Source organism: Roseovarius arcticus (assembly GCF_006125015.1).
Classification (GTDB): domain Bacteria; phylum Pseudomonadota; class Alphaproteobacteria; order Rhodobacterales; family Rhodobacteraceae; genus Roseovarius; species Roseovarius arcticus.
Window position 1 is genome coordinate 3,981,733 of record NZ_SZZN01000001.1, and the last position, 112,971, is coordinate 4,094,703.

Annotated in this window: 108 protein-coding genes, 1 tRNA gene and 2 pseudogenes (2 of these 111 cut by a window edge); 56 read left to right on the plus strand and 55 right to left on the minus strand. The window is 60.4% G+C overall.

Going from position 1 to position 112,971, the window contains the following annotated elements; translation table 11 throughout:
• The 8 genes from MK6180000_RS19050 to MK6180000_RS19085 all read left to right on the plus strand — a co-directional run.
• Positions 1-1,236: the 3' portion of a GcvT family protein gene (locus tag MK6180000_RS19050; RefSeq protein ID WP_138936168.1), read on the plus strand. 1,206 nt of this gene lie to the left of the window's left edge; the window shows 1,236 of its 2,442 coding nt (coding positions 1,207-2,442); the start codon falls outside the window, past its left edge; it ends in the stop codon at positions 1,234-1,236.
• Entirely contained in the window at positions 1,236-1,415 is a 180-nt protein-coding gene (locus MK6180000_RS19055; protein WP_138936169.1) for a hypothetical protein, read from the plus strand. Before MK6180000_RS19050 ends, MK6180000_RS19055 begins: the two co-directional genes overlap by 1 nt.
• Entirely contained in the window at positions 1,412-2,308 is an 897-nt protein-coding gene (locus MK6180000_RS19060; protein ID WP_138936170.1) for a homocysteine S-methyltransferase family protein, read from the plus strand. The genes MK6180000_RS19055 and MK6180000_RS19060 overlap by 4 nt, the downstream gene beginning before the upstream one ends.
• 18 nt (positions 2,309-2,326) lie before the next feature.
• Positions 2,327-4,777 carry a GcvT family protein gene (locus tag MK6180000_RS19065; protein WP_138936171.1) on the plus strand — a complete coding sequence of 817 codons (2,451 nt, stop codon included), beginning with the start codon at positions 2,327-2,329 and terminating at the stop codon, positions 4,775-4,777.
• Between the two features lie 124 nt (positions 4,778-4,901).
• Positions 4,902-5,339, plus strand: a complete 438-nt coding sequence (locus MK6180000_RS19070; protein ID WP_138936172.1) for a hypothetical protein — start codon at positions 4,902-4,904, stop codon at positions 5,337-5,339.
• Positions 5,340-5,347: 8 nt separating this feature from the next.
• Positions 5,348-5,992 carry a MotA/TolQ/ExbB proton channel family protein gene (locus tag MK6180000_RS19075; protein ID WP_138936588.1) on the plus strand — a complete coding sequence of 215 codons (645 nt, stop codon included), beginning with the start codon at positions 5,348-5,350 and terminating at the stop codon, positions 5,990-5,992.
• A gap of 10 nt (positions 5,993-6,002) precedes the next feature.
• Positions 6,003-6,368, plus strand: coding sequence for a biopolymer transporter ExbD (locus MK6180000_RS19080; RefSeq protein WP_138936173.1), 366 nt, complete (start codon positions 6,003-6,005; stop codon positions 6,366-6,368).
• Entirely contained in the window at positions 6,365-6,751 is a 387-nt protein-coding gene (locus tag MK6180000_RS19085) for an ExbD/TolR family protein (protein WP_138936174.1), read from the plus strand. The genes MK6180000_RS19080 and MK6180000_RS19085 overlap by 4 nt, the downstream gene beginning before the upstream one ends.
• Here the strand turns inward: MK6180000_RS19085 and MK6180000_RS19090 are convergent.
• On the minus strand, positions 6,748-7,365 hold the full coding sequence (locus MK6180000_RS19090; RefSeq protein ID WP_138936175.1) for an enoyl-CoA hydratase/isomerase family protein: 618 nt from the start codon (positions 7,363-7,365) through the stop codon (positions 6,748-6,750). The two genes, MK6180000_RS19085 and MK6180000_RS19090, sit on opposite strands and share 4 nt — an antisense overlap.
• On the minus strand, positions 7,362-8,150 hold the full coding sequence (locus MK6180000_RS19095; RefSeq protein ID WP_246040577.1) for an SDR family oxidoreductase: 789 nt from the start codon (positions 8,148-8,150) through the stop codon (positions 7,362-7,364). The genes MK6180000_RS19090 and MK6180000_RS19095 overlap by 4 nt, the downstream gene beginning before the upstream one ends.
• 135 nt (positions 8,151-8,285) lie before the next feature.
• Between MK6180000_RS19095 and MK6180000_RS19100 the strand changes: the two genes are divergently transcribed.
• The 3 genes from MK6180000_RS19100 to MK6180000_RS19110 all read left to right on the plus strand — a co-directional run bounded on the left by MK6180000_RS19100 (position 8,286) and on the right by MK6180000_RS19110 (position 12,051).
• Positions 8,286-9,821, plus strand: coding sequence for a DUF2125 domain-containing protein (locus tag MK6180000_RS19100; protein ID WP_138936176.1), 1,536 nt, complete (start codon positions 8,286-8,288; stop codon positions 9,819-9,821).
• Between the two features lie 123 nt (positions 9,822-9,944).
• Complete coding sequence (locus tag MK6180000_RS19105; protein WP_138936177.1) at positions 9,945-11,291, plus strand: TldD/PmbA family protein; 1,347 nt, start codon at positions 9,945-9,947, stop codon at positions 11,289-11,291.
• Positions 11,278-12,051: a 3'(2'),5'-bisphosphate nucleotidase CysQ gene (locus MK6180000_RS19110; protein WP_138936178.1), complete on the plus strand. Its 774-nt coding sequence runs from the start codon at positions 11,278-11,280 to the stop codon at positions 12,049-12,051. The genes MK6180000_RS19105 and MK6180000_RS19110 overlap by 14 nt, the downstream gene beginning before the upstream one ends.
• Before the next feature lie 12 nt (positions 12,052-12,063).
• On the opposite strand, the gene MK6180000_RS19115 is transcribed toward MK6180000_RS19110, so the two are convergent.
• Genes MK6180000_RS19115 through MK6180000_RS19135 form a run of 5 tightly spaced genes read right to left on the minus strand, consistent with a single transcriptional unit; the run spans position 12,064 to position 15,720 of the window.
• The gene (locus MK6180000_RS19115; RefSeq protein ID WP_138936179.1) at positions 12,064-12,321 is read right to left on the minus strand and encodes a hypothetical protein; all 258 of its coding nucleotides are present in this window, start codon (positions 12,319-12,321) and stop codon (positions 12,064-12,066) included.
• A complete protein-coding gene (gene plsY, locus MK6180000_RS19120) occupies positions 12,318-12,923 on the minus strand; it encodes a glycerol-3-phosphate 1-O-acyltransferase PlsY (protein ID WP_138936180.1) in 606 nt (201 codons plus the stop codon). Before plsY ends, MK6180000_RS19115 begins: the two co-directional genes overlap by 4 nt.
• Positions 12,924-14,222, minus strand: a complete 1,299-nt coding sequence (gene pyrC, locus MK6180000_RS19125) for a dihydroorotase (protein ID WP_246040578.1) — start codon at positions 14,220-14,222, stop codon at positions 12,924-12,926.
• Positions 14,219-14,767: a hypothetical protein gene (locus tag MK6180000_RS19130; protein WP_138936181.1), complete on the minus strand. Its 549-nt coding sequence runs from the start codon at positions 14,765-14,767 to the stop codon at positions 14,219-14,221. Before MK6180000_RS19130 ends, pyrC begins: the two co-directional genes overlap by 4 nt.
• Entirely contained in the window at positions 14,764-15,720 is a 957-nt protein-coding gene (locus MK6180000_RS19135) for an aspartate carbamoyltransferase catalytic subunit (protein WP_138936182.1), read from the minus strand. Before MK6180000_RS19135 ends, MK6180000_RS19130 begins: the two co-directional genes overlap by 4 nt.
• A gap of 174 nt (positions 15,721-15,894) precedes the next feature.
• Here MK6180000_RS19135 and MK6180000_RS19140 point away from each other — a divergent pair, with 174 nt between their 5' ends.
• The 5 genes from MK6180000_RS19140 (at position 15,895) to MK6180000_RS19160 (ending at position 22,778) form a co-directional block, all read left to right on the plus strand.
• Entirely contained in the window at positions 15,895-16,665 is a 771-nt protein-coding gene (locus MK6180000_RS19140; protein ID WP_138936183.1) for a uracil-DNA glycosylase, read from the plus strand.
• The gene (locus MK6180000_RS19145; protein WP_138936184.1) at positions 16,665-17,282 is read left to right on the plus strand and encodes a LysE family translocator; all 618 of its coding nucleotides are present in this window, start codon (positions 16,665-16,667) and stop codon (positions 17,280-17,282) included. Before MK6180000_RS19140 ends, MK6180000_RS19145 begins: the two co-directional genes overlap by 1 nt.
• Positions 17,283-17,285: 3 nt before the next feature.
• Positions 17,286-17,828, plus strand: a complete 543-nt coding sequence (gene moaB, locus MK6180000_RS19150; RefSeq protein WP_138936185.1) for a molybdenum cofactor biosynthesis protein B — start codon at positions 17,286-17,288, stop codon at positions 17,826-17,828.
• Between the two features lie 69 nt (positions 17,829-17,897).
• Positions 17,898-19,367, plus strand: a complete 1,470-nt coding sequence (locus tag MK6180000_RS19155; RefSeq protein ID WP_138936186.1) for an efflux RND transporter periplasmic adaptor subunit — start codon at positions 17,898-17,900, stop codon at positions 19,365-19,367.
• A 3-nt stretch (positions 19,368-19,370) separates the two neighbouring features.
• On the plus strand, positions 19,371-22,778 hold the full coding sequence (locus tag MK6180000_RS19160) for an efflux RND transporter permease subunit (RefSeq protein ID WP_138936187.1): 3,408 nt from the start codon (positions 19,371-19,373) through the stop codon (positions 22,776-22,778).
• Here the strand turns inward: MK6180000_RS19160 and MK6180000_RS19165 are convergent.
• A complete protein-coding gene (locus MK6180000_RS19165; RefSeq protein WP_138936188.1) occupies positions 22,756-23,568 on the minus strand; it encodes a protein-disulfide reductase DsbD domain-containing protein in 813 nt (270 codons plus the stop codon). The two genes, MK6180000_RS19160 and MK6180000_RS19165, sit on opposite strands and share 23 nt — an antisense overlap.
• 155 nt (positions 23,569-23,723) lie before the next feature.
• Between MK6180000_RS19165 and MK6180000_RS19170 the strand changes: the two genes are divergently transcribed.
• Positions 23,724-24,278 carry a YqgE/AlgH family protein gene (locus MK6180000_RS19170; RefSeq protein ID WP_138936591.1) on the plus strand — a complete coding sequence of 185 codons (555 nt, stop codon included), beginning with the start codon at positions 23,724-23,726 and terminating at the stop codon, positions 24,276-24,278.
• A 97-nt stretch (positions 24,279-24,375) separates the two neighbouring features.
• A complete protein-coding gene (locus MK6180000_RS19175; RefSeq protein WP_138936189.1) occupies positions 24,376-25,017 on the plus strand; it encodes a pseudouridine synthase in 642 nt (213 codons plus the stop codon).
• Here the strand turns inward: MK6180000_RS19175 and MK6180000_RS19180 are convergent.
• Both MK6180000_RS19180 and MK6180000_RS19185 read right to left on the minus strand, forming a co-directional pair.
• Positions 25,014-26,072 (minus strand): serine/threonine protein kinase, encoded by a 1,059-nt coding sequence (locus tag MK6180000_RS19180; RefSeq protein ID WP_138936190.1) that lies wholly within the window; start codon positions 26,070-26,072, stop codon positions 25,014-25,016. The genes MK6180000_RS19175 and MK6180000_RS19180 overlap by 4 nt on opposite strands.
• A gap of 97 nt (positions 26,073-26,169) precedes the next feature.
• Positions 26,170-27,615 (minus strand): aldehyde dehydrogenase family protein, encoded by a 1,446-nt coding sequence (locus MK6180000_RS19185; protein WP_138936191.1) that lies wholly within the window; start codon positions 27,613-27,615, stop codon positions 26,170-26,172.
• 178 nt (positions 27,616-27,793) lie between these two features.
• Between MK6180000_RS19185 and MK6180000_RS19190 the strand changes: the two genes are divergently transcribed.
• Both MK6180000_RS19190 and MK6180000_RS19195 read left to right on the plus strand, forming a co-directional pair.
• Positions 27,794-28,447 (plus strand): peroxiredoxin, encoded by a 654-nt coding sequence (locus MK6180000_RS19190; RefSeq protein ID WP_138936192.1) that lies wholly within the window; start codon positions 27,794-27,796, stop codon positions 28,445-28,447.
• A gap of 294 nt (positions 28,448-28,741) precedes the next feature.
• A complete protein-coding gene (locus MK6180000_RS19195) occupies positions 28,742-29,239 on the plus strand; it encodes a transglycosylase SLT domain-containing protein (RefSeq protein ID WP_138936193.1) in 498 nt (165 codons plus the stop codon).
• Positions 29,240-29,535: 296 nt separating this feature from the next.
• Here the strand turns inward: MK6180000_RS19195 and MK6180000_RS19200 are convergent, their stop codons facing one another.
• From MK6180000_RS19200 to tsaD, 4 genes are all read right to left on the minus strand, one after another.
• Entirely contained in the window at positions 29,536-30,060 is a 525-nt protein-coding gene (locus MK6180000_RS19200; protein ID WP_138936194.1) for a hypothetical protein, read from the minus strand.
• 134 nt (positions 30,061-30,194) lie between these two features.
• On the minus strand, positions 30,195-30,614 hold the full coding sequence (locus tag MK6180000_RS19205) for an EVE domain-containing protein (RefSeq protein ID WP_138936195.1): 420 nt from the start codon (positions 30,612-30,614) through the stop codon (positions 30,195-30,197).
• Between the two features lie 4 nt (positions 30,615-30,618).
• Positions 30,619-30,888 carry a YciI family protein gene (locus tag MK6180000_RS19210; protein WP_138936196.1) on the minus strand — a complete coding sequence of 90 codons (270 nt, stop codon included), beginning with the start codon at positions 30,886-30,888 and terminating at the stop codon, positions 30,619-30,621.
• Positions 30,889-30,949: 61 nt separating this feature from the next.
• Entirely contained in the window at positions 30,950-32,029 is a 1,080-nt protein-coding gene (gene tsaD, locus MK6180000_RS19215) for a tRNA (adenosine(37)-N6)-threonylcarbamoyltransferase complex transferase subunit TsaD (RefSeq protein ID WP_138936197.1), read from the minus strand.
• Positions 32,030-32,127: 98 nt separating this feature from the next.
• Here tsaD and MK6180000_RS19220 point away from each other — a divergent pair, with 98 nt between their 5' ends.
• The 8 genes from MK6180000_RS19220 to MK6180000_RS19255 all read left to right on the plus strand — a co-directional run bounded on the left by MK6180000_RS19220 (position 32,128) and on the right by MK6180000_RS19255 (position 40,955).
• The gene (locus MK6180000_RS19220) at positions 32,128-32,859 is read left to right on the plus strand and encodes a uroporphyrinogen-III synthase (protein ID WP_171054697.1); all 732 of its coding nucleotides are present in this window, start codon (positions 32,128-32,130) and stop codon (positions 32,857-32,859) included.
• Positions 32,860-32,906: 47 nt separating this feature from the next.
• The gene (locus tag MK6180000_RS19225) at positions 32,907-34,328 is read left to right on the plus strand and encodes a hypothetical protein (RefSeq protein ID WP_138936199.1); all 1,422 of its coding nucleotides are present in this window, start codon (positions 32,907-32,909) and stop codon (positions 34,326-34,328) included.
• A 14-nt stretch (positions 34,329-34,342) separates the two neighbouring features.
• Entirely contained in the window at positions 34,343-35,827 is a 1,485-nt protein-coding gene (locus MK6180000_RS19230) for a heme biosynthesis protein HemY (RefSeq protein WP_138936200.1), read from the plus strand.
• Positions 35,828-35,885: 58 nt separating this feature from the next.
• Positions 35,886-35,961 (plus strand) — tRNA-Thr (locus tag MK6180000_RS19235).
• 267 nt (positions 35,962-36,228) lie between these two features.
• Entirely contained in the window at positions 36,229-37,746 is a 1,518-nt protein-coding gene (locus MK6180000_RS19240; protein ID WP_138936201.1) for an ATPase domain-containing protein, read from the plus strand.
• Positions 37,743-39,203: a sensor histidine kinase gene (locus tag MK6180000_RS19245; RefSeq protein WP_246040579.1), complete on the plus strand. Its 1,461-nt coding sequence runs from the start codon at positions 37,743-37,745 to the stop codon at positions 39,201-39,203. The genes MK6180000_RS19240 and MK6180000_RS19245 overlap by 4 nt, the downstream gene beginning before the upstream one ends.
• A gap of 42 nt (positions 39,204-39,245) precedes the next feature.
• Positions 39,246-39,629 (plus strand): response regulator, encoded by a 384-nt coding sequence (locus MK6180000_RS19250; protein ID WP_138936202.1) that lies wholly within the window; start codon positions 39,246-39,248, stop codon positions 39,627-39,629.
• 327 nt (positions 39,630-39,956) lie between these two features.
• Positions 39,957-40,955 carry a F0F1 ATP synthase subunit B family protein gene (locus MK6180000_RS19255; protein ID WP_138936203.1) on the plus strand — a complete coding sequence of 333 codons (999 nt, stop codon included), beginning with the start codon at positions 39,957-39,959 and terminating at the stop codon, positions 40,953-40,955.
• Positions 40,956-41,166: 211 nt separating this feature from the next.
• Here MK6180000_RS19255 and MK6180000_RS19260 read toward each other — a convergent pair whose 3' ends face one another.
• On the minus strand, positions 41,167-41,658 hold the full coding sequence (locus tag MK6180000_RS19260; RefSeq protein WP_138936204.1) for an arsinothricin resistance N-acetyltransferase ArsN1 family B: 492 nt from the start codon (positions 41,656-41,658) through the stop codon (positions 41,167-41,169).
• 314 nt (positions 41,659-41,972) lie between these two features.
• Between MK6180000_RS19260 and MK6180000_RS19265 the strand changes: the two genes are divergently transcribed.
• Positions 41,973-43,073, plus strand: a complete 1,101-nt coding sequence (locus MK6180000_RS19265; protein ID WP_138936205.1) for a histidine kinase dimerization/phosphoacceptor domain -containing protein — start codon at positions 41,973-41,975, stop codon at positions 43,071-43,073.
• 144 nt (positions 43,074-43,217) lie between these two features.
• Here MK6180000_RS19265 and hisD read toward each other — a convergent pair whose 3' ends face one another.
• From hisD to MK6180000_RS19285, 4 genes are all read right to left on the minus strand, one after another.
• Entirely contained in the window at positions 43,218-44,495 is a 1,278-nt protein-coding gene (gene hisD, locus MK6180000_RS19270; RefSeq protein ID WP_138936206.1) for a histidinol dehydrogenase, read from the minus strand.
• A 4-nt stretch (positions 44,496-44,499) separates the two neighbouring features.
• Positions 44,500-45,201 carry a cysteate racemase gene (cuyB, locus tag MK6180000_RS19275; protein WP_138936207.1) on the minus strand — a complete coding sequence of 234 codons (702 nt, stop codon included), beginning with the start codon at positions 45,199-45,201 and terminating at the stop codon, positions 44,500-44,502.
• 139 nt (positions 45,202-45,340) lie between these two features.
• Positions 45,341-46,354, minus strand: a complete 1,014-nt coding sequence (cuyA, locus tag MK6180000_RS19280; protein WP_138936208.1) for a D-cysteate sulfo-lyase — start codon at positions 46,352-46,354, stop codon at positions 45,341-45,343.
• A gap of 173 nt (positions 46,355-46,527) precedes the next feature.
• Positions 46,528-48,963: a GcvT family protein gene (locus MK6180000_RS19285; protein WP_138936209.1), complete on the minus strand. Its 2,436-nt coding sequence runs from the start codon at positions 48,961-48,963 to the stop codon at positions 46,528-46,530.
• 183 nt (positions 48,964-49,146) lie between these two features.
• On the opposite strand from MK6180000_RS19285, the gene MK6180000_RS19290 reads away from it, so the two are divergent.
• Positions 49,147-50,664 carry a trimethylamine methyltransferase family protein gene (locus MK6180000_RS19290; RefSeq protein WP_138936210.1) on the plus strand — a complete coding sequence of 506 codons (1,518 nt, stop codon included), beginning with the start codon at positions 49,147-49,149 and terminating at the stop codon, positions 50,662-50,664.
• Between the two features lie 135 nt (positions 50,665-50,799).
• Here the strand turns inward: MK6180000_RS19290 and MK6180000_RS19295 are convergent, their stop codons facing one another.
• The 8 genes from MK6180000_RS19295 to MK6180000_RS19330 form a co-directional block, all read right to left on the minus strand.
• On the minus strand, positions 50,800-51,936 hold the full coding sequence (locus tag MK6180000_RS19295; RefSeq protein WP_138936211.1) for a patatin-like phospholipase family protein: 1,137 nt from the start codon (positions 51,934-51,936) through the stop codon (positions 50,800-50,802).
• A gap of 102 nt (positions 51,937-52,038) precedes the next feature.
• Positions 52,039-53,556, minus strand: a complete 1,518-nt coding sequence (locus MK6180000_RS19300; protein ID WP_138936212.1) for a di-heme oxidoredictase family protein — start codon at positions 53,554-53,556, stop codon at positions 52,039-52,041.
• Complete coding sequence (locus MK6180000_RS19305) at positions 53,553-53,738, minus strand: hypothetical protein (RefSeq protein WP_138936213.1); 186 nt, start codon at positions 53,736-53,738, stop codon at positions 53,553-53,555. Before MK6180000_RS19305 ends, MK6180000_RS19300 begins: the two co-directional genes overlap by 4 nt.
• A gap of 50 nt (positions 53,739-53,788) precedes the next feature.
• On the minus strand, positions 53,789-54,196 hold the full coding sequence (locus tag MK6180000_RS19310; RefSeq protein ID WP_138936214.1) for a hypothetical protein: 408 nt from the start codon (positions 54,194-54,196) through the stop codon (positions 53,789-53,791).
• 164 nt (positions 54,197-54,360) lie between these two features.
• Complete coding sequence (locus tag MK6180000_RS19315) at positions 54,361-55,038, minus strand: response regulator (protein WP_138936215.1); 678 nt, start codon at positions 55,036-55,038, stop codon at positions 54,361-54,363.
• Entirely contained in the window at positions 55,035-56,513 is a 1,479-nt protein-coding gene (locus tag MK6180000_RS19320) for an ATP-binding protein (protein WP_171054698.1), read from the minus strand. Before MK6180000_RS19320 ends, MK6180000_RS19315 begins: the two co-directional genes overlap by 4 nt.
• A 238-nt stretch (positions 56,514-56,751) precedes the next feature.
• Complete coding sequence (locus tag MK6180000_RS19325) at positions 56,752-58,110, minus strand: ATP-binding protein (RefSeq protein WP_138936217.1); 1,359 nt, start codon at positions 58,108-58,110, stop codon at positions 56,752-56,754.
• On the minus strand, positions 58,107-58,829 hold the full coding sequence (locus tag MK6180000_RS19330; protein WP_138936218.1) for a response regulator: 723 nt from the start codon (positions 58,827-58,829) through the stop codon (positions 58,107-58,109). The genes MK6180000_RS19325 and MK6180000_RS19330 overlap by 4 nt, the downstream gene beginning before the upstream one ends.
• A gap of 240 nt (positions 58,830-59,069) precedes the next feature.
• Here MK6180000_RS19330 and MK6180000_RS19335 point away from each other — a divergent pair, with 240 nt between their 5' ends.
• From MK6180000_RS19335 to MK6180000_RS19355, 5 genes are all read left to right on the plus strand, one after another.
• The gene (locus MK6180000_RS19335) at positions 59,070-59,585 is read left to right on the plus strand and encodes an EF-hand domain-containing protein (protein WP_138936219.1); all 516 of its coding nucleotides are present in this window, start codon (positions 59,070-59,072) and stop codon (positions 59,583-59,585) included.
• Positions 59,586-59,724: 139 nt separating this feature from the next.
• Positions 59,725-60,291 (plus strand): cytochrome b, encoded by a 567-nt coding sequence (locus tag MK6180000_RS19340; protein WP_138936220.1) that lies wholly within the window; start codon positions 59,725-59,727, stop codon positions 60,289-60,291.
• Positions 60,292-60,352: 61 nt separating this feature from the next.
• On the plus strand, positions 60,353-61,588 hold the full coding sequence (locus MK6180000_RS19345) for an efflux RND transporter periplasmic adaptor subunit (RefSeq protein WP_138936221.1): 1,236 nt from the start codon (positions 60,353-60,355) through the stop codon (positions 61,586-61,588).
• Complete coding sequence (locus tag MK6180000_RS19350) at positions 61,585-64,719, plus strand: efflux RND transporter permease subunit (RefSeq protein ID WP_138936222.1); 3,135 nt, start codon at positions 61,585-61,587, stop codon at positions 64,717-64,719. The genes MK6180000_RS19345 and MK6180000_RS19350 overlap by 4 nt, the downstream gene beginning before the upstream one ends.
• A 227-nt stretch (positions 64,720-64,946) precedes the next feature.
• Positions 64,947-65,618: a hypothetical protein gene (locus MK6180000_RS19355; RefSeq protein ID WP_246040580.1), complete on the plus strand. Its 672-nt coding sequence runs from the start codon at positions 64,947-64,949 to the stop codon at positions 65,616-65,618.
• A gap of 292 nt (positions 65,619-65,910) precedes the next feature.
• Here MK6180000_RS19355 and MK6180000_RS19360 read toward each other — a convergent pair whose 3' ends face one another.
• A complete protein-coding gene (locus tag MK6180000_RS19360) occupies positions 65,911-66,933 on the minus strand; it encodes a YHYH protein (protein WP_138936223.1) in 1,023 nt (340 codons plus the stop codon).
• Positions 66,934-67,002: 69 nt separating this feature from the next.
• On the opposite strand from MK6180000_RS19360, the gene MK6180000_RS19365 reads away from it, so the two are divergent.
• The 4 genes from MK6180000_RS19365 to MK6180000_RS19380 all read left to right on the plus strand — a co-directional run bounded on the left by MK6180000_RS19365 (position 67,003) and on the right by MK6180000_RS19380 (position 69,418).
• Positions 67,003-67,467, plus strand: coding sequence for a MarR family winged helix-turn-helix transcriptional regulator (locus MK6180000_RS19365; protein WP_138936224.1), 465 nt, complete (start codon positions 67,003-67,005; stop codon positions 67,465-67,467).
• A 10-nt stretch (positions 67,468-67,477) separates the two neighbouring features.
• The gene (locus MK6180000_RS19370) at positions 67,478-68,443 is read left to right on the plus strand and encodes a YHYH protein (RefSeq protein ID WP_138936225.1); all 966 of its coding nucleotides are present in this window, start codon (positions 67,478-67,480) and stop codon (positions 68,441-68,443) included.
• A complete protein-coding gene (locus MK6180000_RS19375; RefSeq protein WP_138936226.1) occupies positions 68,412-68,633 on the plus strand; it encodes a hypothetical protein in 222 nt (73 codons plus the stop codon). The genes MK6180000_RS19370 and MK6180000_RS19375 overlap by 32 nt, the downstream gene beginning before the upstream one ends.
• Positions 68,634-68,752: 119 nt before the next feature.
• Positions 68,753-69,418: a MarC family protein gene (locus MK6180000_RS19380; RefSeq protein ID WP_138936227.1), complete on the plus strand. Its 666-nt coding sequence runs from the start codon at positions 68,753-68,755 to the stop codon at positions 69,416-69,418.
• Positions 69,419-69,445: 27 nt separating this feature from the next.
• On the opposite strand, the gene metH is transcribed toward MK6180000_RS19380, so the two are convergent.
• The 19 genes from metH to MK6180000_RS19470 form a co-directional block, all read right to left on the minus strand.
• Positions 69,446-72,160 carry a methionine synthase gene (metH, locus tag MK6180000_RS19385; RefSeq protein ID WP_138936228.1) on the minus strand — a complete coding sequence of 905 codons (2,715 nt, stop codon included), beginning with the start codon at positions 72,158-72,160 and terminating at the stop codon, positions 69,446-69,448.
• Positions 72,157-73,200 carry a homocysteine S-methyltransferase family protein gene (locus MK6180000_RS19390; protein WP_138936229.1) on the minus strand — a complete coding sequence of 348 codons (1,044 nt, stop codon included), beginning with the start codon at positions 73,198-73,200 and terminating at the stop codon, positions 72,157-72,159. Before MK6180000_RS19390 ends, metH begins: the two co-directional genes overlap by 4 nt.
• Before the next feature lie 344 nt (positions 73,201-73,544).
• Positions 73,545-74,624, minus strand: a complete 1,080-nt coding sequence (locus tag MK6180000_RS19395; protein ID WP_138936230.1) for a patatin-like phospholipase family protein — start codon at positions 74,622-74,624, stop codon at positions 73,545-73,547.
• A 198-nt stretch (positions 74,625-74,822) separates the two neighbouring features.
• Entirely contained in the window at positions 74,823-75,257 is a 435-nt protein-coding gene (locus MK6180000_RS19400; protein WP_138936231.1) for a DUF6789 family protein, read from the minus strand.
• Positions 75,258-75,289: 32 nt separating this feature from the next.
• A complete protein-coding gene (locus tag MK6180000_RS19405) occupies positions 75,290-75,550 on the minus strand; it encodes an anti-sigma factor family protein (RefSeq protein WP_138936232.1) in 261 nt (86 codons plus the stop codon).
• 607 nt (positions 75,551-76,157) lie between these two features.
• Complete coding sequence (locus tag MK6180000_RS19410; protein ID WP_138936233.1) at positions 76,158-76,889, minus strand: amino acid ABC transporter ATP-binding protein; 732 nt, start codon at positions 76,887-76,889, stop codon at positions 76,158-76,160.
• Positions 76,886-77,560 (minus strand): amino acid ABC transporter permease, encoded by a 675-nt coding sequence (locus MK6180000_RS19415; protein ID WP_138936234.1) that lies wholly within the window; start codon positions 77,558-77,560, stop codon positions 76,886-76,888. The genes MK6180000_RS19410 and MK6180000_RS19415 overlap by 4 nt, the downstream gene beginning before the upstream one ends.
• A 4-nt stretch (positions 77,561-77,564) precedes the next feature.
• On the minus strand, positions 77,565-78,323 hold the full coding sequence (locus tag MK6180000_RS19420; protein WP_138936235.1) for an amino acid ABC transporter substrate-binding protein: 759 nt from the start codon (positions 78,321-78,323) through the stop codon (positions 77,565-77,567).
• A 357-nt stretch (positions 78,324-78,680) separates the two neighbouring features.
• Positions 78,681-79,997 carry a cytochrome c gene (locus MK6180000_RS19425; protein WP_246040631.1) on the minus strand — a complete coding sequence of 439 codons (1,317 nt, stop codon included), beginning with the start codon at positions 79,995-79,997 and terminating at the stop codon, positions 78,681-78,683.
• Positions 79,998-80,012: 15 nt separating this feature from the next.
• Positions 80,013-81,782, minus strand: a complete 1,770-nt coding sequence (locus MK6180000_RS19430; RefSeq protein WP_138936237.1) for a GMC family oxidoreductase — start codon at positions 81,780-81,782, stop codon at positions 80,013-80,015.
• A 3-nt stretch (positions 81,783-81,785) separates the two neighbouring features.
• Entirely contained in the window at positions 81,786-82,487 is a 702-nt protein-coding gene (locus MK6180000_RS19435) for a gluconate 2-dehydrogenase subunit 3 family protein (RefSeq protein WP_138936238.1), read from the minus strand.
• Between the two features lie 245 nt (positions 82,488-82,732).
• Positions 82,733-82,933 (minus strand): cbb3-type cytochrome oxidase assembly protein CcoS, encoded by a 201-nt coding sequence (gene ccoS / locus MK6180000_RS19440; protein ID WP_138936239.1) that lies wholly within the window; start codon positions 82,931-82,933, stop codon positions 82,733-82,735.
• Positions 82,930-83,664 (minus strand): DUF2189 domain-containing protein, encoded by a 735-nt coding sequence (locus MK6180000_RS19445; protein WP_246040581.1) that lies wholly within the window; start codon positions 83,662-83,664, stop codon positions 82,930-82,932. The genes ccoS and MK6180000_RS19445 overlap by 4 nt, the downstream gene beginning before the upstream one ends.
• Positions 83,665-83,737: 73 nt before the next feature.
• Positions 83,738-83,896, minus strand: a complete 159-nt coding sequence (locus MK6180000_RS20455; protein ID WP_171054699.1) for a hypothetical protein — start codon at positions 83,894-83,896, stop codon at positions 83,738-83,740.
• Positions 83,893-84,813 carry a cytochrome-c oxidase, cbb3-type subunit III gene (ccoP, locus tag MK6180000_RS19450; protein ID WP_138936241.1) on the minus strand — a complete coding sequence of 307 codons (921 nt, stop codon included), beginning with the start codon at positions 84,811-84,813 and terminating at the stop codon, positions 83,893-83,895. The genes MK6180000_RS20455 and ccoP overlap by 4 nt, the downstream gene beginning before the upstream one ends.
• The gene (locus tag MK6180000_RS19455; protein ID WP_138936242.1) at positions 84,810-84,977 is read right to left on the minus strand and encodes a cbb3-type cytochrome oxidase subunit 3; all 168 of its coding nucleotides are present in this window, start codon (positions 84,975-84,977) and stop codon (positions 84,810-84,812) included. The genes ccoP and MK6180000_RS19455 overlap by 4 nt, the downstream gene beginning before the upstream one ends.
• Positions 84,974-85,702 (minus strand): cytochrome-c oxidase, cbb3-type subunit II, encoded by a 729-nt coding sequence (gene ccoO, locus MK6180000_RS19460; protein ID WP_138936243.1) that lies wholly within the window; start codon positions 85,700-85,702, stop codon positions 84,974-84,976. The genes MK6180000_RS19455 and ccoO overlap by 4 nt, the downstream gene beginning before the upstream one ends.
• A 6-nt stretch (positions 85,703-85,708) precedes the next feature.
• Positions 85,709-87,346 (minus strand): cytochrome-c oxidase, cbb3-type subunit I, encoded by a 1,638-nt coding sequence (ccoN, locus tag MK6180000_RS19465; protein WP_138936244.1) that lies wholly within the window; start codon positions 87,344-87,346, stop codon positions 85,709-85,711.
• Positions 87,346-87,774, minus strand: coding sequence for an RrF2 family transcriptional regulator (locus MK6180000_RS19470; protein WP_138936245.1), 429 nt, complete (start codon positions 87,772-87,774; stop codon positions 87,346-87,348). The genes ccoN and MK6180000_RS19470 overlap by 1 nt, the downstream gene beginning before the upstream one ends.
• A 197-nt stretch (positions 87,775-87,971) precedes the next feature.
• Here MK6180000_RS19470 and MK6180000_RS19475 point away from each other — a divergent pair, with 197 nt between their 5' ends.
• From MK6180000_RS19475 to MK6180000_RS19485, 4 genes and pseudogenes are all read left to right on the plus strand, one after another.
• A complete protein-coding gene (locus tag MK6180000_RS19475; RefSeq protein WP_138936246.1) occupies positions 87,972-88,769 on the plus strand; it encodes an MBL fold metallo-hydrolase in 798 nt (265 codons plus the stop codon).
• 387 nt (positions 88,770-89,156) lie between these two features.
• Positions 89,157-89,516 (plus strand): annotated as a pseudogene (locus MK6180000_RS20790) (VOC family protein); the annotation flags it as partial.
• 101 nt (positions 89,517-89,617) lie between these two features.
• Complete coding sequence (locus tag MK6180000_RS19480; RefSeq protein ID WP_138936247.1) at positions 89,618-90,649, plus strand: NADP-dependent oxidoreductase; 1,032 nt, start codon at positions 89,618-89,620, stop codon at positions 90,647-90,649.
• A 29-nt stretch (positions 90,650-90,678) separates the two neighbouring features.
• The gene (locus MK6180000_RS19485) at positions 90,679-91,353 is read left to right on the plus strand and encodes a type 1 glutamine amidotransferase domain-containing protein (RefSeq protein WP_138936248.1); all 675 of its coding nucleotides are present in this window, start codon (positions 90,679-90,681) and stop codon (positions 91,351-91,353) included.
• A 144-nt stretch (positions 91,354-91,497) separates the two neighbouring features.
• Here MK6180000_RS19485 and MK6180000_RS19490 read toward each other — a convergent pair whose 3' ends face one another.
• Positions 91,498-91,827 (minus strand): arsenate reductase family protein, encoded by a 330-nt coding sequence (locus MK6180000_RS19490; protein WP_138936249.1) that lies wholly within the window; start codon positions 91,825-91,827, stop codon positions 91,498-91,500.
• A gap of 415 nt (positions 91,828-92,242) precedes the next feature.
• On the opposite strand from MK6180000_RS19490, the gene MK6180000_RS19495 reads away from it, so the two are divergent.
• From MK6180000_RS19495 to MK6180000_RS19520, 6 genes are all read left to right on the plus strand, one after another.
• A complete protein-coding gene (locus MK6180000_RS19495; protein ID WP_138936250.1) occupies positions 92,243-93,670 on the plus strand; it encodes a mechanosensitive ion channel family protein in 1,428 nt (475 codons plus the stop codon).
• 76 nt (positions 93,671-93,746) lie between these two features.
• Positions 93,747-95,552 carry an ATP-binding protein gene (locus MK6180000_RS19500; RefSeq protein WP_138936594.1) on the plus strand — a complete coding sequence of 602 codons (1,806 nt, stop codon included), beginning with the start codon at positions 93,747-93,749 and terminating at the stop codon, positions 95,550-95,552.
• Complete coding sequence (locus MK6180000_RS19505) at positions 95,549-96,883, plus strand: sigma-54-dependent transcriptional regulator (protein WP_138936251.1); 1,335 nt, start codon at positions 95,549-95,551, stop codon at positions 96,881-96,883. The genes MK6180000_RS19500 and MK6180000_RS19505 overlap by 4 nt, the downstream gene beginning before the upstream one ends.
• 201 nt (positions 96,884-97,084) lie before the next feature.
• Complete coding sequence (locus tag MK6180000_RS19510) at positions 97,085-98,068, plus strand: TAXI family TRAP transporter solute-binding subunit (protein WP_138936252.1); 984 nt, start codon at positions 97,085-97,087, stop codon at positions 98,066-98,068.
• A gap of 87 nt (positions 98,069-98,155) precedes the next feature.
• Positions 98,156-100,384, plus strand: coding sequence for a TRAP transporter permease (locus tag MK6180000_RS19515; protein WP_138936253.1), 2,229 nt, complete (start codon positions 98,156-98,158; stop codon positions 100,382-100,384).
• 84 nt (positions 100,385-100,468) lie between these two features.
• On the plus strand, positions 100,469-100,942 hold the full coding sequence (locus MK6180000_RS19520; RefSeq protein WP_138936254.1) for a flavin reductase family protein: 474 nt from the start codon (positions 100,469-100,471) through the stop codon (positions 100,940-100,942).
• 7 nt (positions 100,943-100,949) lie between these two features.
• Here MK6180000_RS19520 and MK6180000_RS19525 read toward each other — a convergent pair whose 3' ends face one another.
• From MK6180000_RS19525 to MK6180000_RS19535, 3 genes are all read right to left on the minus strand, one after another.
• Positions 100,950-102,320, minus strand: coding sequence for a glutamate--cysteine ligase (locus tag MK6180000_RS19525; RefSeq protein WP_138936255.1), 1,371 nt, complete (start codon positions 102,318-102,320; stop codon positions 100,950-100,952).
• Between the two features lie 75 nt (positions 102,321-102,395).
• Entirely contained in the window at positions 102,396-102,941 is a 546-nt protein-coding gene (locus MK6180000_RS19530) for a hypothetical protein (protein WP_138936256.1), read from the minus strand.
• On the minus strand, positions 102,938-103,663 hold the full coding sequence (locus MK6180000_RS19535; protein WP_138936257.1) for a 16S rRNA (uracil(1498)-N(3))-methyltransferase: 726 nt from the start codon (positions 103,661-103,663) through the stop codon (positions 102,938-102,940). The genes MK6180000_RS19530 and MK6180000_RS19535 overlap by 4 nt, the downstream gene beginning before the upstream one ends.
• A gap of 12 nt (positions 103,664-103,675) precedes the next feature.
• On the opposite strand from MK6180000_RS19535, the gene ubiA reads away from it, so the two are divergent.
• The 4 genes and pseudogenes from ubiA to MK6180000_RS20795 all read left to right on the plus strand — a co-directional run.
• Positions 103,676-104,641: a 4-hydroxybenzoate octaprenyltransferase gene (ubiA, locus tag MK6180000_RS19540; protein WP_138936258.1), complete on the plus strand. Its 966-nt coding sequence runs from the start codon at positions 103,676-103,678 to the stop codon at positions 104,639-104,641.
• Positions 104,642-104,703: 62 nt separating this feature from the next.
• A complete protein-coding gene (locus MK6180000_RS19545) occupies positions 104,704-106,623 on the plus strand; it encodes an OmpA family protein (protein WP_138936259.1) in 1,920 nt (639 codons plus the stop codon).
• Positions 106,610-106,936 carry a hypothetical protein gene (locus MK6180000_RS19550; protein WP_138936260.1) on the plus strand — a complete coding sequence of 109 codons (327 nt, stop codon included), beginning with the start codon at positions 106,610-106,612 and terminating at the stop codon, positions 106,934-106,936. The genes MK6180000_RS19545 and MK6180000_RS19550 overlap by 14 nt, the downstream gene beginning before the upstream one ends.
• 115 nt (positions 106,937-107,051) lie before the next feature.
• Positions 107,052-107,150: pseudogene (locus MK6180000_RS20795) on the plus strand (chemotaxis protein MotB); the annotation flags it as partial.
• A gap of 207 nt (positions 107,151-107,357) precedes the next feature.
• On the opposite strand, the gene MK6180000_RS19560 reads toward MK6180000_RS20795, so the two are convergent.
• A complete protein-coding gene (locus tag MK6180000_RS19560; RefSeq protein WP_138936261.1) occupies positions 107,358-107,717 on the minus strand; it encodes a flagellar export chaperone FlgN in 360 nt (119 codons plus the stop codon).
• Positions 107,707-107,997 (minus strand): rod-binding protein, encoded by a 291-nt coding sequence (locus MK6180000_RS19565; protein ID WP_425466856.1) that lies wholly within the window; start codon positions 107,995-107,997, stop codon positions 107,707-107,709. Before MK6180000_RS19565 ends, MK6180000_RS19560 begins: the two co-directional genes overlap by 11 nt.
• A 112-nt stretch (positions 107,998-108,109) precedes the next feature.
• On the opposite strand from MK6180000_RS19565, the gene fliK reads away from it, so the two are divergent.
• The 3 genes from fliK to MK6180000_RS19580 all read left to right on the plus strand — a co-directional run bounded on the left by fliK (position 108,110) and on the right by MK6180000_RS19580 (position 110,813).
• Positions 108,110-109,648, plus strand: a complete 1,539-nt coding sequence (fliK, locus tag MK6180000_RS19570; RefSeq protein ID WP_138936262.1) for a flagellar hook-length control protein FliK — start codon at positions 108,110-108,112, stop codon at positions 109,646-109,648.
• Between the two features lie 13 nt (positions 109,649-109,661).
• Complete coding sequence (locus MK6180000_RS19575) at positions 109,662-110,342, plus strand: flagellar hook capping FlgD N-terminal domain-containing protein (RefSeq protein ID WP_138936263.1); 681 nt, start codon at positions 109,662-109,664, stop codon at positions 110,340-110,342.
• Positions 110,343-110,606: 264 nt separating this feature from the next.
• A complete protein-coding gene (locus MK6180000_RS19580) occupies positions 110,607-110,813 on the plus strand; it encodes a hypothetical protein (RefSeq protein WP_138936264.1) in 207 nt (68 codons plus the stop codon).
• Positions 110,814-110,964: 151 nt separating this feature from the next.
• On the opposite strand, the gene MK6180000_RS19585 is transcribed toward MK6180000_RS19580, so the two are convergent.
• Entirely contained in the window at positions 110,965-111,645 is a 681-nt protein-coding gene (locus tag MK6180000_RS19585) for a YjbF family lipoprotein (RefSeq protein ID WP_138936265.1), read from the minus strand.
• A protein-coding gene (locus MK6180000_RS19590) for a YjbH domain-containing protein (RefSeq protein ID WP_246040582.1) crosses the window boundary here: on the minus strand, positions 111,642-112,971 show its 3' portion. The gene runs 872 nt beyond the window's last position; only the last 1,330 of its 2,202 coding nucleotides appear in the window; its start codon lies off the right edge, out of view — the gene reads right to left on this strand; it ends in the stop codon at positions 111,642-111,644. The genes MK6180000_RS19585 and MK6180000_RS19590 overlap by 4 nt, the downstream gene beginning before the upstream one ends.

The following is a 112,971-nucleotide window of genomic DNA, read 5'->3' on the forward strand; positions in this document are numbered from 1 at the left end:
TGCATCGCCAAGGGGATGGAGGTGTACGGCCATGAATACGCCATGCATTTCCCCTGGCACGAATGGCCCGCTGGCCGCGATCGCAAGCGGGGTCCGAATGATGCCATCGTACGCGAACTTGGCGGCGTAATGGGCGCCTATAACGGGTGGGAGCGGGCAAATTGGTTTGCACAGCCCGGCGATGATGTCAGCGAGGAGGCCACCCAGACATGGAACCGCGCAGGCCCATGGGCGCAGCGCATTGCCGAGGAATGCGCAGCCGTCCGCGACCATTGCGGCGTGCTGGATCTGCCGGGATTCACCCGCTTTCATGTGCGGGGGCAGGGCGCGGACGATTGGCTGCGCGGCCTCGTTACCGGCGCGTTGCCCAAGGTGGGGCGCATGAACCTTGTCTATGTCGCCGATGATCGCGGCCGCATCCTGACAGAGCTGTCGTGCATAAGGCTGGCCGAGGACAGCTTTATCCTGATCACTGCCGCGACGGCGCAATGGCATGACGGCGATCTGATCCGGCGCAGCGTGCCGACGGGTGTCACCGTTGAGGAGGCGACGACCGAGCGCAGCGCGCTGATCGTTACTGGCCCTGCTAGCCGCGATCTTTTGGCGTCGCTGACCGACGGCGATTTGTCGCTGCCATGGCTTAGCCACCAGTATTGCACTGTGGCTGGGCATAAGGCGCATATCGCCCGCGTATCCTTCGCAGGGGAGCTGGGATGGGAGGTGCATGCCGCGAACGAGGATATGGCAGATATCTACCGCGCCATTCTAGACGCTGGCGCGAAACCCTTTGGGATGTATGCGTTGAACAGCTTGCGGATTGAAAAAGGCTATCGCGCGTGGAAGGGCGATCTCAGCACCGATTATTCGATGCTGGAGGGCGGGCTGGACCGTTTTGTCAAACTGGACAAGCCGCAGGATTTCCCAGGCAAGGCCGCCCTGCTAAGCGAGCGCCAGCAGGGCAGCGTGAAGCGATTTGTCACTTTGATCGTAGATGCGGGCGAAGCTGACGCGCCCTATATGTCGACGCTCTGGCACGGCGGTGATGTAGTGGGCGAGACGACGAGCGGCGCGTGGGGCTACCGGGTTGATGCCTCTATCGCGCTGGGGATGATCCGCGCCGACCTTGCCGTGCCGGGCACTGAACTTGAGGTCGAAATTTATGGCGAGCGGTTCAAGGCAGTAGTGCAGCCGGACGCCCCCCTTTGGGATGCGAGCAACGAACGGATACGCGCCTGATGCTGACGGATAGCGCCAAAACCCTAATTACCATTTTCACGGCAGCGGGATGCCCGGCTGTCAGTCCCAAAGGCACGTTTCCGGTGCTGGGCGATGCAACAACCAGTTTTGGCAACATCCGCGCGCCCGGTATTTTGGCGACCATTGAGCACACGCAGCCTCGGGAAATCTACCCATGACCGACATCACCCTTCTAGACGGCTCTATCGGGCAGGAACTGGTCAAGCGGGCGGGGGGTGCCCCGACGAACCTGTGGTCGACCGCTGTGATGATGGACCGGCCCGGACTGGCCGCCGAAGTGCACGGCGATTACTTTGTCGCAGGCGCGACCATCGCCAGCACCAACAGTTATGCAGTCCACAGGGACCGTCTGGCGCGCGCCGGGATCGAGGACCAGTTTGGCACATTGATCGAATGCGCACTGACCGAGGCAGCGGCAGCGCGCACCGCACATGGCACGGGCCGCATCGCTGGCACGCTGGGGCCGCTGGGCGCGTCCTATCGCCCAGATATTTGCCCGCCGCCGGACATCGCCGCGCCGTTCTACGCCGAAATTGCCGCGATGATGCGCGGCGGCGTGGACCTGCTGCTAATCGAGAGTGCGGCATCGGTTGAGCAAGCGGCTGGTGCATTATTAGGCTGTGCGGATGCGGGCGTGCCCGTCTGGTTGTCCGTCACGGTAATGGACGATGATGGCACGCGTCTGCGTTCGGGCGAGGATCTGGGCGATCTGGCGCCGCTGATCGCGGGCCATGCGCCGGATGCCGTGCTGATCAACTGCACCCGCCCGGAGGCGGTTGGTGCAGGACTGATGATCCTGCGCGGGTTTGGCCTGCCCTTCGGCGCGTATGCAAATGGGTTCGATCACATTACAGCGGAGTTCCTCAAGGATACTCCAACTGTCGACGCATTGCAGGCGCGGCGCGATCTGTCGCCCGCTCTCTACGCTGATTTCGCGATGAGCTGGGTCGCCCAAGGCGCCACCATCGTGGGGGGCTGCTGCGAGGTTGGCCCCGCCCATATCGCCGAACTGGCCACGCGATTGCGCGCAGCCGGTCACCGCATCGTTTAACGTCAACCCAAGGAGCGCATCATGGATCTGCCCACAAAGGCCCGCGTGGTCATCATCGGCGGCGGCGTCGTCGGCTGCTCGGTCGCGTATCATCTGGCCAAGCTGGGCTGGAGCGATGTTGTCCTGCTAGAGCGCAAGCAACTGACCAGCGGCACCACATGGCACGCGGCGGGCCTGATCGGCCAACTTCGCGCGTCCAGCAACATGACAAAGCTCGCCCGCTACTCGGCAGAGCTATACACCGGGCTGGAGGCGGAAACAGGCGTCGCGACCGGCTTTCGCCAAGTCGGGTCAATCTCGGCAGCGCTGACGTCTGAGCGGCTGGAGGAGTTGCACAGGCAAGCCGGCATGGCCCGCGCCTTTGGCGTGCCCGCCGAGGAGCTGTCGCCGGATGACATCAAAGGGCGCTATCCGCATTTGAGCGTAGAGGGCGTGACGGGCGGTGTCTGGCTTCCCACCGACGGGCAGGCCGACCCGGCCAATATCGCGCTCGCGCTGGCCAAGGGTGCGCGCCAGCACGGCGCAAAGGTGCAGGAACGGGTCTGCGTCACAGGCATCGCAAAGGCGGGCCGCCGCGTCACCGGCGTCGACTGGGCCAGCGACGATGGCAGCGCACAGGGCCATATCGAGGCCGATATGATCGTCAACTGCGCCGGCATGTGGGGCCACGAGGTCGGCCGCATGGCGGGCATCAATGTGCCGCTGCACGCGTGCGAACATTTCTACATCGTGACCGAGCCGATTGAAGGTCTAAGCCAACTGCCCGTCCTGCGCGTGCCGGATGAATGCACCTACTACAAGGAAGACGCGGGCAAGATGCTGGTCGGCGCGTTCGAGCCGAATGCAAAACCGTGGGGTATGAACGGCATCCCGGACAGCTTTGAATTCGACCAACTGCCTGAGGATTTCGATCATTTTGAGCCGATTCTAGAGGCCGCCTGCAACCGGCTGCCAATGCTGGCGACAGCGGGGATACACACCTTCTTTAACGGACCGGAATCGTTCACGCCCGATGATGCCTACCACCTTGGCCTCAGCCCGCAGATGGACAACGTCTGGGTCGCCTGCGGCTTTAACTCCATCGGGATTCAGTCGGCGGGCGGGGCGGGCCATGCGCTGAGCCAATGGATGGACAGCGGCGAGAAGCCCTTTGATTTGGGCGATGTCGATATCGCGCGGATGCAGCCATTTCAGGGGAACAAGACATATCTGTTCGAACGCTCCAAAGAGACGCTGGGCCTGCTTTATGCCGACCACTTCCCCTTCCGCCAAAAGGCTACCGCGCGCGGCATCCGGCGCACGCCTTTCCATCATCATCTGTTGGAGCAGGGCGCCGTCATGGGCGAGGCCGCGGGATGGGAGCGCGCGAATTGGTTCGCCGAGCCGGGGCAGGAGCGCGAGTACCGCTATAGCTGGAAGCGGCAGAACTGGTTTGACAACGCAGCCGCCGAGCATACCGCGATCCGCACTGGCGCCGGCATCTACGACATGTCGTCCTTCGGCAAGCTGCGCGTCGAGGGGCCGGATGCGGAAGGCTTCCTGAACCACGTCGGCGGCGGGGATTTCGCCGTTCCCGTTGGGCGCATCGTCTATACTCAGTTCTTGAATACGCGCGGCGGTATTGAGGCGGACGTGACCGTCACGCGCCTGTCCGAGACGGCGTATCTGGTCGTCACCCCCGCCGCCACGCGGCTGGCTGATCAGACGTGGATGCAGCGCCACATAGGCGATTTCAGCGTGGTGATTACCGACGTGACAGCAGGCGAGGGCGTGCTGGCCGTGATGGGGCCGAAGGCGCGCGGTATCATGCAGGCAGTATCGCCAGCTGATTTCTCGAACGACGTGAACCCCTTTGGCACAGCGCAAGAGATTGAGTTGGGCATGGGCCTCGCCCGGGTTCACCGCGTGAGCTATGTGGGCGAGTTGGGGTGGGAGGTTTACGTCAGCGCCGACATGGCCGGTCATGCGTTCGAGGTGCTGCATGCCGCCGGACAGAAACATGGTGCGCGTCTTTGCGGGATGCACGCCATGGATAGCTGCCGCATCGAAAAGGGCTTTCGCCATTTCGGGCATGACATCACCTGCGAGGATCACGTGCTGGAGGCTGGGCTTGGATTTGCGGTCAAGACGTCCAAACCGGACTTTATCGGGCGGGACGCCGTGCTGCGCAAAAAAGAAGAGGGGCTAGCGGCGCGCATGGTGCAGTTTCGCCTGACCGACCCCGAGCCTCTGCTCTATCATAACGAGCCGGTGCTGCGGGATGGCGAGATTGTCGGCTATCTCAGCTCCGGCAGCTATGGCCACCATCTGGGTGGTGCGATTGGCATGGGATATGTGCCCTGCAAAGGGCAAAGTACCGAGGAGGTGCTGGCCTCGCGCTACGAGATCGACGTCGCCGGCACGCGCATTTCCGCCGAGGCTAGCCTGCGCCCGATGTATGATCCCACAGGGGCGCGGACCAAGGCGTAGGCGTAGGCGGCGCCTCTCGCGGGTGTCTTCGGTCATTGCCATGATGGGCTCGATATGCTGAAACGCTCAAGTCGAATAACGACTGGGCCTACCCATTGCGGTGCCGGCCTGTAGGAGATTGCCCATGGCGCTCAAGCCCCTCATGACATCGATCGGACTGCTGGCGGCATTGCCCGCACTGACGTTGCCTACCTTGGCCGAGGAACAGATCGGCGCGGCCGTCGCGATTGAGCTGAACGCGGCGCAGACCATAGATGGTGGCTGCACGCTGAGCTTTGTTGTGCTGAATGGCCATGCTGCACCGATAGATCAGGTGGTTTATGAGGCGGTTCTCTTTGACGCGTCCGGGCAAGTTGATCGGTTAACGCTGTTCGATCTGGGCGCGCTGCCCCCGGCGCGCCAGCGGGTGCGCCAGTTTTCCGTGCCGAACATCGCATGCGAGGGGCTGGGTAGCATCCTTTTTAACGGGGCAGATACATGCACCGGTGAGGGTCTGCCTCAGGCCGCTTGCGAGGCAGGTTTGATCCTGTCGACCCGGACCGACATTGAGGTGCGGGGGTGAACGGCCTGATGGACCCGCTGCGCCAGATCGCCGAGATCGGCGGCCCCGTCGTCCTGATCTTGCTCGCCGTATCGGTCGTGACGATGGCGACAATAATATACAAAATATGGCAGTTTACCTCGGCCGGTGTGGGCCGCCACACCGCCTTGCAAAGGGCCGTTACCGCGTGGGACGAGGGCGACCGCGCCGAAGCGCGCGCTGCGCTGGGCCGCTCCAGCAGCTATCTGGCGCCAGTGATCGACATGGCGTTCTCGTCAATTCCCGCTGATGCGCAGCGATTGGCGGCAGAGGCTGAAACGCGCTTTGCCAAGCTCGAGTCAGGCTTTCGCTTGCTGGATTCGGTGGCGCAGCTGGCGCCGCTACTGGGCCTTTTCGGCACGGTTCTGGGTATGATTGAGGCGTTTCAGGCTCTTCAGGATGCGGGCGCGCAAGTTGATCCGTCGATCCTTGCGGGGGGTATCTGGGTCGCACTGCTGACGACTGCCGTGGGCTTGGCGGTGGCGATGCCGACGGCGCTGGTTCTCAGCTGGTTCGAAGGGCGCATGGACGCCGAGCGCGTGACGGCCGAGAGGGCGCTGGCCGCTGTTTTGCATCCACGCGGCGCGCGTCTGGCCGGGCATATGGCGGACGAGGCCGCGCCCCAAGGTGCCTAGACACAGGCGCATGCGGCGGCTGTCGATGACCTCGCTGATCGACGTGATCTTCTTGCTATTACTCTTTTTCATGCTCAGCTCGACCTTCTCGAAATTCTCTGAGGTCGAGCTGAGCGCGGCCGCCGACGGCGCGGTAGAGGCACGTGATATCCCCCCGCTATTTTTGCAACTGCGCGCGGACGACGTGCGCCTGAACGGCGATGCGATGCCGCTGGAGGGGCTGTCCGCCGCGCTGAAAGGCCGGCCAAAGGGCGCAGCGCCGCAATCCCTGCTGATTGCAATGCGCGATGGCATCACGTCGCAGCGCCTGACTGATTTGCTGGTGGTCCTGCGCAGCGTGCCCGGCATCGCCCCCACCGTGCTGGACGGCGGATGAGACGTGCGCGTGCAGTATCCAAGCGCGAGCCGACTATTGCGCTGATTAACATCGTCTTTCTGATGCTGGTGTTTTTCATGGTCGCGGGCACGTTGGCGCAGCCCATAGACCGTGATCTGCGCCTCGTGCGCACCGCCGATCTGGAGGGACGGCCCCCGCCTGACGCGTTGGTGATCCGCGCGGACGGGACTATGATTTATCGCGGCGAACCTGTGACGAAGGCTGAGGATTATATGCAAGGCATCGGCGGTACGGCCAGCCCGGAAATCAGACTAGTCCCTGACCGCGACCTGCCAGCCAGCCAGTTGGTCCGCATCGCACGCGAGTTGCGCGCGCTGGGCGCGGGGCGGGTCATGATCGTGACTGAACGCGGGCTGGACTAAGGGATCAAACGCTTGATCGCCGCGACATGCTGGGGCGTTGCCGCCAGCACATCAGCGGCCAGATCGCGCACCGCGTCCATAAGCGCGCCGGGCTGCGCGATGCGGTCGTAAAGACCCCAATCGAGGGCCGTCGCAGCATCCAGTCGCTGGCCCACCAGAAGGATCAGCCGCGATCGCGCAGGCCCTATCAAAGCGGCAAGGCGCGCGGGATCGGACGGTTGCGGCAGAAATCCACGCTTCATCACAGGGTAAAAAACATCCGCGCCCGCCACAGCCACGCGAAAATCGCAGGCCAGCGCCATACCCATCGCGCCGCCCGCGACCGTGCCGTTGAGCGCCGCTATGCTGAGGCATGGCAGCGCGGCAATAGCCGACGACAGCCGCTCCCACACCGGCGATGTGGCCAGCCCGCCTTGCATTGCGTCCAGATCGGCGCCGGCCGAGAAGACTTTGCCCGCGCCGGTCAGGATCAGCAGGCGCGCGCCGCCGGGTTGGCCTGCTTCTTCGGCAATCTCGGCCAACTCGGTCAGCATTTTGTCTGTCAGCGCGTTTGCCTTCTCAGGGCGGTTGATGGTGGCGGTCCATATGCCACTGTCTTGCGCCAGTTCGATCATGCCGCATTCCCCAGACCGATAGCCGCACGGATGGCCGGATCGCGTAGTGATACCTCCTGCCCCAGATAGGGGTTCGCCTGAGTGCCGCACATCCACAACAGCGCGCGGGCGACCCATTCGGGAGGAATATGTTCGGACCAGTCGAATTGGCTGACCGCATTGATGCCGCTGGCGCGGATATCGCGCTGCATTTGGGTGGCGACCGTGCCGGGCGACAGGTCCATGACGCGCAGGCCGTGCTGCGCACCCTCGAGATGCGCGGCGGCGGTCAGCATGGCGGCGCCGGCCTTGGACGCGCAATATGCGCTCCACCCCTCAAGCGGGCGGTGCGCCGCGCCGGATGACAGGGTGATAATCGTCCCGCCGCCCGCACGGCGCATTCCCGGCATCGCGGCGTGCATCCCATGAAATACGCCCTTTAGATTGACGTCGATCGCTTGGCCCCAATCGGCCGGGTCCGCCGCATCCAGCGCGGCAATCGGCGAGATTACGCCTGCATTTCCGATCAGTACGTCCAGCCTTCCAAAACGCTCCTCTGCCACAGCCACGGCGCGCGCCATGTCGTCGTAGTGCGCCACGTCGCCCGTTATGGCTACCGCGCCCAAGGGGTTCGCGACTTCGGCAAGCGCGGCGTCGCTGCGCGCCATAAGGACCAGATGCGCGCCGGCCTGTGCGAATACATGTGCTGCTGTGGCCCCGATCCCCCGGCTGGCGCCGGTGATCAACACGCATTTTCCGGTCATGTCCGGGATTGGGTCTGGGTTCAGTTCTGGGGTGGTATTCATTGGGGCCTCCATCATATGCCTTCTGACTAACGCCGGGCGGGCGCGGGGTCCAGCGGGCACCACTTGACCCCGGCGGCCAATCCCCCGAAGCTGCGCGCAAGTTTCAAGCAAGTTTCCTGAACGATGAGGTTCGACATGAAAAATTACGGCAATCCAACCGCCATAACCAGCGCGCTGGCCCTGATGCTAAGCGCGGGCGCCGCCACGGCGGACGTGACCCCCGCTGACGTCTGGAGCGATTGGCAAAATTATCTGAGTGATTTCGGCTTTGCCGTCACCGCCGACGAGGCGGCATCTGCGGAGGGCCTCAGCCTGAGCAATATCGTCCTGACCCAGACTTTGCCCGATGACGCGGGCACAACGACCGTAACGGTGCCGGGGATCATGCTTGAGGACAATGGCGATGGCACCGTTGGTGTCGTCTATCCGGACGAGATGCCGATCATCATGACCGGGGTCGGTGAGAGCGCATTTGTCATGGAGATGCTTTATCGCTCGTCTGACCTGAAAAGCACCGTATCGGGCGATCCCTCGCAGATGTTGACCGAATACACTGCCAAGTCCGTCGGCATGACCGTCGGCGCGCTGACCAGCGAAGGCGAGACGGTGGAATTTGATGAACTGTCGTTCGATATTGCTGATGTCGTGGGCAGCACCAAAACTATGTTAGAGGGTGGGCGCGCCGCCGAACAAAATATTCGTACGGGTCCGGTCACCTATGCCTTTGCTTTCGCCGATCCTGATCCTGATCCCGAGGGTGGGGCCAGCAGCGTCAAATGGGACGGGCGCATCGAAAGCCTCGTCATGACCAGCCAGACAGCGATGCCGGACGGTGCAGATATGAACAATATGTCCGCTGCGCTGGGCGCCGGGTTTTTGATCGACGGGGACTACGCATTTGGTGCCGGCAGCAGCGTTTTCGACATCACGGACGAAGAGGGTACATCAACCAGCGGCACCTCGGCCAGCAGCGGTGGCAATCTGGCGATCAAGATGGACGAAAGCGGGCTGGACTACAGCGGCGCGACCAATGACGTGAAAATCGAGGCAATCGTGCCCCAGCTGCCCTTCCCCGTATCGATGGGGATGAAGGAGATGGCCTTTGGGCTGGCCATGCCGCTTACCAAGGGTGATGCGCCGCAGGATTTCGGCCTCAACCTCAAGCTGGCTGATTTCGCGCTGAGCGATATGTTATGGGCGCTATTCGATCCCACTGGCAAACTGCCGCGCGATCCGGCCAATCTGGTGCTGGATCTGGCGGGCAAGGCCAGCGTTCTGGTCGACTTCATGGACCCCGCGCAGATGGCCAAAATCGAGGACAGCGACGACGAGCCGGTTCAGATGAACGCGTTGACGCTGAACTCCTTGCTGTTCAGCCTCGCCGGGGCCGAGTTGACGGGGCAGGGCGCGGTCGTCTTCGACAATGACGATATGACCGTCTACGAGGGCATGCCAAAGCCGGTGGGTGATGTCGCGTTTAAGCTGACGGGTGCCAATACTCTGATTGAGACGCTCGTTGATATGGGCCTGATCGGGCCGGAACAGATGATGATGGCGCGCATGGGACTTGGCGCCGTGGCTGTGCCGGGCGAAGGCGACGACGTGCTGAAATCCGAGATTGAATTTACCGAAGAAGGCGGCCTGATCGCCAACGGCAATCGCCTGAAATAGGCCCCGTTTGGGCTAGGCAAGTTTGCGGGCCGGGGTACGTCCCCGGCCCGTTTGCATTTTGCGCGCCCCTTGCGCCTTGCGCGCCTGCGGACTACCTCAGGCATTCATTCGAAAGGCATTCCCATGACGCATTCCTTGGACGATCTGGCGCAAGCCCTGCTGGCGGCTGCGCGCCGCGCGGGCGCAGATAGCTGCGATGCGATGGTCGCAACGGGCGCGTCCCAAGTGATCGACGTGCGCGGCGGCAAGCTGGAGCAGGCCGAGCGGTCTGAGGCGACGGACGTAGGTCTTCGCGTGCTGATCGGGCAGCGGCAGGCAAGCGTGTCATCCTCCGATATTCGCCCGGAAACGCTAGATATTTTGGCCGAACGCGCTGTCGCCATGGCCCGCGAGGCCCCCGAGGATCCCCATGCCGGGCTGGCTGATCCGGGCCAGCTTGCGACCGCGTGGGACATCGCTGCGCTAGAGTTGGTTGATCCCGCGCCCGAACCTGAGCCGGCCGAATTGCAGCGCCGCGCCGCCGAGGCCGAGGCTGCCGCGCTGGCCGTGCCAGGCGTGGCCCAAGTGCAGGCGTCGACCGCCGGATACGATCGGCGGCGCATCTGGATGGCCGCCAGCAACGGGTTTGCGGCCAACCACACGCGCACCGATTGGTATGTGTCCTGCTCCGCCATTGCCGGGACCGGCACGGGGATGGAGCGCGACTCGGACGGTGACGCCAGGATCTGGGATGCCGACCTGCGCAGTGCGGACGATATAGGCGCCCGTGCCGGCGCCCGCGCCGCCGAGCGACTGGGCGCGCGCCGCCCCAAGACGGGCGCCTATCCGGTATTGTTTGACGAACGCATTTCGACATCGCTGATCGGTCACCTTTTAGGTGCGGCCAATGGCGCGGCTGTTGCGCGCGGCGCCACATGGCTACGCGACAAACTGGGCCAGCAGGTGCTACCGGACGCCCTGAGCATCTTTGAGGAACCGCACCGACCCCGCGTGGCCGGATCGCGGCCCTATGACGGCGAGGGCCTTGAGACGCAGCGCCGCGCCATTGTAGACGGCGGCGTGCTGACGGGCTGGGTGCTGGACCTTGCCAGTGCGCGCCAGCTGGGCATGCAGTCGACCGCGAATGCCAAGCGCGGGATCGGCGGCGTGCCGCGCCCCGGCACATGGAACATCGCCCTGACCCAAGGAGACGCAAGCCGCGCGGATCTGATCCGCGATATGGGCACCGGCCTGCTGGTTACGTCGATGATCGGCTCGACGATCAACAGCAACACTGGTGATTATTCGCGCGGCGCATCCGGCTTTTGGATCGAAAACGGCGAGATTGCGTATCCGGTGAACGAGCTAACCATCGCGGGCAACTTGCACGAGATGCTAATGCGCATGACGCCTGCCAATGATGCTCGCACGCATCTAAGCAGCGTCGTTCCGTCGCTGTTGGTTGAGGGGATGACGCTTGCCGGCGCGTGACCTGCCACTGCTGATCGAGGCGGCCCGCGCGGCGGGCGAGGTTGCGACCGGTTATGTGGGCGGCAACCTCAAGCGCTGGGACAAGCCCGACGATGCAGGCCCAGTGACCGAGGCCGATCTGGCAGTAAACGACGTGCTGGAGGCAAAGCTACGCAGTGCACGCCCCGCCTATGGCTGGCTAAGTGAGGAGAGCGCGCATGACCCATTGCGCGCCGCCGCGCCGCGCACGTTTATCATCGATCCTATCGACGGTACGCGCAGCTTTATCGAAGGCAACCGCGCGTGGGCGCATGCGCTGGCCGTCTGCGATGATGGGGTCGTTACTGCCGCTGTAATCTACCTGCCCATGCTCAATCTGATGTATGCGGCTGCTGCCGGGATGGGCGCCACGCTAAACGGCGTGACGATCCACGCCAGCGGGCAGGACCGCGCCGATGGTGCAACGCTGCTGGCCGCGCGCACCATGCTGGAGGCGCATCATTGGCATGGAAACGTGCCGGCGTTTAAGCGCGAGCATCGTCCGTCGCTGGCATATCGTCTCAGCTTGGTGGCCGAGGGCCGCTTTGACGCGATGTTGACGCTGCGCAAAACGTGGGAGTGGGACGCCGCCGCCGGCGATCTGATCCTGCGCGAGGCGGGCGCTATTTCAACGGATCGGCGCGGCAATGCACTGCGGTTTAACAATGCCGTGCCGCAGGTGGACGGGATGCTTGCTGCCGGGCCGCTGTTGCATGGCCAGATGATCGGTGCGCTGATCTGAGGGCGTGCAGCTTCATGATGTGATCGTCAGCGCCAGAACGAACCGTACCACCTTATCCTCTGGCATCTCGCAAGGCTTCAGACGCGCACCCGATGTCAGGCGATACACATTCAAGCTGATGTAATCGCTGCCACCCATCTCTTCGGCCAGCAGCTTTTGCGCGGCGCCGCCTGCGAAATCCTGCCGGGTGATGACATATCGGCGACCGTGCGCCAACCCGTAGAACGTGCCCAGCGGAAGCGCATCGAACGCCGCCAGAAACGCTTTCACTTGGCGCCGATCTTAGGCTCCGTCCCGGCGCGCAGCCGCTCAATGTTGGCGCTGTGCCGCCACAGGATCAGCGCGGCCAGCACGATGCCCAGCACGAGCAGGCTGAAATAGCCAAGTAGGACCATCCAGATAACGGCGCTGCACGCAGCGACCAATGCCGACAGCGACGATATGCGCGTTATCACAGCAGCCCCCAGCCACGCCGCGCAGCATAGCAGGCCCACAGGCCACGCCAGTGCCAGCATCACGCCTAGGAACGTCGCGACCCCCTTGCCGCCCCGAAAGCCCAGCCAGACGGGGAAGCAATGACCTAGAAACGCCATCAGCCCGGCCAGTTGGGCCGCATCCTCGCCTGCCAGCAGGCGCGCCAGCAGAACCGCTATCGCGCCCTTGGCGGCATCCATCAGCAATGTCGCGGCTGCCGCGCCTTTGGATCCGGTGCGCAGCACGTTTGTCGCGCCGATATTGCCCGACCCGATGCTGCGTAAATCGCCCAAACCGAATGCGCGGGCAAGGATTATGCCCGACGGGATCGACCCGAGCAGATAGCCGATCACGGCCCAGAGGATCAAAAGCGTGGCAGATGTTTCAAACAGCGGCATTTATTCGGCCTCATAAACAGGGGTTCCGGCGACAAAGGTAGCGATCACACGCCCCTGCATCCGCGCGCCGTCAAACGGCGTGTTCTTGGATTTCGAGCGGAGTTTGAAGCGATCCATCACGAAGGGTTTGCTCGCATCGAACAGGACCAGATCGGCCGGTGCTCCCACAGCCAATCGCCCGCACTCAAGGCCCAGACGCTTGGCCGGGTTCAGCGATAGCGCACGAAAGAGCACGGGCAGATCCAGATCGCCGGAATGGTAAAGGCGCAGCGCGGCGGGCAATAGCGTCTCCAGCGCGACCGCGCCGCTTGCTGCCTCCTCGAACGGCAGGCGCTTGCTTTCCTCGTCCTGGGGCGTGTGCATGGAGCTGATCGTGTCGATCAGGCCGCTACGGACGGCCTCGACGATGGCTTGGCGATCCTCTTCGCTGCGCAGGGGCGGCTTGACCTTGAAAAATGTGCGATAGCCCGCGACGTCCAGCTCGTTCAGCGTGAGGTGATGAATTGACGTGCCTGCGGTAATATCCAGCCCATTGCGCTTGGCGCGTTCCAGCGCGGGCAGGGCGCGCGCGGTGGTGATCTGGTCGGCGTGGTAGCGCGCGCCGGTCATTTCCAGCAGGGCGATATCGCGGTCGAGGCCCATCCTCTCGGCCATGGACGAGACGGCGGGCAAGCCATAGAGCGAGGCGAATTTGCCCGACGTGGCCGCTGCGCCTGCGGACAGACCGGGCTCTTGGGGGTGTGCGATAACCAGCGCGCCGCACGAGCGGGCGTAGGTCAGCGCGCGGGCAAAGACTTTGGTGCTTTGTACCACATGATCGCAATCGGTAAACGCGACGGCGCCTGCATCCATGAGAAAGCCGATTTCGGTCATTTCCTTGCCGGCCCGCCCTTTGGTCAGGGCGGCCATTGGCAACACGTTCACCGGTGCCGCCTCATTGGCGCGGCGGCGGGAAAATTCCAGCACTTCGGGGCTGTCGATAGCCGGAAGGGTATCGGGACGGGTGGCCATTGTGGTCACGCCGCCTGCCGCCGCCGCTAAACCAGCAGAGCGGAACGATTCCTTGTGCCGCTCGCCCGGCTCGCAAACCTTGACGCCGATATCGACAATACCGGGCGCGAGGTGTTTGCCGCCCGCGTCGATAACGCGTGCGCCCTTGGGCGCGTCCGGTGTGTCCGGGCCGTGGGAGATGCGCGCGATGCGGCCATCCTCGATCAGCAGGCTGCCGGGCGTGTCCGTCCCTGCCTCCGGGTCGATTAGCCGGGCATTGGTGATCAGGATGCGGCCCGTGTCGATCACGATGCGATCCAGACCATGACGATGACCAGCAGCGCTAGAACCAGTAGCACCACGGTCGCCACGCGGCCTGACATAGCGGCGTCGGAGGGTGCCTTACCTTGCGGTTTTTCCTGATGTTCGGGCGTGCGGGCCGACGCATCGGGCAATGCGCCGAAGGTGATGGGATCGTGCGTCTCAGAGAAGGTCGCGATCAGGCGTAAGGGTGCGCGGATGTTGAGGGTCTGCGCCGTGCCGCCGAATGCGCGCGAGGTGATGACCATGACTGTGCCATCCTGCGCCATTAGCTTTGCGCGCATCTGCTCGATCTGGTCCTCAGGGATCGCGTGTCCCTCGCGCAGATAGCCGGGCAGGCCCATATCGGCCAAATCGTCGGCGTCAAAGACTACAGCATGCTCTGGGTCCAGCGTTTCTGCGCCTAGCGCCTCGCGGAGGGGCCAGCTGCCATTGCGGGCGGTAAATGTCGCAATCTGGTCCGCCGGGATATCGACGGCAAAGACGCGCACGACGCCGACCTCGGTTGCACTGATCTGTATTTTTTCGCTCATGTCATCACCGTTATTGGGGATCGTACGCGGCGCAGATTGCGCGCCAGCAGATCCATTGCCGCCATGCGCACAGCCACGCCCATTTCCACCTGCTGCTGGATCACGCTGCGATGGATGTCGTCGGCCAACTCGCCGTCGATCTCGACGCCGCGGTTCATCGGGCCGGGATGCATCACGATAGCATCGGGCGCGGCATGAGCCAGTTTTTCCGCATCAAGGCCGTAGCGGTGGTAATACTCACGCTCGGACGGGATAAAGCCGCCGTCCATACGCTCGCGTTGAAGGCGCAGCATCATGACGACGTCGACGCCATCAAGGCCCTTTTGCATATCATCATAAACCTCGACGCCAAATTCGCCGATACCGGCGGGCATCAGGGTGGGCGGGCCGATCAGGCGGATACGGTTCTCCATCTTGCCCAAGAGGATGATGTTGCTGCGCGCGACGCGGCTATGCGCGATATCGCCGCAGATGGCGATGTTCAGGCGGTGCAGTCGCCCCTTGGCACGGCGGATCGTCAGCGCATCCAGCAATGCCTGCGTGGGGTGTTCGTGCCGGCCGTCGCCTGCATTCAGCACGGCGCAATTCACCTTTTGCGCCAGCAGATCGACGGCCCCGGAATGGGGGTGTCGCACCACAAGCAGATCGGGATGCATGGCGTTCAGCGTCATCGCCGTGTCGATCAGCGTCTCGCCCTTTTTGATACTGCTGGCCTGCATCGCCATCGACATTACGTCCGCGCCCAAACGCTTGCCAGCCAGCTCGAAGCTGGCCTGCGTGCGGGTCGAGTTTTCGAAAAACATGTTGATCTGCGTCATGCCCGCCAGCGCATCGCCATGTTTAGCCCCGCTGCGGCCCCGATCGGCATACTGGTCTGCCAGGTCGAGGATCGTGCGGATATCATCGGGGGCCAAAGGCTCAATCCCCAAAAGGTGGGTGTGGTCGAAGGGCACCGGCATCTCCTGCTTGGGCCGTTTGTACAGCTTATCGCATGGGCGGCGTGGGCGTTCAATCGGCAAGCCTTGGACTATGGCCGTGCTGCGCGTTTTAGGCAGGTGGGACCGTATGAAGCGGCCGTCGCGCACTAGGCGCTTTCGCCTGTGCGGCGACAGGAGTAGCGTTGGCGCATGGATTCGGCATTAGATTTTCACGGGCTGCGCGCGCTGCTGCAATGGCAGGTCGAGCTGGGCATCGACGAGGCAATCGGCGACGTGCCGGTGAACCGTTACGAGACGCCAGCAGCGGCGCCAAAGGCGGCCGCGCCTGCCGTGGCGGGGACTGCGCAGGCGCATCTGGCTGAAGTTCCAGATGCCTTGGATGCAGCGCGCCGCGCGGCGGAGGGCGCGAATGATCTGGAAGCGTTGCGGGCTGCGCTGGCGTCCTACGAGCATTGCGAGCTAAAGCGCGGCGCGCGCAATCTGGTCTTTGCGGACGGTGTGCCCGGCGCGCGGTTGATGATCATCGGCGAGGCGCCGGGCCGCGAAGAGGATCGCGAGGGCCGCCCCTTTGTCGGGCGAGCCGGGCAGATGCTAGACCGGATGCTTGCCGCGATAGGGATGAACCGCAAAGAGAACGTGTATATAACCAACGTCATGCCATGGCGGCCGCCGCAGAATGCGGACCCCGCACCGAACGATATCGCGATGATGCGCCCGTTCATGCAGCGCCATGTGGAGCTTGCTGCGCCGGACGTGGTGATCCTGGTCGGCAATATCAGTTGCCAGGCTGCCTTGGATACGCGCGGTATCACCAAGCTGCGAGGCACCTGGACGGAGGCGTGGGGCAAGCCCGCGCTACCGATGTTTCATCCAGCTTATCTGCTGCGAAACTCTGCGGCCAAGCGTGCGGCTTGGGCTGATCTGCTGGAGGTGCAGGCGCGCCTTAAAGGGACTGCGTAATGATTGATCCGTGGCTCTTGCTGGCGTTCCTGCCTGCCGCGCTGGCGCTGAACCTGACGCCGGGGGCGGATATGATGTTTTGCCTTGGGCAAGGCCTGCGTGCCGGGCCGCGCCCGGCAATGGCCGCAAGCGCCGGAATTGCGCTGGGAGCGTTGGTACATGTGACGCTGGCGGCGCTAGGTGTTGGGGCGCTGGTTGCTGCGGCGCCATGGCTCTTTGACGTAATCCGCTGGGTGGGTGTCGGGTATCTGCTATGGCTCGCGGTGGGTGCGCTGCGCACTGGCCCGATGCGCGCAAGCGGCCGCCCGATGAGCCCTCGACGCGCATTCCGCGAGGGGCTGGTGGTAAACCTGACGAACCCCAAAGTGATCTTGTTCGTGCTGGCGTTCCTGCCGCAATTCACCGACCCCGCGCATAGCCTGCTGGGCCAGTTTCTAGTGCTGGGCGTAATCATGGGCATCGGTGGCTTGTTCGTTAACGGCGCTGTTGGTGTCTTTGCCGGCAGTTTGGGCCGGTATATGGCCGGATCGCCGCGTTTCGCGCGCGGGCTGGGCTATGCGACTGCCGCGATATTCACCGCGCTGGCCGTGCGGCTGGCGATATTGGAAAGGGCCTGAGGCGTGAGTAGCATTGACGAGAGCCGCGAATTTATTCCTGTGCGCATCGCCGTTCTGACGGTCAGCGACACGCGCGAGGCGGGCGATGACCGCTCGGGCGACATACTGGTAGGCCGGATCGAGGGCGCGGGGCATATCCTAAGCGCTCGCACGATTGTCCGCGACGAGCGGGCGGAGATTGCAGCGCAGTTGCGAAGCTGGTGCGAGGATGGAGGCATCGATGCCATCATCTCGACCGGGGGAACGGGGCTGACGGGCCGCGACGTGACCGTCGAGGCCCACAGGGACGTCTATGAGAAGGAAATCGATGCGTTTGGCACGGTGTTCACCCATGTCAGCATGGCCAAAATCGGCACCAGCGCCGTTCAAAGCCGCGCGACGGCGGGCGTGGCGCTGGGCACCTACCTTTTTGCATTGCCGGGCAGCCCTGGTGCCTGCAAGGACGCGTGGGACGAGATCCTGGCCCTCCAACTGGATTATCGGCACCGCCCCTGCAATTTTGTCGAGATTATGCCGCGTCTGGACGAGCATCATCGCCGCAAGTAGCGTGCTTGGTATTCGCGGCATAAGCGTTATATATATAGGGCGCGCCGCCATAGCGAGGATCGCCCGACCATGCAGTTTCTGCGCCGAAGTCTGACAGGCCTGATCCTGATGTCGTTGACATTGGGGCTGCTGGCGTATGCGGGATACATTATAAACGCCTCTGTTCAAGAGCGGCTGGCGCGCGAGCCGGATGCTGGTGTGCGGGAAGAGCGCGAGTTCGCAGTCAAGGTGGTGACCGCGCAGCCGCAGACCATTGCCCCCACACTAACCGCCTATGGCGAGGTGCGCAGCCGCCGCACGCTGGAGCTGCGCGCGAAGGCGTCAGGCACCATTATCGAGCTGGCCGAGGCCTTTGACGAGGGCGGGCAGGTGGCCGCCGGGCAGCTGTTATTGCGTATAGACCCTGCGGATATGCAATCTGCGCGTGACCGTACGCAGAGCGATCTGATGGATGCCGTTGCCGAGGCGCGTGATGCCGCACGTAGCCTAGATTTGGCGCAGGACGAGTTAACCGCCGCGCGCGATCAAGCCGATTTGCAAGAGCGCGCACTGCAGCGCCAGAGCGATCTGGAGCAGCGCGGCGTCGGCACGACCGCCACCGTCGAGACCGCAGAATTGGCCGCCGCCGCCGCGCGCGGCGCTGTCCTCACCCGCAGGCAGGCCGTGGCCAACGCCGAGGCGCGCGTGGATCAGGCCGCGACTGGCACGCAGCGCGCCCAAATCGCGCTGGAAGAGGCAGAGAGACGACTGGCCGATACCAGCGTCACTGCCGAGTTTAACGGCGCTTTGGCCGATGTGGCGGTCGATGAGGGCGCCCTTGTCACGAATGGCGAGCGGCTGGCGACGCTGATCGACCGGGGCGCGCTGGAGGTGGCGTTTCGCATTTCCACTGCTCAATTTGCGCGGCTGCTGGACGCGGATGGCCAGTTGCGCCGCGCGCCGGTAACGGCGGTGCTTGAGGCGTCGGGCGCGCGTCTGTCGGCGCCCGGCACCATCACCCGCGCAAGTGCCGCTGTCGGCGAGGGGCAGACAGGGCGTTTGGTCTTTGCCCGGCTGGAGACGGCGCAGGGGCTAAAACCCGGCGATTTCGTCACCGTCGAGGTGGCCGAACCTGCGCTGGAGAATGTCGTGCGCCTACCTGCCAGCGCGCTGGGCGCCGACGGCGCCGTTTTGGCTGTAAATGCAGAGGGCCGGCTAGAGCCGCTATCTGTCACGTTGCTTCGCCGCCAAGGCGACGAGGTGCTGATCCGTGCCGCCGAGCAGGCGCTGCCGCTGGCAGGCCGGCAGATCGTCACGCAGCGCTCGCCGCTGCTGGGCGCGGGGATCAAGGTGCGCCCGCTGACTGGCGCCGCCGCTGCCCCGCAAGAGAGCTCAGGCATGGTTGAGCTGAGCGAGGAGAGGCGCGCGCGCCTTATCGCCTATGTGACGGGAAATCGCGATATGCCCGATGCCGCGCGCACCCGCCTCTTGGACCAGTTGGCGCAGGGAATGGTGCCTGCTGATGTCGTCGCGCGGCTAGAAACCCGGATGGGCGGCTAGGCGATGGCCCGCGCGATCCGGCAAGGGCCAGGCGGAATTCTGTCATGGTTCACGCGCCACCGCACAGCGGCCAATCTGGTGATGGTCGTAATGGTCGTTCTCGGCCTCGCGGCGATACCGAACATGCGTGCGCAATTCTTTCCCGACGTCGTGATCCAGGAAGTCATCATCTCGGTCGAATGGGACGGCGCCGGGGCAAGCGATATCGACGCCGCGATCATTCAGGTGCTAGAGCCTGAAATGCTGGCAATTGAGGGCGTGGAGAGCACCCGAGGCTCCAGTGTCGAGAGTTGGGGCACTATTTTCATTGAGTTTCAGCCCGGCTGGGACATGTCGCGTGCCGCCACCGATGTGCAGGCCGCCGTCGATGCCATCACCACCCTGCCGGACGCCGCCGAGAAGCCCGAGGTGCGGCGCGGCACTTGGTACGACAGGGTGACGGACGTAGTGATTACCGGCCCTGTGGGCGTCGACCAACTGGCGCTTTATGCCGACGAGCTGGTCACGCGCCTATTCGCCGAAGGGGTCACACGTACGTCTCTGCGCGGTGTTGCGGCGCCGCAGATCATCGTCGAGGTGCCGGGCGTGCAACTGATGGCGCATGATATCACTCTGACGGAAATCGCCGCCGCCATCGCCGCAGAGGTCGACGCCGATCCGGCGGGGGATGTAGATGGCGCCGCGACCCGCGTGCGAACCGGGCAAGAAAAACGTGACCCCGACCAGATCGCCGCTATCATACTGCGCGACGGCCCGGACCTGACGCGCCTGACGGTTGGCGACATCGCGCAACTGCGCGTTTTGGGCGCGGCGCGCGAGCGGGCGTATTTTGTCGGGGAAAACCCGGCCATTTCCGTGCGCGTAGACCGCTCCGAAGGGGGCGATGCCATCGGTATCCAAAAAACGGTGGAGCAGGTTGCGCGGGATATGGCGCGGACCCTGCCCGAGGGTGTCAACGTCGATCTGATCCGCACCCGGTCCGAGCAAATCTCAGGCCGGCTAACGACGCTGCTGGACAACGCGGCCACCGGCCTGATGCTGGTCGTGGCGCTGCTGTTTTTGTTCCTGAACGCGCGCACGGCGTTTTGGGTGGCGGCTGGTATCCCGGTGGCGCTGCTGGCAGCTGTCGCGCTGATGTATGCGGCGGGAATTACGATCAACATGATCTCGCTATTCGCGCTGATCATCACGCTGGGCATCGTCGTGGACGACGCCATCGTTGTGGGGGAGCATGCAGATGCCCGCGTGCGGAGTTTGGGCGAATCGCCTGTCGTGGCCGCCGAAAATGCCGCCCGGCGTATGGCGATGCCGGTGTTTTCCGCGACGGCGACGACGATCATTGCGTTTGCCGGGCTGACGGCCATCGCGGGCCGCTTTGGCGATCTGATCGCCGATATTCCCTTTACCGTGATTGTGGTGCTGACGGCCTCCCTTATTGAGTGCTTCTTGATCCTGCCGCACCACATGAGCCACGCGCTTAGCGCCTCAAATCGCGCGCATTGGTATGATGCGCCCTCGCGGACGGTCAATCGCGGCTTTGAATGGATGCGCGAGGCGATCTTTCGCCCGCTGATGGCAGGCGTGATCTGGTTGCGGTATCCCGTGCTTGCCGGCGCTGTTTTGATCCTCGCCAGTCAGGTCGCTCTCTTTGTGCAGGGGGACGTCACATGGCGGTTCTTTAACGCGCCTGAGCGGGGAAGTGTTACCGGGAATTTCGCCATGGCCCCCAGCGCCACGCGCGCAGATTCGCTAGAGATGTTGCGCGAAATGCAGCGCGCAGCGCAGGAACTGGCCGCGGAATACGAGGCAGAACATGGGCGCAATCCGCTGGATTACGTCATCGCCGAAATCGGCGGCAACGCTGGCCGTGGTCTGACCGGGACCGACACGAAGGAGCCGGACCAACTGGGCGCCATTTCCATTGAATTGATAGAGGCCGACCTGCGCCCTTATAGCAGCTTTGCGTTTGCGGCGGCCCTGCAGGAGAGGATCGTGCAGCACCCGCTGGCTGAAACGGTCAGCTTTCGAGGTTGGCGCAGCGGGCCGGGCGGGGATGCGCTGGACGTGCAGTTCTATGGCGCTGATGCACCCACGCTCAAGGCGGCGTCCCAGGCACTAAAGGAGGCGCTGCTGGCCTTTCCCGAGATCTCAGGCGTCGAGGACGATCTGGCCTATGACAAAGAAGAATTGGTGCTGGACCTGACCCCGCAGGGCGCCGCCCTCGGCTTTGGCATTGACACGCTGGGGCGCGAATTGCGCGCGCGGCTGAACGGGATCGAGGCGGCGACCTATCCAGTAGGGCCGCGCAGCGCCGAAGTTCGCGTCGAATTGCCCGAAGGTAGCCTGACCGCCGACTTTCTGGAGCGGACGCAACTGCGCACACCCGGCGGCGCGTATGTGCCATTGGCCGATATTGTATCGGCCGAGCGGCGCGACGGATTCTCCACCGTGCGACGCGAGAATGGCGTGCGCCTGATTAGCGTAACAGGCGAGATATCCGAAGATGATCCGGCCCGCGCGTCCGAAATTCAGAACTTGCTGAGCACCGATATCTTGCCGCGCATCGGATCCGAGTTGCAGGTCGACTGGCGTATGTCCGGCCTCGCTGAGCAGGAGAACGATTTTCTGAATGATGCGCTGTTGGGCCTGATGCTGACGCTGGTGGGTATCTATCTGGTGCTGTCACTGGTGTTCGGCAGTTGGACCCGGCCAGTGGTGGTCATGGCGATCATCCCTTTTGGTCTGGTCGGCACTATATATGGCCATCACGTGTGGGACGTACCGATGAGCATGTTCACGGTCGTCGGCCTGCTGGGCATGACCGGCATCATCATTAACGATTCTATCGTGCTGGTGACGACCATCGACGAATATGCTGAGACGCGCGGCCTGATCCCGTCCATCATCGACGGTGCAGCAGATCGGCTGCGCCCGGTGATGCTAACGACACTGACGACCGTGCTGGGCCTGACCCCGCTTCTCTTTGAGCGCAGCCAGCAGGCGCAATTTCTGAAACCGACGGTGATCACGCTGGTCTATGGCCTTGGCTTTGGCATGGTGTTGGTACTGCTCGTCGTGCCCGCGCTAATGGCGGTTCAGCACGACGTGGCGCGCCAGATGGCTGCGCTGCGCCGGGGTCTGCGGTTTCGCACCGGCAGCGTGCGGCGCGCGATGCTGGGCGGCGTCGCGGCGATAGGGGTATGGTTTACGGCGACGATGGGTGCCGCGATGTGGGCGGGGGCATTGCCCGGATTTGTTACCGCTCTGATGCCGATGACGGCAGGTATGGACCCGGTCGTAGGCGGTTTGCTGGCGTTTCTGATGGGTGCGGCTGCGCTGGTGCTGGTGCTCTATGCGTCACTCGCCATCGCGCAGGCGCTGCACAGACCTAGCCGCCGGGGCAGCCCTTGATATCTACCGCGCGGCCGGCACTAAGGACGGTCAGGCGGATGCCGGAGCGATCCAGCGCAAAAGGCCGCCCCTCGACATGGGCCATTCGCGTCTCAGCGACAAACGTATCACCCTGCCGCGCGATACGAGGGCGCGCGACCCAGATGTTCGGATCACTGGCCTCGATCACTGCCATTTCAGTGCCGCCCGCGCTGGGCAGTGACAGTTCGGCGCGCACCTGCAGACCGCCCTTTGCCGCCGGCGTGATGGTACAGCGCAGCCCCTGAACGCCAGCCTCGGCTGCAGTTAAGGGCCGGTCGGCCAATGCCGCAATGATACGCGCGTCGCGCTGAGTGGCGGCGGCGGGCAGATCGGCGGCGAGGCTGAGCGTCATTGGGATGCACACGTCGCGACAGACACCGATATCGACAGTTCCGTCCAGCGTGATGTCACGCGTGCCCTGTTGCGCCAACACGTGCAGCGGCAGAACAACCGTATCGTGATAGCCGATGGCGATCATGCCGCCCTGATCCATAGGCTCTGGCGTGGGCCATTCCACCTCGACGCCGCTCAGGTTACGCGAGCCGCGCCAGTCAAAGCGCGGCGGGATGCCGATATCGCCGGGCGCGCGCCAGTATGTCTTCCACCCCGGCGCGAGACGCAACTCCAGCGCGGCCATGTGGGTGCCGTCGGACATGCGCCAGCCGGGCAGAACGCGCGCAGAGGTGACGGCGTCCATAGATTGCGAAAAGCCGGGCAGCGGCGCAAGGCAGAGGGCGGCGGCCAAAAGGCGGGATGCGATATATCTCATACTTCAACCTTTGCGCCATGGGGCTGCGAATGCCAATTCACAATCGGGTCATAGGGCCGCTGATATCCGCCGACGCGGTGCACTTGCAAAGCTATTGGCGAGTGGCCATTGTTGGGGCCATGGACCACGACTCCGATACCGATACCCTGACGAACATGGACCTGACCGGCCGCCTGCTTATCGCGATGCCGGGTATGCAGGATCCGCGCTTCGACCAATCGGTGATCTTTGTTTGTGCGCATTCGGACGAGGGCGCTATGGGCCTTGTTATAAATAAGGTGGCGGACGATCTGAAGTTAAGTGACCTGCTGGAGCAGTTGGATATTGATGCAGCGTTGAACGCGCGCCGTCTGCCCATCCATTTCGGAGGTCCCGTAGAATCGGGCCGCGGATTTGTTCTGCATGATCCCGGTTACACGTCGTCTATATCGACGCTAAAGGTCGATGCGCGGTTTTCGATGACCGCGACGCTGGACATTCTAGAGGATATGGCAGCCGGCGAAGGGCCAGCCGCTGCGCTTATCGCGCTGGGCTATGCCGGCTGGGGGCCGGACCAGTTGGAAGACGAGATCACGCAGAACGGCTGGCTCATTGCAGAGGCGACCGAAAAGTTGATTTTTGGCACCGCAAATGAGGCCAAGTGGGGTGAGGCGCTGGGCAGTCTGGGGATCAGCCCGCTGGCGCTGTCATCCGAATACGGTACAGCCTGAGGGCGCGGATCGCCTTTGGCGATGAGTACTCTTTGCCGCGATACCGCACTACCGCGTCCGCTGGACGCCGGGGGCGGCGCGCTATAGAGCGGGCGCTATGCAGACACCCTATGATCCGCCCATGACGCCGCTAAACGTGCTTCACGCCGATCACGAAATGATGGCCGTGGAAAAGCCTGCCGGCCTGCTATCGGTTCCGGGCAAAGGCGCGCATATGGCCGACTGCTTGCTCAGCCGCGTGCAGGCAGCCTTTCCAACGGCACTATTGGTGCACCGGCTGGATCGGGACACATCGGGTGTAATGGTATTCGCGCTGACGCCGCATGCGCAGCGTTTCCTGTCGATGCAGTTCGAGGAGCGGCGTGCGCGCAAAAGTTATATCGCCCGTGTGGCAGGCCGGATGGTCGGCAAGGCGGGCGAAATTGACCTGCCGCTGATCGTGGACTGGCCAAACCGGCCGCGCCAAATGGTGTGTCATGAGACGGGCAAGCCGTCGTTGACAGAGTACCGCGTCATAAAAGTGGGCGAAGATGAAAGCCGTGTACGGCTGCGGCCCCGGACCGGGCGCACCCATCAGCTGCGTGTGCATTTGCTGGCGCTGGGCCATCCCATACTGGGCGATCCGCTATATACGGCGGGCGATGGTTTTGCCCGGATGATGCTGCACGCCGAAGAGTTGCGCATCAACCATCCCGAAAGCAGACGAGGCATGTCGTTTCGCGTGAAGGCGCCGTTTTAAGGGCGCAGCACGCGGTCGGTCAGGTTGAGGCGGGAGGCGATGATGGGTTTCAGCGCATCGGCCAACTCAGGCTCGCCCTCTTGCAGTTGGGCCAACTCATCCAGTCGATTGGCGGCGACCAGCTCCAGCGCGTCGAGGCGGGGGGTGCCATCGGCGCGGCGGGGCAAGGCGCGCACCGGTTGGATCGCCTCAGGGCGTGGCTGCGGTGCGAGGGCGGTCAGCTGCGCGGTATCGAGGGTGGTTTCCACAAATGCATAAAGGCCAACACCCTTCGCAGGTAGCGCGTAGGTCGCCAGCGCCACGCCGCTCACGTCCGGGTGCGCCATCAGCGCCGCTGTCAGGGCTGGTCCATCGCGTTCAATACGGTCCTCAGTGCCTTCGCCGTCGGACCAGTTCATCAGGCGGCGCGTGATGAAATTATACACGCGCTTGCCTGTTGCCATCCAGATAAGCGACGGCAGGGCCTTTTGCGCCAGCATGTTGCGTTCGGACGGAGTCAGCAGGTCGGGCGCATAGGCGCGTTTTTGTTTCAGCAGGTGGCGCAGATCCTCGCGCGCCATGGTGCGAAAAAGGCGTCCGCGTCTGCGGTGAACCGACGCCAACTGAAAGTCGATCACGGCGGCGCGGCCATCCGGCGTCATCAGCCAGTTCTGCGGCTTGGCGATATCGTTATGCGTGACGCCTGCACGGCGCATCTCGCGCAGGAGGCGGCGGGCGTCGCGGTACCATTCGATGTGGTCCGGTTTGGCCAGTTGTAGCGGTGTGCCTTGGGTCCAGCTGCGCAGCAGACCGGTTTTGTCGACCCGCACGAGCGCCGGGCAGCCGGTGATGCCCTCGACAGCGCGCAGGCCGCGTATTTCCTTGCGGGCCAGCGCCCATGCGATGGGGCGCGCGTACCACGGCACGGTGTCCAGCTTGCGCAGCACGACAGGGAAATCGGGGACGCCCTCTAAATCGCCCGATATCGTCTCGGAGAAGATGTCGCGCTTGTGCACGGTCTTTGGCACGAACGCGGCGCGGGCAATGATGTCTGAGGAGATGTCTGGCAGGCTCATGGGGTCTGTCCTAGACGGTTTTTATGCGCAGGCCCAGACCTGTGCAGGAGGCGATTGGGCCAGATCGCTCCGGCCCAATGCTGTTCACATACGCAGATCAGGCGGCGGCTGGGTCGTAGCCAGACACAGACTTCACCTCGATGAAGTCCTCAATGCCCCATGCACCGCCTTCGCGGCCGTTCCCGGACTGCTTCATCCCGCCAAAGGGTGCGCCGGCGCCGCGGCTCTTGCCATTTACCTCGACCATGCCGGCGCGCAGCGCGCGTGCGACGCGGGCGGCACGTGCCGGATCTTGGGTCTGAAGGTAGTCAGTCAGGCCGTAGGGCGTGTTGTTGGCGATAGAAATGCCGTCTTCCTCGGTGTCGAAGGGGATAATCGAAAGGACCGGGCCAAAAATCTCTTCGCGGGCGACGATCATGTTGTTGTTCACGTCCGCAAAGATCGTCGGTTTGACATAAAAGCCGCGGTTCAGGCCATCAGGACGTCCAGTGCCGCCCGCGACGAGGCGCGCGCCCTCATCAATACCCTTCTGGATCAGGTCCTGAATCTTGTCGAACTGAACCTTGTTGACGACGGGGCCGATGTGGTCGCCTTCTTCGCTGGCAGGTCCGACCTTGATTGACTCGGCAACCTTGGTCGCAGTTTCCACTGCTCTGTCATAGACCTCGCGTTGCACGATCATGCGGGTCGGCGCGTTGCAGGACTGGCCCGAGTTATTCATGCAATGGAGCACGCCGCGCTTGACGGCATCATCGTCGGCATCGGCAAAGATCAGGTTTGCACCTTTGCCGCCCAGCTCAAGGCTGACGCGTTTCAGCGAATCGGCGGCCGCCTTTGAGATCAGCTTGCCTGCGCGGGATGAGCCGGTGAAGCTAACCATGTCGACGTCCGGATGCTCGGTTAGCTGTGTGCCGACGCCAGCGCCGTCGCCATTGACCAGGTTAAAGACGCCGGGCGGGAAGCCTGCTTCGTCCATCATCTCGCCGAACACCATCGCCGACAGGGGCGATTCCTCGCTGGGCTTCAGCACCATGGTGCAGCCCGCGACGGCAGCGGCGATCACTTTGAGCGTGACCTGATTCATCGGCCAGTTCCACGGCGTGATCAACGCGGTAACGCCGATCGGCTCATTGCGGATATAGCTGCCGGGGGTGTTGGGGTCATGCGGGTGCTCAAACTCATATTTTTTCGCGGCCGCGATAAAGGCGGCGATATGGCCCGATCCTGCTGCGGCCTGCTGCTGCCGCGCCAGATCAATGGGCGCGCCCATCTCAAGGCTGATGGCCTGTGCCATATCCTCGGCGCGGGCATCATAGACTTTTTGCAGCTTCTCGACCAACGCGATGCGCTGTGCGGGAGTTGTCTTCATCCACTCCGGAAATGCGGCCTTGGCGGCGTCCACGGCGGCGTTAGTGTCGGCCTGACCGCCCAAGCTGATGACGGCGCATGGCTCTTCTGTCGAGGGGTCAATCACTTGGTAATCGCTAGGGGTTGCCGGGTCGGACCAGTTGCCATTGATATAAAACTGACGCTTCTCGATCATGTCGTATCTCCCTTGAATCTTGCGCCGGCCGGGATGCCTGGCGCGCTGCTGTCAGACATAGACCCCGCATCTGGCTCCTGCAAGGTGGGCAACATGGCAAGGGGGGTGCATTTCAATCTAGGGGGCCTTATCTTGTGCGTTGAAGGGCAATTTCCACCTGCATGAAAGGACAGCAACCATGGCACTGCGTATCAACGATACCGTTCCTGATTTCACCGCCGAGACCGACCAAGGCACGATCAAGTTTCACGATTTCATCGGTGATAACTGGGCGATCCTGTTTTCTCACCCCAAGGACTTTACGCCGGTCTGCACCACAGAATTCGGCGCCGTTGCACGGTTAGCGGATGAGTGGAAAAAACGCGGCACGAAGGTGATCGGCGTGTCGGTCGACGGCGTCGAGGATCACAAGAGGTGGAAAGGCGATATTGAGAAAGTCGCCGGCACGAATGCCGGTTTCCCGATCATTGCAGATGAGGGTCTGGAAGTGTCCAAGGCATTCGACATGCTGCCCGCCGAGGCATACATGCCCGATGGCCGCACTCCGAATGACAGCGCGACCGTGCGCGCAGTGTTCATTATCGGACCCGACAAAAAGCTGAAGCTGTCGATGACGTACCCGATGAACGTGGGCCGCAACTTTGCCGAGGTCCTGCGCGCACTGGATGGTTTGCAGACAGCGGCCAAGAACGGCGTCGCGACCCCGGCCGACTGGCAAGTGGGCGAGGACGTGGTGATTCCAACGGCGCTGAACGATGCCGACGCCAAGGACAAATTCGGTGAGTTCAAGACGGTCCTGCCGTACCTGAGGATGGCCAAACTCAAGGGCTAGACCTTAGCAGCTAAATGAACAGAGGCCCCGATGTGGCGTCGGGGCCTTTTGTCGTTCAGCATCAATTCGTTGGCGCCAGATGTGGGGCCGCCGACCACGGTGCTCACACACACTCCGGGGACGATCATTTGCGCCGCCAAGCCAAAACTGACCCAACGGCAGTTTTGCGCGGCAGTCCGCGCATAGGTGCCTCGAACGGGCGAAATCCCGCCAAGGGAAAAACCAAGCTGCTTGCCTGAAAGGGCACTATGGGGCCTAACCGCCGCGTAAAGTCCTTTGGAGATACCCTGCATCATGCTTCTGCGCGCCGTTCTCGTCGCCTCGCTCGGCCTTACCGCCGCCTGCGCAAGCACACCGCCCAAGGCTACGCCGACGGTATCCACCAGCTCTACCACGCGGCTATATCCGGGCGAGACGCCCGAAATTCGCGAACTGGTGAACAAGTATGCAGATCACTATCAGGTGCCCCGCCCGCTGGTGCACAAAGTCATCCAGCGTGAGAGTGATTATCGCCCCAAGGCGCGCAACGGCCCCTATTTTGGAATGATGCAAATCCTGCCCGCGACAGCGCGAGGCATGGGATTTGCAGGAAAGAACAGCGATCTGCTGGACGCCGACACAAACCTGCATTTCGCGGTCAAGTATTTGCGCGGCGCATGGTTGGTTTCGGACGGCGATATCGACAAAGCGGTGATGTGGTACGCGCGCGGGTACTACTACGAGGCGCGCAATCGCTGCCTGCTAGTTGAGACCGAGCTACAGACACGCGAAATCGCCAAGCATTGCGGCTGACGTTGTTTCGCATGGTTTAAGCCAAATTTGCGCTACTTGCGTTTTGCAATGACGCGCAGGATTGGCTAGTGTCAATTCATCGGGCCAGGACGGCCGGAACCTTTTTCCAGAATACACGTGTGGTGCTTGGGAGCGCGTGGGGTGGCGGGGGGTTTCGGCAAGCGCCGGGACCCCCCGTTTTTATTTCAGACTGCATATAGTCGGCGCCATCTAAGCGCATCGCGTGAAAAAGGCCCCGCAGAAGGGGGCCTCTGACACTTAGTTATAGCGCTGCGACGTCGCGCGCCAATCTAGTTTCAGCTATCGATTTCAGCTGTGCACTTGCGCACTTCGTAAACCGCAGCGGATGCACCGGACATGTCGACAACATATGTCTCGGGCGTTTCGGGAAACACGACCAACTCTTGGCCAGCCTCAATATCCCTGACGAAATCGGGGTTGTTGACCAGCACGTAGCCGCCCTCGTAGTTGTCTTCAATGCTGGCGCCGACACCAGTCGCTACGCCGGAATAAAGATTACCGTTGGCGAGAAATGCAACGGCTTGCTCTTCTTCGTTTACCATAACATTTTGCGAAAACAGGCCGAGATAGCCAACGCTCTCGTCTTTGGTAAAGCCGAACTGAACAATGGCGCCAGACTCGGCCTTGTATGAGGCAAAGCAGGAGCCGCGTGTTTCGTTCGCGCGGATCGTCCATGAGCCTGCGTCGCGGAATTTCGTAATTTCGTCGCCTTTTGTTGGCAGCACGTCATCTGTCGCCGCGGCCAAGGGTGTGGCGAAGGCAAGCGCAATCGCGCCGATGGCTGGGTACAATTTATTCACTATGTATCTCCTTATTTTGGAAGCGGCCTATGCCGCCCACAAGGGCCGCAAAAGCGAAATTGCCTTGCTGCTTCCCACAAGAAACTTCTCGCAGCGCTGATAGTTCCATTATGGTCGGATTGGGCGGATGTTATTCAGGCGTCGACGCCTGCCATTTCGCAGATGATATCCCATGCCGCAGGCGTGACCGGCTGCACCGATAAGCGCGCCTGCCGAACCAGCGCCATGTCCGCCAGACGCGGATCGGCCTTTATGCTGTCCAGCGTGACGGGGCGGAGCACAGGCATGAGGGCGCGAATATCGACACATTCCCATCGGGGGTCGCTGGAGGTGGTATCTGGATGGATGGCCGCGCACACCTCGACCACGCCGACGATCGCGCGCTCTTTTTGGCTGTGGTAGAAAAATCCGCGATCGCCGACGGCCATCTGGCGCATGATATTGCGGGCCTGATAGTTGCGCACGCCGTCCCACTGCTCGCCCGCGTCGCCGCGTGCGACCTGATCGGACCAGCCCCAGGCGGACGGCTCGGATTTGAACAGCCAGTATTGCATGAGGTCAGATCACCTTCTTCCAAGGGACAAGTTCGACATGCTCAAAAAGACCCGCATGAAGGTAGGGATCATTTGCCGCCCACGCCTCGGCGGCTTCCATGTCCTCCACCTCTAGAATGACGAGCGATCCGAACATCTGTCCTTGCGCATCCAGCAGCGGGCCGGCCTGCGACACGGCGCCTGACGATTTCAGATAGGCAACATGTGCGTCGCGTGTATCAACGCGGATTTGCAACGCGCCGGGTTTGTCGCGGGCGATGAGGGCGATCAACATTGGTGTAGCTCCTTGTGAGGCATTTACACTTAGCCTAGCGCGCCGCGACGGTGCGCGCAATTTACGCTTTGGCGCCCTTGCGGCCCGATCCCAGCATCGCGGGCGCGGTGCTGTCCAGCGGCCAGCGGGGCCGCGCGGCAAGGGTCATATCGTCTCTATGGCCCGCGCGGAACAACTCGGCGCCGGCATAGGCAATCATCGCGGCGTTATCGGTGCACAGCGCCAGCGGCGGCGCGACGAACTGCGCGCCTGCCTCAGCTGCGACGTGCATCAGTGCGCCTCGGATCGCCTGATTTGCGGCAACTCCGCCCGCGACGGCAATCACGCGCAGATCAGGGCAGGCGGCCAGCGCGCGGCGCGCCTTTTCTGCCAGCACATCGCGCATCGCGGCCTGAAACCCAGCGCAGAGGTCGCGGCGGTCCTGAACCCTTAGCCCACCTTGCGCGGCAACTATAGTATCGCGAGTGCGCAGCAGGGCCGTCTTTAGCCCCGAGAACGACATATCACAGCCGGGCCGGTCCAACATCGGGCGCGGAAAGGCGTATCGCGCTGGATCGCCCAAGGCCGCCTCTGCCTCCACTGCAGGGCCGCCGGGCTGGGGCAAGCCTAGCAGGCGCGCCGTCTTGTCAAACGCCTCGCCCGGGGCATCGTCAATGGTGCCGCCTAGGCGTGTATAGTCCTGCGGGCCGTCGACGCGCAGAAACTGGCAATGCCCGCCCGACACCAGCAGCATAAGGTAAGGGTAGGCCACGTTATCGGTCAGGCGCGGCGTAAGCGCATGACCGGCCAGGTGATTAACCCCGATCAGAGGCAGGTTTGCGCCAGCTGCCAGCCCCTTCGCGCACATGACGCCGGACATGACGCCGCCGATCAGGCCGGGCCCGGCGGTCACTGCGATAGCGTCCATATCCCGTAATTTCAGGCCCGAGGCGCGCAGCACTTCGGCCACGCACAGGTCCAGCTTCTCGGCATGAGCGCGCGCAGCGATTTCTGGCACTACGCCGCCGAAGGCTGCGTGCAACTGCCCTTGGCCTTGTACCGTCTGGGCAAGTATTTCGGCGGTAGCCCCCACGCGCAGGATTGCAGCAGCGGTATCGTCGCAGCTGCTTTCCAGTCCGAGGATGGTCAGGGTGTCGCTCATCAGCTCCGCTCATTGCCTTGCGCGGCGTCCGCCCGTTGCGTGCGTGCCGCCGCCCGCGTATCATTTGGCGAGCCACCTCACAACTGCGGAGCCATGCGTTGCCCCCGGTCATCCTTATTACGCGACCCGAGCCTTATGGCGCCGAATTCGCCGCAACCTTGCGCACGCTGCCGGGGGGCGATCTGCCGACGATCCTGTCGCCTGCGTTGCAAATCGGGGCGCTTGGCACCGTGCCGGACCTTGGCGCTTATCGTTGGCTGATCTTTACCTCTCGCAATGGCGTGCGCTATTTTGCGGGTGCCAGTGCGCGGCGCGATATCCCCGTCTATGCCGTCGGCGACGCCACCGCCGATGAGGCGCGCCGTGCGGGGATGGAGGCTATATCCTGTGGCGGCGACGCGCGCGATTTGGTCGCGCGTATCATCGCAGATGGTGCACGCGGCCCCATGCTGCACCTGCGCGGCGCGCACACGGCAGCTGATATTGCCGGAGTGCTAACGGCCGCCGGGATCAAGACAGACGAGGCAATCCTCTACTCGCAGAGGTCCGCGCCGCTCACGGATGCCGCTCGCGCCTGCCTTATGGGGGATGCGCCTGTGATTGCGCCAGTGTTCTCGCCGCGTAGTGCGGCGGCACTGTTCAATGACGTGCCGACAACCGCTCCTGTCGTGGTTTTGGCGATCAGCGATGCGGCCGCCACGTGCATTCCCGAGGGTGCCGCGCGCGAGGTAATCATCGCAGACCATCCCGATATGGCGGCCATGTTGCGCGCGTGGCCCCAGGCGCTGTCGGCGGCCTATCGCCTTGAGGGAACGATACGCGCAGAGTAAGGTTATAATTCTGATCAATCAGGCAAGATTCGAAGGGGGCTATCGACGTGGCGGATAAAAGTGGGGCCGGAGCAGGCAAAAGTGCCGAAACCGGCAGCGGCGACGATACCAAAAGTTCGGCTTCGGGTAAGGTTAGCGCCAAGGGACGTGCAACTGGCGCGAAACCTAAAGGATCCAAAACGACGTCCGCTAAATCCGCCTCTGCAAAGTCGGCCTCTGTTAAAACGCCCTCGGTCGCCGCGCCGCCGAAAAAAAGCGCCGTCGGCAGCCAAGAGGCGAGTATAAAGCCTGATCCAGCCACGCCGCCGCAGAAATCCAGCGCGCCAGCAGCTACGGGTGGACCTGCCAAGCCTGCAAGCGATACGGCGCCAATTACCACCTCGTCGGTGCCGAAAACGTCGACTGCCAAGGCGCAGCCCGACGCTCAAGCAGCCAAGCCTGATCCAGCGAAGACAGAGCCTGTTAAGCCCGCCACGACTTATCCACCCGCATCACAATCGACCCAAGCCCACTCACCCGCACCTCAGCGGCGCGGTGGCTTCTTGCCGATGTTGCTGGGGGGTGTCTGCGCTGCTGCAATCGGGTTCGGTGCGGCATATTACATCCTGCCGCAGCTGGGCCTGAATGCCCCTGCGGCCGCTACTGATGACAGCGTTGCCGCGCGACTAGACGAACAGACGCAGCGCCTTGATGCGCTGGACCAGCAAATCGCGAACACCCCCGGCGCGGCCGATGCCCCTGACCTGAGCGGTCTGGAGGCGGGCCAACAAGCCTTGGAGGCCCAAATTTCTGAGCAGGCCGAGCAATTGACAGCGCTGGCTGCCCGCATTGATAGCATCGAGGCGCAGCCAGCATCTGGTAGCACCGGTGTATCGTCTGGACAGCTGACCTCATTGCGCGGTGCCGTCGAAGAGCAAGCGGCCCGGCTAGACGCATTGGTGAACGAGGAAGCTCAGCGAAAGGAAGCTGCGCTGGCATCGGCTCAGCAGGCCTTGCGCCTTGCCGCGCTGACGCGCATCGGTACCGCTTTGGACACCGGTTCTGCGTTCGCCCCGGCGCTGGGCGATCTGGAGCGGGCAGGAATGTCGGCCCCAGACGCATTGCAGGAGGTGGCCGAGGCCGGCGCGCCGACCCAAGCGGACCTGCAAGAGAGTTTCGCCCCCGCCGCACGTGCAGCGCTGGCAACCGTCCGCAAATCTGGCGAGGGCGGCGAGGATGCAGGCTTTTGGTCGTTTATGTCGGACCAGCTTGGCGCACGCTCGCTTGAGCGGCGCGAGGGGCCGGGCGTGGATGCCGTACTGTCGCGCGCCGAGGATGACGTAAGGCAGGGCAATCTGCAAAGCGCTCTGACCGAAATCGACGCGCTACCCGAACTTGCCAAGGCTGCACTGGCCGAATGGGCCGCCGACGTGCGCGCCCGGATGCAGGCGGTCGCCGCCCATGACGCGCTTGCCGCGAAACTGAATTGAAAGGGCCCGCCCCAATGCTGTGGTCAATCATAAAGATCGTCGTTTTTCTGGCCCTCGTCGTGATGGTCACCTTTGGCGCGTCCTACCTGCTGGATCTGGACGGAGGCGTGCGTATCGTCATGGCGGGGGTCGAGTTGAACCTGACCCCGCTCAAGGCCGTAATGGCTTTGGCCATCCTGATACTGGGTCTGTGGCTACTGATGAAATTGGCGGCTCTGCTGATCGCGGTGCTCAAGTTCATTAACGGGGACGAGACGGCAATATCGCGCTATTTTGACCGCAATCGCCAAGAAAAGGGCTACCGCGCCCTGTCTGAGGGGATGATGGCGCTGGCCTCGGGCGAGGGCGACGTGGCGATGGCCCGCGCGGCCAAGGCCGAGCGTTACCTGCGCAAACCCGCGCTGACGAACCTTGTTACCGCACAAGCTGCCGAAATGCAGGGCAACCGCACCAAGGCTGAGGAGGTGTATAAACGCCTGCTCAAGGACGACCGCACCCGTTTTGTCGGCGTGCGCGGAATTCTGCGGCAAAAGCTGGCGGACGGCGATACCGAGACGGCGCTGAAATTAGCGCAGACGGCATTTGGCCTCAAGCCTGCGCACCCTGAAATTCAGGACACCCTGCTGCGCTTGCAGACCGGAAAAGAGGACTGGTCTGGCGCGCGCGAAACGCTGGGCGCCAAGCTGAAGCACGGCAATATCCCACGCGACGTTCACAAGCGACGTGACGCTGTATTGGCCTTGTCAGAGGCACGCGACATTGCCGTAGAAGGCAAAACTGTTGAGGCACGCGAAGCGTCAATCGAAGCGAACCGCCTGTCGCCCCATCTGATCCCCGCCGCCGTCATGGCTGCGCGCAGCTACATCGCGCAAGGCGCGCCGCGCTACGCCGCCCGTGTGATCCGCAAAGCGTGGGACCAGCAACCACATCCCGATCTGGCCGCTGCATTTGCTGCCATTGCCCCCGATGAAACGCCGCAGCAACGCCTCAAGCGGTTCGGCAAGTTGATCACGGCGCGCCCGGATCACCGCGAGTCAAAGCTGGTCGAGGCAGAGCTAAACCTTGCCGCCGAGGATTTCCCTGCCGCGCGCCGCGCCTTGGGCGATCAGGTGGAGAAGGATCCAGATGCCCGCGTTCTGACAATCATGGCAGCGATCGAGCGCGGTGAGGGCGCCCCCGACCGTGTGGTCAAGGGCTGGCTGGCCCGCGCACTGGCTGCGCCGCGCGGCCCGCAATGGATCTGCAATAATTGCCAGCATATCCACGGTGATTGGGCACCCGCCTGCGAGAATTGCGGCGCCTTCGACACACTGGAATGGAAGTCCCCGCCGCTGAACGACGTCATTTCGCCCACTGGCATCGAGATGTTGCCGCTGATCATGGGCGACATGGACGGCGTAAGCGCGCAAGATGTAGTGCGCGTGGTTGACGCCGAAATCGTTCCCGAGACACCGGATGCACCCGTCACCCCGGACGAGGTTACACCAGCTGAAAAATAGCCTTTTCGTCTCGGCATACGTGACTCTATAGTTCCGCCACCCAAGGCACCGACCATGGGCCGCTGTAGCTCAGCTGGTAGAGCACGTCATTCGTAATGATGGGGTCGTAGGTTCGAGTCCTATCAGCGGCACCAAGTTCCACATGCAGGTAACGTACAAAGGTCGCATGTCATCGCGGCCCCATCTGCTGGTCGATAAGGTGGAACCATTGCGGGACCGTCTAGTTGATTATGCCTGATGTCCGAGTCTGTATGGCAGGACACGATTTGGGGAACCTTATCCAAATCTCACGCAATAAGCGATTTGCTAACCACTGATGTTATGTAATAAATTGACGTAAGTATAAGAAATACCCTGTCGCACTAGATGCTTAGCGAAGGTTTGATTCCGGGAACTCGAACATGAAAGATGATGTCAGAACTGACCGACAGCCTAGGCTCACGACGGGAACGCGTGGGTTGGATGATGTCCTGCAGGGCGGCGTGACGCCTCAGCGGCTCTACCTCGTCGAAGGCACGCCGGGATCCGGAAAGACTACTCTCGCACTTAAGTTCTTGATGGAGGGTCGCAAAGCGCGAGATCGGGGGATCTACATAACGTTATCTGAAACAGTCGATGAATTGACTGCCGTGGCACAGTCCCATGGCTGGACGCTGGACGGCATCGACTTGTTTGAGATGGTAGCAGAAGATGAGTTTAACTCCGATAACGAGCAGTCCTTGCTGCATCCGAGCGAGGTTGAACTGGGCGAAACAGTACGCGGAATCATTGAGCTAGTCGAAAGAACCAATCCGGCCCGTGTCGTTCTCGACAGCCTTTCTGAATTGCGGCTCTTGGCGCAGAATCCACTTCGTTATCGTCGGCAGATACTTGCACTCAAACACTTCTTCGCGCGTCGAAAATGTACCGTCCTGATGCTTGACGACAGAACAGCCGAACCGGGTGATCTGCAGCTGCATTCTATCGCGCATGGTGTCATCTCTCTAGAGCATTTGGCGAACGATTTCGGATCGGAGCGTCGACGCCTGCGCGTGATCAAGATGCGAGGGCTGAAGTACTACGGTGGTTACCACGACTTCACGATTGAGCGGGGCGGCATCTGCGTTTATCCCCGCCTGATCGCTGCGGAGCACCATCGTAGCTTTTCCAGCGAGCCTGTGACGACCGGTCTGGCTGAACTGGATGCACTTCTGGGTGACGGCCTTTTCCCGGGCACCAACGCTCTGCTGGCAGGGCCCGCTGGTGTTGGCAAGACGACGACTGCGGTGCGCTGTATGATAGCTGCATTGAGGCGCGGTCAGAAGGCGGCGTACTTCTTGTTTGATGAGCGCTTGGCTACGCTGATGATCCGGTCGAAAGCTCTCGACATGGATTTGCAGCCTTTTATTGATAATGGCCTGCTAGAAATCCGGCAGATTGATCCGGCAGAGTTGTCGCCGGGGCAATTCGCAAGCGCGGTCCGGAGTGCGGTGGAAGAGGACGAAGTGAGCATCGTTGTGATCGACAGCCTGAACGCATACCTCCAAGCTATGCCCAGCGACAATTTCCTCGTGCTGCAGATGCACGAGCTTTTGAGCTATCTTGCCCAACAGGGCGTTGTTTCGCTGATGATCCTTGGCCAGCACGGCGTGACCGGTGATCTCAGGTCGGATATCGATATCAGCTATCTGGCCGATACAGTGATGATGCTGCGGTTTTTCGAGGCAGAAGGACAGGTCCGTAAGTCCATCGCTGTCATAAAAACGCGAACGTCCGATCATGAGCGCAGCATTCGGGAGTTCAGCATTGATGGCAACGGCATGTCGATCGGCGCGCCGATCCGTAGCTTCTCGGGCATTCTTTCGGGGTCTCCGGTCTATACACCGAAAAACGACAATCTGCTTTCTCTCGAAACTGGCGACAAGGCCAAGAACGAGTGATCGTACGGCTGGCCCAGCCCGCCCGGGACAGTGACCTATTACCGAACATCGCATCCTCGGTTGCTGTGCTTGCGCCTCGCGGACGTGATGCATCCGTCGCGGGGCAGTTACTGGAAGTAGACAATATCGCTCCGATCTTGGTCGCCAGTCTCGGGGACTTGGCGGAGCTTGTCGTAAATCAAATCGGCGCCGTCCTGATAACGGAAGAGGCGCTGAGTGGGCTCGGGACCGAAGCGCTCAAAAGTGCACTCGAAACGCAACCGACATGGTCAGACGTGCCATTCATCGTTCTGGCAAACGGCGCGGTTAAAGGCCGGAGCGACCGCGCGGCGCAACAGATTGATGCGCTCGGCAATGTGGTTTTGCTGTCACGGCCGCTCCACGCTGAGGAGTTGGTACGGGCGGTGAGGTCAGCACTCAAGGCGAGAGGGCGTCAGCACGAGGCGCGGAAGCAATTGGAAGAATTGCAGCTTCGCGAGCTTCAACTCTACGAGAGCGAAGTAAAATTTCGCGCGATTTCAGATTCTGTAGACCAGATGATTTGGTGTACACTGCCTGATGGTTATCACGATTATTATAATCAACGCTGGTATGAGTTTACCGGCGTTCCGCAGGGCTCGACTGATGGCGAGGCATGGAATGGCATGTTCCATCCCGACGATCAGGAGAAGGCATGGGCCCTTTGGCGACACAGCCTACTGACTGGCGATGTCTACGAGGTCGAATATCGGTTGCGGCACCGGTCAGGCAGCTACCGCTGGGTCTTGGGGCGCGCGCAGCCTATGCGTGACCCAGATGGAACAATCCTGCGCTGGTATGGCAGTTGCACGGATATCCATCAAATCAAGATGGCGGAAGAGCAGCGCCAACTGATGCTAGGCGAGATGAACCACCGTGTAAAAAATACGCTGGCCATGGTGAACGTGATGGTCTCCCAGACTTTGCGGCAGGCAGATAACCTGAGCGATGCTCAGGCCTCGATCCAGTCCCGGATCAGCATGATGGCACAGGCGCATGATCGCCTCATCAGGGCCGCTTGGACAGAGACGCGCATTTGCGAAGTTGTCGAGGCAGCTTTGGCCCCGCACCGCACGGGTGAGGGGCGTTTTTCCATTGAGGGGCCAGATCTGCCGATCGGCTCCAAACAGGCGCTTGCCCTGACGATGGCGCTGCATGAACTTTCGACCAACGCCAGCAAGTATGGCGCGCTGTCGGTCGAAGATGGAAAGGTGCGGGTGGCCTGGTGCGCCGAGGCGGGCGGCGATGAGCGCATTTTTCAGTTCACCTGGAGCGAAAGTAACGGCCCACCCGTCGAGATGCCGACCCGGCGTGGATTCGGCAGCCGCATGATTGAACAGGCGTTGGCTGGCTATTTTAACGGAACGGCGGAACTCATCTACGACTGCAAGGGTTTGAAATTCAAACTTAATGCACCGCTGAGTGGTCTGACGCTTTGACTGCAGAGATCCGAGTGCGATGGTCTGCGAACAAGGGTCGTTATGAAAATTGAGAATAGGCTACTGCCCGCTGTTCTAGTCGTTGAGGATGAGACACTAATTCGGATGGACGTTGTCGACATTATTGAGGACGCGGGTTTCACGGCATATGAGGCCGGATCTGCTGACGCAGCCATCGAACTGATGGAGCGCCACGACAATATCAAAATCCTGTTTACTGACATTGAAATGCCAGGATCAATGGACGGCCTGAAGCTTGCGGCCTATGTGCGCGACAGATGGCCCCCGGTCGCAATACTGATCGTGTCGGGCGCCGTCGGAATGCGAGAGAGCGCCCTACCACAAGGGTCGTCATTCGTCTCAAAGCCCTACGTGACCAGCCATATCACTGAGACGTTGCATGAAATTGCTACCCAGTTGAAGTAAGGCACCTCGCCCGTTTCATCGGTGCGGTCGGAGCGATTTTTTGCGACACATCACTTAGAAAATTTGGCTTCGCGCAATAGTTTGCTTCTCGAATTGTGTCTATGGGCACGCGAAAAATTCGCCGTGAAATGTAACTGTACCCATTTGTGGAACAATAACGCCTAGCTGACGTTTGATGGATGAGCCGCTCGCAATTTGCAGGCGGCACAAAAAAGGGATGCATTCAAATGGGCGGAATTATTTACCTCGTAGGTCTCGTTGTCGTGGTGATGGCAGTATTGTCCTTAATCGGCCTGGGCTGAATTTTCGATTTCAAAGGATAAAAAAATGAATACATTGCAGCCAGATGCATCCACCGACGGATCTTATGTCGATTGGCCCGCGATCTTTGCAGGAACAGTTATTGCTGTCGCAATTGGTCTTCTACTGACAACATTCGGAGCCGCCCTGGGCCTGTCAACGATAACGCTCGACGGAACGGATCAATCGTCAACGTTTGAGCTCATCCTGACCGCGCTATGGATGGTTTTGACCTTAATTGCCGCCTACCTCGCGGGCGGATACATCGCCGGGCGTATGCGTCGCCGTGTCGAAACAGCCAGCCGCGATGAAGTGACTGCGCGCGATGGGATTAATGGTCTGGTCGTGTGGGGGCTTGGTACGATGCTCTCAGCGTTTTTGCTCGCCAATGTTGCGAGCTTTGCAGCCAATACGGCCGGGACGGTTGCCGCGGGGGCCGGTCAGGCCGCGGGCGCCGTGGTACAGGCCGCTGGCACCGCTGTCGGCGGTGTGGCATCTGGTGTTGCGAATGTTGCAGGCGCTGCTATCCCAGACGCCGCCAAGGACGATCCGACAGAATATCTGTCAAACCAGCTGCTACGCCCATCGGAGGTTGATCCGACTACCGCTGACCCTGCAGAGCTGGCTCAACAGACTGGCAGTATTGTTGCAAATGTCTACCGCACAGGCGAGGTCAGCGACGAAGACCGCGAATACCTTGCCAGCGCGGTCGCGGCGCGCACTGATCTGACCCCAGCAGAGGCGTCGGACCGCGTCGATCAGATTATTGCAGAAGCGCAGAGTGCCCGCCAGCAGGCAGCAGACGCAATCGATACAGCACAGGCAGAAGCTCAGCAATTAACTGACGACGCGAAAGCTACAGCAGTTGAGGCTGCTCGCGTGGCGCGCAATGCGGGCATTTTAACTGCCTTTGCATTGGCTGCTGCAGCTCTGATTGCAGGTGTCGCGGCCTTTGCCGGAGCCGTCCACGGTGGCCGTAACCGTGACGAGGGTCGCATCTTCTTTGGTCTGCGCTACGGCGGCTGATCTTAGCGAGTTCAATTAACTAAGCCCCGTCTGCGCATGCGGTCGGGGCTTAGCTGCGACTAAATACTACGAGCGATTTTTTCTATCCGGCGGCGCCTTTGCCTTATTGCTTCGGCAGGGAGATCATCGTGCTGCAAACGCCCGCGATCACCGATGTAGTTATCGCGTTCTACGGGAGATGCGACAAATTTCACCGAGTCCAACAAATAGCTTACTCGCGCGTTAAATCCCGTTCCCACCAGCCGACGTCATGCCACTTGCCAAATTTGAAGCCAACCTCGTGATACGTACCGATGTGGTGGAATCCCATTGCCTCATGCAAGCCCACGCTACCGACATTAGGCAGTGCGATCCCGGCATAAGCCCGATGTAGTTTCTTTTTGCGCAGTTCTGCCAGCAAGTGCTTATAAAGCAATCTACCAGTTCCCGTCCGGCGCACCGTTTCGTCGACATAGACTGTCACGTCGACTGCGAACCGATAACCTGATCTATCGCGGTGTCGACTGGCATACGCATAGCCAATCACATCGCCCTCTCGTTCGGCGACAAGGTAAGGCATCGTTGGCAGTAGTGCTTCTATCCGGCGCGCGATCTCGACCGCAGATGGTGGATCATCCTCAAGCGAAATCACCGACCCTTTCACAATCGGGCCGTAAATCGCCGCGATCGCGGCTGCATCGTTCAAAGAAACTGATCGTATCATTGAACCATGCTGACGAAGATCACTCTAACTTTCAATGCACCGTTGCACGATCTTGGCTGGTAGGCATTTAGCGCCGAAGCAATTCCTGCCGCGAAATCTCAGCACAATAAGAAAAACGTGAGTTTTCAAGTCATACCTCTCGCTCTAAACACCGAGAGGTACCATCGGGGCATTTATACAGATACTATATTTTGTCACAGAAGACGGCTTTTTCTGTCGCCAGCCGTACCCTGTTTGAGCTAGGTTCCGACGTTATGCCAAGGACTGCGACAAATTTTGATCAAACAAAGACATGGACGTTGAGGTAATACCGATTGCTAGCTGACAAACACCCAAAACAAGACTTACGTATCGCGACCCTTCAATCCTACGACGTTTTGGATTCACAGAATGAGGCTGAGTTTGACGACATCGTCGCATTGGCGTCAGCGATCTGCGAATGTCCAGTATCACTCATCAGCTTAGTTGACGATGACAGGCAGTGGTTTAAGGCGCGGGTTGGTTTTGAACCTCACCAGACCGCGTTGGAAAAATCTGTATGTTCACATGCCATTCTTCATGGCGAATTCCTGGAAGTTGCGGATATGTCATCGGACAGCCGCACGTCATCCAATCCGCTCCATACCGGTGATCCGAATGTTAGATTCTACGCTGGTGCCAATCTCATTGCGCCAAATGGCATGGCGATCGGCACTCTTTGCGTGTTGGACACCAAACCACGAACGCTAAGCGCATTTCAGAGGCAGGCTCTGAAAACCTTGTCGCGGCAGGTTATGACCCAACTAGAGCTTCGCAAGAAGCTACTGCAAGAAGAGGCGCTGAAAGGCGAGATGGACCACCGTGTCAAAAACTCGCTGCAAACAATCGCGTCGGTGATGCGCGTTGCATCCCGCGGGATTAAAGACCGCGAAGCGCTGGACGTTCTTGAATTGGTAGAGAGGCGAATTTCCGCAGTTGCGTCTTTGCACAGCGAGTTGTTGGGGAGCGGGGGGAAAGGCTTGGTCGACGCAAGGCCGTACCTCGAACGTGTCGTACAATTATTGGAGGATGTGGCTCCCGAGCATGTCAGAATAACCGTAAGTGCGGCAGATGTCGTGATTGATGCGCGTAAAGCCTCTGCGATTGGTATGATTGTTAGTGAATTTGTGGCCAATTCAATGAAACATGCGTTTCCCGGCGCGCGTCAGGGGCTGGTGCAGATTTCGCTGGTCCAGAGTGCTGCCCGAGAGGGCTGGACCCTCTCGTGCCAGGACGATGGGGTAGGACAAGAACAAGCTGTTGGCGCCACGTCAAGTCGCGATGATACCGGCCTCGGAGCGGTTCTCATGTCCTCTGCTGCGGCACAGCTGGACGGTCATTTGGAATATGAGGTGACTCAGAGCGGCACCGTTCTGACCGTGAAGTTCAAGCATTAAGTTGGCAGTTCCCCCCTGCATCAAAGTTCGCTTCATTCACGCTGTTCGGCAGCGGCGGAAGGTCCGTTTAGTCGTCCAAGCCTGTCTCACTGAAAAGCCTGAGAGGATAGTCTGGACGCGACGGGAGAGATGCAGGTTGCCCTGTCAGGCGGGCTGCGGCCGCAGCCGCAATTCGGCGGCCCGCGCATGCCCCTCCATCCCCTCGACCCGGCTGATCCGCGCGGTGCGCAAGGCAAGCTCGTGCGAGGCGGCGGCGTTACAACGCTGCCATGTCACGGTCTTGGTGAATTTATGCACCGACAGCCCGCCCGTGTAGCGCGCCGCGCCACTGGTCGGCAGCACATGGTTCGGGCCCGAGGTCTTGTCCCCGAACGCGACCGTGGTTTCCTTGCCTAGAAACAGCGAGCCATAGGCCGACAGCCGGTCCAGCCACCAATCCAGATCGTCGGCCTGCACCTGCAGATGTTCGGGCGCGTAGCGGTCCGACACCTCGGCGGCCTCTTCGCGGGTGTCGCAGAGGATCACTTCGGCGCGCTCAGACCAGGCGGTACGAGCCGCCGTCCTGTTCGGCTCTGGCAGGCTGTCGATCACAGAAGGAACAAGGGCAATCACACCTGTCGCCAGGGCCTTGTCGGTCGCCACCAGCCAGACGGGGCTGTCGGTGCCGTGTTCGGCCTGACTGATGAGATCCCAAGCGACGGTATCAATCGAGGCGGTGTGATCGGCGATGACCAGCGAATCCGTCGGCCCGGCGAACATGTCGATGCCGACTTCGCCGAACAGCATGCGCTTCGCCTCGGCGACATAGCTGTTGCCGGGACCGACGAGGATATCGGCAGGCTTGCCGCCGAACATGCCCTTGGCCATGGCGGCGATCCCCTGCACGCCGCCGAGGTTCAGGATCAGATCAGCGCCGCACAAATCCATCGCAAATACGATAGCGTCGGGGATGCCGATATCGGGCCGGGTGGGGGAGACGGCGGTGATGTGCGGCACGCCCGCGACCTTGGCCGTGGTGATCGTCATCAGCGCGCTGGCCACGTGGCTGTAGCGGCCGCCGGGCACATAGCAACCTGCGCTCGACACCGGGATTTGTTTCTGGCCGGCGAACAGGCCGGGCATCACCTCGACCTCGCATTCGCCCATCGTTGCCTTCTGGGCCTCGGCAAAGCGTTGGATGTTGGCCTGCGCAAAGCGGATGTCGTTCTTGAGATCCTCAGGCACGCGGGCGCAGGCGGCACGTCGGGCCTCGTCAGACAGCACGATGTCGCCAGACCAGCCGTCCAGCTTTTGCGCGTAATCGCGCACTGCCGCCTCTCCCTCGCGCTCAATATTGGCCAGCATGATGGCGACGATATCGCGTGTATCCCTGTTTTCGACCGCAGGACGGGGAACGGCGGTTTTCAAATAGGTGATTGCCATGGGGTCAACTCGATTTCATTTGGGAGTGGTCACGTATCGCGCCCGCCAGAACATCGACTGTATCGATGATTGGAATGGCCGAGGACAAGCTGGGTGCGAGGAGCGAGAATTCGGAGCATGCAATGAAGACAAGCGCCGCGCCTTTGCCCGCAAGTTCGCTCGCTGCGTGTGACAGGATGCGGCGGGTCGCGGGCGTGAGTCCGTGGGCCTTGATGCTGCGGATAGCGCTCAGCAACTGGTCGGTGTCATCTGGCCAAAGGGCGGTGAGGCCCGCGCGTTCCAGCGCCGGATCAAGAACGCCGACCAGACGCACTGCGGGTGACGCCAGAATGCCGATGCTGGAGCCCTTTGGCACGATCTCTGCTGCGCGGGCGACAGCTAGGTCGACCATATTCAGAAGCGGGATGGACACCGCCGCCTCGATCTGCGGGGCATAGTGGTGGGCGGTGTTGCACGGCATGGCAAGCGCCGTGGCGCCGGCGGTCTCTAGCCTTCGCGCCATCTCGGCTAGTGTCGGGGCGGGGTCGCGGCCAGTGCCTTCGATCAGATGGGCGATGCGCGAGGGCACTTGTGGATTCATGTCGATCAGGAGCGGCACATGATCGCCATCGTCGCGCGCCGTCACGCTGGCCAAGACCCTCTGTTGCAGCAGTATGGTTGCCTCGGGCCCCATGCCCCCCAAAATGCCAACGACATTACGCGTCATAGGGCAACCTCCCTGGCCGCTTGACTGGCGAACAGAGGGTAGCGCTGCAGTCGGTGTGATTGCAGGACGGCCACTGCGGCGACCGCCCCCTGCCTGGTGAGCGCTCTGGTGGATCTGCGTGCCGCACCGGCGTCAATCATTACAGAGTGACCCAGCGATCACTGCTGTCAAAGGCGAAATCGTATCCGCCGAGGGCCGCCGCACCGCCGGTATGCAGAAACACAACCCGCTCGTCCTTGAACTCGCCCTTGCGCGCCAGATCTATCAGGCCAGCCGCCCCCTTGGCCGAATAGCAGGGGTCCAAAAGGATACCCTCCAACTCGGCGAACATGCGGATCGCCTCGATGCCGCTGTCCGTTGGTAGGCCGTAGCCCTCGCCGACGTAGTTGGTATTGGCCATGACGTCTTCGCGCTTGACCACGCCGGGGCAACCCAGCTTATCGGCCGTCTTGCACGCCAGATCGTAGACCATCTGCTCTTGTTTGGGTTGCGGCGCGCGGGTGCCGATGCCCAGCACGGGGATCTGCGCGTTCATCGCGCACATACCAGTGACAAGGCCGGCCTGCGTGCCCGACGACCCGGTGGCATGGACGATACGGTCGATCCTGAGGTCCACGTCATTGAACTGGCCCAGCAACTCGAACGCGCAATTCACATAGCCCAAAGCGCCGGTCGGGTTCGATCCGCCGCCGGGGATGACGTAGACTTTGTGCCCCTCAGCGCGCTTCTTTTCAGCCGCACGCTCCATCTCGGCGGGCATGTCATGGCCACCGGGAAATTTTTGAGTCGTCGCGCCATGCAGATGATCCAGCAGGACGTTGCCATTGGTGTTGTAGTTGGCATCGTCATAGCCGGTGCGATCCTCAAGCAGGATGTGGCAGGCCAGCCCCAGCTTGGCGGCGGCCGCGGCGGTCTGGCGCCCGTGGTTGGTCTGGGTCGCGCCTTGGGTCATCACCATGTTGGCGCCCTGTTCCAGAGCCTCGGCCATCAGAAATTCCAGTTTGCGGGTCTTGTTGCCGCCGGTGGACAGGCCGGTGCAATCATCGCGTTTGATCCAAAGCTCAACGCCCAGTTCGTCTGATAGGCGTTTCATCGGCTCCAGAGGAGTGGACAGATGGGCGAGGTGAACGCGCGGAAAGCGAGACAGGTGCATGGTGGGATCCTTGTGGTTACGAGGTGGGAATGCGAAGGGCCGCTGTCGCTGACAGCTGTCCCCGTCGCAGCAAAGAAGATACGCCGAATTCGTCGGCGTGTAACTTGGAGATACCGGGCGGGCTGCTAACGCCGCAGAGCGCTGACGCTAACATAATGCACCGCCCAACCCGCTCACCCGCGCATCAGGGCGTAATCGGGATCGTAGGGCGAGGGCGCAATGACCTCAACACCGACAAGATCACCGTAGAGGTCAAGCTGCATGGTACTGCCCGGCGCGGCAAGATCTGGATCGACAAAGGCATAGGCCAAATTAAGCCCAACCCGGTGACCCCAATCGCCGGAAGTGATTGTACCAACCACTTTGTCATCCTGCATCAGCGAGGCGCCGCCATGGGCCGGGGCATGGGCCGCGTCCACCTTCAACGTCACGAGCTTCTTGCGCAGGCCCTCGGCCATGCGTTTCAGCAGGGCCTCTTTGCCGATGAACTCACCCTTCTCCGGTTTGACGAAGCGATCAAGCGACGTCTCGAACGGATCGAACTCGGTCAGAAGGTCCGCTTTCCAGTGCAAAAAGCCCTTCTCCATCCGCATCGAGTCGACCGCGCGCGCGCCGAACAGCTTGAGCCCATGCGCCTCGCCAGCCTTACGTAGCGCCAGATAGGCGGCATAGAGCGAGGCGTTGGGTACGTGGATCTCGTAGGCCAACTCGCCCGAGAAGCTGACGCCCAGCACGGTCGCCGGGGCGAAGCCGATAAAGCTTTCGCGGACGCTGAGCCAAGGGAAAGCCTCGCGCGTCCAGTCGCCCCGTGAACAGGCCGATAGAACGTCGCGCGCCTTGGGGCCCGCCAGAACGAGGATCGTCTGGTCATTGGTCAGGCTGCGGATCGAGACGTCTTCGCCGTCTGTCAGATGCTCTTGCAGCCAGTCCATGTCATGGAACTCGCTCGCCGCCGCCGAGCCGTACCAGACACGCTCTGGCCCGCGATCGCTGGCGGGCAGGTTGGCAATCGTCGCCTCGCCCTTGACCATGCCGTGATGATTCAGCAGGTAGCCCAGTCCGACGCGGCCATCGCGCTTGGTCACCGCGCCGCAGAACATACGGTCGAGGAAACTGTGCCGGTCCGCGCCCGTAATCTCGAACCGGTTGAAGCCGTTGACCTCGCAGAGGCCAACGTTGTCCTGCACGTTCTTGATCTCGGCCGCGATCACGTCCGTCGCCTCGTCAAAATTGAAGCTGAGTGTGGGGTGGAAATCAGGGGTAGGCTTGATGTAGTCGACGCGCTCCCATCCGTTCACCACTGTGAACTCGGCCCCTTCGGCGGCAAAGATGGGCGTCAGCGGCGTGGTCTTGGCCGGACGGCCTGCCGGGCGATGCTCGTGCGGGAAATGGAAGCGGAACTCGTTTTGGTAATCCTCGATTGACTTGAGCGCGGTCAGCTCGACATTGGTGTGCCCGGTAAAGCGGCGCGGGTCGATCACCCAAGTGTCGTAGCAGGCCTCGCCATGCACGATCTGCTGTGCCAAAATCCAGCCATGCCCGCCGCCTTCGCCAAGGCCCGCGCGCAACCCGATGATGCAAAAGGCATTGCGCTTTCCGGGGATTGGTCCAACCAGCGGCGCGCCGTCGATGGTGTAGGTAATCGGGCCGTTGACGACGCGCTTTATGCCGACATCGGCCAGCACGGGCATCCGCTCGAACGCGCCCTCCAGTACGTCCATCACCCGGTCCAGATCGTCGGGGCACAGATCGTTTGAGAAGCTCGGGCTGATCCCGTCCATCCCCCAGGTCCGGCACCCCTGCTCGTAAAAGCCCACCAGCAGTCCGTTCTTTTCCTGCCGGGAATAGTAGTCCGAGATCGGGCAGCGCAGCAGCGGCATCCGGCGGCCCGCCTCTGCGATGGCCGGAATGTCCTCGGTCACGAAATACTGGTGCTCCATGGAGGCGACGGGATGCTGCACCCCCATCATCGCGCCCACCTCGTTCACGCGGTAGCCGCAGGCGTTCACGACGATATCGGCGTCGATCGTGCCTTTGTCGGTCTCGACGGTCCAAGTGTCGTCGTCTTTCTGGGTCAGACCGGTGACGTTGGTCTGGCGGTACACTTCCGCCCCCGCCTTGCGCGCGTGAAAGGCCAGCGCCTGACACAGTTGCGCGGGGTCGATATCGCCGTCCTCACCATCCCAGAGACCGCCCAACAGGTTGTCGGTCGAAATGAGGGGGTGGCGGCGCGCGCATTCCTCGGCGTCGATGACCTCGTAGGTCACGCCCATCCCGCGCGCCATCGACGCAAAATGGCGATAGCCCTGCATCTGCGCTTCGGTATTGGCCAGCCGGATGCCGCCGTCGCCGTGATGATAGCCGACCGGATACTCCGGATCGTCGCGCAACTTCTTGTAAAGCGCGATGGAGTGGCTCTTGAGGCCTACCATCGTCTGGTTGCCGCCGAAATTCGTCACCTGCGCAGCGGAATGCCAGGTCGTGCCGGAGGTCAACTCGTCACGCTCGACCAAAACGACATCGCTCCAACCCTCTTGGGTGAGGTGATAGAGCGTCGAGCAACCGGCGATACCGCCGCCGATGACAACAACCTTGGTCCGCGATTTCATGGGGGTGTCTCCGATAGAACCTGGCGAAGTAGGGAGCGGAAGGTGCCATTGCTGCAACGTCAGAGGCGGAGAATATCAAAATATCGAAATGTATTTGTCATGATATGCTAAAAACGCAGAAATGTTTGCGGTGGGCTCGTCGAACTGGCTTCACTCCCCTTTAAAAATGGCGGGGCTGGTGGAATGACGGCGACACGCGGACGACGGACCGGACGCCAGGAACGCATGGCCCTTCGCGCGGCCAAGCCTGTGATCGATCCATGTCCGCCCGGCCAGATTGGCGGCAGCTACAAACCTCTTACCGAATTCGAGCTGCGCCGCATCCACGATACGGCGCTGGATCTGCTGGAGAAGCTGGGCATGGGCGAGGTGCCACCCCGCCTGCGCGAAGATCTGCTGGCCGCTGGCGCGACGGATAATGGCGCGGGGCGCATCCTCTTTCCTCCTGCACTGGTTGAGGCCGCCATCGATCAGGCGGCCAAGACCTTCGTGTTGCATGGTCGCGACCCGGACCGCTCGATCGAGGTCGGCGGCAACCGGGTTTATTTTGGCACCGGCGGCGCGGCGGTGCAGACCCTGGACATGACAAGCGGCCTATACCGGCCATCGACCCTTGTAGATTTGCACGATTTCACCCGGCTTCAAGACACCTTGGCCAATGTCAGCTGGTTCACGCGCTGCTGTGTGGCAACAGACGTTCCCGATAACTTCGATCTGGACGTAAACACGGTCTACGCACTGCTGAAAAATACGACCAAGCCAACAGCCACGTCGTTCACTTTGGCGGAACATGTGGAACCGATTGTCAGGATGCTGGATATCGCTGCCGGAGGTCCGGGTGAGTTTTCAAGGCGCCCGTTTATGAAGGCCCACATCAGCCCGGTCATCTCGCCGTTGCGCTACGGTGAGGACGCCGTGGATGTGGTTTACGAATGCGTCAAACACAACATTCCGATGTCCTGTATCACGGCCGCGCAGGCCGGGGCCACGGCACCTGCGACGCTCGCCGGTTTTCTGGCGCAATCGCTTGCCGAGACGCTGGCCAGCCTCGTGATGGTGCATTCAATACAGCCTGGCTTTCCCATGGTTTTTGCCAATTGGCCGCTTGTGGTGGACCTTCGCACCGGCTCGTTTTCAGGGGGCAGCGGAGAGACGGCAGTGCTGAATGCCGCGTCTGCGCAGCTGTCAAACTGGCTGGGCCTGCCATCGGGTGTTGCCTGCTCGATGACCGATGCCAAGGCGATTGATGCGCAATACGGGATGGAAAAGGGCATCACCTCGCTGGCCGCAGCTCTTGCCGGGGGCAACCTGATTTATGAAAGCTCAGGTATGACCGCGTCGCTTCTTGGGGCCAGCTTTGAGGCGTTTGTGCTGGATGATGAGATGCACTCAAGTACTTACCGTGCGCTGCGCGGTATCGAAGTGACCGAGGAAAACCTCGGCTTTGACGCAATCTGCGAGGCGGTGCTTGGAGTGGGCCACTTCCTGGGGAATCAGCACACTTATGCGGCGATGGAGCGGGATTATTTCTATCCGTCACTGGCAGATCGCGACGAGCCGCGCACCTGGGCCGAGAAGGGTGCCCAAGACGCGTGGAGCAGGGCGCGTGAACGGGCAGAGGGCATTCTGCGCGAGCACCGGCCTGTCTACCTGACCGATGAACAGGACAGGGACATACGCGCGCAATTCAATATTCATTGAGCCGCGCCACTGCCCTCAAATCGGGCAAGGTCACGCAATCCGCTTACCTACAAAAAGCGAACGTATGAATATTCTCCAAGCGGTGCTGGAAGGCATCAAAAGCGTCCCGCTCCCTGATGGCGCGCTGATCGCAGTTCACAGCGTATCCCAGAGATTGCGAGCCGCGCCTCGATTGTAGCCATGGCGATAGAGCGCATTCATATAGGTTGATGAAAAGCGGTCGCTTGGGTCGTAGACGATGCCCGAGGCCGGATCGATTGAGGTTACAGCCAGGCCCAATCCGTTCTCATGCGCAAAAAGTTGCGTGGCATTAACCGCGGATGCAGCACTTGCGCGTCCGATTGTCGTCAGCGCCTGTTGAGAGATACCAAGCGCTGAGCGGGACGTTGCCGAGGGCACGGGATTGAGCGTGTTGTTAATCAAGACGAAGAGTTGCCCGCCGGGCCGCGGCTTCTTGGCCGCCGCAAAGGCAAAGGCTGGGATCGCGAGAAACTGCATGTGAACACCGCCGTCGAGGTGCGTTTCAGTATATGTCACCCCGCCCGACACGTAGCCGATCTGGACCGGTGAAAAGAGGCCGGGCAGGGCAGACGAGGCGCGCAAGACTGCGCGAAAGAGGTCGTAATTTCCAGATTGTGCAATCAGGCCCATGTTCCAGATCGACGCGCGCGCGCTGTCAAGTTCAGAGGTGACGACAAAGAGTCGGCCCCCCGCGGCGTGCCGCGCAGCAATTGCCTTTATCAGAGCGGGAGGTGTGAATTGCTTGATTAGACCGGCAAGAGGCACGGTATCATACACTGCATCGCCAAACAGCGCCTGAATGGGTTGCAAAGTCATGATGTCGCTTGCGTCATGTTCGGTAAATATCCGGCGCAATGCGTCGTCATGCTCAGAGCCAAGAAAGGCAAATGGCGCGATGAGGGCACCGGTAGAGATACCGGTGACGATGTCGAACTCAGGCCTTTCGCCGCTGGCGGTCCAGCCCGCTAGGGCACCGGCCCCAAACGCGCCATCCTCACCGCCACCAGAGATCGCCAGCACTGTCAGTTCCGACGAAGACATGGCCGGAGGTCGGTGCCTGGCCCACACCTCCGCGCCGGCATCGGCGAAAAGACGGTAAGCTGCCAGCGGGTCGGGGGCGGAGCTGGACTGCGTTGCGATCAACCCTGATTGGCCGACCCCGCTAGTGCAGGCCGCGACTGGAAGTGCTGCAAGTGCCGCAAGGATCTGCCTGCGTCCGGGTGTTCGGCCAAGTGTGATTGAGGTGGTCATGAGAGTTTTCCTTAAGGCATATCGCGCATTGGCTGTGCGCCTTGAGCGGTGGTTTTGTAGGCAGGGGCCGCGCAACCTTCGGCGACAGTTGACGCGAAGCGTCTAATGGTCTGGGTCATTGTGATAGATGACGAGGTTTTCGAGGAACGCTAGAACTTCGGCCTTTTGCAATTCTGTCAACAGATTATAGGCTGCGCGGCTGCGGGCACCTTCGCCGCCGTGGGCCTCGATCGCCTCGTTCAGCGTGGTCGCCCGCCCGTCGTGAAGCCAGGGCCCGGTTGATCCGACACCCGCAAGCGACCGGGTCAAAAACATTGATGCGCCGATTCCAAGCGGATCTGAGGGGTCGGACAACGCTTCGCCCATGTCGTGACGTTTGAGGTCGGTGTACCAGTGCGCCAGACCGGCGCCTGCTGCGTCGACCTCAAGAGCGCCAAGATGATAGGCTTCGCCGCTGTCGAGAATGACTAGATTGTTCGGCTGATCCGACCGCATATCGAACGATACAGCGGTGTCCCAGCGCAGCGCATGATCCGCTGGATTGGTGCCATCGGGAAACAAGGTTTCAACATATCCTGGCACGCGGCTAGGCTCGCGAAAGACCGGATCGTTGATCGACATGCTAGGAGTGTGGCAGCTGCTGCATCCGATTTTGGCAAAGCGGTTTTCACCGGCGGTGACTTTGCGAATGTCTGCGTCTTTCATTTCCAGCAGACCGATATCGTTCAACTCGACCAAGCTGACGGGTCGTTCCAGCGCGGCCATATAGATCGTGAGGGCAGTAATGTCGCCGACGCTCAGCTCGTCGATAACCCCATCAAAATCTCCGTCCTCGCCGCCGACAAGCTCTGTGGCTTGCAACCCCAGTTCGTTGTGCGCCGCGCCGCGTGTGAAGGACCGAAGGGTTGCGTGATTACCCTTCCAACCAAAGGGCCGCACAACGAGGTCTGCGTCGATCCCGGTAAGGCCACTCGTATCGGTGTCCACGACGCAGGGATCATCCCCGGTGCGGGTCAGGACCAAAGTGCCAAACGAGACAGACTTCGCCAGAAGCTCGGCGGTTGCCGTGCCGGCCTTGCAGGCTTGCACGCGCGCGGCCTCGCGCTGGAGATAAAGCTCGACACTCATCTCTTCTGCCAGTCGCTGCGGAATTGAGAGCGCAAAGAGCGGGGTGGTGTTCCTCTCAAGATATTGCCTCGGGTCGCCGGTATGGCCGGGATCGACAACGACGTTCATTGCGACGCCGCCGGCGCCGTTAGCAATCGGCGCACTGTGGCAGCTAATGCAACTGGTTGCGTTCGCGCCGCCCTCGCGGGAGGGGAAATGGGTGGCCCATTCGCCCGGCCCGGTCAGGTCCGCGCGCGGAATACGGGTAAAGCGACGGCCTTCGCCGATGTTGGCGCCGACGCCCTGATCACCGGTAAACTTGAACTCTGACAACTCGTCGCCCGCCTCAAAGGCCCACTCAAAGGCTGCCGCCGCCTGTCCGTCTGCAATCAGGGCATTCAGCCCTTGCTGGTCGACGCTGAGAAGGGCGCCCTCGGCATGACCAGATCGCGAGCCTAAGCACGCTGCGAACAAAAGGCCCACCGTCAATGGATACGCACGCCGGCGGGTCATGTCGCGTTTCTTTCGACGTCCGCCTCGTCCGAGGCGAACGTTGAGGCAGGTCCGGCCGCAACCTGGTGAGCCTCGTCAGGCATGCCGCGCGAGGACGTTACTGGCGCGTCGGTTGGCAGTCCGTCTGAAAAAGTGAGGGCCATAGCCAGAAGAAAGTCTGGCAGTTTGTCAAAATGTCCCATGATCTGTCCTTTGCGTTAGGAGCGCAGGTGTTGCGCCATAGTTGGGCGCTTCAGCCGTTCTGCGGCATTTTTGCCGGCGTGCAGACCAGCGGAATATCGGCCTGGGGCGATCGGCATGTGCCTGAAATCTGCCCGCCATCGCGGCCAGCAAAACCGCAGGTCGCATCTACCGGCAGGCTGGTGCAGGCCTCGACTGCCTCGCGCGGTGGTCGGCCACGGCCGCCGTCTGCACCTGACGGGGCAGCTTGGGCTAGGATTGACGCGGGCTCATCCACCGAGATGGCGGTCTGGGCATTGGCGATCGAGAGGTCGGCGAAAACAACGACGATCGCAGATATGAGAAGCGCGGTGATGAATTTGTGATGCGGGCGTATACGCGGCACTGTTGAGTGGACAGCGTGGATATTATTTTTCGAAGCGCGCGTCGCACGGGTCGATGTGAAGGTATTCGTAAACATTGTAGTCTCCTGTCATGGCGTGGGTCGCCGTTTGCAGGAGTGTTTTGCGCGTACTTTGGGGAGTGGGTTTGAAGCGAATATGCAGCGACAGTGCAGGCGGCAAAAATAAACTAGGCGATGCGATTTTGCGTCAGCAGGCCAGGCGGGTTAAGACAGGGGACACCTCATCCCTCAAAGGCATACCCCACGCCATAGACGGACCGGATCGGGTCTTGGTCGCTCACCGCTGCAATTTTGCGCCTGATATTTCGGATGTGGCTGTCAACCGTCCGGTCGAAAACCTCGGTATCGTCAGGAAAGGCGAGCGCTAGCAGCATATCGCGGGAAAAGACGCGCCCTGGGCGCGCGGCGAGGGACTGCAGCAAGGTGAACTCGCGACGCGTCAGGTCGAGGGCGACGCCTTCGAGAGTGGCCTGCCACCGCTCGGCGTCGATCTTTAACCGCTCGTCCTGTACCATATCGCCGCTACTGGTCGCCGCCGCGCGCCGTAGGATCGCGCGCACCCGAGCGACCAGTTCGCGGGGCGAATAGGGCTTGCAAAGATAGTCGTCCGCGCCAAGTTCGAGGCCAAGCAGGCGGTCAATCTCTTCGACCTTGGCCGTGGTCATAATGATCGGCACAAGGGATGTTTTCCGCAACTCGCGGCAGATCGTGAGGCCGTCAACACCGGGCAGCATCAGATCAAGCACCAAAAGGTCGTGCTTGCCCTCCAACGCAAATTCGACAGCCCCGGTGCCCTCGGCCATCACATCAACTGTCATGCCCGCCGCAACCAGATAGTCGCGGACCACCTCAGCAAGTGCGGTCTCATCTTCTACGATCAGGATGCGGGGGTCGGTCATATAGTCCCTTTCGGAAGGCGAAGCGTGATTCGAAGACCGCCTAAATCGGAGGGTTCGGCGGTGATGGTGCCGTTGTGCGTATCCACGATAGCGCGGCACACCGAAAGCCCCAGCCCAGAACCGCCGTGAACGCGCGAACGCGAGCTTTCAGCGCGGTAAAAGCGATCAAACAAGCGGGGCATGTCGGCGTCCGGTGGTCCGGGAGGGGAATCGTCGAGGACGACGTTGGCATAACCATCGGCGCTGAAAACCTTTAATCGCACCCGCCCGGGCGCATGGGTATAGCGCGCCGAATTGCTCAAGAGGTTGTCGATGACCTGACCGATTCGCGCGCGGTCGCATAGGACCTGCAGTCGGCGCGGCAGGTCTATTTCCAGTTCGATACCATTTGCCGCAAACTGCGGGCGCGCTGCCTCGGCGGCCTCACGGACGATCGCGCACAGGTCCTCGCTCCGAAACGCAAGTGCAAGGGCACCTTCGCGCGCGTGGGACAGCGTCTTGATGTCCTGCACCAGCCGCGACAGCCGCATCATTGCCGCATGCATCGCGTCCAACGTTTCCGCATCCGGCAGGCGGACCCCGTCCTGCAGCGCTTCGATCTGCGCGCGCAGCACCGCGAGGGGTGTTTGCAACTCGTGGCTGGTGTTTGAGATCCATTCCCGTTCGGCCTTGTCCGTCCGTTCCAGCGCTGCCGCCAGAGCATTGTAATGTCCGACAAGTTGGCCCAGTTCGTCCCTCCGGGTTTGCGCGATCCGCGCGGTATAATCGCCCGAAGCCATCGCCTTTGCCCCCGCCTCAAGGTGCCGAATAGGGACCAGCATCCGGCGCGCCACAATATAGGCGGTCGCGGCAGAAAAAAGTACCGCAACCAGCGCGGCGACTGCCAGCGCCCAGTATTGACCGCGCAGAAAAAACCGGCCGCTTGGATCGCCCGACGCTAGCGGGGCATTTAAGGCGATGTACCCTAGCAGGCTATCTTTGCAGTCGTTATTTAGGCAAATTTCGCGCCGCTCAAGGAGGCCGGATCGTTCGGTGGACCCGGCGAGATGCGAGCCATCGGGCGCTAGCAGTGTAAGGCGTTTATCCATCATCAGGCTATCACCCGGCATACCTACGCCCCTGTTTCCGGGAGGCGGGCCAATGGGCCGCGTGCCATCTAGTCGCTTGGGCGGTGGCCCCGGCGGCGGTAAAAACGCAGCCCGTCCGGTAGGCGCGAAATGCATGCGCACAAAGTCATTCCAGGCCTGCGGATGCTCCGCGAGTTCGGGCCATTCCGGCGTGGCGGGATCATATGCTAGAACCAGAGCCTGCTCTAGTTCGTCGAACCGGGCCAACTCCCCCCGAAGCAGGTAACGCGCGAAGCCGTCACGCATCGCTACCGCGACCAGCAGCGCCATTATCGCGATGACCAGCACTGTGGTGGCCGAAATGGCGACAAAAATTCGGGCTGTCAGCGATTCGCGAAAACGTGTCATCAGCATACTGTTACAATGAAATGTGGAGGCATGATGCACGAAGGCTATGGGCCGCCCAGGGGTGACGTGCCGAACTTTGACGGGCGCGGTCGACCGCCAGAAGGGTGCAGTTAACATACCGCTCAAAGTATTTTCCGACGAAGATGTGTCTCACCGATCGCACTGACAAACGATCCGTCGTCTTCGTCGATCAGGCCAGGGTTCATCACTGTGACTGGGCCCTAATCTGCTAAACATATTATCGATCCATCGGCAGCGTCACCACTGCCCGCAACCCACCTGCCGCGCGATTTTCAAGCGTGAGTTGGCCGCCATGCGCGACAACGATTGTTCGCGCGATGGAAAGACCAAGTCCGGCGCCGCCGGTATCTAGGCTGCGGCTGTCGTCGCCGCGCGTGAATGGTTGGAACATGGCATCCAGCCGATCATGCGGAATGCCGGGCCCATTGTCGTTGATCGTGATGATCGCCTGCCGCTTGTCTTGCTCCAACGTGACGGTCGCGTCATCGCCATACCGCTTGGCGTTGTCGATCAGGTTGCCAATGGCCCGGCCAAGGCCGACGCGGCGGCCCGTCACCTGAACATTCTGATCGGTGCTACAGTTTGCACTTCGATCCTTGCAAATCTGTGTAAGTAATGGGCCGAGATCAATCAGCACCATCTTCTCAGAATCCTGCCCCTCCTTTGCATAGCTGACAAGGCCGTCGGCCATCACAGTCATCTCTTCGAGCGTGCGGACCATAGCATCGCGTTGCTCCTCGTCATCGAGCATTTCGGCGCGGATGCGCAGGCTGGTCATCGGTGTGCGCAGATCATGGCCCACGGCGGCAAGCATGCGCACACGTTCCTCGTCAAACTGCGAGATTTCGGCCTGCATGGCGTTAAATGCCTGCGCAGCCTTGCGCATTTCGCGCGCGCCTTCTTCGGGAACGCGCGCGGTGCGATCACCGCGCCCGGCAGCTTCTGCGGCGCGGGAAAGCTGTCCCAGCGGCTTGGTTAGGTAGCGTGCCAGAGCGATAGAAACACCAAGAACGCCGAGCAGCGACAACACCAGAACGGTGAGAAATGGCCTGCCATCAACCCGGCCGGGCCGCGGGGACACACCGCTGGTCACGACGTTCAGCCATTCTTCCTGTCCGTTTCTTGCGGTTAGCGGCATCGTAATGGCAATCACGCTATCGGTCCTATAGCGGGCACGACGATCAGGTTCGTTGTCCTGAATAGGACGGGCGATAATAGCAACACTCACATCGTTGCGGCCCAGCGTTTCGGCAAGGCTCTGGGATATATATTGGGATCTGCTGTCGGTGGCGGTTTCAGTTAGCAACGGGGCATCGTCCACCCGCACACGGGCAAAGCGGGTAGACGCGTCTCGCGCAATCACCCGCCGCACTTGGGCATCCACGGCTTCCATTGCTGGAATAAGCGCTGCGATCCGCTCAATCTCTCGGTCTTCGCTGGCCTGCTGGTCAAAACGTTGCTGCTGAAAGTTGAGGACAGCCAGCGCGATGAGGTTTGCGACGATGATCGTGGTCGCCAGCAATAGGACGACGCGGCCCGCCAAGGCATCGGGAAACAGGCGTTTGAGGCTATTCATCGACTCGCCTCTGCCACGTCTGCCACCAACCTATAGCCGCCGCCCCATTCGGTCACGAGGATCTGAGGGCTCTTCGGGTCAGTTTCGATTTTGCGGCGCAAGCGGCTGATTTGGTTGTCGATGGCGCGGTCATAGGCCTTTGCCTCGCGCCCGGCGGTCAGGTCAAGCAAGGTCGACCTGCTGAGCACGGTGCGCGGTTGATCAAGGAAAATACCCAAAAGGCGATTCTCGGCGGTGGTCAGTTCGACGACGCTGCCATTATCGTGCAGCAGCTTCAACGCGTCCGGGTCATGAACCCAGCCCGCAAACATTCGCCGCCCGCTGGGCGGTGCAGCTATTTCGGGCGGCGCGCGGCGCAGGATCGCGCGAACCCTTGCTAGCAACTCGCGCGGGTTAAAGGGTTTGACGAGATAGTCGTCTGCCCCAAGCTCTAGCCCGACAATGCGGTCCGTCTCGTCGGTCATGGCCGTCAGCAACAGCACGGGCGGCCCGTCATGGGCCACGAGCCAACGGCACAGGCTTAACCCGTCCTCACCTGGCATCATTATGTCGAGCACGACTAGATGTATGGACGCCTCAGCCAGAACCTCGCGCGCCTCGGCCGCATGCGCGGCAAGCCGCGTCCGAAAGCCCTGCTTGCGCAGGTATTGGCCAAGTGGCTCGCGAATGTCGCGGGCATCATCGACGATAAGGATCTGGGGCGCGATCGGGTCTGTCATGGCGTCTCTCCTCAAGGCGTCTTGCGCCTCAGCTTTACGTAATAGCGCCTTCTTTCCCTAGAAAATCAACTAACTGACAGCCTGTTTCGTACTTCAATTGTCGCAAGGTGTATCAGGTCGCGCCCTTGCGACAAACAGCGACAAAGCGGCATTGGCGCTGACAAACCTTTCGACGCAATAACCCCTAAGTGATGTTCACCGAGGCGACAGATGCCTCATTGAAACCCGAAAGGAAACGACATGATGAACTCCAAACTTCTTCCCGGCAGCTTTATCGCCGTAGCGGCCCTCTTGTCGGGCCTGACCGTCGCCACCGCGCAGTCTGCGAGTGAAACGGCACCTGTTCAGGCAGAAACATCCGTGCAAGCGCCTGACGCCACTCGTGCCAACTTTCGTAAGGGACACGGGGATCGCGGCGGTCACGGAATGATGCGCCAGATCATGAAAAAGGTCGACGCCAATGGTGATCGCGCCGTGACGCAAGAGGAGATCGACACGTTCCGCGCAGCGACTGTGGCAAATGCAGACGCGTCGGGCGACGGCGACATCTCGCTGGATGAGTTCGAGACAATCTACGTCGAACTGACGCGCGACCGTATGGTTGATGCCTTCCAGAAACTGGATGAGGACGGCGACGGCGTGGTGACACAGGCCGAAATGGACGCAAAGTTCGGAAATGTGGTTGACCGGATGGACCGCAATGACGACGGCAAGCTGGACCGCGCAGATCGCAAGGGCCACGGCCGCAAAGGTTAAGGGCGCAGAGGCGACCTAATACCTTCAATAGGGCGCGGCGGGGGCACACTAGCCCCCGCCGCATCCACAACGAAAGAAGATGGGGACGGCTACAAGAGCGCAATTCAAGCGGGCGGTCGCATCAACGTGGAGACGGCAAATGGAACAAACGATAGATACAGCGCCCCTCCGCGATGGCCCTACGACATACGGACTGGTTTCGCGGCTCAATCATTGGGTAATAGCGGCGGCGATGATCGGGATGCTCATCTCAGGCCTGATTATGGCCTATGGGCCGTTCGAGCGCGAGACTGTGGCGGTCATTTGGGACTGGCACAAACCAATCGGCGTGCTGGTTCTTGGCTATGGTCTCTGGCGTGTTGGCTGGCGTGTTGCCCAGGGATTTCCCACGAGTGCGTCGCTTGTTTCACGTCTGCAGGAGGCCTTGTCCAAAATAACCCATTGGGCTTTGCTCGCCGCAGTGCTTGCTATGCCACTCTCTGGACTGGCGATGTCGATATATGGTGGTCACGATGTCGGCGTATTTGGGCTGGTCATTCCCGGGCAGGACAAGATCGAATGGGTCACCAATGCTGCAGGATTTGTGCATCAATACGCTGCCTTTGCGTTAATCGGCCTGCTGATCCTTCATATCGGAGGCGCGTTAAAACATCATTTTATCGACCGCGACACAACATTGCGCCGCATGGTCAAACGATCAGCGTAAGATTACTGGGTGTCCAATAGACGCCGCTACAACTACGTGGAACAGCTTAAGGGATAACCAGATGCGCAAGATCATCACATTGAGTGTCGCAGCGCTGATACTTGCGGGGTCGTATTTCATCGCGTTTGGTGTTCCGGCATCTCTTGGGGTCGTCTTCGGCATTGAGGCTGATGGAGGCAAAGAGCCGGGCGCGACCGCTGGCGGACCTAAGTCGGGCGGTCGGGCTGGGAATCCGACTGCGGGCAAAGCGACGATTGTGGTGTTGGCCCCGCTGGAAATGCAGCCCTATGCTGATATCCTGCGCGCGGTTGGCAGTGCCGCTGCGTTGCACAGTGCCGAAGTGATCGCAGACGTTTCAGGTGAGGTGACTGAGATCAACCTTTCTTCTAACCGGCAGGTTTCGGCTGGTGAGATGTTAGTCCAGCTAGATGCACGAACCGAAGTGCTCAACCGCGAGATCGCACAGGCCGAACTTGATCAGGCCCGCGACACCGTTGAGCGGTACGAGCGTTTGCAGGGGACCGGCAATTCCACCGTAACTGCCGTGGCATTGTCAGAGGCAAAAGTGGCCGAGCGGCTGGCAGAAGCGAATGTAGGACTGGCCGACGCCGCGCTGGATGACAGGACAATCAGGGCACCAATTTCGGGCAAATTGAATTTGAGCGATGTGGAGGTTGGCGACCGCCTGTCTGTCGGCAGCGTGGTCGTTACCATCGACGATTCCGAGGCGTTGCTGATTGAATTCGAATTGCCGGAACGGTCCATCGGGTTACTGTCGAAGGAGCAAACCATCCTTGCAAGCACGCCTACATTTACAGGGCAGATTTTCGAGGGGGGAATTGTATCTTTTGATAGCCGCATCGACAGCGTGACGCGCAGCGTGACAGTCAAGGCGCGTATCGAGAACCCTGATGCCCTGCTGTGGCCGGGTATGACATTTGCCGTTCGTATCATCCATGAAAGCGATCCGCTGGCAGTACTGCCCTCTACCGCAATCACCTGGTCGCGCAGCGGATCAAGCGTCTGGATCGATGAGGACGGCGTGGCCAAACAGGTCCCTGCGACGATCCTGTTTCGCCGTAATGATCAGGTGTGGATCAACGCGGATATCGCCGTCGGCACGTTGGTCGTGACGGAAGGCGCGCAGAAATTGCGCGCCGGATCACGCATCACGGCCGCGAACGCCCCGGCGAGCGCGCCAAATGCCCAAGAGCCCGGTGCGGAGCCCAGCGGCGTGACGCCAGAAGTCGGACAAGCCGAGCCGAAACCTTCATCCGCGACTGAGGAGCCGACATGAGCACCTCTGCACCTCAGGGCCGCAAATCTGGCATTGCCAACCTCTTTGTCGCGCGCCCGTTGTTCGGCATTGTCATCAACCTGCTGATCCTGATCGCGGGCCTCGCCGCGCTTGCGTCGGTCGACGTGCGCGAAATGCCGGATGTAGACCAGCCAGTCCTTTCGATCCGCACCACTTACGAAGGCGCCGTCCCGGCAACCGTCGACCAACAAGTCACGCAGGTACTGGAGGACGCGCTGAGTGCCCTTGAGGGGCTGTCATATATCGAGTCGAGTTCCACAACTGGCTCAAGCCGCATCACCATCGACCTGTCCGAAGGCACCGATGTCAACATTGCCGCCAATGAGGCGCGTGAAATCGTGTCCGCGACGCTGCGCGAACTTCCCGATGATATTGACGACCCGGTCGTAACAAAAAGCGACAGCAACGCCGATGCCATCATTCGGCTGGCCATACTGGGTGATGCCACCTTTGACGAAATGACACAGCTGGCTGAGGGTGTGGTTTATGACCGCCTGTCACTTATCGACGGTATCGCCGAGGTCACGGTGCGCGGCAACCGGGCCAATGAGTTTCGTGTCACGCTCGACATGCCATCGCTGCTCAGCCGCGGATTGACAATATTTGACGTCTCGGACGCATTGACGGCCCTGCGCGATGACACTCCGCTAGGTGAACTGGAATCATCGTCGCAGACCTTGGCGCTGCGGGTGGGCAATGCAGAGGTGACTGCTGATAGCGTTGGCCAGATTCCCGTCAATGCTACAACCCGCGTGTCCGATGTGGCCCTCGTGCAGGTCGTCCCGGAGGACAGGGATGTCTTTGCCCGCGTCAATGGCCAGCCAGCTATTGGGCTGGATATCAGTCGCCAGTCGGTCGGCAACACGCTGGATATCTCAAAGGCTGTCCGCATTGCCGTCGAAGACCTGCGTGCAGAGTTGCCCGCTGGCGTGGATATCATCATCACCTCGGACGACGGCGTATTCATCGAAGGGTCAATCGACGAGGTGGTCAAATCCATCGGTCTGGCCACGGTGATCGTCATCGCGGTGATCTTTGCCTTCCTGCGCTCGCCGCGCGCGACGCTGATCCCCGCGGTCACCATCCCCGTGGCGCTGATTGGCACTATTGCGGCGATTTGGCTAACTGGATTCTCCGTCAACACCATCAGCCTGCTGGCACTGGTGTTGGCCACAGGTATGGTTGTCGACGACGCCATTGTCGTGATCGAGAATATCGTGCGCAAGCGTAAGGAGGGCATGGGGGCGTTTGCCGCCGCTGCCGCCGGTACGAACGAGGTTTTCTTTGCCGTCATTTCCACCACTGCGACGTTGGCTGCCGTTTTCATTCCAATTTCGTTTCTGCCGGGGCAGGCCGGCGGCGTATTCAGCGAGTTTGGATTTGTTCTGGCATTTGCCGTTACCTTGTCGTCGATCACAGCGCTGACACTGGCACCGGTGCTTGCCGCGTTTCTTGATCCCGGCAAACCTGACGCCAAAAGTTCGGCGCCAGACAAGCAAGGGGCCTTCGCGCGGGGTTTTGACACGATCATGGACCGGGCAATCCGCGCGCCAGTGATTGTGCTGGCGGTCGCGATCGGCTTTGCGCTTATTGCGGCGGGCGGTGCTGCGACGCTTTCCTCTAGCATTACACCGGATGAGGATCGGGGATTCTTTCTGATCCAAGCGCGAGGCGCGTCCGATACCACCGTTGAGTATCTGGAAACGCAGATCAAGCAGGTAGAGGACATCCTGACGCCTTACCGCGAAGATGGCGACATCGACGCCGTCCAAAGCATTATCGGCGTTGGCGGCGGCACCAGCGCCTTTATCATCGTGCGGTTGCCCGACTGGGCAGAGCGGGACCGCAGCCAGCAAGAGATCATCGCAGATGTCAGCCGCCTGCTGACAGATGTGCCTGGCGTTCAGGTTAATGCCCGCTCGACGAACAGTCTTAACATCCGGGGCGCGGGACGTGGTCTGCAATTTGCGGTCACCGGCACCGATGTCGCGGCAATGACTGATGCGGCTGACAGTCTGGTGGCAGCGATGGCTGCCGATAGCGCATTCATCAATCCGCAGCTTTCTAACGACAGCGTGCAGGCACAATACGAACTGCGGGTGGACCCGGACATGGCGCGCGCATTCGGCCTGACTGAGGCCGAAATTGCCCGGACAGTGAGCGCCATGGTCCAAGGCAATGTCGCTGTCACCGTGTTTGAAAATGACACCGAAACAGAGGTTAACGTGGTGCCGGGCGGACCCCCGATCAACGATCCCTCCGATCTGGAGTCTATCTTTCTGCGCTTGCCTGATGGTGCCTATATCCCGCTCTCTGCTGCAGCGACGCTGGAGCCGGTGGTCAGCCAGTCAGAGATTGAGCGTCAGGGCGGATCACTGGCCGTGTCGGTTCAAGCCAACCTTGGGACGGGGGTCGATTTGGGTACTGCGATGACGCAGCTAACGGCGATTGCCGCAGACGCGCTGCCAGACGGTATGGGTATCATCTTTACCGGTGAGGCTGCGACCCTGACCGACGGCCAGACGGCCATGTACATGGTGTTCGGTGTGGCTCTCATGGTTGTCTTTCTAGTGCTGGCCGCCCAGTTCGAAAGCATTGCCAGCGCGGTCGTCATTATGCTGACGGTTCCATTTGGCCTCGCCGCAGCGCTTCTAGCGATTTCACTGACGGGGGGATCGCTGAATTACTACAGCCAGATCGGACTGGTCATGCTAATTGGCGTCATGGCCAAGAACGGCATCCTGATTGTTGAATTTGCAAACCAGTTGCGAGAGGCCGGACAGGACATCGACAGTGCCATCCGCGACGCATTGCGCCTGCGCATCCGGCCCGTGATGATGACAATGGTGTCGACCGTATTTGGCGGCTTGCCCCTTATACTGACGTCCGGCGCAGGGGCCGAGGCGCGTATTGCCGTCGGATGGGTAATTGTCGGCGGCCTTGGATTTGCCACCGTGTTCACTCTGTTTTTGACGCCGGTCTTCTACCGCTGGATTGCAGTATGGGGCGCGGCGCCGGGCATGGCGTCCAAGCGATTGAACAGTGAAAACGCCGCAGCGCTGGTTCTGTCCGAGAAGCCGTCGTCGCTGCCGCCGACCGCGATATCTTAGTGAGAATATCGTTAACGCATGTATCTAATCAGAACGCGCATCTTGTCATTGCCATAGACGAGCACACTTTTTACGCGCATAATTTAATGGTTGGATCGATCCTAGGGCGTACCAAACTCGCAATTTGGTCTCTTACAGTATGGCTGACGCTTCGGGTTAGACTACAATTCCTGGATGCGTAAGCGCAGAACATATCTACCATTCGGATGACTTGAACGCGGCCTGCGATGCATCTGCCCAATGGCCAAAACGTTGAACAAACTGATCAGCAGAGGAACAATTCCATGATTACCAAGGTAATGCTCGCCGCCGCTCTATCTTTGACAGGCGCAACCCTTGCTCAGGCACAAGATGCCGATATGAGCTTTTTCATCACTAGCGCAAATCCCGGCAGCGGGGCTGATTTGGGTGGCTTGGCAGGTGCTGATGCTTATTGCAGCTCCCTTGCTGAGGCCGCAGGGGTGACCGGAAAAACCTGGGCCGCATATCTGTCATCCAGCGCTGAAAACGCTCGCGACCGGATCGGAGAAGGCCCTTGGATGAACGCCAATGGCATCACTGTCGCAAAAAGCGTTGATGATCTTCATAGTGAAAACAATAACCTCACTAAGGAAACATCAGTTTCTGAAACAGGTGAAGTCATCAACGGTCGCGGCGACACGCCGAACCGGCATGACATTCTGACTGGATCTAACCTTGACGGAATGCTCGAAGGCAACGCCTGCGAGGACTGGACGACAAGCGGAGAAGGCTCAGCGATGGTCGGCCACCACGACCGCACCGGTGGCGGCGATAACCCAACCGCATGGAACTCTGCGCACCCCTCGCGCGGATGCGGGATGGAGGCGCTGCAAGGCACGGGCGGCGAGGGCCTCTTTTACTGCTTCGCAACAGACTAAAAAGTCATATCTGAATGACAGGACGGGCGCATAGAGGTGTGCCCGTTTTTTCGTAGCTAGGCAGTATGTCAGGACTTGGAGCCGTTATGGGTGTCCCGCCACTGCCGCCGCTTCACGTAAAGGGCGGCGTTGCGAGAACGAGATGGGTGATTGTCGCATTGACGCCATAGTACCCATTGCTGGACGCCGCCCACAGTATGACCGGGTCGACAAAAGTCTCGCCCATCGCGCAGGCGGAATCCCCTATTTCGCGTTTTGGCAAAACCGAGAGGCGTCCACCTTAGGCGCGCAGTCAGGGACGCGGCGGGCGTACCGAGGCATCGCAGACGGCGTTCTCATCGTCCAATGTGCAGCCTGCTTCGGCTTTGAGGCATCCCAAAATTGCGTTCGAGCCTGCCGTCCCTGCGTGATAATGATAGGCGAAATCCTCGCCGTCATGGCCGTTGCAGCTATCCAAATCGGCGGGGGCCGCCCCGGATGCCATTAGGTTAGAGAATATCTGAAATCCGTCCATGGCGATCCCGATCTGCGTGCCATGCTCTAGCGCAGTTGCGCCGTGGACCGGCCCAAAGGTGGCGGGGGAGGGCGCCAGACAGTCGGTGACGGCATGGTAGTGATAGCCGACATGCGGGTTAACATGGCCGCCGCAATCGTCAAAGGGGGCGATGGTATGCGCAGCAAGGATAGCGTCAAGCGGCGCGGGGCCGTCCAGCCTGATTCCGTTATAGGCCACGCCTGACCCAGCAAAGTTCGTGGGCTGTGACCGGCGAACAGGCTGCGGCTCTACGGGGATCACATAAGTTATGGTCGCGTCGTCTGGCATATATTCGGGCAGACACTGAACGCAGTAGTTTTGGTAGGCTGGATCGACATCAGGGCGCGCAGCGGCCTGGCAGGCCTCCAGCGATCCAGTGAAACGGATATCGCCCGTATCTTTGTCAAACAACTGCCACTCCGAGTCGCCATAGAACTCTGCAAGGTTGGCGATAAATGCGCCGTCCACGTCATGCACTTCGCCGTCCCGCAGCCAAATACCGCCCGCCTCTGCACTGTCAGCGATATTGGTGGGGCACCAAGGGCCGGGCGTATAGCTTTGCGGGGCTGCCTTTACCGTGATCGAAAAGCAGCTGGTCTCGGTTCCGCCGGACAGAGTGCAGTCAACGACCTTTGGGCCTGAAACCAAATCGGCACCGACAAAGAACTGTTCGATCCTCTCGGCAAGACTGCCCTCATCGTGCGCAAAGCTGGCAGAGCCCGAGGAGAGAAGCGCAATAAGGGCCGAGGGCAGGATGCGGTGGCAATACAAGTTGCTCATGTGTGGCTCTCCATTTCAGGTGATGATTAGGCTTGAGTTTCTTTGTTTGTTAACATACTAACTATTATTATGCAACATGACCAATTTAGCTTTCACTTCCTTCTGCACGCTGGCGACCTCGTCGAAGAGCATCTTCGCCGCCGCCTCGCAGACTTAGACGTGCGGCCGAGGCAGGCGCGCGTGCTCGACGCTTTGGGCCGAATGGGTACCGCGTCGCAGGTCGATCTTGCGCGGGCCTTTCATATCACGCCGGCCAGCATGAGTACGATGACGGTCCGGTTGATCGCAGCGGGCTTAATCTCGCGCGAAACTGATCCCGAGGAGGCCCGCAGCAATGTGTTGAAGCTGACCGCGCGGGGCCAAAGCCTTCTGTCCGCAATCCATTTGGCGTGGCAAGACGTCGACCGGATGATCGAAGAGCGGCTTGGCGCGGATAAAGCAGCAGCACTCGCTATTCTCACACGCGAGTTGCGGGACGGGCTAGGCGGCCGCATGCCCGGAGCTGTATCGCCCGGACTTAAAACCTCACTTTGAAAGGTACCCGATGTCACACCTGACCCATCCCTTGGCGCGGCTGATACTTGCATCTGCCTTATTGAAGCCCGGCCTCGCCAGCGCCCATTCGGATGTTTCGCACTTCGCCAAGGCAGCCTTTGTCGAAGCGCCTGAGGTGGTGGACTGCACCTTGGAGAATGGAGTGCAGACCCAGTGTTACCAGCTTAAAGTAGGCTATCTTCCTGAGGGGTTGAACGTCGGGCCATTCTGCCCGGCGACGCTGGACGACGAAGGCGGTGTCTGGGACTGGACTGGCGATGATGCCGGGCTTTACCGCATAAATCGCGAATTCCTGATGATGCTCGACAGCCTCGGCTACCGCTTTTTTGATGCGGACGGTACGGTCCATGTTGTCGACAATGCGTCTACGCCGCCCGAGGACGATCACGCGTGTATCAACGTCACTGCTGATGAGAGTGTTGAGATCACAATGCTGGTTCCCATTGAGCCCGTGATGGCCAAGACGGTCACAAATCTCGGCACTGTTGCCAAGGTGGGCGTGGCCCTCGACGGCGTGCCGATCTTTGCCGATGCGCCGTCGATCCAGCAGACTGGGCACATGCCCGCGCTAGACGTCTGCGGCGGCCATATTGATCCGGGCGGATGGTATCACTGGCATGCGACCTCGACAGATATAGGAACTGTGTTCAAGGCAGAGGGCGTCGCAGCCGACTGCGCGCTGACGCAGGACGCAAGCGCGATGTTCGGATACGCCTTTGACGGCTTCGCGATGTATGGCAGCACGGATGTCGGCGGCACGGTCCCTGACGACCTTGACCAGTGCAACGGCCATATCAGGCCGACAGCAGATGACAGCGCAATCTATCACTACCATGCGACGGCGACCTTCCCGAACCTGCCCGCCTGTCTGGTGGGGGTTTCTGCGCAAGGCAATTTTTCGACCACTGCGGCGCAGGGCATCGGTGCAGCGGGTGCTGGGGCAGGGCCATCCTGACGGGAACGACGCCGGATCATTGCCGCCCGGTTTTGAGGATGCGGCGGCAGCTTTGGGCATTTCGGCCGATGCGCTGATGCAGGCGATGGCACAGGCGGGCGGGCCGCGCGCGGATCTTGCTGCCGTCGCGGCTGCATTGGAGATCGAGGAAGAGGATCTTCGCGCGGCCCTGCCGCCACCGCCAAATTGAGGGCCTCGAACGTTTGACAATGCCTCCGTCACGGCGAAAATGAGCAAAGGATTCTGCGTACTGCACTAAGGCGGCGGTGCACGACCGTTTCTGATCTCAAAAAGGAAAAACTGCGCAACATGGATTGGACCGCACTTACCAAAGAATTGGTCACGCTTCTCGTGGTCATAGACCCGGTGGGGTCGATCCCGGTTTTCCTGTTTGCCGTTCAAAATGTACCGACCCGCCTACATCGCCGCTTTGCTTTGCGCGCTGTCGCCATTGCCACCCTCGTGCTGCTTGCGTTCCTCGCTGGTGGGCAACTTCTGCTGGAAACGCTGGGCCTGCGCCTTGGCTCGTTCCAGATCGCTGGCGGCGTCATCCTGTTTATTTTTGCGATGACCATGATCTTTGGCGATTCTAAGCCTACGCGCGAAATCGAGGAGGCGGGGCGGGACCACCTCGCTGGTGCCGTGTTCCCGCTTGCCATGCCTTCTATCGCCTCGCCGGGCGCCATGCTGGTCATCGTGATTTTGACAGACAATCATACCGAATCCATCGCCGAACAGACCGTCACAGCGGGACTTTTGATCTTGGTAATGGCCTTTACGCTGATGCTTTTACTAGTGGCGACATTCATTCACCGGGTGATCGGAAACACGGGCGCAAGCGTGATCAGCCGCGTCATGGGAATCGTCCTTGCCACTATTGCCGTCGACGCGATTTTGGGCGGGCTTGACGCGCTTGGAGTGCTCGATGTTGCGCCTCCGACGGTGGAAAGCACGCTGACTGAGGTGCCGGAATAAAGTGACCCTTGGCCGCCCCTAGATAGATTATTCAGCAGCCAACGCTGACACGGGATTGGGAATGTAGTTCAGGATTGGAGCGAGCCAGCGTTCCGCGTCAACGAAATCCATTCCCTTGCGGTTTGCGTAATCCTGCACCTGATCCCGCTCGACCTTGGCCACGCCGAAATAATAAGCGTCCGGATGGGCGATATAGAGCCCGGATACTGATGATCCCGGCCACATCGCCATACTTTCGGTCAGTTCCACGCCTGTCGCTGCCTCTGCGTCCAGAAGCCTGAACAGCGTCAGCTTTTCGGTGTGGTCGGGCTGGGCCGGATAACCGGGCGCGGGGCGGATGCCTTGATATGGCTCGCCGATTAACTCGTCCGGGGCGAACGTTTCGCCGGGTGCATATGGCCAAAGCTCGCGCCGGACGCGTTGATGCAACATTTCCGCCATCGCTTCGGCAAAACGGTCGGCCAACGCCTTGACCAAAATGGACGAGTAGCTGTCGTTTGCACGCTCAAAGTCTTTGGCGATCGTTGCCTCCTCTGGCCCTGCTGTCACCACAAAGCCGCCAACGTAATCGGCCGTGCCTTCGGGGGCGACGAAATCAGCTAAGGCCAGATTGGGCCGTCCGGGCCGCTTGGCGTGCTGCTGGCGCAGCGTGTGCAGCGTGGCCAGCTTGTCCGTGCGGTCGCCACCGGAAAATAGCTGAATGTCGTCGCCCACCGAATTGGCAGGCCAAAAGCCGACCACAGCGCGCGGGCCGAACCATTTTTCGTCGATGATCTGTTGCAGCATGGCTTGGGCGTCGGCGAACAGGGCGCGCGCCGCCTCTCCTTGGCGCTGGTCTTTGAGGATTTTTGGATATACGCCCTTCAACTCCCATGTGCGAAAGAACGGCGTCCAGTCGATGTAGCGGGCGATCTGGGCCAGATCCCAATCATCTATTACCCGTGATCCGGTGAAGGTAGGCGCCGGGACGCTATAGCCGGACCAGTCGATTTTCATCGCATTTGCCTGCGCAGTAGCAAGTGGCACACGCTCCTTCGCGCGTTCCGACCTCTCATGTCGCTCTGTCACGGTGACGTATTCGTCCCGAATGCCTTTAAGATAAGCAACTTTAGCGTCCGGGTTCAAAAGCTTGCTAACAACCCCGACGGCGCGGCTGGCATCAAGGACATAGACAGCCTGACTTTTGCTATAGCGCGGCGCGATCTTTACCGCCGTATGCACTTTGGATGTGGTCGCCCCGCCGATCAACAGGGGTATCTCAAAGCCTTCCCGCTCCATTTCGGAGGCCATATGCGCCATCTCGTCTAGGCTGGGCGTGATCAGGCCGGACAGCCCGATGATATCCACATTTTCCGCGCGCGCGGTTTCGAGGATTTTCTGTGGCGGGACCATGACGCCAAGGTCGATGATCTCATAATTGTTGCAGGCCAGCACGACGCCCACGATGTTCTTGCCGATATCATGTACGTCGCCTTTGACGGTCGCCATCAGGATTTTTCCGGCAGATTGGCGTCCCTCGCCGCCGTTCAGGCGCTTTTCTTCTTCCATGAACGGCAGCAGGATCGCGACAGCCTGCTTCATTACGCGTGCGGATTTCACCACCTGCGGAAGGAACATTTTGCCTGCGCCGAACAGATCGCCGACGACATTCATCCCTGCCATCAGCGGGCCCTCAATCACGTGCAAGGGGCGCTGGGCTGCCTGCCGCGCCTCTTCGGTATCGGCATCTATAAATTCGGTGATGCCGTTGACCAGCGCATGTTCCAGCCGCTTTTCCACAGACCATTCGCGCCACGCCAGATCGCGCACCTTTTCCTCGCGTGTGCCACCGCGAAAGCGTTCGGCGATCTCTAGCATCCGCTCAGTTGCGTCTTCGCGGCGGTTTAGCACGACGTCCTCGCACCTCTCGCGCAGATCGGGGTCAATCTGGTCGTAGACCACCAACTGGCCTGCGTTGACGATACCCATATCCATGCCCGCCTGAATGGCGTGGTAGAGGAAAACGGCGTGCATCGCCTCGCGCACACGCTCGTTCCCGCGAAAGGAAAACGACAGGTTTGATACCCCGCCCGAGACGTGGGCATGCGGCAGGTTTTTGCGGATCCAGCGGGTCGCCTCGATGAAATCGACGCCGTAATTGTTATGCTCCTCAATTCCTGTCGCTACGGCAAAGACGTTAGGGTCAAAGATGATATCCTCGGGTGGAAAGCCGACCTCGTCCACCAAAATGCGGTAGGCGCGGGCGCAGATTTCGGTCTTGCGCGCGCAGGTATCGGCCTGGCCTTGTTCGTCAAAGGCCATCACCACGACGGCCGCGCCATAGGCCAGGCACAGGCGCGCGTGGTGGCGAAAAGCGTCCTCGCCCTCTTTCATGCTGATGGAGTTCACGATGGATTTGCCCTGAACGCATTTCAGGCCCGCCTCGATCACCTCCCATTTTGAGCTGTCGATCATCACGGGCACGCGGGCGATATCAGGTTCGGAGGCAACGAGATTTAGAAAATCCACCATCGCGGCCTTTGAGTCAATCAGCCCCTCGTCCATGTTGATGTCGATGATTTGCGCGCCGTTTTCGACCTGATCCAACGCGACGGCCAAGGCAGCGGTGTAATCCCGATTGGTAATCAGTTTGCGGAATTTAGCCGAGCCGGTGACATTCGTACGCTCGCCCACGTTCACGAACGGGATGTCAGGGGTCAAAACAAACGGCTCGAGGCCCGAAAGGCGTAGATGGCGGGTCATGCTGCTTGCTCCAATAGAATTTGGCGCGGGGCAAACGGCGCTACCGCCTCCGCGATGGCGCGGATGTGATCGGGGGTGGTGCCGCAGCAGCCGCCCACCACGTTCACCAAGCCCTCCTTGGCGAATCCGGCTAGCTGGCGCGCCGTGTCGTCCGGTCCCTCATCATAGAGGCCAAAAGCATTGGGCAGGCCGGCGTTGGGGTAGGCGCAGGTAAACGTATTAACCACGCCTGCAAGCTCGGCCATATGCGGGCGCATCGCTGCCGCGCCCAACGCGCAATTCAGCCCGACAGTAAAGGGGCGTGCGTGCTTGATGGAATGCCAGAACGCGGTTGGCGTCTGGCCCGACAGCGTGCGACCCGACGCATCGGTGATGGTGCCAGAAATCATGATCGGCAGGCGTTGCCCGTGTTCCTCGAACGCCTCGAAACATGCAAATATCGCGGCCTTTGCGTTCAGCGTGTCAAAGATCGTCTCGATCATGATCACGTCTGCGCCGCCTGCAATCAGGCCGCGAATCTGCTGGCCATAGGCGGTGCGCAAATCGTCGAACGTGACCGCGCGATAGCCCGGATCGCTGACATCTGGGGAGAGTGATGCGGTCCGGTTCGTCGGCCCAACTGCACCGGCCACAAAGCGCTGTTTGCCATCGATCGCGGTGGCGCGGTCCAGCGCGCGGCGCACGATCCGCGCGCCTTGTTCATTCAGATCGTGCACCGCGGCCTGCAGCCCATAATCAGCTTGGGCAATGGTGGTCGCGGAGAATGTGTTAGTTTCAACAATGTCCGCGCCCGCGATGGCAAAGTCGAAATGGATTTCCTCCAGCGCCTCCGGTTGCGTCAGGATCAGCAGGTCGTTGTTGCCCTTTTGCGGGTGGTCGGTGTGGTGGCGGCACACATGGCCGGACCCGCGCCCGGCATAGTCTTCCTCGCCCAGCTTAAGACTCTGGATCTGCGTTCCCATTGCGCCATCCAGTATCAGGATCCTCTGCTGCGCCAGCGCGGCAAGGGTGTCGGCAATAGATCGGGGGGAGGCGGTCATGTGCGTTCCTAACGTTTCGGGCGAAACGCAAGGATATTTGGTTTGAGTGGTTTAGGCGAATTCATAATGTTCAGAATGATTATGAGGTTCACTTCATAGGTTGATTACCGATCGGCTGTGGGCCTTTCGATCAGAAGGCAGGTTTGCGCGGGATTGATGTCATAGCTCAAATCGGGACAGATCTTCGTTTTGCGCTATCGCGGCAAAGGTTCTGCTACACTTAGCCTGCGCTTTTCGCGAAGGACTGCAAGGCATGCCCGCGCCGCGATGTCGGGACTTCGGCGGCGACACCAGAGGCCCCATCAAGTTATTTCCCATCGTGGCAGCATACACCAACCAAAGGCTCAACCCTGATGTTGCGGGCCAACTCCCATGAACATTTCGCGAAGATTCACCGTTGACCGCTGTCCGACATCGTCAAAATGCTCGGCGAGCCAAGCTTGCGCCGTCTCGCGCCCCAAATCGCGCAAATGTGTCAGGAACGCCCATTCGGCATTCATCTTGGAGGATGCCCCAAAAGGGATCAGCGCGTCCTGATTGCCGATGATGTGGATGCGTTCGCGGCGGTACTGTGCCTCGTCCAGCTTACCTTCGTCGATCAGGCGAGCCACGAAATCGATTGCACGCAACTCCTTGAGCAGGCTGGAATTGAAGGCAATTTCATTTACACGGTTCTGGATTTCTTGCGGAGTGCGGGGGATACCCTTGCGCTCGACAGGGTTGATCTGGACAACGATTATATCGGACGTGTCGCTGCCGGAATGGAACGGGAAAAGCGCCGGGTTGCCAATATAGCCGCCATCCCAATAGGGCACGCCGTCGATCACAACCGCCTGATAGACGTTTGGAAGACAGGCCGAGGCCATCACCATATCGGAGGTGAGATGGCGGCTGTCGAAAACCTTGACCTTGCCTGTTTCGACATTGGTGGCGGAAATATACAGCTTTATCTTGTGGCAGCTTCGGACACAGGAAAAATCCACACAATCTTCGAGCACATCGCGCAGCGGATTCATGTTCATCGGGTTCAGCTGGTAGGGCGAAAAAATTCGCGACATTGCGTCCAGCGCGTGAAAGCCCCAGGACCGATCAAGACTCCAATTTCCCATCAACACGTCGATTGGTGCACGCTTGATCGGGCTGTTCTCTGCGGCGTCAGACATTGTGCGCCAAAACCCCTCCAGCTTTTCGCGCGCGCCGTCGGCACCACCTGCCGTATAGCCATCGGCCAGCGCCACGGCGTTCATTGCACCAGCCGAGGTGCCGGAAATGGCGTCAATCTCCAGTCGGCCATCTTCCAGAATAAAGTCCAGCACACCCCAAGTGAACGCACCGTGAGCACCGCCCCCTTGCAGCGCCAGATTGATGCGTTTGCGGTTCTTGGCTGGTTTGGGCGGTTTTGGGGTATTGCTTACAGCTTGCATGGTTAATCTCCAGAAGTGGGCCGGCTATCCATCGGCAATCTCCCGGCGGCGGGAGCCGTAGAATGGTATGAGAGCCCCCTCTCGCCCTTTTTCGAAGGGATGTTAAAGATCACCGCCGAAAGGTTAGAAAAGCCTGCGGCGTGCTCGCCCCATAGCTTTCATGGGGCCTCATTCAGGTGATGGCGCGACTGGTGCGCGTCAGGCGGTTTGCCCAGTTGCGGGCATGGCGGCGTAGACCTTCCCAAGGACGGCCCCAAAGATGATATGCAGCACCAGCGTCATGACCGGCGCCATCACTCCGAAATTCATGCCAAAGAAGCCCGCGCCCGCCATTGGCATGACCACGATCATCATGCCCAGCCACGCGGCAATGCCGAATACAATACCCTTCATAACGGCGCTGGTGCCCGGGATCATATCATAGAGCACGGCGAAACCACCGCCCCATGCCAGCGTTCCGATCATGAAATGGACGATCCAGCCCACAACAATCGAAGCACCCATCATCGTGGCGATCATCGCTGCCACATCAAGCTCGGGCATCACGCCCATCATGCCCTTGATCACCATCAGCACAGACAGCACAGCGGTTGCTGCGAAACCGGCCACAAAGCCATTCTTGAGATTTGTCATTTTGTTGGTCCTATAAAATCGCCGGAGGCATGTCAGCCTCTGGACTGTTTCCTGTTTTCAAACACGTCAAGGATGCTGTCGATCTGGGTGTCGACCGTTTTGTCCTCTACTCCCGCGCCTGCACAGCAACCTTCAGCCGTGATCAGGCTTCGCGTTATCCTCATCTGTTTCATGAACCGCGCACAGCCGTTGCACATCGACATATGCAGGCGAACCTGCAACCTCTTTGCAAGGCTCATCTCTCCGTCGAGAAAAGCATCAGCTTGTTCGGCAAGATCGCGGCAGGTCAGCATTATTTTCGTCCGTTGTCGTGCCTTATGACTAGAGGACTATTGTGACAGCATTTCGTTACAGAATTTTATGAAATAAATTTCGTGACTGCTAAATGCCGGAACATCAGCGTGCGATTTCGCCGACCGCGCGCCTCAGGGTATGGCGCGCGCGACGTAGCAGAATGCGCATATTGCCCTCGGTAATTTCGAGAATCTCGCAGACCTCATGTCCTTCCAGCGCCCTCGCGCAACAAAGGTGCTGTCAACATCGTCGTTAACCGAAGAATAAATCGACACATCGCGACCATCGCGCTTGGCACGGGTCCTGGCCCTGTTCGACAAGATCGTGAATACCCACCCCGCAAGGGAGCATTGCCTTTCAAACTCGCCACGCTCGCCTGCTATTAGCCCGCGGAAAATTGCGGCGTGGATCTGAACCTGCGCGGGCATTTGACGTGTACCCAATTGGTATCCACCAATACTAAACACCTTGTTACGCAATCTGCCGAGAGGTGGACACCGCCGTGATCGTCTTTGCGTCTGCCACAGAACTGAGGCTCAATTCATCTAAGTTTCGTTGATCGACCATCGCGCGCAGGCGCTGCCAGGTTCGGTGGTCACCCAATTGCTAGCTCACACGCCGCAGAAATTCCTTGGTGCGAGGATCGCTTGGTGCATCCAGGAGCTGTGCGGGGGGGCCTTCCTCGACGATGCGCCCGCCGTCCATAAAGAGGATGCGATCAGCTATCTCGCGCGCGAATTGCATTTCGTGGGTGACGATCAGCATGGTCTGGCGCGTCTCAGCCAGCTTGCGCATAAGGTCCAGAACCTCGCCTACCCATTCAGGATCTAGGGCGCTGGTCGGCTCGTCAAAGAGCAACAGTTCGGCATCCAGCGCCATGGCGCGCCCGATGCCTACACGCTGTTGTTGTCCGCCCGAAAGAGATGCGGGATACGCATCCGCGCGCGCCTCAAGCCCCGTTTCGCGCAGGATGCTGCTCGCGCGCGCGTCCGCGTCAGCGCGGCTCATACCCTTGACCGTCACCAGCGCCTCAGTGATGTTCTGGCGCGCAGTTTTGTTGGCAAAGAGGGCATAATTCTGAAAGACAAATCCAGTGCGCCGACGGAGGCCCAAGATGTCGGCCTTGGATGCGCGGGCGGCATCAACTGACAAATCACCAATGGCGATTGTCCCGCTATCGGGCTGGTCAAGAAAGTTCAGGCAGCGCAGCAGCGTGGACTTTCCGGTGCCAGAGGGGCCGATCACCACCACTCGCTCGCCCGGAGCAATGTCTAGCGATATGTCCAGAAGAACCGGCGTATCGCCAAAGCTCTTGTTGAGATGTTGAATTGAGATCATCGCGCATGTGCCTTGTTCAGGTATGTCTCAAGCCGCCGCTGACCCCACGATAGCGTCTCGACCATCGCCCAATAGATCGCGGCAACGACAAGAAATGCCTCGAAATAAAGAAAGCTGCCCGCCGCCTCTTTTTGCGCGGCGCCCATCAGTTCGGTCACGCCGAGCGTAAAGGCGAGCGACGTGCTTTTGACCATGTCGATAAAGTAGTTGATCAGTGTCGGTGCGGCCACGCGCGACGCCTGCGGCAGGATGATACGCCGCATCATTTGTGCCTGCGTCATGCCTACGGCGCGGCTCGCCTCCCACTGGGCACGGTCAACGCCCAAAATCGCAGCGCGAATGCTCTCGGCCATATAGGCCGAGAAATGCAGTGTGAGGCCCATGATCGTCGCCGTCACACCATTGATGGTGGTAAGAAAAGACAGCATTTGCGGCAGGCCGAAGTAGAACAGAAAAAGCTGCACAAGCAGCGGCGTGCCGCGAAAGAAGCTGATAAAAAGGCGCACGAAAATGTCGAGCACCGGCACCTTGGCTACCCGCTCAACCGCCATGAGCGCGGCAAGGATCAGCCCACAGGCCATCCCCACCACGGCCATGAACAGCGTTAGCGGCACGTAGCCTAAAAGCACGGGCAAAAGGTCCAGCATGTACTCAACGTCGAGCGCGCGCATCAGGTCATTCCGCCGTGGTTATGTCTGAGCCAAACCATTTCTGCGAAATCTTAGCCAGCGTTCCATTTTCCCTCAGCGTAGTAATCGCGGCATCAATCTGATCGCGCAGGGCGCGACCCTCGTCCGTATCGCGGAAAGGCAGCGCGTTGCGGATCTGGCTAAAGGGCTTGCCAGCTAATGCCAGCGGTAGAGGGCTTTCTTGGATCAGTTGAGCCGACGAAACGCGGTCCATGACAAACGCATCGACGCGTCCCAGCGCGGTATCCTGCGCGATGTTACTCTCGTAGGTCTTAATCTCGATCTCGCCTGCGTTAGGCAAACCATTCAGCAACTCTTCGAAGTTTGAGCCAAGGTTAACGGCGACGGTTTTGCCGCTGAGATCCTCGGTGGTTTGGATTGTTGCCTCATTGCCCTTCTTGACGACCACCTGCGCGCCGTCAAAGACATAGGGCTGTGAAAATGCGAATTTTGCCTCGCGTTCGGGCGTGATGGTGATCTGGTTGGCGACGGTATCGATACGGCCCGATTCCAGCGCACCAATCAGCCCGGAGAAGGACATGGTGACGAAATTTGCGTCATTTCCTGTCTCAGCGGCGAGCGCATTGATGAAGTCCACCTCAAAACCCTGAAGTTCGTCCAATTTGACGAAGGTGAAGGGGAAGTAGCCGCCTGACATGCCGACATTCCACGTCTCAGCCTGGGCAGCGCCCAACGGCACGGTAAGGGTCAGCGCCAGGGCTGCTGTTGCGAGTAGCTGTTTCATATCAGTCTCCAATCATTCGCTGCGGACTTAACACCTTGCCATGCACCTACAACGCGCCCGGGTGCGAAAGGTCCAACATGGGCAAAGTGGATTTGCCGGGCAGAATGTTGTTCTGGTATTGGCGGTTAGGGCAGAATAACGTTTGGGTGGCTCAAGGGCTTGATCGCAAATGTAAGTGACGGTCGAGAATGCGCCATGCCGTTGATGAGCTTGTTTTATGGCAACGACACAAAGAGGCATGAACGAGACGTGCCTCCGTGCGAAGTAGTCTCGCCGGAGCTTAGGCCGCAGTATCCTATGAAGTGGCGCCAAACTACCGAGGCGCTCAATCGAGCCACCTCTCAGCTTTCCCCGGGATCATTTTGCCGTCAGCTCCTGACGCAGATCGGCCACCGCGCCCGGCTCGACGGCACTTGCGGTATTGCCCCACGCACTGCGGACAAAGCTAGCGAGCGTCGCGACCTCGTCATCCGACAGACGATCTGCAAATCCGGGCATGCGCAGGCGCATAGGGCGCGTTTCGGTCGACGGCAGCTCGGCCCCTTGCAGGATCACTGTCATCAGGCCCGTCGCGCCCTTGGCCGTGACCAGAGAATTTCCATCAAGTTCGGGAAAGACCTCGTCGGCGCCGCGTCCGTTTACGAAATGACAGGCGTTGCAATTGTCGAGATAAAGGCGCGCGCCGAGGTCCATCTTGGGATCGGCAGATGCCAGCAGGCGCTCAGTCTCGGTGATCTCGTCGGATTGTGCTGGCGGGGTATCGGGCGCAGGGCCATCGGTGCCGATCTTGCGCAGATAAGCGACGACGGCGCCGATATCGTCATCGGTGAAGTGTTGCAGGGATTCGCCGACCACCAACTGCATCTCGCCAGTGACGCCGGTGTGGGCATTGCGACCGCTGCGTAGCCATTTGGTCAACTCTTCGGCGCTCCACATCTGCGGTGCGCTTTGCGGTCCGCGCAGATCGGGTGCCTGCCAGCCTGCGATCTCACCACCGCCGAGGAATGTGGCATCGCGCGCAGTGTATCCGTCCTGCACGAACAAGGCATTTCGCTGGGTGTGGCAAGCGCCGCAATGGCCCGGCCCCTCAACCAGATATGCGCCTCGATCCAACTGGGCGTCATCATATTCGCCGAAAAATCCGGGAGGCTCGTATGCCAGCCATTTCCACGCGCGAATGCCCCAACGCTGATCAAAGGGAAACGTCATTTCGGCCTCTCGCACGTCATTGGCGACGGGCGCTACATCGTCCATGAAGTAGGTGTAGAGCGCGCGTACATCCTTTTCGCTCAGCTTGCGATAATTCGCCGAGGGCATGGCAGGGTAGAGATGCGCGCCGTCTTTGCCGATCCCGTCGTAAAGCGCTGCGCGAAACTGATCGAGCGTGACATCTCCGATGCCTGTGCCGGAATCTGGCGTAATGTTGGACGAATAGATTGTGCCCATCGGACTTTCGATCGCGCGCCCGCCTGCGAAACGCTCGCCATCTTCAGCGGTATGACAGGCGGCGCAATCGCCCAGATACATGGCGTATTCAGCCTGTCCCTCAGGCACTACGTAGTCGTCTGCCAGCGCGGTTTGCGCCGGTGTGATCTGTACCGGGACAAAGATGAAAGCCACTAACGCAAGAATGCCAACAAGAACGAGCGCAGTGAGAATACGCAAAAAGATCATCACGGCATCATCTCCTCAAACCAGCGGACGGGGGTTAGGCAGGTAGTCCTTGCGGATCGCGTCGGCCGCCCAATATGCCAGCGCGCCGACGGCGCCAGTGGGGTTGTATTGGATGTTCTGCGGAAAGGCGCCCGCGCCCATGGCAAAGACGTTATGCGTGTCCCAGCATTGCAGATAGCGGTTCAGGACCGACGATTTTGGATCATCGCCCATGATCGTGCCGCCGACATTATGCGTGGTTTGGTAGGGCCGCACATCGTATTGCGCGCCCTCTTTCTTGTAGCCAGATGCCCAAGAGGTCGGGTTCATAGACTCCGCAATCGGCTCAATCTGGCGGCGCATGAACTGGGTCATGCGGATGTCATTATCTTTCCAGTCGAAGGTAAGTTGCATCAACGGGCGGCCATGCTGATCCTTGTAGGTTGGATCAAGGGCAAGATAGCAGTCACGGTAGGACATGTTAGAGCCGTGGCTGCCAATGGACATGGAGTGGCCATACCAGTCCTTGATCCCCGTTTTCCAGCCTGCGCCCCACTTTGGTACGTCGCCGGGCAGGCGCATCGATCGAATGGGCTGGCCGTTATATTGTGCTGCGCTGATATAACTGCCGCCGATAAACCCTTCGGCAGCAAAATCGATCTGATTGATCGCATAATCGTCGATGCAATAGCCGTTCGACCCCGCCCCGACAAAGGGATTAAAATTGATGTCCTCAAAGAAAAGCGACGTACCGCCGGTCATTTGATACGCGTAATTTTTGCCGGTCACGCCCTCACCAGTCGCTGGATCGTATGGCTCGCCCAGATCCGATAGCAACATCAGATGCACATTGTGCAATTGGTAGGCGGCAAGGATCACCAGATCGGCGGGCTGGAACACTTCCTCACCGGCCTCTTCGTCCCAATAGGTGACGCCGGTTGCGGTCTTGCCATCCTCGGATTTTTCGACCTTCAGCACCTCGCAATGGGTGCGATAGGAGAAGTTGTCGCGCCGTTTCAGCGCGTCCAGAATGCACGTTTGCGGCGAGGATTTAGAGTAGTTGAGGCACCCGAAGCGCTCGCAAAAGCCGCAGTAATTGCAGGGGCCCAGCTGCATCCCATATTCATTTACATAGGCTTCAGACGCGTTTGCGGCGGGGCGGGGAAAGGGGTGCAGCCCCATCTTTTCCGCGGCTTCCTTGAACATACGGCCGTTCAGGGTTTGGGCCAGCGGCGGCATCGGAAAATCGCGTGCGCGGGGTGCCTCGAACGGATTACCGCCTTCAATCACCTTGCCATTGATGTTGCCTGCCTGACCGGAAATACCGCACATATACTCGAAACGATCAAAGTATGGCTCCAGCTCCTCATAGGTGACGCCCCAGTCCTGAATGGTCATATCGTCCGGTATGATGTCTGCGCCGAACTCTTCCTCGACATATGATTTCAGGCGCAGCTCCTCTTTCATCGGGCGCCATGTATGACCGTTCCAATGGATGCCCGCGCCGCCCACGCCGTCGCCGGGCAAGAAAGAGCCGAGGTGCCGGTAGGGCAGGGCCGTCTCATCCGTATTGTGACGTACTGTCAGCGTCGAATTCTTGGGCTTTTGCATGAAGCCGTAGCGGACGCCGTATTTCAGCTCGTCCGCGACGTCAGGATATTGAAAGTCGGGCACCGTATCGCGATCGCCGCCGCGCTCAAGCGCCAGCACGTCCAAGCCTTCGCTGGTCAGCTCCATCCCCAGGATCGAGCCTGTCCAGCCCAACCCGACGATAACGACATCCCTGCGTTTTTCTTCTCTTGCCATGGTTCAAGCCCTCTCGCCAGCGATGGAAACCGGACCTAGCGGATAGGGCACGTTGTCCTTGGACGGGTCGGTCCATTCCAGAAAATTCGCCCGCGCACCGGGAAAACCGATATAGACCCACGCCGCCATACCGTGATTGCCACCATAGCGGGGATCGGCAAAGTACCCTTCTTTGGTGTTTTGCAGCAGCAAGTCGAAAAAATCGCGCAACTCGGGATCAAGCGGCACGTCGCCGCTATCAAGCGCCGTCAGCGCGGCGTCCTGATTGTCCGCATCTAGATCGACAAAAGCACCGCCAAGCTCGTTCTGGCACCAGGTGTCGAACGCTTTGATGCCGCCCCGATAGACTTCGGCGGGGGTCAGCGGTGATTGGTAGCCGAAATTTGGATTGGCGCCCGCGTCGTGCGGACCTTCCATGTACCAGGTCGCGGCCTGTCCGAACTCGCCCGCCATTTGCCGGTCGATAAAGACTGGCACACGCGCATCGATTGCGCCGGGGCCATCGCCGTCTGATGGGATCAATCGCGCCGTCGCGGCCATCACGAATGCCCACTCGGCATCTTCGAAATACTCAGCCTCGTACTTATCCAGCGGCACTGCTTGCTCTTGGGCGGTCAGGGGGCGTGCAAAAGTGGACAGTGCGGCGCCCGCCGCGCCGCCCTGCATGAATTGCCGCCTTGTGGCCTTGAAATCACGGGTGGACATTGCGAAGCTCTCCTCTGGCTCGGACGCGGGAACGCAACACTTTGAACTAGGCAAAATTCGCAGATTTAGCAAAGGCGGAATTGCTGTTGGCAAAGACCATACCCTACCTAAAGTTGTAGAGCCGCGTATTGGTTCCTTAAAATGTTAACGATCGTGAAGGAACCGTTCTGCCCCTTCGTAGAATAAGCGTAATGGATTTTCCCGGATCCCGTCGAGCATTATCAACCGCGCTTCTCTGAGTTCAGTCAAACGTCCGGTTTAACATGGTCCGCATTCGTACCTTCGTTGAAAGGTTCAGTGTCATTGAAATGCTGATCAGGGATCAAAACGCGCTCAGCATTGCCTGTCAAATCTTCGAATTGATCGTGGCGCAGCGCCCAGATGAACGCGCACAAGCCCACCATACCCATACCGATAGACAAGGGAATGAGGACCAAAAGGCTCATTCAGCAAATCTCCGGATGGATTTGTAGGCGTGCCAGGTTCCGTGACCCAGTACGGGAAAGACGATCGCCAACCCTAACAGTCCTGTCACGACGCTGAACGCCAACCCGCCTGCGACGATCGCCCCCCACGCCAGCGCCACCCGCAAGTTCTGGTTGGTCATCGCAAAGCTGAGGCCAAGAGAGGTCAGCGCGTCGCGGCGTTCGGCCATAATCATAGGTATAGAAAACAGACTGAGCGCAAAGGCAAACGCCGCGAAAAGCCCGCCGACAGCGCTTCCAACCAGGATCAGCATCCAGCCCCGTACGGTGGTGAGCACGTTAACGAACGCATCCTCAGCACCCGGAAACGGCGTAAGGCCGAAGAATAGCGCATACAGCAGGTCGGCAATGCGGATCCAGAACAGTACGAGTATCCCGAGCATCAGTCCGGCAAAGGCCAACTGACTGAACGGTACACGCCGCACCCATAGCATCCGCCACAAGCTGATCGTCTCGCCCTGCTCCAGCGCGCGGCTTTTCTCGTATAGGCCGATGGCAAAAAACGGCCCCACTATCAGAAACCCCGAAATCGTTGGCAGTGCAAGGTACAGAAGTCCCGCTGAATAGAGCCCCCAGAGAATGGCGTATGACAAAAGGACGAGGAAAACGCCGTAGGCTATGCTTGATGCGGGACCGGCGCGGAAGTCACTCCAGCCAGCCGATAGCCAGCCTAAGGCTGCGTTAGCGGGCAAGGACCGTCCAAGGGTAGACGCCGGTCTATCAGGGGCGCGGAGCGTTGGGAGAGGTTCCAGCATATCAGACCTTTCAACAGGCGGGTTTTGCAGCGTTGGCTTGTGCGGACAACGTGCAATCAGGCTGCGAACGTACGGCGACCGTGATCAGATGCGCGTTAGCGGCAATGAATATGCCCGTTGCCACAAGCGCGCCTGTGATGGCCAATCTGCGTTGTGTCGTGCCGCTCATTTTTGACCCTCCACTGCGCGCTGGGGCAGGTTCGCGACATAAAGGGCAAGCAAGTTTATCTCGGCGGTCGTCAGGCGGCCTGACCATGCAGGCATCACGCCTTGCCGTCCGTTGCGTAGCGTGGCTGATACGCTCGCGCGATCCTGACCATAGATGACTGCGTGATCGATCAGCGATGGCGCCCCATTCATCATTCCGCCGCCGCCATTTTCGGCGTGGCACGAGCTGCAGTTATCGGCAAAGAGGGTCGCGCCCGCTCCATCAGGGTCTGCCGTGCCCTGAGGCATCGCGGTGACATAATCTGTCAGCGCGATACGCTCGCCACGCTCCAGATAGTCAAAGGCGGGCATCTGCGCAAAACGGGCGTCTTCATTGAGGCTGTTTATACCAACATGCAAAGTTTCCGCTATCGTTTCCGGGTCGCCGCCCCATAGCCAGTAATTATCGTTCAGTGCCGGAAAATTGGGTCCACCGCCCCCGTCGCTACCGTGACAAGCCGCGCAATTGTCCTGAAACAGGCGATCTGCGGCGACCATGGCCGGTAGCATCAACGTATCGTCAGCCTGTAGCGTTGCGAAGTCGCCTGTTTCGAATTTTGCTAACCAATTGTTGCGATCCGCGCTGATGGCCTGATACCGCTCAACGGCCATTTCGCCCTGATCCAGACCCAGCAGACCGCGCGTGTAATTTTGCCCTGTCGGCCAAGCGGGCAGCAGTACCCAGGCGATGATCGAATAGACGACGGTTAAAGCCAGCGCCCAGAGCGCGATCTTGGGAAAGGGGGTGTTCAACTCGCGGATGCCGTTCCAGTCATGTCCGGTCGTGTCGTATCCGGTGACGGGATCGACCTCGCGGTGGCCTGTGTGCGGATCAATTTCTTCGTCGTCCTGCGGATTGAGGCGTGGATCATCTGTCATTTGCGATCCTCCCCGGCCTGATCTGGCAGGATAGAGTTTGCCATCCTCTCTTGTTCGGCGCGGCGCTTGGGATTGTAGGCGCGGATTGCGACAATCAGCAAAAAGCCCATCATCCAGATCGGGCCAAAGATCTTGGCGATGAGGACGAATGTTTCGTGGCTCATTGCGCACCCCCTGGCAAAAGGCCGTAGGCCGCGTTGGTCAGCGTGCCAAGCGATTGAAGATAGGCTACGACCGCATCCATTTCTGTCAGTTGTGAGGGGTTGCCGTCAAAAGCACGCACCGCAACACCCTCGCCATATCTTTCGCGAACCGCATCACCTGCGTCGGTTTCGGGCTGGCTTTGCCCAATGGCATCGGCGATCGCCGCCTCGACCATCTCGGGGCCATATGGCACGCCCAGTCGCGCCAATGTTGCCAATTGATCGCTCAGAAGTTCGGTGTCGAGCGCCCGCGTTAGCCAAGGATAAGCTGGCATGATCGAGGCGGGCACAACGCTACGCGGATCGATCAGGTGCTGACTGTGCCAATCGTCAGAATACTTCTCTCCCAAACGCGCCAGATCGGGCCCCGTCCGTTTGGAGCCCCAGAGCATCGGATGATCATACGCGCTCTCGGCGGCCAGTGAGTAGGGGCCGTAACGGTCCAGCTCATCCGCGAGGCTACGCACCATCTGGCTGTGGCAGGCATAGCATCCCTCGCGAATATAGATTTCGCGCCCGGCCAGCTCCAGTGGGGTATGCGGGCGCATATCATCGGGAATCTCTACTGTTTCGTCGATGGTAAAGAGCGGCGCGATTTCGACAATACCCCCTATAGATGCGGCGACAATGATGCCGACCACCAGGCCCATCGACATCTTTTCCAGATTGTAATGAAGTCTCAGCATATTTTCTTACTCCGCCGGCAGCGGTCTGAGGGGCACATCGCGCGGCTCTAGCATGTCGGTCGCAGTGCGGAACGTTGCACGGCAATTCAGCGCGCAAATCACTGCACCTGTCAGGAACATCCCGCCACCGATGGTACGGATCAAATAATAGGGCGCCATCGCCTGCACGGATTCGACAAAGCTATAGGACAGCGCGCCGTTCTCATCATAGGCACGCCACATCAGGCCTTGGGTGATACCAGCGTTCCACATCGCAACGACGTAGACGAGGGTGCCACCGACAGCGAGCCAGAAGTGCCACTCAATCGCACGCGGCCACGCCATAGTTTCGCGCCCCGATAACTGGGGGACCATGGTGTAGATCGCACCGAAAATGATCATCGCAACCCAGCCCAGCGTGCCGGAATGCACATGGCCCACCGTCCAATCAGTGTAGTGGCTCAGCGAATTCACGGGCCGGATCGCCAGAAACGAGCCCTCAAAGGTAGACAGCCCGTAGAAAACCGCCGCCACGAACATAAATCGAAGCGTCGCATCATCGCGCACCTTGTGCCACGCGCCGTTAAGCGTCGCGATGGCGTTGCCCGCAGACGCCCAGGATGGCACCAGCAACATCACCGAAAATGTCATGCCGAGGGTTTGCACCCAGTAGGGCAGGGCAGTGTAGTGAAGATGGTGCGAGCCCACCCAGATGTAGAAAAACACGATCCCCCAGAAGCTGAGGATAGACAGCCGATAAGACCAGATGGGGCGACCCGATCTGACGGGCAGATAATAGTAGAGCATCCCCAGAAAGCCCGAAGTCAAGAAGAACGCGACGGCGTTGTGCCCGTACCACCACTGAATCATAGCATCTTGAACGCCGGCCCAAATGGTAAAGCTGTCTGCCGCATTCCAGCGCACCGGTATCGCGAGATTGTTGACGATATGCAGCATCGCCACGACCAAGATGAACGCCAGATAATACCAATTCGCAACGTAGATGTGCGCCTCGTGCCGCCGGGCGAGTGTGCGGATATAGACGACGAAATAGACGACCCAAACGATGACCAGCCACAGATCGGCATACCATTCAGCCTCGGCGTATTCCTTGGACTGAGTGCTGCCCATCAAATAGCCGCTGACCGCCCACAGACAGAACAGGTTAAAACCTATGATCACAAACCACGGGCTGATCGCATCTGCCATCCGGGTCCGGGCGGTGCGTTGAAGCACGTAAAACGACGTCGCGATCAGGGCATTGCCGCCAAATCCAAAAATGATTCCGGTCGTATGGACGGGCCGCAACCGTCCGAAGCTGGTCCATGGCAGCGCAGGCGTAGCTTCGGGCCAATAAAGTAGCGCGGAGACCCAAACGCCAACCGCCATCGCGAAGATTGCCCAGATCAGCGTCATCACGATACCAAAACGCGTCGGTCCGTCAAAATAGCGGTCATGCCGCTCTGCGCCCGGCGCGGCGTCATAGAACGAGCCGCCGACACGAAAAATCAGAAACATCCCCAGTATCATCGCCATCGCGCCATGCACTGCCATGACCCCGCCCCCGGCAGACGCCGCCATGAGGAAGCCCAAGATCGCCAGCGCAATCGATAGGGTAAAAGCGACCTGACGTTCGGCGCTACTAAGTGTTCCGGCTGCCGTCATTATGCTGCCCCTTTAAGGCGCGCCGATGGCGCAAGTGCAATGTCGGCCAAGGTCGACCGATCAAAATCGGCAAAGAAGGCAGCTTCGGCAGAGCGCAGCCGTGCCTTGAGCCTGCAGTGCCCGTCTATTGTGCATTGGCCGCCATCGGCGGAGAAGCATTCAACTAGCACCTGTCCCTCTTCGAGAATGCGCGCCACCTGCCCAAGGCTGATCTCGGAAGGATCGCGCGCCAGCGTCGCACCGCCACCGCTTCCCCGACGGGTCACTACGATTCCGCCCGCGGCCAGTTTCTGCATGATTTTGGCAAGGTGATGACGCGACAGGTCAAATTCATCCGCCAGTTCTGCCGTCGAAAATCCGCGCTCAGGCGCACTGGCCATTCGCATCAGCATCCGAAATCCAAAATCCGTGAAGGAGGTAAAACGCATCCACCACTCCCCATTTAATTGGTATTTTTTTTGCACATTAACATGGGATTGCGCGCATGCAAACTGAAACTGGTCATAAACTATGCTCGTTTCTGTTGCTTAGAGCGACCGTTTGGGGTGTTTGAGCTAACGTCTGGATCACTGGACGGATCGGTACTAGCCTAACCGCAGATGCTAACCAAGAGGAGCGCGCCGACGTGACGGACTTGATCGCAAAGGACTGGTTCAAAGCGCGCCAGCTGGATGACGGCATCACGCACATCCACGAAATTCACGTCGCCAATTGGCTGCGCTGCAACATCTGGCATGTCAAAGGACGGGACCGTGATCTGATCATTGACACTGGCATGGGCCTGCGCCCGATGATCAAAGAGATCGCGCAATTATCAGAACGCCCTATCACCGCGATCATGACCCACAGCCATTTTGATCATGCGGGCGGTATGCATGAGTTCGCAGACCGCTGCGGCCATGCCAACGAGGCACAGATTATCGCAGCTCCTACAGCAACAAACACAGTGGCCGATAGTGGTTATGTGCGGGCAGAAACCTTTGCCATGCTGCCGTGGAAGGGGTTTTCGCATGAGACATATGAGGTGAAACCGGCCCCTCTGACGCAACTGTTGGATGAAGGCGATATCGTCGATTTGGGCGACCGGATATTTCACGTATTTCACCTGCCTGGGCATTCGCCCGGATCTATCGCGCTGTATGAAAAGGCGACCGGCATCCTCTTCAGTGGTGACGTGATCTATGACGGCGCCCTCATTGACGATCTCTATCATTCCGAAGCTGAGGTTCTATCGCAGTCTCATGCCCGCTTGCGCGAACTCCCTATAAGCACAGTGCATGCGGGGCATTTCGCCTCGTTCGGACAGGCTCGCATGCACGCGCTACTTGATGAATACGCAAGCGGCGGGCTGCGCGTTGGCGATCCCGAAACGTGGATTGCGGGTAAAATGACAGGGGGCGCGGGAGGAGGTTCAGGTGATTGAGGCCTCGCAAGAGTGGTTATAGCGGTCGGTAGACTGGCGGGGATCAGGCTGGCCATTTGATCGAAACGGCTGGCGCAAATGCGCGGCCTCTTCAGGTTGAACAGGTCAAGTTTGCTCGACCTTCTTTAGCCTCTAGGCGCGGACGGTCCGGCTTGTATGTCGCGAAGCCCAGATCAAACCGACCTTTCAGCACGCCGACCAGGGATAAGGCAGCAATGCGAAGCGTCTTACGAGGGCAATGGCCACCTCTTCCAGCGGGATCATCTCGAAGGACGGCCTCAAGCAACGTCGTCTCCTTGCCTGTTCCCCGGCCAAAACCGCTTCGCCGGCGGGGGGCCAGGTCCAAGATATTGGCTTGCCGCGAGATCAGCGGTCGGCCGAGATCATGAGGACGAAAGTGGCATCGGCCAAATGTGCACGGACGTCCTTGGCCCCGGCTGGGCACTTCGGCGCACCGCGCATCTGGCAGCGGTTGACTGCATTGGATTCGCGCTATTCGATTTCGTGCAGGACAAACTACAATTCTGCCAGCACAGCACGTTTCACTTCGCTATTCAGTATCCCGACCTAGGAAGGCCAGCTGGCCAAGCTTGTCGCGGCAGGTTGCAAGCAGCGGACGCACGTGCGGGAGCAAATTCCCAAGATAAACCCCACCGGATGGTCCAAGTCGCAGATCCCGTTGGCATTGTATTCGAGCTTAGTAGCCATAGCTACAGACTGACCTATTCGGCTGGTGCCTACAGCTGAGCCCACAATTTCGCAGTGCAGACCGCAGCATGTGGCGGAACGTGGCACCTCAAAAAATCGGACCAGACAGTAAGTCTGTTCCAGAAAAAGGACTCCCGTTCATGACCCAATCGAAAACACAAAACCGCCAATTCGTGCTGGCCGAACGTCCCAAGGGCGAACCCAACGAAAACACTCTGCGCCTTGAGACCGGCGAACTGCCCGAGCCGGGCAAAGGCCAAATGCTGCTGCGGAACGAGTATCTTTCTCTTGACCCCTATATGCGCGGCCGGATGAGCGACGCACCCTCCTACGCCGCGCCGGTCCAGATCGGCGATGTGATGGTAGGCGGCACAGTAGCGCAGGTTGTGACTTCGGACGTGGACGGCTTTGAGCAGGGCGACTGGGTTGTCGCCTTTGGCGGCTGGCAGGATTACGCGCTGTCGGACGGCACCGGTGTTATCAACATGGGCAAACAGCCCCAGAACCCTTCTTGGGCGCTGGGCGTTTTAGGAATGCCGGGGCTTACCGCTTGGGCGGGCCTGACACAAATTGGCCAGCCGAAATCTGGTGAAACACTGGTCGTTGCAGGCGCCAGTGGCCCGGTCGGCGCGACAGTGGGGCAGATCGGCAAGATCCTAGGCCTGCGGGTGGTTGGCATCGCTGGCGGGGCCGAAAAATGCGCTCATGTCGTCGATACTTTGGGCTTTGACGCCTGCGTAGACTACAAAGCTGACGGCTTTGCCAAGGCGCTGAAATCTGCCGTTGCGGATGGTATTGATATCTACTTTGAGAACGTCGGCGGTGCGGTTTTTGACGCGGTCATGCCCTTGCTTAACACCTCCGCCCGGATCCCTGTCTGTGGCCTGATTTCGCAGTACAATGCCACATCGCTGCCGGATGGCCCGGACCGTTTGAGCCTACTGATGGGCACAATCCTGCGCAAACGGATGACCATGCGCGGCTTCATCGTATTTGATGATTTTGGCCATCTCTACCCTGAGTTTTCCAGGCAGATGGGCGACTGGGTGACGCAAGGAAAGATCCAGTATCGCGAGGAAATGATCGACGGCTTGGAACAGGCGCCTGCGGCGTTTGTTGGGCTGCTGAAGGGCGAAGCTTTTGGCAAACGCGTCATCAAGCTGAGCGCCTGAAATAAAAAGAACAAAAAGGTAATAAACGAATGAATATTCTTATGGTTCTGACGTCGCACGACAAGCTGGGCGACACTGGCAACAAAACCGGATTCTGGCTCGAAGAGTTTGCGGCGCCCTACTACGTGTTCAAGGATGCCGGGGCAAACGTCACGCTGGCGTCGCCCAAGGGTGGTCAGCCACCGCTTGATCCATCCAGCGACACGGATGATGCCCAGACCGACGACACCAAGCGCTTTAAGGGCGATGATGCCGCGCAGAAGGATTTGGCAAATACCAAGGTTCTGTCCACTGTTTCTGCTGACGGGTTCGATGCGATATTCTATCCCGGCGGTCATGGCCCCCTTTGGGACCTCGCAGAAGATGGCGACAGCAAAAAGCTGATCGAGAGCTTCGCGGCCAGTGACCGCCCCATCGGCGCAGTCTGTCATGCGCCTGCTGTGTTCAAACACCCCAAAGGCGCAGACGGCCAGCCGCTGGTGTCCGGCAAGACGGTGACCGGCTTTACCAACACCGAAGAAGAAGGCGTCGGCCTGACAGACGTAGTGCCGTTCTTGGTTGAGGACATGCTGAAGGCGAATGGCGGTGACTATAAGAAGGGCGACGATTGGGCATCGTTCGTAGTGACTGACGGCAAGCTGGTGACAGGCCAGAATCCGGCATCCTCCGCAGAGGCTGCGCGCAAGCTGCTAGCGTTGCTTTGAAATCACGGGTCCGGGGTCGCCTATATCTGGCGACCCCGGACCCCGCGAAAGGATAGGAACATTAGCGTTGAGTGATTTTTCTGATCACTGCAATCCATCAAAGTCGTGTAGACTGTCGATAGTTTGGGGCGTCGGCTGAGCCAATCAGCGCTCTAGTAACGCCTGCTGAACTGCAACATCCCACCCTAAATAGAGGGCATCCCCGTCTCGAATGACTGGACGGGCCATTAGCTTAGGCTTGGCCGAAATCTGCGCTTCGGCCTCGGAATTCTTGAGCCAGTCGTTAAGCCCGCGATAATCATTCGACGTCCGGTCTACCAAGCGGTCCCCGAATTCAGTGATCAATTCGGCCAATTCAGCCTCACTTAAAGGGTCGGCGCGGATATCGCGAATAGTTACGTCCTTACCCGCTGCCTCTAGCGCCTTGCGTGCCTTCGTGCACATGCTGCAGGTGTTCAATCCGTATATAATCATGTCGCATCCTCCTATTTTGTTGCACTTTGCGCGCACCAGATTGACCAATGCAATCGAATACGCCCGATCCTGCTATCGGCGCGGTTAGATGCCTAAACTGAAGAGGTCATATCAGTCTGCGGCTGACCGTGATCGTAACTGCCAGGCCGCGGGTTCCCCCCCACCGGAACGCTGCAGTAACCAAGCATCTGCCACGGTGGCCGGATCGTCGCGGCGCCGCTGACGGGGCCATATTGCGCGATGGAGGCTGTGCGTCAAAAGAGCAGTCTACGCCGCCCTGCATAATTTCCTCAGAGTCAACGCCGGTCCCTGCGCGTTATAGGGCCAGTCTTACTTGCACGTCAGCGCTGCGGCTGAAACTATGCAGATGGCCGCAAACGGAATGTCCCGCCGCGCCGCGACGCACAGGTAGCCCATGACGCCCAAGTATCCGCTTTTTCAGAAATTCAGACATCTCGTCTGTGCGGGGATCCTCTGCACCGCCGCTGTTATGTCGGCAACCGAACCTGCGGTCGCTCAGACCGCACCGACATCTGTCGATGAGACGGCCAGCGATCCACAAAAAGAGGTGGCCGTTGCCCCCAGTGTTCGCGATACGGAGATCGAGGACAGGCTGCGCCGGATATTGTCGGCCAGCAAATGGTTCACCGCGCTGGAAGTGTCGGTGCGTGAGGGCATCGTTTTCCTTGATGGGCAGGCCGAGACAGACGAGCGCAAGGAATGGGCCCGCCAGCTGGCCCTGCGCACCGAAGGCGTCGTTGCCGTTGTCGACCAAATAGAGGTGGACGCGCAGATCAGCTGGGATCTGGCCCCCACTTGGCGCGAGATTGACAGGCTGGCTGATCGCGCGAAATGGTTTGCACCGGTGACGATAGTCTCGCTGTTGATCCTCTTTCTGGCGTGGATGCTGTCGCGCGGCGTGGCCGCCCTTGCGCGCCATTCGCTGCGCACGCGTATCCCATCGCCCCTGCTGCTTCATTTCGTGGCGCGGGTACTGTCGATACCCGTCCTTCTGATTGGATTGTACCTTGTGCTTCAGCTTGCCGGGCTGACGCGTCTCGCCGTCACCGTTCTGGGGGGTACCGGTCTGGTCGGTATCATCCTTGGCCTCGCATTTCGCGAGATCGCGGAAAATTCGCTGGCCAGTATTTTGCTCAGCGTCCGAAATCCATTTCGCGCTGGTGACTGGATCCGTGTCGCCGGGCATCAGGGCATCGTGCAAAGCCTGAATATGCGTACAACAGTCCTGATGACAATGGATGGCAACCATGTGCAAATCCCAAACGCGCTGGTATTCACAAGCATCATCGAGAACTTTTCGACCAATCCAAACCGGCGCTCGGAATTCATTGTTGGCATCGGGTATGACGACTCGGTGCCCGATGCACAGGCGGTCATCATTGAGGCATTGCGCGCGCATCCTGCTGTGCTGGACGATCCCGAGCCAAACGCGCTGGTCGACGAACTGGGCGCCTCGACGGTCGATATTCGTGTGCAATTCTGGTTCGATGGGAAATCCTATTCGATATTCAAGGTCCGCTCGGCGCTGATGAGGCAGGTCAAGCAGGCGCTGCAAAACGCAGGCATTTCTATGCCTGACGCCTCGCGCGAGATTATATTTCCCAACGGCGTGCTGATCCGCCACGCAAAGGCATCTAGCAGCGATCAAGAGGCGCCCACACCCGCTGCAAGGATCCGGGGCGCCGCAAATGCCACATCCGGTGAGGGTGATCTTGCCTCCGAAGTGGACGACTTGGAGCGGCAAGCTGATGCCGCCGATCCACCGAGCGCTGGAGAAAACCTGCTTGCCTCAACGGGTGGTAAGGGCGCGGGTAAAAACTAGGGCTGCGGCCGCGTCTGGTTAAGGACGCTCTTGCGCCGTCTGGAAAAGCCGTACAAGCAGCACTATGCTGCGCCGCATGGCATCGCGCACCCCCCGCATCTCGGCCCGATGGTCGCTTACCCTTCAAATTGGGGCTTTTGCGCTGTTGATGGCTGTGTTGGTTTGGCCGCAGGTCCAGCGGTACTTTCTGAACGAGGCGGCAGAGCAGAACAGCGTGACGTCGCGGCTTGTGGGCGATGGTCTACGTTCTGCACTTGATCGCTATGCACCATTGCCGCATCTGATCGCGGCACGGCCCGAACTGTCGCAGCTACTGCGCCGTCCAAATGATCGCGACCTCGCCGCGGGTGTGAACGAACTCCTGCTCAACACAGCAATTTCAGTCACCGCGTCGGATGTCTATCTGATGGACACGGCCGGGCTAACAATCGCAGCCAGTTCTTATCGCAAGGAACGCTCGTTTGTCGGGCGCAATTTTAGTTACCGGCCCTACTTTATCCAAGCTATTGCTGGCGGTCTGGGACAGTACTTCGCCTTGGGTACGACATCCGGCGAGCGAGGCTACTTCTATGCCGCGCCGGTACGGGACGGGCCGCACATTATTGGCGTCGTCGCGGTAAAATTCACGGTCGACGCGTTTGAGGCGCGCTGGCGCGAGGCATCGTCAGATATCATTGTGACAGACCGCGCCGGGATCGTGTTCATGGCTAGCCGTCCAGACTGGAGGCTGCGCGCCAGCGTAGCGTTGACGCCAGCGCGGCGGGCTGAAATTGAGCAAAATAGGCAGTATCCGCTGGATCGGCTGACACCGCTGGATCTGGAGCACAAGATTGGGCCGGGCGGCATCCAGCTGGCAATCATCGACGGTGCCGAATACATGCTTGCGACCAGCACAGCGACGCAGGCAGCCGGCTGGACCGTCACGTCACTGAGGCGCGCGGCCCCTGCACGATTGCAGGCGGCGGTGCTGTTCGCGATTCTCGCGATGCTAGGCCTGCTGATGATCCTTGCCGCACGGGTCCTGCGCCACCGCGCAGCGCAGCGCATGCGCGCGCGCAAATTGCTGGAGCGCCGGGTCGATGAGCGGACCGCCGCCCTGAGCCACGAGATCACCGAACGCCGCCGCACCGAGGAGACCCTGAGGCGCACGCAAGCGGGCCTCGTTCAAGCGGGCAAGCTGTCGGCGCTTGGCCAAATGTCTGCGGCGCTGAGCCATGAGTTCAACCAACCGCTGCAGGCGGTCAAGGCGTATGCCGAAAACGCGCAAACCTTCCTCGACCGGGGCGAGACGAGCGAGGTGCGCGATAATATCGGGCGCATATCGCGAATGGCCGATCGCATGGCCGCGATTTCAAAACACTTGCGCAATTTTGCCCGCCGGCCGGGTGAGGCGATAGGGCCAATTACGCTAATTTCGGTCATCGAAGACGCGCTCGCTGTCAGCGCCCCCAAGGCAAAAGCAAACGGTGTGCAGCTGGACTATATTCGGCCAGAGGGTGCCCCATGGGTGATGGGGGGGCATGTGCGGCTGCAACAGGTGCTGGTCAATCTGGTGTCCAACGGGATCGACGCCGCGGGTGCCCAAGGACGGCTCGACATTGCGGTGCTGCCTAGCGCTGGTGGCTGGCAGGTTACTGTTCGCGACACTGGACCAGGCCTGCCACCCGGCGCGGCAGAGCAAATGTTCGATCCATTCTTTACCACCAAGCCGATGGGGCAGGGGCTGGGCCTTGGTCTGAGCATTTCTTATAATATCGTGCGTGATTTCGGAGGCACCCTATGGGGTGCGGACCACCATGAGGGAGGTGCGATCTTTGGCGTCGATCTGGTAGCAGCAGACGTGCCAGAGCAGGACAAATCCGTTCAGGAGGCGGCGGAATGACCGGTACGGTCCTTTTTGTCGACGACGAAGAGGAGCTGCGCTGCGCCGCTGCCCAGACGTTAAAGCTGGCTGGGCTTCCGGCGCTGGCGCTGGCAGAGGCCGAGATGGCGCTGGCCCGCGTCGCGCGTGATTTTCCCGGCATACTGATCACCGATATACGGATGCCCGGCATGGACGGCATGACATTGCTGCGCCTCGCGCTTGAGATTGATCCGGCGCTGCCTGTGATCATCGTCACAGGCAACGGCGATGTGGAACTCGCGGTGCAAGCGATGCGGGACGGCGCCTATGATTTTCTGGAAAAGCCCTACGACCCCGCTCACCTGACCCATGTTGTACGCCGCGCATTAGACAAGCGCCGCCTGACACTTGAGAACCGCGCGCTGCGCAATCGAGTGGGCGGGCGCGACGTGATTGAGGCGCGTCTGATCGGACGCTCGGGCATAATGGTGCGCTTGCGCGAACAGGTGCGCGCGGTTGCCGCCACCGACGCCGACGCACTGATCAATGGCGAGACAGGTACCGGCAAGGAGGTGATAGCGCGCGCGATCCACCGCGCCTCGCCGCGGCAGGGCAAGCCATTCGTGCATATCAACTGTGCCGCGCTGCCCCGTGATCTGGTCGAGATCGAACTCTTTGGCCATGTCGCCGGCGCGTTCTCTGGCGCGCACCGCACAAGATACGGCAAGCTGGAGCATGGGCGCGGCGGGACCGTCTTCTTGGATGAGATTGATAGCCTGGACACGGCTGTGCAGGCCAAGTTTTTGCACGCAATCCAGAGCCGCCAGATCACGCCGCTGGGCTCGAACGATCCGGTCGATCTGGATGTGCGCTTTATTGCGGCCTCAAAGGAACCGCTGAATGATGCAGTGGCCGATGGCCGTTTTCGCAGTGATCTGTACTACCGGTTGAATGTGGTAACGCTTCGTGCGCCGCCCCTATTCGAGCGAAAAGAGGATATCCCGCAGCTCTTCGTGCATTTAGTGCAGGAGGCAGCGACGCGGTACAATCGCGCAGCGCCCGATGTGAATGCGGCGACGCTCTCTGATCTGGCAGAGCGTGAATGGTCTGGGAATGTGCGCGAGTTGCGCAACGCTGCCGACCGTTTCGTTATGGGGCTGCCGGCGGGCGATAGCGCGTCCGTCGACGCACCGGACAGCGATGGCACCTTGCCCGCACGGATGGCCGCACATGAGCGTAGCCTGATTGCAGCCGCATTAACATCGAACGGTGGCGCGCTGAAACCAACCTATGAGGCGCTAGGGATCAGCCGCAAAGCGCTGTATGAGAAGATGCAGAAGCATGGGTTGGATCGCCGGAGCTTTGACTGAGGGCGTCAATAATGGGTCGAATTCGACCCATGCGGTCGCGCAGATGTACCGAAATGCACCCAAAGGGGGCCACTTTTGAGGCGTGCATGCCCGAATGGCGCGCATTTAGCTTGTCATAGGGATGGCCGCTCCGCTCTATTCCAGCATCGCTGCGGAACCGGGAGGGTGCCGTGCGAAAAGTATGACCCAAGGGAGAGAGACATGAAATTCACCGCAATCCTTGCATCCACCACAATCATCGCCGCAGGCGCGGCCTTTGCGCAAGAGGTCGACAAGTCAGATTGGCCCACCAGCTTTACCGTCGGCACGGCAAGCCAGGGCGGCACCTACTTCGCCTATGGTTCCGGATGGGCAAACCTGGTGGCCGAAGAGTTAGGCCTGACGGGCGGCGGCGAAGTCACCGGCGGCCCGATGCAGAACATGGCGCTGGTCCACACCGGCGAGGCCGCGTTTGGTATGACGACGATGGGCCCTGCGGCGGAATCGCTGGCAGGCACGAACCCGATCGCGCCTGGCCTTGAGATGACGCAGGCCTGCGCGATGTTCCCGATGTACCAGACACCGTTTTCGGTGACAGCACTCGCGTCCTCGGGCATCAAGAGCGTCAGTGACATTCCCGCCGGTGCCAAGATCGGATTTGGCCCAGCCGGATCGACCTCCGACACATATTTCCCGCGCATGATGGATACGCTGGGCGTGGAATATGATCGCCGCAACGGCGGCTGGACGGATTTGGGCGGCCAGCTTCAGGATGGCCTCTTGGACGTGATCGCGTTCGCCGCAGGCGTGCCGGTGCCCGCGGTTAGCCAGCTTGAGGTGCAGACCGACGTGAACATCATCGAGTTCACCGAAGAAGAGCAGGCCAAGTTGCTAGAGGCGTTCCCTGTCTCCGATTTCTCGATAAAGGCGAACACCTACAGCTCGCTGGAGGCTGACGCACGGTCGGTTTCCATGTGGAATTTTGCCATCGCGAACTGCGATCTGCCAACGTCCTTTGTAAACGCTGTTGTTGATGTGGTTATGTCGGACAATGCACGCATGACTGGCATCCACAAGGCCGCAGGATCGACCCTGCCCGAGAACTGGGACAAGAACAAAGTGCTGAAATGGCACCCCGGCGCAGCGGCATGGTTCAACGAAAATGCAGGCGCGGATATTCCCGCCGACATGATCTACGGCGGCTGATATAGCTGATAAACATGACATGCCGCCCCTGACCGGGCGGCATGTCTTTGCCGGTTGATACGGCACGCCTTTGGGAGGGGGACAATCATGACAGACCAGCAAAGCCAGGTTATCGCAGAGGGCGTCGACGACGAGCCCGTAGAGAGCAACCGCCGCATATTTGCCGGGCGGGGCTATCTGATAGTGGCTGTTCTGTCGGCGGTCTATGCGTTCTTTCACATGGCAGCATTGAACGGTCTGTCGATCTACGAATGGACGGGCATCAACATCCCGCTACTCCCAACCTTCCCGATGGAGACTTGGAATTTCCGCATCGTCCATGTGGCGGGCGCGCTGATCCTGGGCTTCACGCTCTATTCTGCGCGCGGATTTCTGGATGAGGGCGAGGGGCGCGGGGCGCGCCACCCGCTTGATATTCTGGCCGCGGTGGCGATTCTGCCCGCTTTCTACGCTATCTGGACCGCATTTGGCATCTCCGCGCAGATCGCAGACGGCGTGATGTGGAACGGGATGAGCGCCGAATTCAAGAACCTTGAGTTGTATCATTACGGCCTGCCGCTGATCGTGGCGACGGCGATCGGCATTATTACTGGCTGGTTTCGGGGCCGCGAGCGGGGGCAGGTCGCAATCGCCGATCTGCTGCTGTCGCTCTGCTCCATCGCGGTGGCGGTCTATCTGATCACGATCTATGGCACGCTTATGCGCAATTCCACTGGCACGCCGTTTGCGCCCATCGGCATCAGTCTGGCCGCCGTCGCAGGCACCGCGCTGATTATGGAGATGACGCGCCGGGTTGCGGGTCTGGCGTTGATTGTGATCTCCGGCATCTTTCTCATCTACGTCTTTACCGGCGACATGCTGCCCGGCTTTCTTAACGCGCCAAACATCCAATGGACGCGCTTTTTCAGCCAAGTTTATACCGATGCTGGCATTTTGGGGCCAACGACGGCGGTGTCCTCTACCTACATCATTCTCTTCATCATCTTCGCAGCGTTCCTTCAGGCGTCGAAAGTGGGCGACTATTTTGTCAACTTTGCCTTTGCCGCTGCGGGGCGTGCGCGGGGCGGCCCGGCTAAGGTCGCGATCTTTGCCTCCGGCCTCATGGGCATGATCAACGGCACGTCGGCGGGCAACGTGGTGGCGACAGGATCGCTGACCATCCCGCTGATGAAGAAGGTCGGCTATCACAAGAAAACCGCCGGCGCGGTCGAGGCTGCGGCCTCGACGGGCGGGCAAATCATGCCACCCATCATGGGCGCGGGCGCGTTCATCATGGCCGAGATTACGGGCATCCCCTATACTGATATCGCCATCGCCGCGATCATCCCGGCGGTCCTCTACTTTGTTTCGATCTACTTCATGGTCGATTTCGAGGCGGCAAAGCTGGGCATGCGCGGCATGAGCGAGGACGAGCTACCCAAATTCCGTGACATGATCCGCCGGGTATTCCTGTTTCTGCCGATCATCATCCTGATCTATGCGCTCTTTATGGGTTATTCGGTCATCCGCGCAGGCACGCTTGCGACCGCAGCCGCAGCCGTGGTGTCGTGGCTGACGCCCTACCGGATGGGCCTGCGTAGCATCCTCAAAGCGTTCGAGCTGGCCGGTATCATGTCAATCCAGATCATCGCGGTCTGTGCCTGCGCGGGCATAATCGTGGGTGTCATAAGCCTGACAGGGGTTGGCGCGCGGTTCTCGTCGGTTCTGCTGGGGCTGGCCGATACCAGTCAATTTATGGCGCTGTTCTTTGCGATGTGCATCTCGATCCTCTTGGGCATGGGGATGCCGACAACGGCGGCTTATGCGGTGGCGGCATCAGTCGTGGCGCCCGGCCTTGTGCAACTGGGCATCCCGCAGCTGACGGCCCACTTCTTCGTCTTCTACTTTGCGGTCGTGTCGGCCATTACGCCCCCTGTGGCGCTCGCTAGTTACGCGGCGGCGGGCATCTCGGGCGCCAACCCGATGGAGACGTCTGTGGCGTCGTTCAAAATCGGAATTTCGGCATTTGTCGTGCCATTTATGTTCTTCTACAATGGGGCAATCTTGATGGACGGCACGTGGATCGAGGTGATCCGCGCGGCCGTAACTGCAATCTTTGGGGTATTCCTGCTGTCGTCAGGCGTGCAGGGCTGGTTCGCCGGGGGCCGCGTTGCGTGGTTCATGCGTGTGGGCCTGATACTGGCGGCGCTGTTCATGATTTCGGGCGGGTTGATTACCGACGCGCTTGGGATCGCGCTGACCGTCGCGCTGTTTCTGGTGCAGCGGCAGTTCCAGCCTGCACCTGATGCGCAGATTGTCGTACGCGGTAGTGACTGACAGGGGGTGCATCGGTGCGGCGGCCCATGTAGAAGGGCCGCGCACCACCATCCGTAACACGACTGCCACCCTGCCGGAGCGTTCATGACCAAAACAGATAATCGCGCCCTGCGTGACGCCTTTGGCCGCTTTGCTACAGGCGTGACTGTGTTGACCACGCGCGAGGCGGATGGCACTCCGCGTGGTTTTACGGCCAACTCATTTAGCTCTGTCTCGCTTGACCCGCCCTTGGTGTTGGTCTGCATTGGCGACAATGCCCATAGTGGACCGGCATTTTTCGCAGCATCACATTTTGCGGTGAATATCCTCACAGCCGAGCAGGAAGATGTCGCCAGACTATTTGCGTCGCGCAGCGAGCATAAATTCAACAACGGAGATTGGGATGAGGGCGCACATAACTTGCCCCTGTTGCCCGGCGCGCTGGCCACGCTGATCTGCGTGCAGCGCAAGCTGGTCGAGGCCGGTGATCACGTAATTATGGTTGGCGAAGTGCTGGAGGCGCAAGTCAGTGATGCCCCGGCGCTGGGATATCACCGGGGCAAATTTATCGCGATTTAGGCGGAGCCTAGTATGAGTACTCGCCGTAGATCCGGCTTAGATCGCCATTCCACTCGCCATTATAGCGCGCCAGCAGCTCATCCGCCGGGGTCTGGCCCGACTCGACGCTTTCGCGCAGGGCGTTCAGAAAATGCGTCTCGTCAGGGATCAAGCCTTCGGCACCGGGACGTGCGCGGGCGCGCAGACCAGCATTGGAGATGTCCACCGCCTGCCGCGCCAGTTCGTGCATGTCGATGCCATCCACCTTTGCCTGAAGCGCGTCCTCGCTGGCCGCGATGCGCAGCGCATCGCGCTGCTCGGGCGTCCACCCCTTGACCAGATCCCATGCCGCATCAAGGCTGCTGCTGTCATACATAATGCCGGTCCAGAATGCGGGCAGGGCGCATAGGCGCCGCCAAGGGCCGCCGTCGGCGCCGCGCATCTCCATGAATTTCTTGATCCGGGCCTCGGGGAAAATAGTGGTCAGGTGATCGGCCCAATCCGACAATGTCGCGACCTCGCCCGGCAGTGCCGGCAACTCTCCACGCATGAAATCGCGAAAGGACATCCCCAACGCATCAATATATTTGCCGTCGCGATAGACAAAATACATCGGTACATCGAGCGCGTAGTCGACATAGCGTTCGAACCCCATACCGTCCTCAAATACGAAGGGAAGCATCCCGGTACGGTCGGCGTCCAGATCGCGCCACACGCGGGCACGCCACGATTTATGGCCGTTTGGTTTGCCCTCAAAAAACGGCGAGTTGGCAAAAAGCGCTGTCGCGACGGGCTGAAGCGCCAGCGCCACGCGGAATTTCTTGACCATGTCGGCCTCGGACGCAAAATCCAGATTGACCTGTACGGTGCATGTACGCCGCATCATCGTGCGGCCCATCGTGCCGACCTTTTGCATGTAGGCATCCATCAGCTTGTAACGGCCTTTGGGCATCAGAGGCATATCGTCGTGCAGCCATTCGGGCGCGGCACCTAAGCCGATAAAGCCGACACCGACGCGGTCGGCCACGTCCTTGACCTCGCGCAGATGCGCGTTGACCTCGTCGCAGGTGGCATGGATCGTCTCTAGCGGGGCGCCACTGAGTTCGAGTTGGCCGCCCGGCTCAAGCGACACGTTCGCACCCGCTTTTTCCAGCCCGATCAAATTGCCGTCCTCAAGCACGGGGGACCAGCCATGGGCGTCGCGCAGCCCCTCAAGCACAGCCAAGACACTGCGCTCACCATGATACGGGATAGGCTTGTGCGTGTCTTTGCAGTAGCCGAACTTCTCGTGCTCGGTGCCAATGCGCCAATCTTCCTTGGGCTTGTTGCCGTCCTCAAGGTATTCGGCCAACTGGCTATGATGCTCGATCGGCCCGCCGCCGGACTGGGGAATGGACATGGCTTGGCCTCCGTTGGTTTTCAGTTTCAGTAGGTGGCGCGAGGGCAGGGGGGTGTCAACCCCGCCAAGCGCCGCTTAGGTCACGCGCAGATGCGGCGGGGCTGTGCCGGGACGCTGCCACAGCTGGGCGCGGCCAGCGCCTGTCTGATCCGCGCCTGTGCGGCGCATTTCGGCGAGCATACGCTCGGTCTTCATTCCCGGCAGGGCGGCGAACACGTCAAAGAGCGCGTCCGCGCCTGCCGCAGTTAGCGGGATCATCACGTCGGGCTGATCCGGCTGGCTGAGCGCCCAATGCGCAGGCTTGCCCGTCCGATCAAGCGCGAGCGCGGTCATTTCTGACCGGGCCACGACACCGCCGCCCAGTGGGCCGAAGTAGCCGATGGCACCCTCGTCGATTTGCACGACGCCCGGCCCGCCTGTCCCTGCGGCAAAGCGCAGCCGCTGTGCGGCAGCGACCAGCGATATGGCGCCTCCCAGCGCTATGGTGACGCCCAGCCAGAAGGTTATGTCATAACTGCGCAGGGCGATAAGCGTGCCCAGCGCCAGCACGCCGATGCTGATGAGGATACCGCGCCAGCGGGTGAGGGCTGCCACCGCCTGGGGACGCATGAAGCGGTTCATGCCCAGTCGCCCAAGGTGCTTTGCCACAGCGTCAGTGCCGCGACGGCGGCGGTATCGGCGCGCAGGATACGTGGGCCAAGGCGGGTGGCATGCGCGTGGGGGAGTGCCGCGAGGCGCTTGCGCTCGGCCTCCGAGAAGCCGCCTTCGGGGCCGATCAGGACTGCCCAAGGGCCAGCCTCGCGCGGGAGCGCCATCGCGCCATTATCTGCGAGCGCCTCGTCGCAAAACATAATGCGGCGGGCCGGGTCCCAGCCCTGCAGCAGGGCCGGCAGCTTTTGCAGAGCGTCCACTGGAGGAACGTAGGTGCCGCCGCATTGCTCTGCGGCCTCGATTGCGTGCGCTTGCAGGCGCTCCTGACGGATACGCTCGGAATTGGTGAAGTCGGTCTGCACTGGGCAGATGCGGGAAACGCCCATCTCGGTCGCCTTTTCGACGATAAAATCGGTGCGTGCCTTTTTGATGGGTGCAAAGAGCAGCCATAAGTCGGGCGGCATTTGCAGGGGCCGCGTTTGTTGTACGCAGCGCAGCGTTCCGGCCTTCTTGCCCGCCTTCGCGACCTCGGCCAGCCATTCGCCGTCGGTGCCGTTGAACAGCAACACATGCGTGCCAATGCCTTGCCGCATCACACCAAATAGGTAATGCGCGTTGTCGCGGCCAAGAGGAACCGTTTGCCCCGGCCCCAATGGCTGCTCTACATACAATCTGATCTTGGCCGTATTCATGAGGCGCACCATATGACCGAAGCCAATCCTAGACCAGAGGGCACAGGCACGGTTGCCGATGCGGTAGTCGGCAACTGGGTGGACCGCTATGCCCCCGCCCCGGCGCGCCCCTACCTGCGGCTTTCACGTGCAGATCGCCCCATTGGCACATGGCTGTTGCTGCTGCCGTGCTGGTGGGGCTTGTTGCTGGCGATGTTGCATGATGGGCAGGCGCGGTGGTTCGACCTGTGGATATTTGTCGCCTGCGGCCTCGGCGCGTTTTTAATGCGCGGGGCGGGCTGCACCTGGAACGATATCACCGACCGGCATATTGACGGAAGCGTCGCGCGCACGGCGTCGCGGCCCATCCCGTCGGGCCAGGTCAGCGTACGCGGCGCACTGGTCTGGCTGGCAGTGCAAGCGCTATTGGCATTTTTAATCCTGCTAACGTTTCCGCCGATGGCAGTTGCATTGGGCATCCTCGCACTGGTGCCCGTTGCGATTTATCCCTTTGCCAAGCGGTTCACTTGGTGGCCGCAAGTTTTCCTTGGCATCGCGTTCAACTGGGGCGCGCTGCTGGTCTGGACGGCGCATACCGGACGGCTTGATTGGCCAGCGGTGATACTCTACCTCGCGGGCATTGCATGGACGCTGTTCTATGACACGATCTATGCCCATCAGGATGTCGAGGACGATGCGCTGATCGGGGTAAAGTCGACCGCGCGTCTTTTTGGTGACCGATCGCCCATCTGGCTGCGCCGGTTCCTGGTAGCGACTGTTGTCCTGATGACGGCGGCGGTGATTCTGGCGGCCAAGGGCGGCGATCCGATCGCGCTGCTGGTGGCGCTCTTGGGCCCATGGGCGCTGGGCTTGCATCTGGTGCGGCAGATGGCGCGGCTCGATACGAACGATACTAAGGGTCTGTTGGTACTCTTCCGCTCTAACAGGGACGCGGGCCTGCTGCCCTTGCCGTTTTTCGCCATCGCGCTGCTGCTTTGATTGAATTACCGCGGGCGCGGCCGTAAACAGCTACAAGATATTCCCAACGGTTGGCCCTGCACATGCGCCTCTCTGCGATCTTCGCCATAGTCGGAACATTTCTACTGGCCGCGATACTATGCCTCGTCGCTGCTGGATTTTCGGTTCAAGTGATTGAGGACAACGCCCGGCGCAGCGTGCGCAGCGAGTTGGACAAAGAAGGCATCACCTGGACCGAGGTGGACGCCGACGGCTTGCAGGTCTTTCTTGCCGGGGTTGCGCCCAGCGAGGCACGCCGCTTTGCCGCGCTGACCGTCGCGGGCCGGATTGTGGATGCAGCGCGGGTGATCGACCAGATGCTGATCGAGGACAGCGCCGAGATTGTGCCGCCGCGCTTTTCGCTGGAAATACTACGCAATGATGGTGGGATATCGCTGATCGGGCTGATCCCCGCCTCAATGGACCGCGACGAGTTCATCGAACAGATGACAGATGCGGCAGATGGCGGCGAAGTGGCCGACCTGCTGGAGGCCGCAGATTACGCCGTCGCAAACAGCTGGGCCCCGGCGGTGAACTATGCGGTACGAGCGCTGGGCGAGTTGCCGCGCGCCAAGATCTCGGTCGAGGCGGGGCGCGTGTCGATCACCACAATGGCCGATAGCCCGGCGGAAAAGCTGATACTGGAGCAGAGTTTGCAACGCCGCGTTCCGGGGGGCCTGCGCGTATTGGTGAACGTTTCGGCGCCCCGGCCTGTCATCACGCCCTTTACCCTGCGCTTTCTGATTGAGGACGGCGTGGCCCGGTTCGATGCATGCTCTGCCGACACCCCCGAGGCACAGCGCCAGATATTGGACGCGGCCCGTGCCGCCGGGCTGGAGGGTGCGACTGACTGCACCATCGGCCTCGGTGTGCCGACGCCGGAATGGGGCCGCGCCGCCGTGCAGGCCATTAAGGCGCTCGCCGAACTCGGCGGCGGTAGCGTCACCATTTCAGATGCCGACATCGCGCTGATCGCAGCGCAGGGCACGCCTGAACCAAAATTTGACGATGTCGTTGGCGGGCTGAACGGCGATCTTCCCGAAGTATTCGCACTTCATCCCGTGCTGCCGCCCCCGGATGATGGCAACGCCCCCCTGATCGTGGAGTTCGTCGCGACCCTGTCGCCCGAGGGGCAGGTCCAGCTACGCGGTAAACTGGGCAGTCAGCGCTTGCGCGACACGGTCGACAGCTTTGCCAAGGCGCGCTTCCGCTCGGACGCCGTTTATACCAAGGCGCGGGTTGTCGAAGGACTGCCACCCGAGTGGCCCGTGCGCGTGCTGACCGGCCTAGAGGCGTTGGCCTATCTAGCGCATGGCGCGGTCGTGGTCACGCCGGACAATCTGACCGTCACAGGCCAGACAGGCCGCAAGGACGCCAGCGCACAGATTGCCGGGCTACTAGCGGAAAAGCTGGGTGACGCCGCCCAATTTGATATCGAAGTCGCCTACAAGGAGGCGCTAGATCCCGTCGCTGGCTTGCCCACGCCCGAGGAATGTGTCGCGCAGGTCGCCCGTATCCAAGAAACGCGCAAAATCAACTTTGAGCCGGGATCGCCCAACATTGACGCGAACGGTGCCGCGATCATGAACGATATTGCCGACATTTTGGGAAAATGCGGTGAGATCCAGATTGAAATCGGCGGGCACACGGATAGTCAGGGCCGCGAAGAGATGAATGCCAGCCTAAGCGAGGGCCGCGCCAGTGCCGTTCTTGATGCGCTGCGCACGCGGCGGGTGTTAACCTCTAGCTTTACCGCCAAGGGATACGGCGAGAGCCAGCCCATTGCAGGCAATGATTCCGAGGAGGGCCGAGAGGCCAACCGCCGTATCGAGTTCAAGCTGATCGAGGCCGAACCTGCGCCGGACCCAGACAACTCGGGACTTGAAAGCGCGGGCGAAGCGGGGCAGGAAGGAACCGAAGCAAGCGAAGACACGGCAGAAGGCAGCGGCGATGAACAGGACTGAATTCATCATCGCCACGGCGATCATCCTCTTTGTCGCATTTGCGCTAGGTTGGTTCGCAAACTGGATTGTTCACCGCTTTATCCGCGTATCCCATTCTGACGTCGGCGAATTGGACCGCATGGCCCAAGAACTGCATGAGGCCGAGGAAACGCGCGATCAGGCGATCACATACCTGCAGCAGCGCGAAGCCGAACTGACCAATCAGTTAAGCCAGACCGAAGCCGAACTGGCCGCCACGATGGAAGGCCTACGCGAGGCCCGCCAAGAGGCCGAGCATATGCGCGCGCATATCGAGCGGACAAGCCAAGGCTAGACCCTAAGGCTGAATGATCACGCAGCCGCTAAACCTCTACAACTTGAAGTGTTAACGGCGCCGTAACACCTGACCTGCTATCTCTGCCCTTGGGTGAGTTAAAGAGGTGATGGAGATGAGCGCGCATAGCAACGCGGCGCCAGTCATCATCAAGAGAAAGAAAATTATCGCTGGCGGCGGGCATCATGGTGGTGCTTGGAAGGTGGCGATAGCATTTTCCTTTGGCTAGCGGCGCTTTGCGCCAATTACATATCCCGCCCCCTATGCGGAGGCGGATTTGGACGTCATTCTGACAAGTGCGGCACGGTGGAGACCGATGCTGCGCCACCCAAGATGGATGCAGGGACAGAATGGCGTGATATGTCCTAAGGGAATGCTAAAGCGGCTTTGCTATGTCAGTGGCATTTGAGACAAACGCGATCTACGCGCGTTTTTCGACCTTATGCTCTATGATATCCGAAATCTCGGATTTGCGACCAGTCTTGTCGTAGGTTTCCAGCGTGCGGCGGACCTTGCGAAACGCAGCCAGACGGCCCGCGACTGTGCGAATACCTTGTAGTGCACCATCCAACAGCGCCTGATTGCGCAGCACCTTGCCGCGTAGATTCGCGATGCTAGCTTGGGTGTCAGGCTCTTGCGCATTTAGCGTGTCTATCAGCACCTCCTTGCGCGTCAGCAGTGTGCCGATCTTCTCCAGATCGCCGTTCAGCAGCGCGCGGCGCTCTTCGTCAAGCAGCTCGTCCAGCTTGTCGATCAGGGCCTGTGCGGTTTCATGCGTCATGTGTCGTCTCCATCATTGATCTATAGATTGTATCGGCTAGCCCCAAGCCACCTGACTTTACCATTTCATCAGCGAGCGCCTGCCGCTGGAAGGAGGCGAATTGTTCCTCTCCAATGCCGCCGACGAAATTGTCGCTTTTTCCGAAACCCGCAGATTTTAGCATTTCGGCCAAGAACGTGGCCTCTAGCTTCTGCGCGGCTTCGCGCGCGCTAAGCGGCGTGGCGATCCGCGCATGCGCCCTTGGCACCGGGGTCGGCCCGATCGGTAAATTATCCGTCACGAGAATATCTCCAATTTAATGAACTCAGATGCATTTGATCGCAAACCAGTAAAGAAGCAGTAACCAGCTTTTGCGAATATGCCCCTCGACGGAAGAAATCCTGGAGGCACACATGCTCGGCTCTTTGACCACACCAAATTCAGCGAGGGCGCATCCCGCGGCAGTTGCGGAACATGACAAGGCAGCGCGGGCTCCGGAGCGAACCACTGCGCAAGGCGATGCCGTATCCAAGGCGCTGACATTTCAGTCTTTTTTGGAAGAAAAGAAGGATGGTGCGCCCCGTAAAGATTCCCTTGCCGTAGGCACGCCTGAGGATAGCGCCGCACCCGCTGACTCGGCACTGGACGATGACCAGATATCGGCCGCGCCCATTGAAACTGATTCGGAATTTATCGAAGCTGACAGTGAGCTTGAGGAGCATGAAGAGGACGACACACTCATGCACCTTGATGGGCTCGGGGACGAATTCAGTGAGTTCGCCCAGAAAAACACGTCTCAATCAAGCTGGGACGCGAGTGTGGCGGACCAGCTTGGGGGCCAATCCATCGACGACTCACCGCAACGTGATGGGCCTGCCGGGATTGAGGCGTCTGGACTAACAATGATGGGCCGTACGGCAAACACACTGCCGCAATCGAAGCCATCCTTGCAGCCACCGGACATCCCATCCGCTACACAGACTATGCTGGCGGGCATCGCTGCGGAAACCGCGTCCGATCTGCCGCCCACCTCTGCGGGTCAGGGCACGTCCTCAGTCGTTTCTGACGGAGCTATGGAATCGCATGGCAGTGTCGAAACGTCAGGGCGGTCAGGATCAGTGATTGTGGGCGGGTCAAAGCTAGGAGAAATTGCCGAGCCCCCTAGGCTGGTCCTGCCGACCTCATCTGAAGGGGTGGATCCAAAACAAGTTGAGAAACTCGTTGGGCAACCTGGCGCCGAGGTAGCGCCGCGGTCGCCACTGTTGCTTGGAAACGCTGCCACACCGGTCGAGGAGTTTATCCCCAGAGCCGGGCATTCATCAGTCATCAACGGAAATGCTGCGCAACTTAACCATGCTTGGCCGATGAAGACTGCCCAAGCCACAACTGGTTTCAAGATCACTGCGACAGTCGAAGGCTTGCCATCCGCTGATATTTTGCCGGGTGATTCTAGGTCCGCTGTGATGGATGTCGGCGATGATGCAAATTTGGCGCTGGAGGGAGCTACGCACCGCGCGGTGAGCGAGGCGCGCACAGCGTCGCTGATGCTTCATCACGGCGCGACAACCACCCGCAACGTGGCGGCGCAGATCAGTGAGGCCATGGCCAAGGCTGCCGAGCGATCAATTGACGTCATTTTGAATCCTGCCGAGCTGGGCCGTGTGCGGATCACGCTATCGTATTCGGACGCAGGCATGATTGTTAATGTCGCTGCGGAGCGGGCAGAAACGCTCGAAATGATGCGCCGCCATAGCGATATCCTTGGGCAGGAATTCACGGATTTGGGATACGGCGGTACCGATTTCACCTTCGCCCACGAAGACGGCGCTAACGAAGATGGAGGCTCGCAGGGAAGAGGCGAGGCCGCACCTGATGCCAGCCCTGCACCCAAATCCGACACGACTATTATTTTGCGGGCGGCACCCGCCGACCGCCTCGACATCCGCCTCTAGAAAGGACGAAAAAATGGACACAATATCAACTTTGGCAGGCGCCACGTCGGCTCCGTCAACCAGCACGGCTACGGCTGCGACGGCGCAGGCCGGGACGACGCTGAATTCGGACTTCGAAACATTTCTTAAAATGTTGACCGCGCAGATGCAAAACCAAGATCCCCTCAATCCGGTGGATTCGACCGAATTCGCATCACAGTTGGCGGCGTTTTCTACGGTGGAGCAGCAGGTGCGGACCAATGATCTTCTGACAGGGCTTGGCACGCAGCTAGGCATTTTGGGTATGGGTCAGTTGCAAGGCTGGGTGGGCATGAATGCCCGCGCCGAAATGCCGGTAGCATTTGATGGAAGCGCCGTTCCTTTGACATTGACGACGCAGCAAGGGACGGATCTGGCGCGGTTGGTAGTACGCGATGCCGCAGGCGGTATTGTGCAGGAACTTGATGTGCCCACCAGCGGGGGGGAGTTCAGTTGGTCAGGCCGCGACACCGCGGGAATCCTCCTTCCGGAGGGCACATACTCAATCTCCGTCGATTCGTTTCAAGGTGACGAACTGCTCGGAAGCAATCCGGTGACGGCGCAGGCGCGGATCGTTGAGGCGCGGCTTTCTGGCGGATCGACAGTGCTTGTCATGGCGGGAGGGCAGCAAGTCTCGGCAGCCAATATCCTGGGATTACGGAGCCCTGATTCCTGATCAGCGCAGGTGTTCATTCACGCTGTCTGAACGTGGAATAAAGGCGCATAAAAAGCGCCAGCTTGTGGCTGTTTTGCAACGTGAAAAGGGAGGCCTACTTGTATTATTATCAATATGTTAAGCTGATACTTCGTGGACATGCTGAAAATACCTTTTTGTAGGGCCGGACCTTACAAAAACAGTTCCACTGCGCAGGCGATTGTGCAATGAATTGGTTGAGTCTGTGTGGGAGCGGATACCTTAAGATTGTAAATGGAGTACATAATGAACAAGTTTTCGACTTTTGCGGCCGTCGCTGCACTCGCCATTGCCGCTGCAGCACCCGCTGTGGCACAGGACGTCAATCCTGATCCCTATGTCTCGTCGGCTGGTCCGGCAGTCTTCGGCGGACTGAGTGTAGGCCTCGTGGCCGCTGGTATCGCCGTCGCCATCATTGCTGTCGCTGCAGTCGAATCATCTGACGATACCTGATTATAGACTGTACCTTTGCGGTGCACATTGATCAGAAAGGCGGTCCTTGGGCCGCCTTTTTGCATTCAAACCCAACAGAATTTATATTTGGTACAATAGTGCCCGGCGTTCGGCGGAAAGGGCAGTCCGGCCCTCCCGGCCAGCCGCAGACTTAGCGCAGGGATTGAATTGTCAGGTATCCGTTCAGAGGGCTATGCCACTGGCGTGATTGGACGATGCGGCCATTCGGGGCAACCTGATAGCTATTTGTAAAGTCGCCGCCGTCGCCTTGACACGTTTCGCTAACGGCTGTGACGGGGGTGTCAATCTCGGCCAGTTGCAAGTGGGCAGCCGCTCCGATCCGTATGGTGCAGTTGCTGACTTCTACGCGCGTCAGGTCCTCGCCATCAAGATACCGCATGACGCGCCGCCCGGTGCCATTCTGGCGTCCTGAAACCAAGGCATGAACCGCGCTGATATCGGCTGACATCACATCATTGCCGAGGCCGCGAGTCGCGTTGATCATACCAGCCCGCAGGGTCACCGCGCGCCGATCCTGCGTTCCGTAGGTCGCGTTGCCATTGTTCAACTCGATCTGCTGCATCACGGCCACGACCTTGCGCTTTGGCAAAGACACGATGATCAACGGGGCATCCGTCGACGCCATTGCTGTGGCCGCTTGAGCAGCAACTTGCTGAGCAGTCGGGGGCGCGTTCTTGTCGTCGCCGTTAAAGACCGAGTTGGCCATTGATCTGATCGTTACCTGACGGTCTGGCGCATTCGAACAACTGGCCAACGCGGCAGCGCACGTCAGTCCAAAGGCTGCGCTGCGGCAAAGGGTACCTACGCTCATCTCCAGAACCTCCCCCAGGTCTTGGCCAGTGACGGCGCATGGGTTTCCTTGATTTTATCATAAAGACGCCCATCGACGTCCAGACGCGCACCGCCATCGCGCGACAGCGATTGCAAAACGGTGGTTGATTTCTGCAGCGTGGGCGAGCCGATCCCCCAAGCCAGCGGGATCTCGATACGGATACCTTTGTCGAACGATCCCTCGCCGAATGTGGCCGAGCTGACATCCGTTTTGGTCGCATATGCGCCCACGCTCCAGCCATTGGCAAAAACGCGGTCCAGCGCAATGGTCGCGCCGTAATCGCCCGCTAGATAACGCCCGACGTCCACCTGCCCGTGAAATCCGTAGCCGATATCGTAATAGGCCGACAGATGTCCGTTCCACTCGGGAATGGTGCCTCCGTTCGTCCGGCGCGAGCGTAGGCCAAGCTGCTGGTCGAAATCGCGCGGCTGCACGTAATTTAGCTCGGCCCCTAGGGCGAGGCGGCTATCCACGGGCTTCCAAAGCACTTCTGCCGAGGCGCCCGCATACATGCGTTCCAGATAGCCGACAGTGAACCGGCTATAGAAATCCTGAGCCGGGCGACCATATTTCGCCAAGGTCAAGTGATCCAGCGTCGGTGTATCGGTTTGTGAGTAGAGCGCCACGTTCGAGCGGACGCGCGGCAGGCCGGAGGCGCCGGGTAACGCAACGCTGTCCAGATCACCAAACACCTTTTGGGATATTGATCCGGAGGCGACCCAGCCCGGCGCAAAGTGATATTTTGCCCGCGCCTGCACTCCCGCATTGGCGCGGACCGGGTTATCCGGGTCGAACACGCTTAAGCGCAGGAAAGGCCCGATGCCATACTCAAAGCGTGAATAGGCATCCTCTGCCAGCACCACGCCGCTGGAATTGCGTAGTCCGTCGTCGATGTTGGTCGCGGTCAGCATGGCGGTGGCGGGTGCGTGTTCAAGCCTCTCAAGGTCTGAGCGGCGGAAGGTGGCAGAGCCGGCAGGCATTCCCTCGACCATCTGCGTGATAGTGAACACCTCAACCGAGGCGGGCAGGCTGCGCGTCATCGCCCGCGCGGTCCGGCCTAAGGCCTGCGGGCGCTGGCCATAGCGATTGTTGCGAATCTGCACGTGGGCGCGTGTGCCGTTCAGCTCCATGCCGTGCAGCGCGATCCCTTCACGTTCCAGCAGCGACGCAAGCGTGGTGCGCGCGCTGGTGGTGCGTGCGGTATCTGCCGTCCAGCCCAGATCGGCAGCAGCGCCCGCAGCGCGCGGCGAGACGGGCAGCGGCGCGCCCTCTAATCCACCCTTCATCGCGGGGCTGCGCGGGTTC

What these genes read in the sequence shown, in the direction of transcription:
- MK6180000_RS19455 (WP_138936242.1), bottom strand. Translation starts at nt 84,977, where the DNA reads ATGAGCCACGAAACATTCGTCCTCATCGCCAAGATCTTTGGCCCGATC.
- MK6180000_RS19295 (WP_138936211.1), bottom strand. Translation starts at nt 51,936, where the DNA reads ATGACCACCTCAATCACACTTGGCCGAACACCCGGACGCAGGCAGATC.
- MK6180000_RS19230 (WP_138936200.1), top strand. Translation starts at nt 34,343, where the DNA reads ATGCTGTGGTCAATCATAAAGATCGTCGTTTTTCTGGCCCTCGTCGTG.
- MK6180000_RS19155 (WP_138936186.1), top strand. Translation starts at nt 17,898, where the DNA reads ATGCAGTTTCTGCGCCGAAGTCTGACAGGCCTGATCCTGATGTCGTTG.
- MK6180000_RS19525 (WP_138936255.1), bottom strand. Translation starts at nt 102,320, where the DNA reads ATGTCCATTCCCCAGTCCGGCGGCGGGCCGATCGAGCATCATAGCCAG.
- MK6180000_RS19255 (WP_138936203.1), top strand. Translation starts at nt 39,957, where the DNA reads ATGAATACATTGCAGCCAGATGCATCCACCGACGGATCTTATGTCGAT.
- MK6180000_RS19205 (WP_138936195.1), bottom strand. Translation starts at nt 30,614, where the DNA reads ATGCAATACTGGCTGTTCAAATCCGAGCCGTCCGCCTGGGGCTGGTCC.
- MK6180000_RS19185 (WP_138936191.1), bottom strand. Translation starts at nt 27,615, where the DNA reads ATGATCGAGAAGCGTCAGTTTTATATCAATGGCAACTGGTCCGACCCG.
- MK6180000_RS19315 (WP_138936215.1), bottom strand. Translation starts at nt 55,038, where the DNA reads ATGACCGACCCCCGCATCCTGATCGTAGAAGATGAGACCGCACTTGCT.
- MK6180000_RS19350 (WP_138936222.1), top strand. Translation starts at nt 61,585, where the DNA reads ATGAGCACCTCTGCACCTCAGGGCCGCAAATCTGGCATTGCCAACCTC.
- MK6180000_RS19340 (WP_138936220.1), top strand. Translation starts at nt 59,725, where the DNA reads ATGGAACAAACGATAGATACAGCGCCCCTCCGCGATGGCCCTACGACA.
- MK6180000_RS19575 (WP_138936263.1), top strand. Translation starts at nt 109,662, where the DNA reads ATGGACACAATATCAACTTTGGCAGGCGCCACGTCGGCTCCGTCAACC.
- MK6180000_RS19425 (WP_246040631.1), bottom strand. Translation starts at nt 79,997, where the DNA reads ATGATCTTTTTGCGTATTCTCACTGCGCTCGTTCTTGTTGGCATTCTT.
- MK6180000_RS19560 (WP_138936261.1), bottom strand. Translation starts at nt 107,717, where the DNA reads ATGACGCATGAAACCGCACAGGCCCTGATCGACAAGCTGGACGAGCTG.
- MK6180000_RS19105 (WP_138936177.1), top strand. Translation starts at nt 9,945, where the DNA reads ATGACGCATTCCTTGGACGATCTGGCGCAAGCCCTGCTGGCGGCTGCG.
- MK6180000_RS19170 (WP_138936591.1), top strand. Translation starts at nt 23,724, where the DNA reads ATGGACCTGACCGGCCGCCTGCTTATCGCGATGCCGGGTATGCAGGAT.
- MK6180000_RS19495 (WP_138936250.1), top strand. Translation starts at nt 92,243, where the DNA reads ATGACGCCCAAGTATCCGCTTTTTCAGAAATTCAGACATCTCGTCTGT.
- MK6180000_RS19330 (WP_138936218.1), bottom strand. Translation starts at nt 58,829, where the DNA reads ATGACAGACCCGATCGCGCCCCAGATCCTTATCGTCGATGATGCCCGC.
- MK6180000_RS19480 (WP_138936247.1), top strand. Translation starts at nt 89,618, where the DNA reads ATGACCCAATCGAAAACACAAAACCGCCAATTCGTGCTGGCCGAACGT.
- MK6180000_RS19370 (WP_138936225.1), top strand. Translation starts at nt 67,478, where the DNA reads ATGTCACACCTGACCCATCCCTTGGCGCGGCTGATACTTGCATCTGCC.
- MK6180000_RS19550 (WP_138936260.1), top strand. Translation starts at nt 106,610, where the DNA reads ATGAACAGGACTGAATTCATCATCGCCACGGCGATCATCCTCTTTGTC.
- MK6180000_RS19355 (WP_246040580.1), top strand. Translation starts at nt 64,947, where the DNA reads ATGCATCTGCCCAATGGCCAAAACGTTGAACAAACTGATCAGCAGAGG.
- MK6180000_RS19090 (WP_138936175.1), bottom strand. Translation starts at nt 7,365, where the DNA reads ATGATCGAACTGGCGCAAGACAGTGGCATATGGACCGCCACCATCAAC.
- MK6180000_RS19080 (WP_138936173.1), top strand. Translation starts at nt 6,003, where the DNA reads ATGCGGCGGCTGTCGATGACCTCGCTGATCGACGTGATCTTCTTGCTA.
- MK6180000_RS19250 (WP_138936202.1), top strand. Translation starts at nt 39,246, where the DNA reads ATGAAAATTGAGAATAGGCTACTGCCCGCTGTTCTAGTCGTTGAGGAT.
- MK6180000_RS19430 (WP_138936237.1), bottom strand. Translation starts at nt 81,782, where the DNA reads ATGGCAAGAGAAGAAAAACGCAGGGATGTCGTTATCGTCGGGTTGGGC.
- MK6180000_RS19325 (WP_138936217.1), bottom strand. Translation starts at nt 58,110, where the DNA reads ATGAATAGCCTCAAACGCCTGTTTCCCGATGCCTTGGCGGGCCGCGTC.
- MK6180000_RS19410 (WP_138936233.1), bottom strand. Translation starts at nt 76,889, where the DNA reads ATGATCTCAATTCAACATCTCAACAAGAGCTTTGGCGATACGCCGGTT.
- ccoS (WP_138936239.1), bottom strand. Translation starts at nt 82,933, where the DNA reads ATGAGCCTTTTGGTCCTCATTCCCTTGTCTATCGGTATGGGTATGGTG.
- MK6180000_RS19260 (WP_138936204.1), bottom strand. Translation starts at nt 41,658, where the DNA reads ATGATACGATCAGTTTCTTTGAACGATGCAGCCGCGATCGCGGCGATT.
- cuyA (WP_138936208.1), bottom strand. Translation starts at nt 46,354, where the DNA reads ATGCACCTGTCTCGCTTTCCGCGCGTTCACCTCGCCCATCTGTCCACT.
- MK6180000_RS19490 (WP_138936249.1), bottom strand. Translation starts at nt 91,827, where the DNA reads ATGATTATATACGGATTGAACACCTGCAGCATGTGCACGAAGGCACGC.
- MK6180000_RS19335 (WP_138936219.1), top strand. Translation starts at nt 59,070, where the DNA reads ATGATGAACTCCAAACTTCTTCCCGGCAGCTTTATCGCCGTAGCGGCC.
- MK6180000_RS19390 (WP_138936229.1), bottom strand. Translation starts at nt 73,200, where the DNA reads ATGACCGCCTCCCCCCGATCTATTGCCGACACCCTTGCCGCGCTGGCG.
- MK6180000_RS19290 (WP_138936210.1), top strand. Translation starts at nt 49,147, where the DNA reads ATGACGGCGACACGCGGACGACGGACCGGACGCCAGGAACGCATGGCC.
- MK6180000_RS20455 (WP_171054699.1), bottom strand. Translation starts at nt 83,896, where the DNA reads ATGAGCGGCACGACACAACGCAGATTGGCCATCACAGGCGCGCTTGTG.
- MK6180000_RS19085 (WP_138936174.1), top strand. Translation starts at nt 6,365, where the DNA reads ATGAGACGTGCGCGTGCAGTATCCAAGCGCGAGCCGACTATTGCGCTG.
- MK6180000_RS19190 (WP_138936192.1), top strand. Translation starts at nt 27,794, where the DNA reads ATGGCACTGCGTATCAACGATACCGTTCCTGATTTCACCGCCGAGACC.
- plsY (WP_138936180.1), bottom strand. Translation starts at nt 12,923, where the DNA reads ATGCCGCTGTTTGAAACATCTGCCACGCTTTTGATCCTCTGGGCCGTG.
- MK6180000_RS19510 (WP_138936252.1), top strand. Translation starts at nt 97,085, where the DNA reads ATGAAATTCACCGCAATCCTTGCATCCACCACAATCATCGCCGCAGGC.
- ccoP (WP_138936241.1), bottom strand. Translation starts at nt 84,813, where the DNA reads ATGACAGATGATCCACGCCTCAATCCGCAGGACGACGAAGAAATTGAT.
- fliK (WP_138936262.1), top strand. Translation starts at nt 108,110, where the DNA reads ATGCTCGGCTCTTTGACCACACCAAATTCAGCGAGGGCGCATCCCGCG.
- ccoN (WP_138936244.1), bottom strand. Translation starts at nt 87,346, where the DNA reads ATGACGGCAGCCGGAACACTTAGTAGCGCCGAACGTCAGGTCGCTTTT.
- MK6180000_RS19055 (WP_138936169.1), top strand. Translation starts at nt 1,236, where the DNA reads ATGCTGACGGATAGCGCCAAAACCCTAATTACCATTTTCACGGCAGCG.
- MK6180000_RS19500 (WP_138936594.1), top strand. Translation starts at nt 93,747, where the DNA reads ATGGCATCGCGCACCCCCCGCATCTCGGCCCGATGGTCGCTTACCCTT.
- MK6180000_RS19300 (WP_138936212.1), bottom strand. Translation starts at nt 53,556, where the DNA reads ATGACCCGCCGGCGTGCGTATCCATTGACGGTGGGCCTTTTGTTCGCA.
- MK6180000_RS19210 (WP_138936196.1), bottom strand. Translation starts at nt 30,888, where the DNA reads ATGTTGATCGCCCTCATCGCCCGCGACAAACCCGGCGCGTTGCAAATC.
- MK6180000_RS19145 (WP_138936184.1), top strand. Translation starts at nt 16,665, where the DNA reads ATGATTGATCCGTGGCTCTTGCTGGCGTTCCTGCCTGCCGCGCTGGCG.
- MK6180000_RS19180 (WP_138936190.1), bottom strand. Translation starts at nt 26,072, where the DNA reads ATGAGCCTGCCAGACATCTCCTCAGACATCATTGCCCGCGCCGCGTTC.
- MK6180000_RS19240 (WP_138936201.1), top strand. Translation starts at nt 36,229, where the DNA reads ATGAAAGATGATGTCAGAACTGACCGACAGCCTAGGCTCACGACGGGA.
- MK6180000_RS19140 (WP_138936183.1), top strand. Translation starts at nt 15,895, where the DNA reads ATGGATTCGGCATTAGATTTTCACGGGCTGCGCGCGCTGCTGCAATGG.
- MK6180000_RS19535 (WP_138936257.1), bottom strand. Translation starts at nt 103,663, where the DNA reads ATGAATACGGCCAAGATCAGATTGTATGTAGAGCAGCCATTGGGGCCG.
- MK6180000_RS19320 (WP_171054698.1), bottom strand. Translation starts at nt 56,513, where the DNA reads ATGACACGTTTTCGCGAATCGCTGACAGCCCGAATTTTTGTCGCCATT.
- MK6180000_RS19420 (WP_138936235.1), bottom strand. Translation starts at nt 78,323, where the DNA reads ATGAAACAGCTACTCGCAACAGCAGCCCTGGCGCTGACCCTTACCGTG.
- MK6180000_RS19130 (WP_138936181.1), bottom strand. Translation starts at nt 14,767, where the DNA reads ATGAGCGAAAAAATACAGATCAGTGCAACCGAGGTCGGCGTCGTGCGC.
- MK6180000_RS19520 (WP_138936254.1), top strand. Translation starts at nt 100,469, where the DNA reads ATGACCAAAACAGATAATCGCGCCCTGCGTGACGCCTTTGGCCGCTTT.
- MK6180000_RS19470 (WP_138936245.1), bottom strand. Translation starts at nt 87,774, where the DNA reads ATGCGTTTTACCTCCTTCACGGATTTTGGATTTCGGATGCTGATGCGA.
- MK6180000_RS19360 (WP_138936223.1), bottom strand. Translation starts at nt 66,933, where the DNA reads ATGAGCAACTTGTATTGCCACCGCATCCTGCCCTCGGCCCTTATTGCG.
- MK6180000_RS19585 (WP_138936265.1), bottom strand. Translation starts at nt 111,645, where the DNA reads ATGAGCGTAGGTACCCTTTGCCGCAGCGCAGCCTTTGGACTGACGTGC.
- tsaD (WP_138936197.1), bottom strand. Translation starts at nt 32,029, where the DNA reads ATGAGCGACACCCTGACCATCCTCGGACTGGAAAGCAGCTGCGACGAT.
- MK6180000_RS19075 (WP_138936588.1), top strand. Translation starts at nt 5,348, where the DNA reads ATGGACCCGCTGCGCCAGATCGCCGAGATCGGCGGCCCCGTCGTCCTG.
- MK6180000_RS19365 (WP_138936224.1), top strand. Translation starts at nt 67,003, where the DNA reads ATGCAACATGACCAATTTAGCTTTCACTTCCTTCTGCACGCTGGCGAC.
- MK6180000_RS19515 (WP_138936253.1), top strand. Translation starts at nt 98,156, where the DNA reads ATGACAGACCAGCAAAGCCAGGTTATCGCAGAGGGCGTCGACGACGAG.
- MK6180000_RS19285 (WP_138936209.1), bottom strand. Translation starts at nt 48,963, where the DNA reads ATGAAATCGCGGACCAAGGTTGTTGTCATCGGCGGCGGTATCGCCGGT.
- MK6180000_RS19505 (WP_138936251.1), top strand. Translation starts at nt 95,549, where the DNA reads ATGACCGGTACGGTCCTTTTTGTCGACGACGAAGAGGAGCTGCGCTGC.
- MK6180000_RS19060 (WP_138936170.1), top strand. Translation starts at nt 1,412, where the DNA reads ATGACCGACATCACCCTTCTAGACGGCTCTATCGGGCAGGAACTGGTC.
- MK6180000_RS19310 (WP_138936214.1), bottom strand. Translation starts at nt 54,196, where the DNA reads ATGTTTACGAATACCTTCACATCGACCCGTGCGACGCGCGCTTCGAAA.
- MK6180000_RS19195 (WP_138936193.1), top strand. Translation starts at nt 28,742, where the DNA reads ATGCTTCTGCGCGCCGTTCTCGTCGCCTCGCTCGGCCTTACCGCCGCC.
- metH (WP_138936228.1), bottom strand. Translation starts at nt 72,160, where the DNA reads ATGACCCGCCATCTACGCCTTTCGGGCCTCGAGCCGTTTGTTTTGACC.
- ccoO (WP_138936243.1), bottom strand. Translation starts at nt 85,702, where the DNA reads ATGCTGAGACTTCATTACAATCTGGAAAAGATGTCGATGGGCCTGGTG.
- MK6180000_RS19435 (WP_138936238.1), bottom strand. Translation starts at nt 82,487, where the DNA reads ATGTCCACCCGTGATTTCAAGGCCACAAGGCGGCAATTCATGCAGGGC.
- MK6180000_RS19415 (WP_138936234.1), bottom strand. Translation starts at nt 77,560, where the DNA reads ATGCGCGCGCTCGACGTTGAGTACATGCTGGACCTTTTGCCCGTGCTT.
- MK6180000_RS19100 (WP_138936176.1), top strand. Translation starts at nt 8,286, where the DNA reads ATGAAAAATTACGGCAATCCAACCGCCATAACCAGCGCGCTGGCCCTG.
- MK6180000_RS19160 (WP_138936187.1), top strand. Translation starts at nt 19,371, where the DNA reads ATGGCCCGCGCGATCCGGCAAGGGCCAGGCGGAATTCTGTCATGGTTC.
- MK6180000_RS19380 (WP_138936227.1), top strand. Translation starts at nt 68,753, where the DNA reads ATGGATTGGACCGCACTTACCAAAGAATTGGTCACGCTTCTCGTGGTC.
- MK6180000_RS19395 (WP_138936230.1), bottom strand. Translation starts at nt 74,624, where the DNA reads ATGCAAGCTGTAAGCAATACCCCAAAACCGCCCAAACCAGCCAAGAAC.
- MK6180000_RS19400 (WP_138936231.1), bottom strand. Translation starts at nt 75,257, where the DNA reads ATGACAAATCTCAAGAATGGCTTTGTGGCCGGTTTCGCAGCAACCGCT.
- cuyB (WP_138936207.1), bottom strand. Translation starts at nt 45,201, where the DNA reads ATGACGCGTAATGTCGTTGGCATTTTGGGGGGCATGGGGCCCGAGGCA.
- MK6180000_RS19545 (WP_138936259.1), top strand. Translation starts at nt 104,704, where the DNA reads ATGCGCCTCTCTGCGATCTTCGCCATAGTCGGAACATTTCTACTGGCC.
- MK6180000_RS19095 (WP_246040577.1), bottom strand. Translation starts at nt 8,150, where the DNA reads ATGAATACCACCCCAGAACTGAACCCAGACCCAATCCCGGACATGACC.
- MK6180000_RS19485 (WP_138936248.1), top strand. Translation starts at nt 90,679, where the DNA reads ATGAATATTCTTATGGTTCTGACGTCGCACGACAAGCTGGGCGACACT.
- hisD (WP_138936206.1), bottom strand. Translation starts at nt 44,495, where the DNA reads ATGGCAATCACCTATTTGAAAACCGCCGTTCCCCGTCCTGCGGTCGAA.
- MK6180000_RS19305 (WP_138936213.1), bottom strand. Translation starts at nt 53,738, where the DNA reads ATGGGACATTTTGACAAACTGCCAGACTTTCTTCTGGCTATGGCCCTC.
- MK6180000_RS19165 (WP_138936188.1), bottom strand. Translation starts at nt 23,568, where the DNA reads ATGAGATATATCGCATCCCGCCTTTTGGCCGCCGCCCTCTGCCTTGCG.
- MK6180000_RS19405 (WP_138936232.1), bottom strand. Translation starts at nt 75,550, where the DNA reads ATGCTGACCTGCCGCGATCTTGCCGAACAAGCTGATGCTTTTCTCGAC.
- MK6180000_RS19345 (WP_138936221.1), top strand. Translation starts at nt 60,353, where the DNA reads ATGCGCAAGATCATCACATTGAGTGTCGCAGCGCTGATACTTGCGGGG.
- MK6180000_RS19580 (WP_138936264.1), top strand. Translation starts at nt 110,607, where the DNA reads ATGAACAAGTTTTCGACTTTTGCGGCCGTCGCTGCACTCGCCATTGCC.
- ubiA (WP_138936258.1), top strand. Translation starts at nt 103,676, where the DNA reads ATGACCGAAGCCAATCCTAGACCAGAGGGCACAGGCACGGTTGCCGAT.
- MK6180000_RS19070 (WP_138936172.1), top strand. Translation starts at nt 4,902, where the DNA reads ATGGCGCTCAAGCCCCTCATGACATCGATCGGACTGCTGGCGGCATTG.
- MK6180000_RS19175 (WP_138936189.1), top strand. Translation starts at nt 24,376, where the DNA reads ATGCAGACACCCTATGATCCGCCCATGACGCCGCTAAACGTGCTTCAC.
- MK6180000_RS19530 (WP_138936256.1), bottom strand. Translation starts at nt 102,941, where the DNA reads ATGAACCGCTTCATGCGTCCCCAGGCGGTGGCAGCCCTCACCCGCTGG.